At 66.9% G+C, this 110,149-nt stretch carries 114 protein-coding genes and 1 tRNA gene (2 of these 115 running past the window's edge); 49 read left to right on the top strand and 66 right to left on the bottom strand.

All coding sequences use genetic code 11. The features are described from left to right. The 3 genes in view from ACZ5PO_RS17870 to ACZ5PO_RS17860 are tightly spaced (at most 35 nt apart) and all read left to right on the top strand, a layout consistent with a single transcriptional unit that may run on beyond the window. Positions 1-265 carry the 3' end of a vWA domain-containing protein gene (locus tag ACZ5PO_RS17870; RefSeq protein WP_464195865.1) on the top strand. 773 nt of this gene lie to the left of the window's left edge, so 265 of the gene's 1,038 nt are visible here — the last part of the coding sequence; its start codon lies off the left edge, out of view; the stop codon is at positions 263-265. Positions 266-300: 35 nt separating this feature from the next. Next, positions 301-2,211 (top strand): VWA domain-containing protein, encoded by a 1,911-nt coding sequence (locus tag ACZ5PO_RS17865; protein WP_464195863.1) that lies wholly within the window; start codon positions 301-303, stop codon positions 2,209-2,211. 7 nt (positions 2,212-2,218) lie between these two features. After that, positions 2,219-4,099 (top strand): BatD family protein, encoded by a 1,881-nt coding sequence (locus tag ACZ5PO_RS17860; protein WP_464195861.1) that lies wholly within the window; start codon positions 2,219-2,221, stop codon positions 4,097-4,099. A 35-nt stretch (positions 4,100-4,134) separates the two neighbouring features. On the opposite strand, the gene ACZ5PO_RS17855 is transcribed toward ACZ5PO_RS17860, so the two are convergent. The 13 genes from ACZ5PO_RS17855 to ACZ5PO_RS17795 form a co-directional block, all read right to left on the bottom strand. Then, positions 4,135-4,983: an amidohydrolase family protein gene (locus tag ACZ5PO_RS17855; protein WP_464195859.1), complete on the bottom strand. Its 849-nt coding sequence runs from the start codon at positions 4,981-4,983 to the stop codon at positions 4,135-4,137. A 153-nt stretch (positions 4,984-5,136) separates the two neighbouring features. Next, positions 5,137-5,910 (bottom strand): enoyl-CoA hydratase/isomerase family protein, encoded by a 774-nt coding sequence (locus ACZ5PO_RS17850; RefSeq protein ID WP_464195857.1) that lies wholly within the window; start codon positions 5,908-5,910, stop codon positions 5,137-5,139. Positions 5,911-6,101: 191 nt separating this feature from the next. Next, a complete protein-coding gene (locus ACZ5PO_RS17845; protein ID WP_464195855.1) occupies positions 6,102-7,259 on the bottom strand; it encodes an acyl-CoA dehydrogenase family protein in 1,158 nt (385 codons plus the stop codon). A 17-nt stretch (positions 7,260-7,276) separates the two neighbouring features. After that, positions 7,277-8,335 (bottom strand): acyl-CoA dehydrogenase family protein, encoded by a 1,059-nt coding sequence (locus tag ACZ5PO_RS17840; RefSeq protein ID WP_464195853.1) that lies wholly within the window; start codon positions 8,333-8,335, stop codon positions 7,277-7,279. 56 nt (positions 8,336-8,391) lie between these two features. Continuing rightward, entirely contained in the window at positions 8,392-10,554 is a 2,163-nt protein-coding gene (locus tag ACZ5PO_RS17835) for an acetate--CoA ligase family protein (protein WP_464195851.1), read from the bottom strand. A gap of 91 nt (positions 10,555-10,645) precedes the next feature. Next, complete coding sequence (locus ACZ5PO_RS17830; protein ID WP_464195849.1) at positions 10,646-11,860, bottom strand: CaiB/BaiF CoA transferase family protein; 1,215 nt, start codon at positions 11,858-11,860, stop codon at positions 10,646-10,648. 44 nt (positions 11,861-11,904) lie between these two features. Next, positions 11,905-12,618: an ABC transporter ATP-binding protein gene (locus ACZ5PO_RS17825; protein ID WP_464195847.1), complete on the bottom strand. Its 714-nt coding sequence runs from the start codon at positions 12,616-12,618 to the stop codon at positions 11,905-11,907. Then, the gene (locus ACZ5PO_RS17820) at positions 12,611-13,408 is read right to left on the bottom strand and encodes an ABC transporter ATP-binding protein (protein WP_464195845.1); all 798 of its coding nucleotides are present in this window, start codon (positions 13,406-13,408) and stop codon (positions 12,611-12,613) included. The genes ACZ5PO_RS17825 and ACZ5PO_RS17820 overlap by 8 nt, the downstream gene beginning before the upstream one ends. Next, the gene (locus tag ACZ5PO_RS17815; RefSeq protein WP_464195843.1) at positions 13,401-14,438 is read right to left on the bottom strand and encodes a branched-chain amino acid ABC transporter permease; all 1,038 of its coding nucleotides are present in this window, start codon (positions 14,436-14,438) and stop codon (positions 13,401-13,403) included. The genes ACZ5PO_RS17820 and ACZ5PO_RS17815 overlap by 8 nt, the downstream gene beginning before the upstream one ends. 7 nt (positions 14,439-14,445) lie before the next feature. Next, positions 14,446-15,321: a branched-chain amino acid ABC transporter permease gene (locus ACZ5PO_RS17810; RefSeq protein ID WP_464195841.1), complete on the bottom strand. Its 876-nt coding sequence runs from the start codon at positions 15,319-15,321 to the stop codon at positions 14,446-14,448. Between the two features lie 216 nt (positions 15,322-15,537). Beyond that, complete coding sequence (locus ACZ5PO_RS17805; protein ID WP_464195839.1) at positions 15,538-16,674, bottom strand: ABC transporter substrate-binding protein; 1,137 nt, start codon at positions 16,672-16,674, stop codon at positions 15,538-15,540. A gap of 335 nt (positions 16,675-17,009) precedes the next feature. Next, positions 17,010-17,759 (bottom strand): dienelactone hydrolase family protein, encoded by a 750-nt coding sequence (locus ACZ5PO_RS17800; RefSeq protein WP_464195837.1) that lies wholly within the window; start codon positions 17,757-17,759, stop codon positions 17,010-17,012. 129 nt (positions 17,760-17,888) lie between these two features. Next, entirely contained in the window at positions 17,889-18,650 is a 762-nt protein-coding gene (locus ACZ5PO_RS17795; protein ID WP_464195835.1) for an IclR family transcriptional regulator, read from the bottom strand. A gap of 123 nt (positions 18,651-18,773) precedes the next feature. Here ACZ5PO_RS17795 and ACZ5PO_RS17790 point away from each other — a divergent pair, with 123 nt between their 5' ends. The 4 genes from ACZ5PO_RS17790 (at position 18,774) to ACZ5PO_RS17775 (ending at position 23,030) form a co-directional block, all read left to right on the top strand. Further along, positions 18,774-19,571 (top strand): enoyl-CoA hydratase-related protein, encoded by a 798-nt coding sequence (locus ACZ5PO_RS17790; protein ID WP_464196882.1) that lies wholly within the window; start codon positions 18,774-18,776, stop codon positions 19,569-19,571. Positions 19,572-19,587: 16 nt separating this feature from the next. After that, positions 19,588-20,418 carry an SDR family oxidoreductase gene (locus ACZ5PO_RS17785; RefSeq protein WP_464195833.1) on the top strand — a complete coding sequence of 277 codons (831 nt, stop codon included), beginning with the start codon at positions 19,588-19,590 and terminating at the stop codon, positions 20,416-20,418. An 80-nt stretch (positions 20,419-20,498) separates the two neighbouring features. Then, positions 20,499-21,677, top strand: a complete 1,179-nt coding sequence (locus tag ACZ5PO_RS17780) for an ABC transporter substrate-binding protein (RefSeq protein ID WP_464195831.1) — start codon at positions 20,499-20,501, stop codon at positions 21,675-21,677. A 183-nt stretch (positions 21,678-21,860) separates the two neighbouring features. Continuing rightward, positions 21,861-23,030 (top strand): NADH:flavin oxidoreductase/NADH oxidase, encoded by a 1,170-nt coding sequence (locus ACZ5PO_RS17775; protein WP_464195829.1) that lies wholly within the window; start codon positions 21,861-21,863, stop codon positions 23,028-23,030. Positions 23,031-23,118: 88 nt separating this feature from the next. Here ACZ5PO_RS17775 and ACZ5PO_RS17770 read toward each other — a convergent pair whose 3' ends face one another. Next, positions 23,119-23,898, bottom strand: coding sequence for an SDR family oxidoreductase (locus ACZ5PO_RS17770; protein ID WP_464195827.1), 780 nt, complete (start codon positions 23,896-23,898; stop codon positions 23,119-23,121). Positions 23,899-24,307: 409 nt separating this feature from the next. Here ACZ5PO_RS17770 and ACZ5PO_RS17765 point away from each other — a divergent pair, with 409 nt between their 5' ends. Further along, positions 24,308-24,475, top strand: a complete 168-nt coding sequence (locus ACZ5PO_RS17765) for a hypothetical protein (RefSeq protein ID WP_464195825.1) — start codon at positions 24,308-24,310, stop codon at positions 24,473-24,475. 138 nt (positions 24,476-24,613) lie between these two features. Here the strand turns inward: ACZ5PO_RS17765 and ACZ5PO_RS17760 are convergent, their stop codons facing one another. Further along, the gene (locus ACZ5PO_RS17760; RefSeq protein WP_464195823.1) at positions 24,614-25,888 is read right to left on the bottom strand and encodes a hypothetical protein; all 1,275 of its coding nucleotides are present in this window, start codon (positions 25,886-25,888) and stop codon (positions 24,614-24,616) included. 176 nt (positions 25,889-26,064) lie between these two features. Here ACZ5PO_RS17760 and ACZ5PO_RS17755 point away from each other — a divergent pair. Continuing rightward, positions 26,065-26,140: transfer RNA gene (locus ACZ5PO_RS17755), tRNA-Ile, on the top strand. 110 nt (positions 26,141-26,250) lie between these two features. Continuing rightward, positions 26,251-26,508 carry a hypothetical protein gene (locus ACZ5PO_RS17750; RefSeq protein ID WP_464195821.1) on the top strand — a complete coding sequence of 86 codons (258 nt, stop codon included), beginning with the start codon at positions 26,251-26,253 and terminating at the stop codon, positions 26,506-26,508. A 110-nt stretch (positions 26,509-26,618) separates the two neighbouring features. Here ACZ5PO_RS17750 and ACZ5PO_RS17745 read toward each other — a convergent pair whose 3' ends face one another. The 5 genes from ACZ5PO_RS17745 to ACZ5PO_RS17725 form a co-directional block, all read right to left on the bottom strand. Continuing rightward, a complete protein-coding gene (locus tag ACZ5PO_RS17745) occupies positions 26,619-26,942 on the bottom strand; it encodes a hypothetical protein (RefSeq protein ID WP_464195819.1) in 324 nt (107 codons plus the stop codon). Between the two features lie 5 nt (positions 26,943-26,947). After that, complete coding sequence (locus tag ACZ5PO_RS17740) at positions 26,948-27,985, bottom strand: glycosyl hydrolase 108 family protein (protein WP_464195817.1); 1,038 nt, start codon at positions 27,983-27,985, stop codon at positions 26,948-26,950. A gap of 86 nt (positions 27,986-28,071) precedes the next feature. Next, positions 28,072-28,932: a hypothetical protein gene (locus tag ACZ5PO_RS17735; RefSeq protein WP_464195815.1), complete on the bottom strand. Its 861-nt coding sequence runs from the start codon at positions 28,930-28,932 to the stop codon at positions 28,072-28,074. 8 nt (positions 28,933-28,940) lie between these two features. Further along, positions 28,941-31,334 carry a hypothetical protein gene (locus ACZ5PO_RS17730; protein ID WP_464195813.1) on the bottom strand — a complete coding sequence of 798 codons (2,394 nt, stop codon included), beginning with the start codon at positions 31,332-31,334 and terminating at the stop codon, positions 28,941-28,943. Further along, entirely contained in the window at positions 31,334-31,690 is a 357-nt protein-coding gene (locus tag ACZ5PO_RS17725; protein ID WP_464195811.1) for a hypothetical protein, read from the bottom strand. The genes ACZ5PO_RS17730 and ACZ5PO_RS17725 overlap by 1 nt, the downstream gene beginning before the upstream one ends. A 57-nt stretch (positions 31,691-31,747) precedes the next feature. On the opposite strand from ACZ5PO_RS17725, the gene ACZ5PO_RS17720 reads away from it, so the two are divergent. Genes ACZ5PO_RS17720 through ACZ5PO_RS17710 form a run of 3 tightly spaced genes read left to right on the top strand, consistent with a single transcriptional unit; the run spans position 31,748 to position 32,669 of the window. Continuing rightward, entirely contained in the window at positions 31,748-31,927 is a 180-nt protein-coding gene (locus ACZ5PO_RS17720; protein WP_464195809.1) for a hypothetical protein, read from the top strand. A 53-nt stretch (positions 31,928-31,980) separates the two neighbouring features. Next, a complete protein-coding gene (locus ACZ5PO_RS17715; RefSeq protein WP_464195807.1) occupies positions 31,981-32,355 on the top strand; it encodes a type II toxin-antitoxin system RelE/ParE family toxin in 375 nt (124 codons plus the stop codon). Next, positions 32,352-32,669, top strand: coding sequence for a helix-turn-helix domain-containing protein (locus ACZ5PO_RS17710; RefSeq protein WP_464195805.1), 318 nt, complete (start codon positions 32,352-32,354; stop codon positions 32,667-32,669). Before ACZ5PO_RS17715 ends, ACZ5PO_RS17710 begins: the two co-directional genes overlap by 4 nt. 291 nt (positions 32,670-32,960) lie before the next feature. Here ACZ5PO_RS17710 and ACZ5PO_RS17705 read toward each other — a convergent pair whose 3' ends face one another. From ACZ5PO_RS17705 to ACZ5PO_RS17695, 3 genes are all read right to left on the bottom strand, one after another. Next, complete coding sequence (locus tag ACZ5PO_RS17705) at positions 32,961-33,221, bottom strand: hypothetical protein (RefSeq protein ID WP_464195804.1); 261 nt, start codon at positions 33,219-33,221, stop codon at positions 32,961-32,963. A 212-nt stretch (positions 33,222-33,433) separates the two neighbouring features. Continuing rightward, the gene (locus tag ACZ5PO_RS17700) at positions 33,434-34,297 is read right to left on the bottom strand and encodes a KilA-N domain-containing protein (protein WP_464195802.1); all 864 of its coding nucleotides are present in this window, start codon (positions 34,295-34,297) and stop codon (positions 33,434-33,436) included. After that, the gene (locus tag ACZ5PO_RS17695; RefSeq protein ID WP_464196880.1) at positions 34,281-34,502 is read right to left on the bottom strand and encodes an Arc family DNA-binding protein; all 222 of its coding nucleotides are present in this window, start codon (positions 34,500-34,502) and stop codon (positions 34,281-34,283) included. Before ACZ5PO_RS17695 ends, ACZ5PO_RS17700 begins: the two co-directional genes overlap by 17 nt. A gap of 125 nt (positions 34,503-34,627) precedes the next feature. On the opposite strand from ACZ5PO_RS17695, the gene ACZ5PO_RS17690 reads away from it, so the two are divergent. Together ACZ5PO_RS17690 and ACZ5PO_RS17685 are read left to right on the top strand one after the other, a co-directional pair. Then, a complete protein-coding gene (locus ACZ5PO_RS17690; RefSeq protein WP_464195800.1) occupies positions 34,628-34,906 on the top strand; it encodes an Arc family DNA-binding protein in 279 nt (92 codons plus the stop codon). Continuing rightward, entirely contained in the window at positions 34,903-35,136 is a 234-nt protein-coding gene (locus tag ACZ5PO_RS17685) for a hypothetical protein (RefSeq protein ID WP_464195798.1), read from the top strand. The genes ACZ5PO_RS17690 and ACZ5PO_RS17685 overlap by 4 nt, the downstream gene beginning before the upstream one ends. A gap of 256 nt (positions 35,137-35,392) precedes the next feature. Here ACZ5PO_RS17685 and ACZ5PO_RS17680 read toward each other — a convergent pair whose 3' ends face one another. From ACZ5PO_RS17680 to ACZ5PO_RS17625, 12 genes are all read right to left on the bottom strand, one after another. After that, on the bottom strand, positions 35,393-37,471 hold the full coding sequence (locus tag ACZ5PO_RS17680; RefSeq protein WP_464195796.1) for a hypothetical protein: 2,079 nt from the start codon (positions 37,469-37,471) through the stop codon (positions 35,393-35,395). A gap of 1 nt (position 37,472) precedes the next feature. Continuing rightward, positions 37,473-39,572, bottom strand: coding sequence for a hypothetical protein (locus tag ACZ5PO_RS17675; RefSeq protein ID WP_464195794.1), 2,100 nt, complete (start codon positions 39,570-39,572; stop codon positions 37,473-37,475). 6 nt (positions 39,573-39,578) lie between these two features. After that, complete coding sequence (locus ACZ5PO_RS17670; protein WP_464195793.1) at positions 39,579-40,415, bottom strand: hypothetical protein; 837 nt, start codon at positions 40,413-40,415, stop codon at positions 39,579-39,581. Positions 40,416-40,418: 3 nt separating this feature from the next. After that, entirely contained in the window at positions 40,419-41,492 is a 1,074-nt protein-coding gene (locus ACZ5PO_RS17665) for a hypothetical protein (protein ID WP_464195792.1), read from the bottom strand. Next, positions 41,492-42,916: a hypothetical protein gene (locus tag ACZ5PO_RS17660; RefSeq protein WP_464195790.1), complete on the bottom strand. Its 1,425-nt coding sequence runs from the start codon at positions 42,914-42,916 to the stop codon at positions 41,492-41,494. The genes ACZ5PO_RS17665 and ACZ5PO_RS17660 overlap by 1 nt, the downstream gene beginning before the upstream one ends. Further along, positions 42,916-44,148, bottom strand: coding sequence for a hypothetical protein (locus ACZ5PO_RS17655; protein WP_464195788.1), 1,233 nt, complete (start codon positions 44,146-44,148; stop codon positions 42,916-42,918). Before ACZ5PO_RS17655 ends, ACZ5PO_RS17660 begins: the two co-directional genes overlap by 1 nt. Before the next feature lie 12 nt (positions 44,149-44,160). Then, the gene (locus tag ACZ5PO_RS17650; protein WP_464195786.1) at positions 44,161-45,411 is read right to left on the bottom strand and encodes a P22 phage major capsid protein family protein; all 1,251 of its coding nucleotides are present in this window, start codon (positions 45,409-45,411) and stop codon (positions 44,161-44,163) included. Positions 45,412-45,432: 21 nt separating this feature from the next. Then, positions 45,433-46,308 carry a hypothetical protein gene (locus ACZ5PO_RS17645; RefSeq protein WP_464195784.1) on the bottom strand — a complete coding sequence of 292 codons (876 nt, stop codon included), beginning with the start codon at positions 46,306-46,308 and terminating at the stop codon, positions 45,433-45,435. 83 nt (positions 46,309-46,391) lie between these two features. Further along, a complete protein-coding gene (locus ACZ5PO_RS17640) occupies positions 46,392-48,620 on the bottom strand; it encodes a portal protein (protein WP_464195782.1) in 2,229 nt (742 codons plus the stop codon). Then, positions 48,620-49,912: a PBSX family phage terminase large subunit gene (locus ACZ5PO_RS17635; protein WP_464195780.1), complete on the bottom strand. Its 1,293-nt coding sequence runs from the start codon at positions 49,910-49,912 to the stop codon at positions 48,620-48,622. The genes ACZ5PO_RS17640 and ACZ5PO_RS17635 overlap by 1 nt, the downstream gene beginning before the upstream one ends. Next, the gene (locus ACZ5PO_RS17630; protein WP_464195779.1) at positions 49,884-50,180 is read right to left on the bottom strand and encodes a hypothetical protein; all 297 of its coding nucleotides are present in this window, start codon (positions 50,178-50,180) and stop codon (positions 49,884-49,886) included. The genes ACZ5PO_RS17635 and ACZ5PO_RS17630 overlap by 29 nt, the downstream gene beginning before the upstream one ends. 22 nt (positions 50,181-50,202) lie before the next feature. Then, complete coding sequence (locus ACZ5PO_RS17625; protein ID WP_464195777.1) at positions 50,203-50,691, bottom strand: hypothetical protein; 489 nt, start codon at positions 50,689-50,691, stop codon at positions 50,203-50,205. Positions 50,692-51,001: 310 nt separating this feature from the next. Here ACZ5PO_RS17625 and ACZ5PO_RS17620 point away from each other — a divergent pair, with 310 nt between their 5' ends. Together ACZ5PO_RS17620 and ACZ5PO_RS17615 are read left to right on the top strand one after the other, a co-directional pair. After that, positions 51,002-51,322 carry a hypothetical protein gene (locus tag ACZ5PO_RS17620; RefSeq protein ID WP_464195775.1) on the top strand — a complete coding sequence of 107 codons (321 nt, stop codon included), beginning with the start codon at positions 51,002-51,004 and terminating at the stop codon, positions 51,320-51,322. Beyond that, a complete protein-coding gene (locus ACZ5PO_RS17615; RefSeq protein WP_464195773.1) occupies positions 51,322-51,747 on the top strand; it encodes a hypothetical protein in 426 nt (141 codons plus the stop codon). Before ACZ5PO_RS17620 ends, ACZ5PO_RS17615 begins: the two co-directional genes overlap by 1 nt. A gap of 153 nt (positions 51,748-51,900) precedes the next feature. Here the strand turns inward: ACZ5PO_RS17615 and ACZ5PO_RS17610 are convergent, their stop codons facing one another. The 12 genes from ACZ5PO_RS17610 to ACZ5PO_RS17555 form a co-directional block, all read right to left on the bottom strand. Continuing rightward, the gene (locus ACZ5PO_RS17610) at positions 51,901-52,521 is read right to left on the bottom strand and encodes a hypothetical protein (RefSeq protein WP_464195771.1); all 621 of its coding nucleotides are present in this window, start codon (positions 52,519-52,521) and stop codon (positions 51,901-51,903) included. Further along, the gene (locus ACZ5PO_RS17605; RefSeq protein ID WP_464195769.1) at positions 52,514-53,077 is read right to left on the bottom strand and encodes a hypothetical protein; all 564 of its coding nucleotides are present in this window, start codon (positions 53,075-53,077) and stop codon (positions 52,514-52,516) included. Before ACZ5PO_RS17605 ends, ACZ5PO_RS17610 begins: the two co-directional genes overlap by 8 nt. Positions 53,078-53,162: 85 nt before the next feature. Continuing rightward, positions 53,163-53,879, bottom strand: coding sequence for a hypothetical protein (locus tag ACZ5PO_RS17600; RefSeq protein WP_464195767.1), 717 nt, complete (start codon positions 53,877-53,879; stop codon positions 53,163-53,165). After that, positions 53,876-54,013: a hypothetical protein gene (locus ACZ5PO_RS17595; protein WP_464195765.1), complete on the bottom strand. Its 138-nt coding sequence runs from the start codon at positions 54,011-54,013 to the stop codon at positions 53,876-53,878. The genes ACZ5PO_RS17600 and ACZ5PO_RS17595 overlap by 4 nt, the downstream gene beginning before the upstream one ends. A gap of 81 nt (positions 54,014-54,094) precedes the next feature. Further along, a complete protein-coding gene (locus ACZ5PO_RS17590; protein WP_464195763.1) occupies positions 54,095-54,496 on the bottom strand; it encodes a hypothetical protein in 402 nt (133 codons plus the stop codon). Beyond that, on the bottom strand, positions 54,493-55,095 hold the full coding sequence (locus tag ACZ5PO_RS17585; protein WP_464195761.1) for a TRM11 family methyltransferase: 603 nt from the start codon (positions 55,093-55,095) through the stop codon (positions 54,493-54,495). Before ACZ5PO_RS17585 ends, ACZ5PO_RS17590 begins: the two co-directional genes overlap by 4 nt. Continuing rightward, positions 55,095-55,322: a hypothetical protein gene (locus tag ACZ5PO_RS17580; protein WP_464195759.1), complete on the bottom strand. Its 228-nt coding sequence runs from the start codon at positions 55,320-55,322 to the stop codon at positions 55,095-55,097. Before ACZ5PO_RS17580 ends, ACZ5PO_RS17585 begins: the two co-directional genes overlap by 1 nt. Further along, a complete protein-coding gene (locus ACZ5PO_RS17575) occupies positions 55,319-55,513 on the bottom strand; it encodes a hypothetical protein (protein WP_464195757.1) in 195 nt (64 codons plus the stop codon). The genes ACZ5PO_RS17580 and ACZ5PO_RS17575 overlap by 4 nt, the downstream gene beginning before the upstream one ends. Next, positions 55,507-55,929 carry a hypothetical protein gene (locus ACZ5PO_RS17570; RefSeq protein ID WP_464195755.1) on the bottom strand — a complete coding sequence of 141 codons (423 nt, stop codon included), beginning with the start codon at positions 55,927-55,929 and terminating at the stop codon, positions 55,507-55,509. Before ACZ5PO_RS17570 ends, ACZ5PO_RS17575 begins: the two co-directional genes overlap by 7 nt. A gap of 77 nt (positions 55,930-56,006) precedes the next feature. After that, a complete protein-coding gene (locus tag ACZ5PO_RS17565; protein ID WP_464195753.1) occupies positions 56,007-56,264 on the bottom strand; it encodes a DUF2312 domain-containing protein in 258 nt (85 codons plus the stop codon). Continuing rightward, positions 56,261-56,689: a hypothetical protein gene (locus ACZ5PO_RS17560; protein ID WP_464195751.1), complete on the bottom strand. Its 429-nt coding sequence runs from the start codon at positions 56,687-56,689 to the stop codon at positions 56,261-56,263. The genes ACZ5PO_RS17565 and ACZ5PO_RS17560 overlap by 4 nt, the downstream gene beginning before the upstream one ends. A gap of 357 nt (positions 56,690-57,046) precedes the next feature. Next, positions 57,047-57,205, bottom strand: coding sequence for a hypothetical protein (locus ACZ5PO_RS17555; RefSeq protein WP_464195749.1), 159 nt, complete (start codon positions 57,203-57,205; stop codon positions 57,047-57,049). A 102-nt stretch (positions 57,206-57,307) separates the two neighbouring features. Between ACZ5PO_RS17555 and ACZ5PO_RS17550 the strand changes: the two genes are divergently transcribed. Then, entirely contained in the window at positions 57,308-57,604 is a 297-nt protein-coding gene (locus ACZ5PO_RS17550) for a hypothetical protein (protein WP_464195747.1), read from the top strand. Here ACZ5PO_RS17550 and ACZ5PO_RS17545 read toward each other — a convergent pair. Next, positions 57,601-57,819, bottom strand: a complete 219-nt coding sequence (locus ACZ5PO_RS17545) for a YdaS family helix-turn-helix protein (RefSeq protein WP_464195745.1) — start codon at positions 57,817-57,819, stop codon at positions 57,601-57,603. The genes ACZ5PO_RS17550 and ACZ5PO_RS17545 overlap by 4 nt on opposite strands. Before the next feature lie 97 nt (positions 57,820-57,916). Here ACZ5PO_RS17545 and ACZ5PO_RS17540 point away from each other — a divergent pair, with 97 nt between their 5' ends. Beyond that, positions 57,917-58,249: a helix-turn-helix domain-containing protein gene (locus ACZ5PO_RS17540; RefSeq protein WP_464195743.1), complete on the top strand. Its 333-nt coding sequence runs from the start codon at positions 57,917-57,919 to the stop codon at positions 58,247-58,249. Between the two features lie 62 nt (positions 58,250-58,311). Here the strand turns inward: ACZ5PO_RS17540 and ACZ5PO_RS17535 are convergent, their stop codons facing one another. Then, positions 58,312-58,485, bottom strand: a complete 174-nt coding sequence (locus ACZ5PO_RS17535) for a hypothetical protein (protein ID WP_464195741.1) — start codon at positions 58,483-58,485, stop codon at positions 58,312-58,314. Positions 58,486-58,842: 357 nt separating this feature from the next. Between ACZ5PO_RS17535 and ACZ5PO_RS17530 the strand changes: the two genes are divergently transcribed. The 20 genes from ACZ5PO_RS17530 to ACZ5PO_RS17435 all read left to right on the top strand — a co-directional run bounded on the left by ACZ5PO_RS17530 (position 58,843) and on the right by ACZ5PO_RS17435 (position 73,548). Next, positions 58,843-59,958, top strand: coding sequence for a DUF7666 domain-containing protein (locus tag ACZ5PO_RS17530; RefSeq protein ID WP_464195739.1), 1,116 nt, complete (start codon positions 58,843-58,845; stop codon positions 59,956-59,958). After that, positions 59,958-60,305 carry a hypothetical protein gene (locus tag ACZ5PO_RS17525; protein WP_464195737.1) on the top strand — a complete coding sequence of 116 codons (348 nt, stop codon included), beginning with the start codon at positions 59,958-59,960 and terminating at the stop codon, positions 60,303-60,305. Before ACZ5PO_RS17530 ends, ACZ5PO_RS17525 begins: the two co-directional genes overlap by 1 nt. Further along, positions 60,305-60,511, top strand: a complete 207-nt coding sequence (locus ACZ5PO_RS17520) for a hypothetical protein (protein ID WP_464195735.1) — start codon at positions 60,305-60,307, stop codon at positions 60,509-60,511. Before ACZ5PO_RS17525 ends, ACZ5PO_RS17520 begins: the two co-directional genes overlap by 1 nt. Then, the gene (locus tag ACZ5PO_RS17515) at positions 60,504-60,746 is read left to right on the top strand and encodes a hypothetical protein (protein WP_464195733.1); all 243 of its coding nucleotides are present in this window, start codon (positions 60,504-60,506) and stop codon (positions 60,744-60,746) included. The genes ACZ5PO_RS17520 and ACZ5PO_RS17515 overlap by 8 nt, the downstream gene beginning before the upstream one ends. 375 nt (positions 60,747-61,121) lie before the next feature. After that, a complete protein-coding gene (locus ACZ5PO_RS17510; RefSeq protein ID WP_464195731.1) occupies positions 61,122-62,039 on the top strand; it encodes an ERF family protein in 918 nt (305 codons plus the stop codon). A gap of 56 nt (positions 62,040-62,095) precedes the next feature. Further along, a complete protein-coding gene (locus ACZ5PO_RS17505; protein WP_464195729.1) occupies positions 62,096-62,599 on the top strand; it encodes an HNH endonuclease in 504 nt (167 codons plus the stop codon). After that, the gene (locus tag ACZ5PO_RS17500; protein ID WP_464195727.1) at positions 62,590-63,225 is read left to right on the top strand and encodes a lambda exonuclease family protein; all 636 of its coding nucleotides are present in this window, start codon (positions 62,590-62,592) and stop codon (positions 63,223-63,225) included. The genes ACZ5PO_RS17505 and ACZ5PO_RS17500 overlap by 10 nt, the downstream gene beginning before the upstream one ends. Continuing rightward, complete coding sequence (locus ACZ5PO_RS17495; RefSeq protein ID WP_464195725.1) at positions 63,222-63,725, top strand: hypothetical protein; 504 nt, start codon at positions 63,222-63,224, stop codon at positions 63,723-63,725. Before ACZ5PO_RS17500 ends, ACZ5PO_RS17495 begins: the two co-directional genes overlap by 4 nt. 184 nt (positions 63,726-63,909) lie before the next feature. Beyond that, complete coding sequence (locus tag ACZ5PO_RS17490; RefSeq protein ID WP_464195723.1) at positions 63,910-64,248, top strand: HNH endonuclease; 339 nt, start codon at positions 63,910-63,912, stop codon at positions 64,246-64,248. Positions 64,249-64,355: 107 nt separating this feature from the next. Next, entirely contained in the window at positions 64,356-64,661 is a 306-nt protein-coding gene (locus ACZ5PO_RS17485) for a hypothetical protein (protein WP_464195721.1), read from the top strand. Continuing rightward, a complete protein-coding gene (locus ACZ5PO_RS17480) occupies positions 64,654-64,875 on the top strand; it encodes a hypothetical protein (RefSeq protein WP_464195719.1) in 222 nt (73 codons plus the stop codon). The genes ACZ5PO_RS17485 and ACZ5PO_RS17480 overlap by 8 nt, the downstream gene beginning before the upstream one ends. Further along, positions 64,872-66,392, top strand: a complete 1,521-nt coding sequence (locus tag ACZ5PO_RS17475) for a hypothetical protein (RefSeq protein WP_464195717.1) — start codon at positions 64,872-64,874, stop codon at positions 66,390-66,392. The genes ACZ5PO_RS17480 and ACZ5PO_RS17475 overlap by 4 nt, the downstream gene beginning before the upstream one ends. 4 nt (positions 66,393-66,396) lie before the next feature. Further along, positions 66,397-66,666 (top strand): helix-turn-helix domain-containing protein, encoded by a 270-nt coding sequence (locus tag ACZ5PO_RS17470; RefSeq protein WP_464195715.1) that lies wholly within the window; start codon positions 66,397-66,399, stop codon positions 66,664-66,666. Then, the gene (locus tag ACZ5PO_RS17465) at positions 66,666-67,004 is read left to right on the top strand and encodes a hypothetical protein (RefSeq protein ID WP_464195713.1); all 339 of its coding nucleotides are present in this window, start codon (positions 66,666-66,668) and stop codon (positions 67,002-67,004) included. Before ACZ5PO_RS17470 ends, ACZ5PO_RS17465 begins: the two co-directional genes overlap by 1 nt. After that, positions 66,997-67,335, top strand: coding sequence for a hypothetical protein (locus tag ACZ5PO_RS17460; protein WP_464195711.1), 339 nt, complete (start codon positions 66,997-66,999; stop codon positions 67,333-67,335). The genes ACZ5PO_RS17465 and ACZ5PO_RS17460 overlap by 8 nt, the downstream gene beginning before the upstream one ends. Then, positions 67,328-67,558, top strand: coding sequence for a hypothetical protein (locus tag ACZ5PO_RS17455; protein WP_464195709.1), 231 nt, complete (start codon positions 67,328-67,330; stop codon positions 67,556-67,558). Before ACZ5PO_RS17460 ends, ACZ5PO_RS17455 begins: the two co-directional genes overlap by 8 nt. A gap of 570 nt (positions 67,559-68,128) precedes the next feature. Next, positions 68,129-69,304: a tyrosine-type recombinase/integrase gene (locus tag ACZ5PO_RS17450; RefSeq protein ID WP_464195707.1), complete on the top strand. Its 1,176-nt coding sequence runs from the start codon at positions 68,129-68,131 to the stop codon at positions 69,302-69,304. A gap of 437 nt (positions 69,305-69,741) precedes the next feature. Continuing rightward, entirely contained in the window at positions 69,742-70,989 is a 1,248-nt protein-coding gene (locus ACZ5PO_RS17445; RefSeq protein ID WP_464195705.1) for an FAD binding domain-containing protein, read from the top strand. Positions 70,990-71,353: 364 nt separating this feature from the next. Further along, positions 71,354-72,571 carry an MFS transporter gene (locus ACZ5PO_RS17440; protein WP_464195703.1) on the top strand — a complete coding sequence of 406 codons (1,218 nt, stop codon included), beginning with the start codon at positions 71,354-71,356 and terminating at the stop codon, positions 72,569-72,571. Between the two features lie 287 nt (positions 72,572-72,858). Then, positions 72,859-73,548, top strand: coding sequence for a DNA-3-methyladenine glycosylase I (locus tag ACZ5PO_RS17435; protein ID WP_464195701.1), 690 nt, complete (start codon positions 72,859-72,861; stop codon positions 73,546-73,548). Positions 73,549-73,575: 27 nt separating this feature from the next. On the opposite strand, the gene ACZ5PO_RS17430 is transcribed toward ACZ5PO_RS17435, so the two are convergent. From ACZ5PO_RS17430 to ACZ5PO_RS17390, 9 genes are all read right to left on the bottom strand, one after another. Further along, complete coding sequence (locus tag ACZ5PO_RS17430; protein ID WP_464195699.1) at positions 73,576-74,541, bottom strand: aldo/keto reductase; 966 nt, start codon at positions 74,539-74,541, stop codon at positions 73,576-73,578. 601 nt (positions 74,542-75,142) lie between these two features. Continuing rightward, positions 75,143-75,847: an acylneuraminate cytidylyltransferase family protein gene (locus tag ACZ5PO_RS17425; protein WP_464195697.1), complete on the bottom strand. Its 705-nt coding sequence runs from the start codon at positions 75,845-75,847 to the stop codon at positions 75,143-75,145. Beyond that, on the bottom strand, positions 75,844-76,539 hold the full coding sequence (locus ACZ5PO_RS17420; protein ID WP_464195695.1) for an HAD family hydrolase: 696 nt from the start codon (positions 76,537-76,539) through the stop codon (positions 75,844-75,846). Before ACZ5PO_RS17420 ends, ACZ5PO_RS17425 begins: the two co-directional genes overlap by 4 nt. 11 nt (positions 76,540-76,550) lie before the next feature. Beyond that, a complete protein-coding gene (locus ACZ5PO_RS17415) occupies positions 76,551-78,107 on the bottom strand; it encodes an aldolase catalytic domain-containing protein (RefSeq protein WP_464195693.1) in 1,557 nt (518 codons plus the stop codon). 257 nt (positions 78,108-78,364) lie between these two features. Further along, complete coding sequence (locus tag ACZ5PO_RS17410) at positions 78,365-79,096, bottom strand: hypothetical protein (RefSeq protein ID WP_464195691.1); 732 nt, start codon at positions 79,094-79,096, stop codon at positions 78,365-78,367. Between the two features lie 187 nt (positions 79,097-79,283). Further along, positions 79,284-80,186, bottom strand: coding sequence for a WcbI family polysaccharide biosynthesis putative acetyltransferase (locus ACZ5PO_RS17405; RefSeq protein ID WP_464195689.1), 903 nt, complete (start codon positions 80,184-80,186; stop codon positions 79,284-79,286). A 76-nt stretch (positions 80,187-80,262) separates the two neighbouring features. Beyond that, positions 80,263-81,348 (bottom strand): hypothetical protein, encoded by a 1,086-nt coding sequence (locus ACZ5PO_RS17400; RefSeq protein ID WP_464195687.1) that lies wholly within the window; start codon positions 81,346-81,348, stop codon positions 80,263-80,265. A 72-nt stretch (positions 81,349-81,420) separates the two neighbouring features. Next, positions 81,421-83,979, bottom strand: a complete 2,559-nt coding sequence (locus ACZ5PO_RS17395) for a glycosyltransferase (protein ID WP_464195685.1) — start codon at positions 83,977-83,979, stop codon at positions 81,421-81,423. 17 nt (positions 83,980-83,996) lie between these two features. Next, entirely contained in the window at positions 83,997-86,516 is a 2,520-nt protein-coding gene (locus ACZ5PO_RS17390; RefSeq protein ID WP_464195683.1) for a tetratricopeptide repeat protein, read from the bottom strand. Between the two features lie 807 nt (positions 86,517-87,323). On the opposite strand from ACZ5PO_RS17390, the gene ACZ5PO_RS17385 reads away from it, so the two are divergent. Together ACZ5PO_RS17385 and galE are read left to right on the top strand one after the other, a co-directional pair. Further along, positions 87,324-88,199, top strand: coding sequence for a GT-D fold domain-containing protein (locus ACZ5PO_RS17385; protein WP_464195681.1), 876 nt, complete (start codon positions 87,324-87,326; stop codon positions 88,197-88,199). A 217-nt stretch (positions 88,200-88,416) separates the two neighbouring features. Continuing rightward, positions 88,417-89,397 (top strand): UDP-glucose 4-epimerase GalE, encoded by a 981-nt coding sequence (gene galE, locus ACZ5PO_RS17380; RefSeq protein WP_464195679.1) that lies wholly within the window; start codon positions 88,417-88,419, stop codon positions 89,395-89,397. An 18-nt stretch (positions 89,398-89,415) separates the two neighbouring features. On the opposite strand, the gene ACZ5PO_RS17375 is transcribed toward galE, so the two are convergent. The 5 genes from ACZ5PO_RS17375 to ACZ5PO_RS17355 all read right to left on the bottom strand — a co-directional run bounded on the left by ACZ5PO_RS17375 (position 89,416) and on the right by ACZ5PO_RS17355 (position 97,425). Beyond that, complete coding sequence (locus ACZ5PO_RS17375; RefSeq protein ID WP_464195677.1) at positions 89,416-90,276, bottom strand: acyltransferase; 861 nt, start codon at positions 90,274-90,276, stop codon at positions 89,416-89,418. Positions 90,277-90,283: 7 nt separating this feature from the next. After that, positions 90,284-93,640 (bottom strand): glycosyltransferase, encoded by a 3,357-nt coding sequence (locus ACZ5PO_RS17370; RefSeq protein ID WP_464195675.1) that lies wholly within the window; start codon positions 93,638-93,640, stop codon positions 90,284-90,286. A 416-nt stretch (positions 93,641-94,056) separates the two neighbouring features. Continuing rightward, positions 94,057-95,691, bottom strand: a complete 1,635-nt coding sequence (locus tag ACZ5PO_RS17365) for an AMP-binding protein (RefSeq protein ID WP_464195673.1) — start codon at positions 95,689-95,691, stop codon at positions 94,057-94,059. Between the two features lie 167 nt (positions 95,692-95,858). Next, positions 95,859-96,632 (bottom strand): VOC family protein, encoded by a 774-nt coding sequence (locus ACZ5PO_RS17360; RefSeq protein ID WP_464195671.1) that lies wholly within the window; start codon positions 96,630-96,632, stop codon positions 95,859-95,861. 1 nt (position 96,633) lies between these two features. Further along, entirely contained in the window at positions 96,634-97,425 is a 792-nt protein-coding gene (locus tag ACZ5PO_RS17355; RefSeq protein ID WP_464195669.1) for an enoyl-CoA hydratase, read from the bottom strand. Between the two features lie 226 nt (positions 97,426-97,651). On the opposite strand from ACZ5PO_RS17355, the gene ACZ5PO_RS17350 reads away from it, so the two are divergent. From ACZ5PO_RS17350 to ACZ5PO_RS17315, 8 genes are all read left to right on the top strand, one after another. Then, a complete protein-coding gene (locus ACZ5PO_RS17350; protein WP_464195667.1) occupies positions 97,652-98,437 on the top strand; it encodes a class II aldolase/adducin family protein in 786 nt (261 codons plus the stop codon). Between the two features lie 679 nt (positions 98,438-99,116). Then, positions 99,117-99,206: a K(+)-transporting ATPase subunit F gene (locus ACZ5PO_RS17345; RefSeq protein WP_464195665.1), complete on the top strand. Its 90-nt coding sequence runs from the start codon at positions 99,117-99,119 to the stop codon at positions 99,204-99,206. Between the two features lie 109 nt (positions 99,207-99,315). After that, on the top strand, positions 99,316-101,019 hold the full coding sequence (gene kdpA, locus ACZ5PO_RS17340; protein ID WP_464195663.1) for a potassium-transporting ATPase subunit KdpA: 1,704 nt from the start codon (positions 99,316-99,318) through the stop codon (positions 101,017-101,019). A 4-nt stretch (positions 101,020-101,023) separates the two neighbouring features. Further along, a complete protein-coding gene (locus ACZ5PO_RS17335; RefSeq protein ID WP_464195661.1) occupies positions 101,024-101,185 on the top strand; it encodes a hypothetical protein in 162 nt (53 codons plus the stop codon). Positions 101,186-101,237: 52 nt separating this feature from the next. Continuing rightward, positions 101,238-103,376, top strand: coding sequence for a potassium-transporting ATPase subunit KdpB (gene kdpB, locus ACZ5PO_RS17330; RefSeq protein WP_464195659.1), 2,139 nt, complete (start codon positions 101,238-101,240; stop codon positions 103,374-103,376). A 14-nt stretch (positions 103,377-103,390) separates the two neighbouring features. Next, on the top strand, positions 103,391-103,999 hold the full coding sequence (locus tag ACZ5PO_RS17325) for a K(+)-transporting ATPase subunit C (RefSeq protein WP_464195657.1): 609 nt from the start codon (positions 103,391-103,393) through the stop codon (positions 103,997-103,999). 132 nt (positions 104,000-104,131) lie between these two features. Further along, positions 104,132-106,867 (top strand): DUF4118 domain-containing protein, encoded by a 2,736-nt coding sequence (locus ACZ5PO_RS17320; protein WP_464195655.1) that lies wholly within the window; start codon positions 104,132-104,134, stop codon positions 106,865-106,867. Next, a complete protein-coding gene (locus ACZ5PO_RS17315) occupies positions 106,864-107,556 on the top strand; it encodes a response regulator (RefSeq protein WP_464195653.1) in 693 nt (230 codons plus the stop codon). Before ACZ5PO_RS17320 ends, ACZ5PO_RS17315 begins: the two co-directional genes overlap by 4 nt. Positions 107,557-107,579: 23 nt before the next feature. On the opposite strand, the gene ACZ5PO_RS17310 is transcribed toward ACZ5PO_RS17315, so the two are convergent. The 3 genes in view from ACZ5PO_RS17310 to ACZ5PO_RS17300 are tightly spaced (each overlapping or abutting the next) and all read right to left on the bottom strand, a layout consistent with a single transcriptional unit that may run on beyond the window. Further along, entirely contained in the window at positions 107,580-108,599 is a 1,020-nt protein-coding gene (locus ACZ5PO_RS17310) for a DUF6925 family protein (RefSeq protein WP_464195651.1), read from the bottom strand. Continuing rightward, positions 108,596-109,408: an ABC transporter ATP-binding protein gene (locus ACZ5PO_RS17305; RefSeq protein ID WP_464195649.1), complete on the bottom strand. Its 813-nt coding sequence runs from the start codon at positions 109,406-109,408 to the stop codon at positions 108,596-108,598. Before ACZ5PO_RS17305 ends, ACZ5PO_RS17310 begins: the two co-directional genes overlap by 4 nt. Beyond that, a protein-coding gene (locus tag ACZ5PO_RS17300) for a FecCD family ABC transporter permease (protein ID WP_464195647.1) crosses the window boundary here: on the bottom strand, positions 109,408-110,149 show its 3' portion. 299 nt of this gene lie beyond the right edge of the window; 742 of the gene's 1,041 nt are visible here — the last part of the coding sequence; its start codon lies off the right edge, out of view — the gene reads right to left on this strand; its stop codon occupies positions 109,408-109,410. The genes ACZ5PO_RS17305 and ACZ5PO_RS17300 overlap by 1 nt, the downstream gene beginning before the upstream one ends.

The following is a 110,149-nucleotide window of genomic DNA, read 5'->3' as shown; positions in this document are numbered from 1 at the left end:
TGCCGAGATGACCGGCGGCCGCTATTTTCGCGCCCGCGACGAGAGCGGTCTGGCGGCGATCTACCAGGATATCAACCGGATCGAGCCGGCCGCCGGCGAGCCGCTCTTTCTCAGCCCCACCGTCTCGCTGTTCCAGTGGCCGCTCGGCGCGGCCCTGGTGCTGAGCCTGCTCATGGGGGCGATGCGGCTGATGCCGACCGGATTTCGACGACGGGTGACGGCGGCCGACGCGGCCGCCATGCCCGGCCATGGAGCGCCGTTATAATCCCGCAGCAGTTCCACTTTCTGCGGCCGGAATGGTTGCTGGCCATCCTCCCGGCCGTCGGCCTCTGCGCCCTCGTCTGGCGGCGGATCGGCGCGGGCCAGGACGACTGGCGCCCGTTCGTCGACGCGCACCTGCTTCGGCATCTCGCGGTGCAGGGGAGCGCGCGCGGCCGCCGCTGGCCGCTCGTGGCCCTGCTCGCCGGCTGGACGATCGCAGCCGTGGCGATGGCAGGGCCGACCTGGCAGAAGCTGCCGACGCCGGCGCTCGACCGCTTCGATCCGACGGTCATCGTGCTCAGCCTGACCCAGTCCATGAACGCGACCGACCAGAGCCCGAGCCGCCTGGCCGCGGCTCGCTACAAGATCGACGACATCCTCGGCCGCCTGCGCAGCGGCCAGGTCGGGCTGGTGATCTTCAGTGACGCGCCGTTCGTGGCCGCCCCGCTGACCGAGGACGGACGGGTGGTCGCGCAGATGCTGCCCGAGCTCGCGACCAACCTGATGCCGGTGCTCAACGACCGCTTGGACCTCGCCATCGAGAAGGCGGCCGAGCTGCTCAGGAATGCCGGCGCGCCGGCCGGGCGGATCGTCGTTCTCACCGACGGCGCCGGCGAGCAGCCGGACCGGGCGTTCGCCGGGGCCCGCGCGGCGGCGCAGGCCGGCTACATCGTCAACGTCATCGGCGTGGGCTCCACCGCCGGCAGCCCGCTCGTCGACTTCAACGGCAACCCGGTGGCCGGCCGCGACGGCGCGGCGGCCACGACCAGGCTGGACGAAGCGCGGCTGCGCGCGCTCGCCGCTGCCGGCAACGGCCGCTACACGCCGATCACCGCCGACGACCACGATCTCGGCATCGTTCTCGCCCGGGGCGCAAGCCCGTTGGCGAACGGCGCGCTGAAGGACAGCGGGCTGGTGGCCGATCAGTGGCTGGACATGGGCCCTTGGGTCGTCATCGCCGTGGTGCTGCTCGCCTCCCTCGCCTTCCGCCGCGGCTGGCTGGCCGTGCTCGCCCTGGGGGCGACGCTCGCCCACGGCCCCGGCGCGGGCGACGCCAGGGCGGCCGAGCCGGCAGCGGCCGCGCAGACGTGGAAGGACCTGTGGCAGCGGCCCGACCAGCAAGGTGCGAGCGCCTTCCGGGGCGGTGACTACGGCGCCGCCGCCGCCACCTTCGAGGACCCGACGTGGCAGGCGAGCGCCCTCTACAAGGCCGGCAACTACCGGGAGGCCGCCGACGCGTTCTCGCACCTGCCGGGCGCCGACTACAACCGGGGCAATGCGCTGGCCCACGCCGGCGAGCTCGAGGAGGCGATCAAGGCCTACGATGCTGCGTTGCAGGCCGACCCGGCCAACGCCGACGCGCGCCACAACCGCGAGCTCGTGCAAAAGCTCCTCGACCAGCAGAAGCAGGATCAGAAGCCGCCCGAAGGCGGCAAGTCCGACGACCCCTCGCAGGACCAGCAACAGGGCGGCCAAGGCCAGAGCGGCCAGCAGCAGGACAGCAAGGCACAGGCGCCGCAGCAGCAGCCGGAACAGAAGCCGCCCGAGCAAAAGCAGCCGCCCCCGGAGCCCAAGCAAAAGGACAGCGATCCGGCGAAGCAGCAGCCGCAACAGGGATCGTCGAGCGGCGGCCAGCAACCCAAGGACGAGCCGCCGAAGGACGGCAAGCCCGACGCGCCGCCGGACCGCGGCGCCGGCGACAAGACGCCACCGCCGCCTAAGGACGAGCGCCAGGACCAAGGCAAGCAGGCCGAGGCCCCCGCCGCGCCGAAGGACGACGGGCCCGCCGGCCAGGCCCAGGCCGCCGCTGCCGGGACAGACCCGATGAGCGAGCAGGACCAGAATCGCGAGCAGACCTTGCGCCTGGTGCCCAACGATCCGACGAGCCTTTTGCGCGCGCGCATCCGCATGCACTATGGCTCCATGGGGATCCCGACTGCGGGACGATAGCGACGACATGGCTCAACGCAGGCGGATCGCCCGCACGTCGACGACATCAGGGGGTATCGGCGGAGGCTTGCGGGCCCGACCCGCGCTCGTCTGCGCGGCCGTCGCCCTGGCTCTGCTGGCGAGCGGACCGGGCCGGGCCGCCACGCTCACCGGCGTGCCGGATCAAACCGCGGTCGATCTCGGCAAGACCATCCGCTACGTGCTGAGCCTCGCCGGCGCCGCAGGCAACCCCGTCCCCGACCTTGCGCCGCTCGCCAGGGATTTCGACATCGTCGACCAGCGCCAGCAGCGCCGCGCGACGACCGTCAACGGCAAGCGCTCGGAGACGATCGAGTGGACGCTGACGCTGGCTCCGAAGGCAGCCGGCAAGCGCACCATCCCCGCCTTGACCGTGGCGGCGCTGCGCACCGCGCCAGTGGCCATCACCGTGACCGATACGCCCGCCGACCAGGCCCTGGACGGGGCGCTGTCCGTGCGGGTCGAGGTCGCAAAGCGGCCGATCTACGTGCAGAGCGACGTGCCCCTCACGCTGCGTGTCAACGATGCCCTCGGCATCCGCGACGGCTCTTTCGGCGACCTGACCGCCGATGGCGCCACCATCACGCCGCAGGGCCAGCCCCAGCATCGCTTCGAGATCATCAAGGGCCGCAAGTACCACATCATCGAGCAGACGTACCTGATGCGGCCGCAGCGCAGCGGCCAGATCGAGATCAGGCCGGTCACGGTGGAGGTCAACGTGCCGACCGGCAACGGGCTGCTGTCCTCGTCCGATCCGCAGGTGAACCTGAGTAGCGCGCCCCTGCCGCTGAGCCGCATCATCGATCCCGGCCGCGACGTGACCCTGCGCTCGCGGCCGGTCCTGGTCGAGGTCAAGGCACGGCCGGCCGCGATCGACGGCTGGTTCCTGCCGGCGCGCGACGTGACGCTCACGGCCGCCTGGTCGTCGCCGGTGGCCGGCGCCAGGGTGGGCGAGGCGTTGATGCGCACCATCAGGCTCGAGGCGCGCGGGGCAAGCCCCAACCAGTTGCCGGCGATCACCCCGCCCGAGGCTGACGGCGTTCGCCAGTACGAGGAGGCGAGCCGCACGGACGCCGCGACGATCCAGGCCCAGCCGGGCGCCGTCCTCGTCAAGACGGTTTCGGTGGTGCCGACGCGGGCCGGCGAGGTCACCCTGCCGGCGATCGAGGTGGGGTGGTGGAACATCGACGCCAACCGGCTCGAGCACGCGGTGCTGCCGGCGGAGACGTTCACGGTGGCGCCCGCGGCGGGTGCCGAAGCCACGCCCCCCCCGCCGGCCGCCGAGGTCCCCGCGGCCTTGCCGGATGTCGCCGAAGCGAAGCGACCTGGTCCCGGCCGGCTCGTGGCGCTCATCGAGATGCTCCTGGAGCACTTCGGCTTCGCCCGCCTGGGCGCCGGGTTCGCCGCCGCGATCGCCCTGGCGGGAGCGGCCTGGTGGCTGCCGCGCCGCCTGGCGCGGGGCGGCCGCCGCAGCGGGCCGGTGGCCCGGCCGGCCGCGACATCCACGGCGGCGACGGCCCCCGCCGTGCCGGCGATGGCCACCGAGCCATCGGCGGACGCCGCCGAGAAGGCCCTCAGGGCCGCCTGCAAGGTGAACGATGCGGCCGCGGCGTACCGCGCCTTCCTGACCTGGGCCCGTCTCGACGGCGACCCCGCGGCGCGCCCGGCTGCGGCGATGCGGAGCGCCGAGATGCGGCGCGCCGTCGACGAGCTGCAATGCCACCTCTATGGCGGGGCGGCACCCGCCGGCTGGACGGGCAAGGGGTTTCTCGCCGCCTTCCGGGCCGAACAGCAGGCTCGGCGCCGCCGCGAGGCGCGTCCACGCGGCGCGCGCCTGATGCCGCTTTATCCCGAGGCGGGCGCGGGCTGACCCTCATCGCCCCGCGTGGACGCCGCCGCGGAACGTCAGAACCCGTAGAGGCGCACGGGATTGTCGACCAGGATCTTGCGCCGGACAGCGGCGTCTGGCACGCAGCGCTCGAACAGGTCGATCAGCACCGCCTCCGCCGGCAGCGTCTCTGCCGTGTGTCCGACGTGCGGCCAGTCGGAGCCCCACACGAGGCGATCCGGATTGGCCTTGACGAGCGCCTGCATGAAGCCCTCGGTATCCGTATAGGGCGAGCCCTGACGGGTGTTGCGATCGGCGCCGGACAGCTTGCACCAGTAGCGGCCGGTCTTCAGGCGCTCGCAGAACCACTGGAAACCCTTATAGGCGACGCCCTTGTCGGTCATCGTCCGGCCCTGGTGGTCGATGACGAAGTCGAGCGGCAGCTTTTCCAGCTCCGGCGCCAGCTCTTCGAGGTCGCCGGTCTCGATCCAGAGCTGCGCATGCCAGCCGCGCTCGGCGAGCCGCGGCGCCAGCGCCTTGAGATCATCCAGGTTCATGCCGCCCGACGAGACCGGCTTGCCGTCCTGGCGCAGCAGGTTGATGCGCACGCCCTTGAAGCCGGCCTCCGCCAGTTCGTCCAGCCGCGCATCGGTGACGTCGCGCTGAACGATGGCGATGGCGCGCAGCTTGTCCGGAAAACGGCGCAGGGCCGCGAGCGTCACTGCGTTGTCGGGCCCGGCGCCGAGGGCGTGCACGATGACCCCGCGCGAGACGCCGATGGAATCCCACAGGGCGAAGAGCCGTTCCACAGGGAACTCCTCGCCCGGCGTGAAGCGGCCCTCCGACTGCCCCGGGAAGCGGTCGAACGGGCCGTAGATGTGCACATGGCAATCGCAGCTTCCGGCCGGAAACGGGGTGGCGGCCATTGGTTGTTCCTCCAAGAATTTTGGGATTGTTTTGTGTTCCGATGGATGGTCGGGTCAAGCCCGACCATGACGTTGAAAATAAAGTGCCTCAATTCCCAAGTCGTCATGGCCGGGCTCGACCCGGCCATCCATCTCCTGGACAAATGATGTCGCTCAGCGGCCCTTGAAGTTGCCGACGCGGCGCTCCGCGGTGGCCTTGATGCCCTCCTTGAAGTCTTCCGTATTTCGCAGCCGGTTCTGCTCCGCGAGCTCATGGTCGGTCGCGACGCGCACGCGCTCGGCCAGCCCGTCACGCATCGTGGCGCGGGTCGACAGCAGGCCGAGCGGCGAGCATTCGGCGATCTCGCCGGCAAGCTTGAACGCCGCGTCGCGCACCTCGTCCTGGGGCACGAGCACGTCCGCGAGGCCCATCTCGAAGGCCTCCTCGCCGGTCACGCGGCGGCTGGTGTAGAACATCAGCGCCGCCTTGGTCTTACCGACGACCTCCGGCAGGGTGACGGTGAGCCCGAAGCCGGGGTGGAAGCCGAGCTTGGTGAAATTGGCCGAGAAGCGGGCCTCGGGGCAGGTCACGCGAAAATCGGCCGACATGGCGAGGCCGAGGCCGCCGCCGATGGCAGCACCCTGGACCGCGGCGACGATCGGCTTCTTGTTGCGGAAGATGCGCACCGCCTCGATGTAGAGGTGGCCGGTGTCGCGCGGCCGCTCCTCGAAGCCGCCGGCCGGGGGCGCGGTGAAATTGGCGCCGGCGCAGAACGCCTTGCCCTGGGCCGCCAGCACCACCGCCCGGATCGACGGATCGGCGTCGATGGCATCGAGCGCATCGGCGATGTCGCGGATCAGCACGATGTCGAAGTAGTTCAGCGGCGGCCGCCTGATCTCGATGGTGGCGACATGGCCGGTGTGCGAGACGTCGATATCCTTGCTCATCCTGGAACCTCCCTGGCAACTCGTCCCAGACGTCATGGCCGGGCTTGACCCGGCCATCCATCACACTGAGAACAAATGAAAAATGCCAGCCCTATCGGGCTGAAGTGGTTGATCCGATGGATGGCCGGGTCAAGCCCGGCCATGACGCCGGGGCGACTGTGCGGCGCGATGAGCGGAACGCCTAGCCCGCATTACCTGAGCCCCAGGCCGCGAGCGATGATGCCGCGCAGGATCTCGGTCGTGCCGCCCTGGATCGTCAGCTTCGGCGCCGTCTTGAGATAGAACGCCAGCCGCTTCTCGAACGTCTCGTGGTTGGCGCTGTCGGGCTCCAGGAAGGCGGCAAGCTCCCGCGCGCGTTGCGGCAGGGCCTGCTCCCAGAGCGTGCCGACGTCCTTGACGATGGCCGCCTCGACGACCGGCTCCCGGCCGGCCGCCAGCATCCCGGCCACCGACACGGACATGCGCCGCAGCGTGTGCAGCTGCGCCACCAGGCGACCGATGCCGGCGGCGGTGCGGATGTCGGGCTCGGGGCCGACGGCCCTGACCAGCTCATCGAGCGCACCATAGGTCTCCAGGAACCGTTCGGGCCCGCTGCGCTCGTAGGCGAGCTCGCTGGTGGCCTGCTTCCAGGCGCCGTCGATCTCGCCGATGACGTGATCGTCGGGGATGAAGACGTCGGTGAAGACGACCTCGTTGAACTCGCGCTGGCCGGTCATCTGGCCGATCGCGTTGCAGACGATGCCCGGGGTCGTCATGTCGACCAGGAACGAGGTCAGCCCGTGGCGGCGGTTCTCCTTGGTCGGCTGCGAGGTGCGGAACAGGCCGATCATGTAGTCCGACTGGTGGGCGTTGCTCGTCCAGATCTTGGTGCCGTTGATCAGCCAGCCGCCGTCGGCCCGCGTCGCCTTGGTCTTCGCCGCGAACAGGTCCGAGCCCGATCCGGGCTCGCTCATGCCGATGCAGAAGCACACCTCGCCGCGCACCGCGCGGGGCAGGATGCTGCGCTTGATGGCCTCGTTGGCATAGCGGATCAGCGTCGGCCCGCTCTGGCGGTCGACGACGAAGAAGCGCCGCGTCGGCGCGTTAGCGACCCGCATTTCCTCTGTCACCACGTAGCGCTCGAGGAAGCTCTTCTCCTGGCCGCCGTACTCCTTGGGCCAGGTCATGCCGATCCAGCCGCGCTCGCCGACGCGGCGGCTGAAGGCATCGGCGTTGGCCGCGCCGCCTTCGGGATGGTGCGGATCGAAGGTGCCGGCGGCGATCTCCTCGGCCAGAAAGGCACGCACCTCCTGCCTGAGCGCCTGGCAATGGGGCGGCAGGCGGACGGGATCGAAACGAAGCGCAGTCATGGTTCTGTCCTCCCCGGTCAGCGCGATGCCAGCAGCGGCCAGAGCGCGTCGGCCCCTTGCCGGGCGACGAACTCGCCGAGCCGGACGCTCCAGTAGCTCTCGTTGCCGAAGTCGTCGCGCCAGCCGAGCGCCCGCAGGGTGAAGCGGTGCAGCACGTGCTCGTCGGTGAAGCCGATGGCACCGTGCACCTGGTGGGCGATGGCTGCCCCCGCCTCGGCCGCCTCGCCGCCCCGGATTTTTGCTGCTGCGACCTCCAGCAGGGCCGCCTCGCCGTCGAGGCCTCCCTGCCGGATGGTGTCGGCCGCCGAGACGGCGGCGGCCACCGCGGCCGCCACCTCGCCGCCGAGCTTGGCCAGATTGTGCTGAACCGCCTGGAACTTGGAGATCTGCTTCTCGAAGGCGATCCGCTCCGTGGCGTAGCGAACCGAGAGATCGAGCATGGCTTCCAGGGCGCCGGCGATCTGCTGGGCGCGCACGGCGGCCCCCATCAGGAGCAGCGCCTCCGCGTCGAGATCGGCGGCGGCCGATTGAACGGGCGTCACGCCGGTCACATCCACCGTGTCGGACGGCTCTCCCGCCAGGCCCGTGTCGTGCACGATGCGGCAGTCGCCGGTCCGCACCAGGCAGACGGCGAGGCCCTCGGGCCCGGCCGCGATCACGGCCAGGTGGTCGGCATCGCGTCCAAACGGCACCTTTCGGGCGATGCCCGTGAGACGCCCCGCCCGGTCGATGGCCAGACGGTCCTTCGGTCGCGCCGGCGCCACGCTCATGGCATCGGCAGGCGACCCGATCCCGGCCTGCGCCAGCAGCCATCCGGCCAGCATCGTCTCGGCCAGCGGCACCGCCAGCGCCGCCCGGCCGGCGGCGCGCAGCACACCGAAGCCCTCGTCGAGGGCGACGCCAGCGCCGCCCTGCGCCTCCGGCACCCAGGCCAGCGTCAGCCCGACATCCTGCAGGGCGGGCCACAGCTTGGCCTTCCAGTCCCCGGAGCGCGCATGGATGATGGTCTGCGGATCGGCAAGATCGGCAAACACGCGCTCAGCCGTTTCGACGATGAAGCTCTCCGCGTCCGGCATGTGATGTCCTTCGCAAGCGTCGGGCCGCTGGGCCCGGCACACTTAGAGTTCCACACTCAATTGGATGACGGGCCGGCCGCGGGGCGGACCATCAGCGCATCCGCGATGGTCAGCCCTTGTCCGGCCGGGTGGACGAGGACCGGGTTGAGCTCGATCTCGGCCACCTCGTCCTTCAGGGCGGCGGCGATGGCGGAGACCTTCGCCACCAGGGCACAGAGGGCGGCCTTGTCGGCCACGGGCGCGCCGCGGAAGCCATTGAGCAGCGGCGCCGCCTTCAGCTCGGCCAGCATCAGCGCCGCCTCGTCCGGCGTCACCGGCGCCGGACGGTAGGCCAGATCCTTGAACAGCTCGGTGGTGACGCCGCCGAAGCCGACCGTCACCATGGGGCCGAAGGTGCGGTCGATGAGCGTGCCGATGATGATCTCGACACCCTTGGCCGCCATCGGGCTCACCAACACGCCCTGCAGCGCCGCGTCCGGCCGCTTCGCCGCCACGTCGGCGAGGAGAGCCCGGTAGGCCTCGCGGCCGGCCGCAGCATCGGCGATGCCGAGCCGCACACCGCCCACCTCGCTCTTGTGCTGGATCTGCGGCGACTGGACCTTCAGCGCCAGCGGAAAGCCGACGGCCGCCATGGCGTCGTCGAGCTCGGCCGCCGATGCGACCAGCCGCTCCGAGGTCATCGGCAGCCCGCACGCCGCCAGCACCCGCTTGGCGTCCGCCTCCGACAGGGCCGGACCGAGCTCTGCCAGCAGGCTGGCGGCGGCGCGCGGAACGACGGCCGGCGCCGCCGGCCGCGGTGGCGTGTAGGCGCCGCGCTCGGCCAGCCGGCGCGCCGCGATGCCGAGATTGGTCAGGTTGGCGAACACCGGCAGGCCGGCCTCGGCGATGCGGCGGCGGGCGAAATCCGACGGCAGCGTGTAGGAATAGACGAGGATCGGCTTGCGCTGGGATCGGGCCAGCTTGCCCATGGCCTCGGCGTCGAAGGCGACCCGGTGCTCGCTGGAGAGGGCGTTGACGAGCACGACGAGATCCACCTCGTCACTGGCGACGAGGCGGTCGACGCTCGCCTGCAAGCCGCCGGTATGGACCCCCTGGGCGGTCACGTCGATCGGGTTTCCGGCCGCGCCGTAGGATGGGATCAGCGGCCGGATGGCGGCCTGGAACGCTTGCGACAGCTCGGGCACATCGAAGCCGTTGGCCGCCAGCGTATCGGCCGCCCAGGCGCCGCCGCCGCCCGAGACGGTGACGATGCCCGCCCGCCGGCCCTTGGCCAGCGGGGCGGTCGCCAGCGCCGCCGCGACGGCGATGGCTTCGTCCGGATCGGCCGCCTCGATGAAGCCGTAGCGGGCGAACACGGCGCCATACGCCGCATCCCAGCCGCTCATGTTGGCGGTGTGCGAGGCCGTCGCCCGCTCCCCGGCGCCGGAGCGGCCGATCTTGCAGACGATGACGGGCTTGCCGGCCACCGCCGCCTTGGCCGCTGCGGCCACGAACGTGTCGGCGTCGCGCACCCCCTCCAGCAGGAGCAGAATGATGTCGGTGGCCGGATCATCGACCATGTAGTCGAAGAAGTCGCCGGCGCCGAGGTCGGCCTCGTTGCCCGAGCTGACCACGCAGCTGAAATTCAGGCCCCAGGACTTGCCGTGATTGTAGAAGGCGAAGCCCAAGCCGCCGCTCTGGGAGACGATGCCGACGCGGCGCGCCCCCAGATCGATCGGCTGGCGGTCCGGCTTGACGTCGACGGTCGGGCTGAACGTGGCCGCCACGTGGCCGGGCTCGTTGTGGAAGCCTTGGGCGTTCGGTCCGCAAACCCGCAGGCCGGTGCGTCGCGCCAGCGCCGCGATCTCCGCCTGGGCGTCGGCAGCCGCCCCACCCTCCTCGGCGAAACCCGAGGTGATGATCACGGCGTGGCCCACGCCGGCCGTGGCGCAATCCTCGAGCGCCTCGATCACGCCGGAGGCCGGGATCGCGATCAGCGCCAGATCGACCGGCTCGCCGACCGCCGCGACGGAGGCGTAGCAGCGCACGCCGGCGATGTCCTGGTAGCTCGGATTGATCGGAAACAGCCGGCCCGCATAGCCGTTCTTCTGCAGCATGCTCAGCAGCTGGCCGCGGATCTTCGTGGCATCCGGCGAGGCGCCGATGATGGCGATGCTGCGCGGCTTGAAGAAGCGATCGAGGGGATGCCCGGCTTCCGCCACATGATCTGTCAGCAGCACCGCATCATCCTCCCTTCGTCTTTTCCGTAACCTGTCTTACCCTGCGGTGCCGCGCCCTGGCACCGATCCCAGCGCCGGTCTGTCATTCCCGTCACGTGCCCTGCCCGATCACGCCCTCGTCGCGCAGGGCTGCGATCTCGGCCGCTGACAGCTTCAGCCGCGACGCCAGCACCTCGTCCGTATGCTGGCCGAGCCGAGGCGAGGGCGCGGCCGGCAGGCGGTCGGCGCCATGGAAGCGGATCGGGTTGTTGGGCACGACGATGCGGCCGAACTCCGGATGATCGATCCATTCGAGCATGCCGCGCTCGTGCATGTGGCGGTCGTTGGTGACCTCGATCAAGTCGCGGACGGGGGCCGACGGCACCTTGTGGCGGCGCAGGATGGCGCTGGCCTCCTCGCGGGTCAGCGTCGACGTCCAGTCGGAGATGAGCCGATCGGTCTCCTCGAGGTTGCGGACCCGGGACACCTTGTCGGAAAAGCGCGCATCGCCCACCAGATCGGAGCGGCCCATGGCGGCGAGCAGATTGGTCCAGTGGGTCTCGTTGATGCCGATGATGGCGATGTAGCCATCCTTGGCCGGATAGACGTTGTAGGGCGCCGCCGACAGGCCGCCGTGGCGGTTGCCGGTGCGCGGCGGCGTCGTGCCGACGTCGTACATGAACGTCAGATTCGAGGCGAGGGTCGGATAGATCGTCTCCTGCATCGCCACCTCGACGAGGCGGCCGACGCCGGTGAACTGGCGCTCGTACAGCGCCGTGACAATGCCGGCATAGAGGTGGATGCCGCTCAGGAAATCGGCGAGCGCTGGGCCCGCCTTCACCGGCGGCCCGTCGGGAAAGCCGGTGACGCTCATCAGGCCCGAGGCCGCCTGCACGGTGACGTCCATGGCCAGGTTGTCCCTGTCCGGCCCGGAGAGGCCGTAGCCGGACCCCGAGGCGTAGACGAGCCGCGGGTTGAGCGCGTGCAGCACCGACCAGCCGACGCCGAGCTTGTCCATAACCCCGGGCGCATAGTTCTCGAGCAGCACGTCGGCGTCGCGGACCAGCTGCTTCAGGATCTCCGTGCCCTTGCGTGCCTTCAGGTTCAGGGTGATGCAGCGCTTGTGGCCGTTGAGCATGGCGAACGGCACGCCGGAGCCGCGGCTGACGGCGTTGCGCTGGCGCACCGGCTCGCCGCCGAGCGGCTCGACCTTGATGACGTCGGCGCCGGCCTTGGCCATCAGGTAGGTGGCATAGGGCCCCTGGTAGACTTGGCCGAGATCGATGACCGTCACGCCATCGAGGGGCAGGTTTCGGCGGGTCGTCATGAGCAATGCTTCCAATGCAATGTGAGGGTGAAGCGAGCCGAGGGTCAGGCTCCGAGGTAGGCTTCCTGGATGTCGGGGGCGGCGGCGATGTCCCGGGCCGAGCCCTCGCGCACCAGCGATCCGACCCGCAGCACGTAGGCCCGATCGGCGATCTTGAGCGCGGCGCGCATGTTCTGCTCGACCAGCAGCGTCGAGATGCCCCTGCCCCTGAGGTCGGCGATGGCGCTCAGCACGAACTTGGTGAAGAACGGCGACAGGCCGAGCGACGGCTCGTCGAACAGCACGAGCTTGGGGCGGGCCATCAGGCCGCGGCCGATGGCCAGCATCTGCTGCTCGCCGCCGCTCAAGCTGCCCGCGTTCTGGTGGAGTCGCTCGCGCAGGCGCGGGAACATGTCCAGGATGTCGACGACAGCGAACGCCGGGCCGCCGCCGAAGGCGTCGACGATCTTCAGGTTGGCCTCTACCGTCATGGCTGGAAAGATCTCCCGGCCCTCGGGCACGTGACTGATGCCGAGGCGGCTCAGCTGCCAGGGCTTGCGGCCATCGATGCGCGCGCCGCTGAAGCGGATGCGGCCGCCGGTGATGGGCAGGACCCCGGAAATGGCGTTGAGCAGCGTCGTCTTGCCGGCGCCGTTGGCGCCGAGGATCGCCACGATCTCGCCGGGGCGCACCGCGAGCGACACCTCGCGCAGCGCCACGACCTTACCGTACGCCGCCGAGACGCTCTCGACGGCGAGCAGCGGCTCCGTCTCATTCATCGTCGGCTCCGAGATAGGCGGTGATCACTTCGGGGTGCCGGAGCACATGGTGCGGCTCGTCGACGACGACCGGGCGGCCGTCGACCACCACCAGCGCCCGTCCGCACAGCTCGCGGATGACGGCCATGTCATGCTCGACGATGAGGATGGTCCGCCCCGGCGCGACGGCACGGATGAGCGCGATGAAGTCCGCCGTCTCGCGGCCGTTCATGCCCGCCGCCGGCTCGTCGAGGAACAGGATCTTCGGATCGGCCATCAGCGCCACGCCGACGGCGAGCCGGCGCTGCACGCCGTAGGCCAGCACGCCGGCCCGGCGGTCGCGGTCGTTCTCGAGCCCGGTCATGGCCAGGACCTCGCGAGCGCGCTGCTGAAATGCCCGTTGCTCCTCGCGGGAGGATGCGCTGCGGAGGATGTGCCCGAGGACGCCGTGCTGGAAGCTGGCATGGCGGCCGTAGAGCAGGTTGTCGAACACGGTGGCGTCGGCGAACACCGCCGTGCGCTGGAAGGTGCGGGCGACGCCGGTGCGCGCCACCGCGTGCGGCGCCATGCGGCCGACGTCGCGCCCCAAGACTTCGATGGCGCCGCTGGTGGGCTTGGTGATGCCGCAGAGGATGTCGAACAGGGTCGACTTGCCGGCGCCGTTGGGCCCGATGATGCCGAAGACCTCGCCCTCGGCCACGGTGAGGCTGACACCGTTGAGCGCGGTGACGCCGCCGTAGCGCTTGACGATGTCGGTGGCGCGCACCGCCGCGGTGGGCGCCGGCGTGACGGAGGGCTGCGGGCTATGCATGGCCATCCCTCCGCAGCCGGTCGCGCAGCGCCACAGCGAGCTGATGCAGCCCACCCGGTGCGAACATCATGATCAGGATGATGGCGCTGGAGAAGATCAATATCCGCACGTTCGGGTCGAGCTCGAGGAAGTGCGGGATGATGCTGAAGATCACCGCGCCGATGACCGGGCCGACGATCAGCTGCGAGCCGCCGAGCAGCACCATCAGCAGCCCGTCGACGGTGTTGGCGACGGAGAAGACTTCCGGCGTCACGATCTGCGCATAGGGCACGCACAGCGCGCCGCCGAGGGCGGCGAACGGCGCGCTCAGCATGAACGCCTTCAGCCGCACGCGGGTGGCGTCGACGCCGACGGACTGGGCCAGGTGGCGGTTCTGCCGCACGCTCTCCATGGCCGCGCCGAACGGCGAACGCTTGACCGCGACGAGGAACAGCACCGCCACCACCAGCACGGTCGCCGTGACGAAGAAATAGGACTGGGGATCGGTGAGCACGATCGGCCCCACCGAGAGCGCCGAAAAGCCGAACAGCCCGAGCGGCCCGCCGGTGATGCTCTCCAGGTTGGTGGCCGCGACCATGGCGACGCCCGACAGGCCCCACGAGACGATGGAGAAATAGGCGCCGGTGAGCCGCAGCGTGAGCGCGCCCAGCGCGGCCGCCGCGGCAATGGAGACGACGAGGGCGGCGGCGACCGCCAGCTCGAACGGCAGGCCGAGCTTGACCATGCCGATCCCCACGCCGTAGGCGCCGATGCCGAAGAACACGCACTGGCCGAGCGGCACCTCGCCGATGCCGCCGAGCATGATGTTGATACTCAGCGCGAACAGGGCGAAGGCGCAGGTATAGCCGGCCAGCGTCACGATAAACGGGTCGGAGACGGTGAGCCCGAAGGCCGCGATGGCGGCCACGGCGGCGCCGAGCAGCAGCCAGGCGTAGGCGGCCGGCGGCCCTGGCCGCGCGGCCGGCGCCGGCACGATCTCGCCGGGCGGGCTGGCGGCCAGCACAACGGAGGGGGAGGACGAGGGCTGCATGTTCACCTTAGTGCCTGTGCAGTTGCGCGCGGCCGCGCAGGCCCTGGGGCCAGAGCAGCAAGGTGGCGATCACGAGAATCCAGCCGAGCGCCGGCGTCCACGACACCGAGACGTAGGTCTCGAACAGCGCGTTGGCGACGCCCATCAGCAGCGCGCCGAGCAGGGCGCCGGAGATGCTGCCCATGCCGCCCAGGATCACCACCGTGAAGCCGACGATCAGCGCGCCGTGGCCCATCGTGGGGTAAGCCGTGACGATCGGTGACAGCAGCGCCCCGGCCAGTCCTGCGGCCGCCACACCGAGCACGAAGGCGAGCGTGCGGATCATCGGCACGTTGATGCCGGAATAGAGCGCGCCGCGGGCGTTCTGCGCCACCGCGACGATCTGCTGGCCCTTGACGGTGAAGCCGAGCCAGAGGCCGAAGGCGGCCAGGACGACGATGGAGCAGCCCAGGATGAAGGCGCGCTGCGCCGTGACGAGGATGCCGAAGACGCTGAACGTCGTCTGGCCGAGCGGCGACGGCACCGGGTGCGGATCCGGGCCGAACAGCAGCATGAGTGCCGCGATGATCGCCTGGCCGAGCGCGAACATGACGATCAGCGAGCCGTGGTGGGCATCGCCGTAGAGGCTGCGGCGGACGATGCCGAGCTCGGTGATCACGCCTATGGCCGCCACGATCAGGACGGCCACGGGAACGGCGAGGAAATAGTTCAGCCCCTGCCCGGTCAATAGGTAGCAGGCGTAGGCCCCGAGCGCGAAGTAGGCGCCGTGGGCGAAGTTGGCGATGCCGACGATGCCGAAGATCAACGTGAGACCGACAGCGATGACCGCATAGCCGGCGCCGAGCACGACGCCGTTGACGATGGTCTGCAACAGGAGTTCCAAGGCCGTGGTCTCCAGGTTTCAACAGGCCCCGCGGAGGGCAAGGCATCCCCGCTGCGTCATGGCCGGGCTTGACCCGGCCATCCATCGATGCATCGACGTCAGCCCGGCAGGGCTGGCTGAATGGCAGTGTTGCTGGGTAGATGGATGGCCGGGTCAAGCCCGGCCATGACGCTGAAGCGTATCACTCAAACAACGTCACGCCATTTCAGCCATACCTCAGTTGCTCTTCACCCGGTCGACCTGGACGAGCTTGCCGTCCTTGATCTGCTGGATGAAAAAGTAAGGTGCCGAGGCGCGGCCCTTGGCGTCGAAGCGCAGTTCGCCGCGCGGGCTGGGCCAGGTGTTGTCGCGGATCACCTGGGCGATCTTGGCATAGTCGCCGTCGGTGCCGGCCTTGTTCATGGCATCGGCGATGACGTTGACCGCCTCGTAGATGACCAGGTTACCCTTGCCCGGCTCGACGTTGTATTTCTTCTCGAAGCCTTCGACGAAGGCCTTGCCCTGCTCGCCCGGGTCGGATGCCATGAAGATCTCGCCGGTGTAGACGCCGTTCATGGCGCCGTCGCTCGGCTTGATCATGCCCGGCGTGACGACGCCGGGGGACATCGCCTCCTTGGGGAAGCCGCCGAGCTGGCGCACCTGCTTCCACAGCTGCGCCGCCCGCGCCGGATAGGCGTCGGAGACGTAGAGCAGATCCGGGTTGAGCGACTTGATCTTGGTGATGATCGAGGTGAAATCGTTGGTCTCGGCGTCGTAGGTGGAGACGTTGACGAGCTCGATGCCGGCCGCCTTGAGGCTCTCCTTGAGGTTGTCGAGCACCGTCTTGTTGAATTCGGTGTTCTCGCCCATGTAGGCCACCGTCTTCGGCTTCATCACGTTGACGATGTAGGAGTTGAACGCCTTCGAGTTGGCCGAGACCGTATTGTTGATCTGGAACAGCCACGGGCTGCCCTGATCGGTGATGGCATCGGCCTGGGCGGCCGCGTTGACCTGCAGGATGCGGTTCTTGGTGACGGACGATTCAGCCAGCACCACCGAGCTGTTGGTGCCGCCGGTGATCGCCTTGACGCGCCCGACCGAGATGAGCTTCTGCACGGCGGCGACGCCGCCCTGCGGCGTGCCCTTGTCGTCCTCGTAGACGATCTCGACCTTGCGGCCGCCCAGGATGCCGCCGCGCGCGTTGATGTGCTCAGCGGCGAAATCGGCGCCGCGCTGTACGTCCTGCCCATAGGTGGCCGCGGCACCGGTGAGCGGAGCGGCAATGCCGATCCGGACGGCGTCGGCGGCCTGGGCGGCCGACGCGAGGACGCCAATACTGTACAAGGCAATTGCCAGCCGGCTGGCTCGAACCATGTTTCTTCCCCTTTGTCTTGGCATTTGTTTATTTCTTCAGCTCACTCGCCGTCTCAGGCCAAGCTGCCGCCAGCCTGCGCAAATCTTGACCGTTTGCCGGCGAGGGAGCCGCCGCCGCGCACCCTCGCCCCGCTTGCGGGGAGAGGGAGGGGTGAGGGGGCGTTGTCAGTGGCGTGACCGGGTTGGAGCCCTCTTCGGGATCCCCCCTCACCCGGAGCGCGCAAGCTGCGCTCGCGCGCTCCGACCTCTCCCCGCAAGCGGGGCGAGGTACGCAGCGGCACCGTCAGCGGCCCTTTCACTGTGATGGACCAAAGCGTCGAAATCATTGTGCAGATCTACAAGTGCAGATTGCGCTGGAACAGGTCGAACAGCCGCTCCCAGTGCCGCTCGGTGCTCTGCTTGTGGTAGAGGCGGCGCGACGGGAAGGCGAAGCCGTGCTCGGCCTCCGGATAATACTCCATCGACGCGTTGATGCCCGTTCGCTCGATGATCTTCTGCACTTCGTCCAAGATCTCGGCGGGCGCGTAGTGGTCGTGCTCGGCGCAGGCGAAGTAGAGCTCGCCCTTGATCGCGCCGGCCGTCAAGTGCGCCGAATCCGGCAGGTCGGTGATGAGCCTGGCGCCGTAGACGGAGGCGCCGGCGGCGATCCGCTCCGGAAACACGCCCATGGCCCTGAAGACATAGCGGCCGCTCATGCAATAGCCGACCGTGCCGACCTTGCCGGCACGCGCGGCTGGCTCCTTGTCGAGAAACGAAAAGAGATGCTCGGTGTCCTCCATCACCATGGTATTGGTGAGGTGGCGGTTGAGCTTCCACATCAGCTCCAGGCCCGCCTCATAGGCCGGGTCCGTCAGCCGGTTGGCGTCGAGATCGACCGAGCGCACCATGCGATAGTACATGTTCGGCATGATCACGTAATAGCCGACGGTGGCGAGGCGTCGGCACATGTCGGACAACTCTTCACGGACGCCGAGCGAGTCCATGTAGAATATAATGACAGGGAAAGGACCCGGCCGATCCGGATGAAAGATATAGGTGTTCATCACGCCATCCCTGGTCGTGATGTCGACAACTCTCTCCTGCACGAGGTTGCTCCTGGGGTCTTCCTGCCAGCATTTCTTGCGCCGTTCGGCGATGGAGCTTCAGCATGGGGCGAAGCGGAGCCGGAATCCAGCTTTTTCAGCTATACGCTTTCATTTGCATATATCTGAAAATCAATCCGCCGGCTCGTCCACGGGCAGGAACCGGTCGATGCCGGCGCGGAGCGCACGGAGGATGTGGTCGCGGTTGTCGACCAGGCGGACCACCGGCCCGCCGACGCCGACCGCCAGGATGCGCCCGTGCCGCCGCTCGGGCAGCAGCATGCCGATGACGCCGGCACCGATGGTCACCGTGTGCAGCGAGATCACGTAGCCGTTGGCGCGGATCTCGCGGATGCGCTGCATCAACTCCGCCAGATCGACTTTGTGCTTGGGGTCCTCCTCCTCGATATTGATGCGGCGCACCAGCTTCTCGATCATGTCGTCCGAGCGCGCGCTGAGGATCAGCCATCCCAGGCCCGATCGGGCCAGCGGCCGGATGGTGCCCGGCTGAATGGCGAACTGGATGGTGTGAGGCGACGGCAGTGTGTGGATGTACTGCATGTAGAGATCGCTCTGCGTGCCGATGCTTATCGTCTCCTCGGTCTCCTTGCTCAGATACTTCATGAGCGAGACGATGCTGCCCTCGCCGAACAGCGCGCCCTGCACCCAGCCGCCGAGCTGCACGATGCGCATGGTCGGCATGTAGGTGCGCGAGTAGCGGTCGTAGTCGAGGTAGCCGAGCACCACCATGCTCTTGAGCAGGGCCGAGGCGCTCGACACCGGGTAGTCGAAGCGGCCGGCCACATCCTTCAGGCTCAGCGGCCGCTGCACGACATCGAAATACTCCAGGATCTCGAACAGCCGCCGCGCCGTCTTGATGACCTCTTCCGACATGCCTCGATCGCTCCAATTGGTTTTCATACATATGGAATTGATTTCCTTATGCGAGAACGAGTTTCCATCCAACCCGCCGATTGCTATGACGAGGGCAATTCGAAACCGGCAGGAAACGACATGGTGCACGCGGAGGAGATGCGGTTCGAGGTGCGCGAGCGCGTGGCCACCATCACCTTCGACCGGCCGGACAGCATGAACGCCTGGACCCCGGTGATGGAGCGCGAGCTGAAGCGCCTTATCGCCGTCGCCGCGGATGACCGGGAGGTCAGGGCGATCGTGCTGACCGGCGCCGGCCGCGGCTTCTGCGCCGGCGCCGACATGGGCAAGCTCTCCGCCTCAGCGTCGGGCGCCGCGCCAGCGCAGGTCGAGCGGCGCGAGAGCGACGACGATCTCGACCAGCGCTACAGCTATCTCCTGGCGGTGCCCAAGCCGATCATCGCCGCCATCAACGGCGCCGTCGCCGGTGTTGGCCTGTGCCTCACGCTCTACTGCGACCTCCGCTACATGGCCGCCGGCGCCAAGCTCACCACCTCGTTCGCCCGCCGCGGGCTCGTGGCCGAGCACGGCAGCGCCTGGATGCTGACGCACCTGGTCGGCCCCATGAACGCCGCCGACCTGTTGCTCAGCGGCCGTGTTATCGAGGCCGAGGAGGCCGACCGCCTGGGCCTGGTCCGCGCACTGCCGGCCGAAGGCTTTCGCGAGGCGGTGCAGCAGAAGGCGGCGGAGCTCGCCAACCTGTGCTCTCCCCGCTCGATGGGCACCATCAAGCGGCAACTCGCGCTGGTGCCGCGCCAGACCCTGGCGGACGCGACCCAGCTTGCCGACCGCGAAGTGGCGCTCTGCCGCGGCACCGAGGACTTTAGGGAAGGCGTCGCCCACTTCGTCGAGAAGCGCCCCCCGCGCTTCACCGGCCGCTAAGGCTCAGGAGACCGCCATGTTCCAGCCGGACCTGCTCCGCGGCAAGCGCATCCTGATCACCGGTGGCGGCACCGGGCTCGGACGCAGCATCGGCCATCGCTTCGCCGAGCTCGGCGCCTCCCTGGTGCTGTGCGGGCGCCGTGGCGAGGTATTGGAGGCAACGGCGGCGGCGATCCGGAGCGAGACTGGGACCACGGTCGAGACTGCGGTCTGCGACGTCCGCTCGGGCGAGGCGGTCGACGCCATGATCGAGCGGCTCTGGGCGGCGAGTCCGCTCGACATCCTGATCAACAACGCGGCCGGCAACTTCCTCGCCCGCACCCACCTGCTCTCCCATCGTGCCGTCGATGCGGTGTTGAACACCGTCCTGCACGGCACCGCCTATTGCACCATCGCCTGCGGCAAGCGCTGGATCGCGGACGGCCGCCCCGGCACCGTGCTCAGCATCCTGACGCTGTCGGCGTTGCAGGGCGCGCCGTTCACCGTGCCGTCGGCCATGGCCAAGGCCGGCGTGCTGGCCATGACCAAGGGCCTCGCGGTGGAGTGGGGGCGCCACGGCATCCGGCTGGTGGCGGTGGCGCCAGGGCCCTTCCCGACTCCCGGCGCCTGGCAGCAGCTCATGCCGGAGGACCGGCAGAAGGTGCCGCTGGGGCGAACCATCCCGCTCGGCCGCTACGGCGAGCATGCGGAGCTCGCCAATCTCTGCACGTTCCTCGTCTCCGACCAGGCCGGCTACATCACCGGCGAGGCGGTCGTCATCGACGGCGGCAAGCGCTACCTCGGCGGCGCCGGCCCCAGCGACATGCTGGAGTGGAGCGACGAGCAGTGGAGCAAGCTGAGGTCGTGATGGCCGCGGCCGGCATGGCCGCACTCCGTGTGCAGCGGCCGCACGCGGCGGTGCTACGTCGCATACATGGGACAGCAAGGATGCACGGCATGAAAGCGATGAGTATGGCGGCGCTGATGGCCGGGCTCGCCCTGGCGCAGCCCGCGGTCGCCGCCGATCCGATCAAGCTCGGCAACACCGCGCCCTACAGCGGGCCGGCCTCCGCCTACGGCACTATCGCGCGGGCGGAAGACGCCTACTTCAGGATGCTCAACGAGCAGGGCGGGATCGGTGGTCGTCCAGTCGAACTCCTGTCGCTCGACGACGGCTACTCGCCGCCCAAGACCGTGGAGCAGACGCGCCGCCTGGTCGAGCAGGACGAGGTGCTGGCCATGTTCAGCGCCGTCGGCACCGCTCCCAACATCGCCGTCCAGAAGTATCTCAACGCCAAAAAGGTGCCGCAGCTGCTGGTCTCGTCCGGCGCCAGCCGCTGGAACGACACGCAGCACTTCCCCTGGACCAGCGGCTTCAACCCGACCTACGAAACGGAAGGGCGCGTCTACGCCCAATACATCCTGAAGACCAGGCCGGACGCCAGGATCGCCGTCATCACCCCCAACGAGGACGCCGGCCGCGACTACCTGAAGGGCTTCAAGGAGGGCCTCGGCTCCCACGTCGACCAGATCGTCGCCGAGGCCACCTACCTCACCGCCGACCCGACCATCGATTCCCAGATCATCACCTTCCAGCAATCCGGCGCCGACGTGTTCTTCGCCGAAGCGACACCCAAGTTCGCCGCGCAGGCGCTGCGCAAGGCCGCCGACCTCGGCTGGAAGCCGCTGATCATCCTGCCGACCGTCTCCAATTCCGTGTCGGCGGTGCTGGAGCCGGCCGGCCTCGCCAATGCGGTCGGCGTCGTCTCCGGTGCCTATCTCAAGGATCCCGGCGATCCGCGCTGGGCCGACGACGAGGGCATGCGGGCCTGGCGCGCCTGGATGAGCCAGTACCAGCCGGGCGCCAACCCCGGCGATATCCTCAACGTCTCCGGTTACACCGCGGCGCAGCTGATGGCGCTCTATCTCGAGCGCTGCAAGGACGACCTCATGCGCCAGTGCCTCGTCCGGCAGGCGCAATCGCTGCACGGCGAGGTGCTGCCGATGCTGCTGCCGGGCATCCGGCTGACCACCAGCCCCGAGGACGTCGTGCCGATCCGGCAACTGCAGATGATGCGCTTCGACGGCAAGTCATGGGCGCTGACGGGCGACGTCTTCGGCGACTGAAGACGCACCTGGAGCGTTTCGCGATTGGGTAAGCTCACCTAGTCGCGCGAGAAGCGCTCTGGACTCAAAGGTTATGAGCATTTCTCTGCCATTGGATGACCTTATCCAATGCGAATTGCTCGAGCGTCATCTTTCGAAGTGAGGAAATGCCGCGCGATGCATCGGCGGCAAAGGAGGAACCGCATGTCCGACAGCCTGTTGTTCTCGCCGTTTCAATTGCGCGGCGTCACCTTGAGGAACCGCATCGTCGTACCACCCATGCACCAGTATTCCGGCGAGAACGGCTTCCCGACGGACTGGCACATGGTCAACGTGGGGCGCTTCGCCACCGGCGGCGCCGGCCTGGTGATCGTCGAATCCACTAAGGTGGAGCGCCGCGGCTGCGGCACGCTGGGCGACCTCGGGCTGTGGGATGACCGCTTCATCGAGCCGCTCGGCCGCCTCGCCCGCTTCATCAAGGCCCATGGCGCGGCCGCCGGCATCCAGCTCGGCCACACCGGCCGCAAGGCCCGTACGCGCCGGCCGTGGGAGAACGAAGGCCCGCTGGCCCGCGTGCCGGAGGTCGCCGACTGGGACGCCTGGGAGGTGGTGGGCCCCAGCCCCATCCCCTACGGCGACGGCTGGCCAGTGCCGCGCGAGCTCACGACGGCGGAGGTCAAGGAGGTGGTCGCCGCCTGGGGCCGCGCCGCGGCCCGGGCCGATGCGGCCGGCTTCGACGTCGTCGAGCTGCACGGGGCGCACGGCTATCTGATCCACCAGTTCCTGTCGCCGCTCGCCAACCAGCGCACCGACGACTACGGCGGCTCGGAAGAGAACCGCATGCGGTTTGCGCTCGAGGTGGCCGAATCGGTGCGTAGCCATTGGCCTGCCGAGAAGCCGCTGTTCGTGCGCCTGTCGATCGAGGACGACGCCGGCTGGGGGCCGGAGCAGAACGTGCGGCTGGCGCGCCTGCTCAAGACCAAGGGCGTCGACGTCATCGACTGCACCACCGGTGGCATCACCAGCGCCGCCCCCAACTTCTACCGGCTCAACCAGTACGGCTACCAGGTGCCGTTCTCCGAGCGGGTGCGGGCCGAGGCCGACATCATGACCATGGCCGTCGGCCTGATCATCCACGGCGACCAGGCGGAGGCGATCCTGAGGAACGGCCAGGCGGACCTGATCGCCGTCGGCCGCGAGATGCTGCACAATCCCAACTGGCCCATGGACGCGGCCCAGAAGCTCGGGCTCGACCCCAACCTCGAGCAGATCCCGGTGCAGGCGGGCTACTGGCTGTCCAAGCGGGCGAGGCGCGGCTTCGGCTGCAATCCCTCCACCTGGCAGGTCGGCTTGGGGGCAGAGGCTCAGCCCTGAGGCTTGTAGAGGCGCCCTGACCGTCCGCCGAGAGCCCCGCCGGTCGCGCCCCGACCGGCGGGATCGATGAGCTTCGGGCGAGCTCGCATCAGTACGTCGCCCGGCCCCCCGATAGATCGAAGACTGCGCCGGTGCTGAACGAGCACTCCTCGCTGGCCAGCCAGCAGATGAGCGACGTCGCTTCCTCGATCTCGCCGAACCGGCCGATCGGGATCTTCGACAGCATGAAATCGATGTGCGCCTGCGTCATCTGCTCGAAGATCGCCGTCTTGATCGCCGCCGGCGTAATGCAGTTGACGCGGATATTGGTCCTGGCGGTCTCCTTTCCCAACGATTTCGTGAGCGCCATGACGGCGGCCTTCGAGGCGCTGTACGCCGAGGCGTTGGGATTGCCTTCCTTTCCGGCGACGGAGGCCAGATTGACGATCCGTCCGTAGCCCGTGCGCTCCATCTGCCGGACCGCGGCCCGGTTGCAGTAGAAGACGCCGTTGAGGTTGATGTCGATGACCTTGCGCCAGTCATCGCCCGCATAGTCCTTCACGGGAACGTTCGGGCCGGTGATGCCGGCGCTCGCGACGAGGATGTCGAGCCGTCCGCCGAGCGCGGCGACGCTGCGCTGCATGGCGGCATCGACCTGGCCCTCGACCGAGGCGTCGACCGCCTGTGCATCCGGTGCCGCGAGCTCGGCCGCGGCCGCGGCCAGAGCGGACGCGTTCACGTCCCACAGCGAAACCCGTGCGCCCTCGGCCAGCAGCCGTCGGGCCACGTCTCGGCCGATGCCGGAGGCGGCGCCGGTCACGATGGCCGTCCGTCCCGCGAACCGATTCTCGAAGGCGCTTACGCTTGCGCCTGGCGTGCCAATGACCATGTCGCAACATCCCATGTCGGTGCGCCGAGCCTCTCGGCGCTCAACGTTCTGACGTCCCTCGAGTCGCGATAGATCGGGCTGGACTCGTTTCACCGCGGCCAGAGGCATGCTGGGAACGATGATGTCGCCAGACGTCACCGTCATCAACGTGCTTGCGTGCTTGTTCTGCAGCTGCGGCGTGTGAGCTCGGCGCGCCGATGGAACATCGGACGTCGAGGCGGCGATCGAGCCCACGGCCGGCAACCCATTCGCGCGATGGCGACCCCATAGCCGTTCGGCGGCCGTCCCCCGTCCCCCGCGATCGCGCGGGTCCTGTACCTGGTCGGGGATCGGGCGTAGTGAGGTGCCCGCCAGCTTGAGGACTGGCGGTACCGCGCGCTGGCCGCGGACTGCGACGTGGATGGCGACCGTGCTGGAATTTTTCAACTACTACTTCGGCTCGTCGTTCGGCCGGGGTATCATGTTCCTGGTGGTGGGCACCGCGATCGGCGGCGCTGTCCTGGTCGCCGCCGTGTTCCTGCTGACCAGCTATGTCGGCCGGCGCTCTGGCGATGAGGGCGGCGGCGACCCCTGGTGACGCAGGCTTGGCCGAATCGACGCCTGTTAGCGACGGCCTGTAACTCGCGGCGTATTGCGCCACACTAGCGTCGCGGCGGGTGGTTGCGAAAGCATCGCAGACCAGCCTCCGCGCAGCGATCCAGCGTATCGCCCGCCCTCAGAAGCTGCGCTTGACCGTGCCCTGAAAGGTCCACTGGTCACGGCTCGCCAGGTCTTCCTGGAAGGCGCTGCCGCGCGGCACCAGCGCCTGGATGCGGTTGGTCTCGATGCCGATGTCCAGGTCCTTGATCGGGCTCCAGATCAGGTTGACGGCGCTGCGGACCACGCGCAACTGCGGCAGCAGCGGCTGGTCGAGCCTGAGCGCCATGTACGTCACGAAGGCATTGGACCGCCATTGCGGCGACCAATGATGCGTCAGCATCACCGAGGCGCTGGCGCCGTGCGACAGCTCCGCCTGCTGCGCCGTAAAACTCGACGGCATGGTGTAGCCGACCGCATCGTCGGGATTGGACACGCCGAGGTAGCCCGGCGCGTTGCGGGCATAGTCGACCTCGAACACCAGCTCGTCGCCGCCGCCGAGCGCCGGCAGCGGGATGGTGCCGGCCAGCTGCAGCGCCCAGCCGGTCGCCGCCCCACGCCCGACGGCGGCGGCCACCGGGGCGGGCGACGACGCCTCTCCGTCGTCGTCAACGTCCTCATCATCGTTGCCGGGATCGGCCGGCGACGGCAGGCCCGCCACGGTCGGCGCGAAGCGCACACGGCGCCAGGCGGCGCTGGCCTGGATGGTGGCGAACGCCGTCTTGATGCGCAGCCGCGCCACCACGTCCGGCAGCGATTGCGATCCGTAGCCGTCGGCAACGACGAAGCGCGTCAGCGGACTCTCGGCCGAGAGCGACAGCCGCACGTTGGGAAGCAGACGGATCGTGTACGCCGCCACCACCGGATACTTGGACGGCACGATATCCGTGTAGAGGAAGTTCGTCGGCTCCCAATAGTCGAAGAACGACGAGCGCCGGCCGACGGCGAGTGGGCCGGCATTGATGGTGGCGCGGCTGAGCAGGAGCCCGGTGCCCGAGCTCTCGAAGGTCACGTTGGTGGTGAGATCGAAGGCGTCGAAGCGCTGCCGCGTCGAGACGTCCAGGCTGCCCGAGGACGCCACTGTCGTCCCATTGCTGCGGCCGGCCTCGCGGTCGAAGAGGTCGTTGTAGAACAGCGAGCCCGCCGACGCCGACACCGTGGCGCCCAGGCGCAGGCACGGGCCGAACGGCAGCTGGAAGAAGCCGGGCTCCTCCTCGTCGGACACGGTGGAACGGAAGCTCTCGTCGCTCGCCGGCATTGCGGGGCAGCTACGGTAGGCGGCCCCGCCCTCGCCAGCTGTCGCAGGCCCCGCCAACACGCAGGCGAGCGCCAGCCAGCAGATATGTCGGCCCATTCCCCCGCTCGATTCGGTCCGCCTCGACCGACGACTGATAAGCCAGCTGCCGAGGCGCCGACAACCGCAACGGCTACGGTGTTCTGCGCCGGAGTAGCCGCCGGCCCACGATTGGGGTATTGAGGTCGGCCCCTCCGGCAGGGCCGCCCGCACCGGACGGACCGACGCCCGGCCCCGGGCCCGTAGCTCAATGGTTAGAGCCGGCCGCTCATAACGGTCTGGTTGCAGGTTCGAGCCCTGCCGGGCCCACCAGCTAGATCAATAGCTTACGAGATTTCTGAAATCCTTCGGAAGCGCCTGGTTGCGATATTGGTTGCGCTACGCATTTGCGCGCGGCCCCAAATCGTGAACAAACTGAGAACATGAGTGACGAACGGCTGACCCTACCCCTCAAGATCACCGAGCACGAAGAGAGCTACGGCGTCACCGATGCCACGGGGCGCGTGATCGGCTATTTCTATTTCGAGACGGTGGTCAATGAGGGGCCATCGGTGAGCAACCGCGTCAGCAAGCGGCAGGCGCGATGGTTCGCGGAGCGGCTCATTGAGGTCGCCGCCGACCGCATAGAGGCGGCCCGCGAAAAGAGAAAAGCCCCGCCGGCCGGAGCCGACGGGGCGTGATGGGTGACGATGACGGGGCCGCTACGGCGCCGCCGCTCCAGCCAGAGCGAGCAGCGCGGCAACCGAGGCTGCCGACAGCAGCATCAGGACGGCGGCGACCAGGCGGGCCATCAGGGTGGAGCCGCCCGTCGGTCAAGCGCATGGTCGATCCTGTCACCGAGCCGCTCGATGGCGGCCGCCATGCGCACCTCAACCTCCCGCAACGTGTCGCGGTGGACGTAGCCCTGGGCGATGGCCTCGCGGTAGGCAGCAAAGGCGGCGACGTGCAGCGCCAGAGCATCGCGGGCCCGCTGCGCCTCCGCTGCCGCCTCGGACGCCTTGCGCTCGGCGCCGAGCGCCCGGGCGTCGACCGCGAAGACGTAGCGCAGGATGCCGACCACTGCCCCGGCGAGAGCCAGCAGCGCGGCGATGTTCAGGTCCCAGCTGACCGACATCGTTTTTAGCGGGCCGCCGCGTTAGCGCTCGGCCGGCGAACCCAAAAGCCCCAGATGGCCGGGACGGCGGTGATCACGCCGCCGATGACCCACTGCACGGTGGCGTCGTCCGCCCAGCCTCGGGCGGTCACGACGGATCCGACGCCGATGAGGGCGTAGCGGACGAGCTGCATGATGCTGGTGATGTCCATGGTGGTGCTCCGGGTGGGTTGCGCCGCCTCGGGCGCGCTGGGGAGGGAGAAGAGAGACAGGGCCGACGCGTCGGCCGACCGAGCGGCGGCTACGGCGTCGTCGAGCGCGGCCCACGTCGCGGGGCCGACGATGCCGTCCACCACGAGCCCACGCGCCGCCTGGAACGACCGCGTCGCGGCCTCTGTCGACGGGCCGAAGTCGCCGTCGATGCGCAGGACGTACCCGACAGCGCCGAGCTCGGTTTGCAGGTCGCGGACGTAGACGCCCTTGTCGCCGCGGCGCAGGACCGGGCGTGCTGCTACGGCGGGCGGCGGAGGCGACGGCGTGGCGCCAGCCCTGGCCATCGCCGACCCGGTGGCCAGAACGCTGTTCACGCGCTTGGTCCATCCGGTGCCGAATGTCGCCCACGTGCTGAGCCCGCGCAGCATCGCCAGACGGCGCCCGCAGATGTCGCCCACCAGTCGCTCGGGTGCCAGGTGCGCCTGCGCGGCCTTGACCGTTGCCGGGCCGATGACGCCGTCGGCCGCCACGCCAAGCGCGCGCTGGAGCCACTTAGCGCTCTGCGCGACGCCGCTGTTGACGGCGCCGTCGAACACGACGAAGTCGACGCCGCTCGGCAGGTCGTCGCCTCGGATTTTTGCCCAGTACTGGTTCCGGTAGATGTCCGACACCTCGGCGTCGGCGATGTTGTAGACGTCCCGCTTCGCGAGGCCTTTGCTCTTGCGGTAGGCGTCATAGACCCGCTGCGTCACGCCCTTGTTGGTGCGGCCGCCGGGGTCGCGCGGATCGTCGACCTTGCCGCCCTCGTAGACGAGCACGGCTGCCAGGGCCTTGGCCCAATTCTGCTGCATGCGGATGCTCCATGGCAAAGCGCCCGCCGAGTGGGCGGGGCGTGGTGGTGCGGGGATGGGAAGGAGGTGGCGCGGCGGCCCGGCGATTACGCTAGAACCGAGGTCGGATAGCGCGCATTGAACCTGCTGAACACCTTGGCGATCCAGGCGCTGCGCTCCGGCAGCAGCGCCGAACCCTCCACGAAGATGTGCTCGCCCATCCAGATGCTGCGGGCGACGTTCGAGTTGCCCGTGCCGTCGATGCCGGAGCCGCCAGCTCTCAGCTGCGTCGGGGCTGCGTCGAACTGAGCCAAGCCATTCACAGGGCCGGAGACGATCGAACCGCCGACATAGAGCACGGCCTGAGCCGCCTCATAATTCCAGTCGTACATGTACCAGAATCGATTGTTGCGCAGGTCCGTGGCGTAGCGGACATCATAAGCGGGCGAACCGCCAATATTGCGAGATCCCGTCAGGCGGCCGGAACTGTCGATGGTGACGGCCGGGTAGTTGGTCAACGCCGCACCGGCAAGGATGGCGCCAGTCGCGTCCGCCCCGAGCTTGACGGCGCCGATAATCGAAAAGCTGCGCGGCCCGATCAGGGGGCACGACGTATCCGGAGCCCGAGGATTCCCCGCCGGATCACGCTGCCATACCAGGCCGCCATTCGACGTTTGGCCGGTGCCAGTTGTACCGCTGATCCCGAACCCGGCCGCCGGGTAGAGATTGGCGGCGTCAATAAAGCCCTGCGCGGCCGGCGGGTTGGTGAAGCTGTGCGCAATGAGCCCGCGCGCCTGGCAGCGGTACATCATGCCGAGGCCGGATCCTCGGCGCTTGCCGACGCTCGGGTAGAACCATTCCCGGACCCAACTGGCTCCGGCGATCTCCTCCGCCTCGGTGTCGCGCGTCACCGTCATGATGCCGCTGCCCGAGGGGATGATTGCATCGACTTCTGTAAATTCAGGCATGCATGCACCTATGAGGCCGGCGGCCCATGGGGGTTGGTGGTGTAGCGGCTGATGTTCGCGGTGTTGCCAGACCGAAGATCGGCGAGAGAGATCACCGTCAGGTTCAGCTCGGCGTAGGTGATGGCGCCCGGCGTGGTTCGCGTGCAGACGGTCGACATGGCCTGCGCGGCGACGTCCTGCACGATGCTGAGCTGATATGTGCCATCGCCGCCGGGCGTGCCGCTCAACTGGGATGAGATCACGGTGCCGGTTGCGAACTGTCCCGACGTGGCGCCGCCAATCTTCTGGCCGACCGCGATCGGGTGCCCGGTGACGCCCGTCGCGGTCAGAACTCCGGCAACGACCACGCCGCTGGCGATCAGCGCCGCCTTGTTGGTGCCGTCCGCAAAGAATGGACCGTTGCGGCCGTGGTCGTTGGCGATGATGAAGTCGCCCGTGTACTGGCCGTTGGCCTTTCGGCGCCAACCAGTGCACGGATATGTCTGCGTGGGGCCGTCCATCGCCGCCGTCGTCCGAGGATCGACGATGACCGGCGACAGCCAGTTGACGAGGTCGCAGGGGTTCTTGGAGGTCCACGCCCCCATGTTGAATCGGACGGACGAGACATTTCCCGTGAACGTGAAGAACCCGGCGCCGCCCGGCACGCCGGCTGGAATGTGGTTCAGTTCGTATTTGGACGGCGCAGTGGCAGGATGGCTCTCGAAATAGCTGGCCGTCTCAGGCCCCCACGTGGCCCCATCGTTCCAGCTTTCGCGGACCCACTGTCCCGTATCTCCGCGCATGATAGCAAAGATATGGTCAGGCGTATCCCCTGGATGGACGCCGGTTATCTCCGGAAATTCGTTCTCAGCGCTCGCGCTGAACGGCGGAACATCTGATATCTTCTGAAACCAAGCCTGGTTTCCCTTGCTAACGACGCGGCCATATTGCACGCCACCGTTCGGCCGCGTGTAAGGCTGCTCCATGAACAAGCGGATCTCGCCGCCGTGGTACTCGGGGTTCATCGGCCAATTCGGGCCGAAGAACGTCTCCGGCCCGAACGCGAAGGTGCCGTCCGTCACCGTGCCAAGGTCGGGAGCGACGCCCGTCATGGGGTTGACGACCACGCGGGAGTAGCTGGTCAGGTAGCGGCCAGATGGAAACTGGACCGACTGGACGATGACGAGCCGGTTGTCGGGCAGCAGGATCAGCTTGCCGTCGGCGATGTAGCAGCTGGCGTCCGTCCCGCGGTAGGCGGCGAAGATGTGCCAGTTGAGGTCGGTCGTCTCGTTGTCGGTGGCCGGCAGCGTGTCGCCGGCCAGGTCATCGGTGTAGCGCCAGACCCTGATTTGGTGATCGGCTTCTTCAGGGGAGCCGTCGAGCACCGTGCGGCCGTAGTGCCCCTCGAACACCCGGCCGTTCGGCATCACGAGGATTTCGCGGATGCAGGCGTTCGGGATCGGCCGGCTCGGGTCCGGGAACATGGATGCCAACGTCGCGGCGTCCGTGACGAATTCGAACGCTGATGTCTCGGTCCACGGGCTTGTGGGGAGCGCCGGAGGCCCCGCCTGGGATGCCTCCATGGCCAGGATGGACCTGAGGGTGCCCATCTGACCGACGATGGTCGGCGAATAGGTCAGGCCCTTCGTCTCGTTCCTGGGCCGGTAGATGCGCTGATCGAAGTCGTACGTCCACGAGACGCCGGCCTCATCGGTGTAGCCCACCACTGCCCAGCCGCCGGAACCGTCCCGCAGCGGCGCGAGCTGGTAATGCTGGTGCCCGGCGTCGCCATAGTCGATGCAGGCCGGGCCACGGCGCAGGGCGGCATGCGCCCGCACCCGCTTGGCCCTGAACTCGTGGTCCCAGGCGGCATCGGCGCCGAACAGAATCTCGGACTGCCCGGAGCTGTTCGGCAGCGATCCGGCGCCGCCGACGATCGACGGCTGGTCCCAGTCCGGCCACAGGCCGCCGCGGCGCTGCTGGCGCGCGATGTCAGCGTTGACGCCGGAGCGCCAAGCGGCAATGGCCTGGTCGCCGGGGATGGTCTTCTGGTAGACGGCCGACCCGGAGCTGTTCAGCTTCAGATCAAGCGCTCCGACCAATGTGGGCGAGACGATGTAGTAGTACTGACCGCTGGTCGTAGCCGCGAGGCCGGCCGCGTCATTGGCGTAGACGCCCTGGATGTTCTGTGCCGTGCTCGCCGCCAGCTCCGCGCCCGCCTGCGCCGCCTGCGCGCCGCTCTCGCGCAACGCAGCCTGGGCGGCCGCGGTCTGCGCGTCGACCTTGGACACGTCGATCCCGTCGAGCGCCTCCTGCGCCTCCGGCGTGATGTCGCCGGTGTCGCCCTTCAGGCCCGTCGGCCCGCGCAAGCCTACCTGAGCCCGCACCTTGAAGGATGCGGGCGCCCGCTGAGTGAGCGCCATCAGAAGCGGTTCCCTGTGATGGTGATGGTTCCGTCGATCGGCACGACGTATTCGCCTGTCGTCTTGTGGTGCATCCGGTAGGCGTGCGTGTAGGTGCCGGCGCAGGGCTGCTGTTCACCCATCGAAAAGGTGATCCAGTTGTTCTCCGGCGGCGGTGCCGTTGGCGAGATGATGATGCCGCCGTTGTCGAGCGTGCCCGTGTAGATCTTGCAGCCGTTGGCGTCCCATACGGCCCACTCGTGGTCGTAGTCGTCGACGGGCCATGCCGAGCTATCGGCCTGCGCGAAGTCGCCGGTGAACTGCACGGTGGCGCCGACGCTGAAGGCGTAGTCGGCGCCGAAGGGGGCGGCGGTCATGCTATGAAGACCTCGGGGGAGCCGACGCGCTGGCGCCAGCGGTCATTGGGGGATCGGATGAGGATTGAGCTGTACCTGCCGGGCGACTTGGCTGAGGCCTTGGAGCGGTTCCGCTCGAGCGAGCCTATCGAGATGGAGCCGACGGACGCCGTCATGCTCCTGCTGCGCGATCACCTGATCGGGCTAGGGTTCCTGGCAACCTACGAGCCGCCGGAGGACCCGGGCGAGTTGCACTGATTTTTCCCCATTTTGGGGTTGAAATATGTACGGAAACTCCGTACTAGTATGTCATGCATGAGGTCGTCGAAACACCGTCCTATCTCGCCGACGTGAAGGCCGCGGGCCTCTCCAAGGATGAGCAGGACGACATCGTTTCGGTGTTGGCAGCCGATCCTCAGGCCGGCGATCTGATCGTTGGCACCGGCGGCGCGCGCAAGGTGCGGATTGCCGGCCGCGGCAAGGGCAAGTCGGGAGGATATCGGGTCATCACCTATTTCTGCGCCGACGATATTCCCGTGTTCCTTCTCGCGCTCCTGTCGAAGGGGGAGCGGGCCAACATATCCAAAGCCGAACGGAACGCTCTACGAGATGAACTATCTACGCTGGCCACGAACTACCGGGCCGGCGTGGCCGACAAGGTCAGCGAACTCAGGAGGTCGAAATGAGTGCTCTCGGAAAGCGCCTCATCCACGCCGCGAAGCAGGCGAATGCGATCGCCAAGGGCGAAGTCGATCCCGCGACCTATCGCATCCATGTTCCGTCTGACCTCGATGTGAAGGCCATTCGTCGCAAGACCGGGCTTTCTCAAGCCCAATTCTCCAAGCGGTATTCCTTTACCCTAGACCGCCTACAGGACTGGGAGCAGGGCCGGTCGAAGCCGGATAGCGCCCTACGCGCTTACCTCCTCGTGATCGACCGTGAGCATGAAGCCGTCGAGCGAGCCTTGACGCCGCGGCCGAACGCCTACGAGCCAGCCTGAGCCTGGACACAACCCTGGCGGCATGGTTCCATCCCCTGGCCTTGGGAGGGCTGGGGGATGATGGCAGGCCTCATTCGCTCCGGCCGGCCTTGATGCCGATCGCGCCGAGGCGGATTGCCAGCGCAAGCGCCTTGGAGCTGTCGGCCGGCGTGTTGGCTAGCAAAGCCGCCGGCGCCGCCGCCCACCGATGTTGCTAGACGCCCGGAAACAGGCGTTTCGATTCACCAAGAAAAATAGCGTAATATCAACGGCTTGTCGGAGACAATGCCCCGATAAGCCGTTGTGGAATCGCTAGGCTGCAAGCAGGAACTCGTTGATCTGCGCGAGGATGGCGGCGTGCCCATCCTCGAACATGTGGTTCTGCATCTCGCCCAAGACGAAGGCGATGGCGACTTTGACGCCGTCCATGGATGCCGGCATCGGCGGCGTGTCGAAGAGCCGAGTCTGCGCCGGCCCGTAGGTGCTAGCGATCATGGCGTCCATATCGTCGTCGCTGATGTTGCCGACGCAGCGGGCGTTGAATTGGCGCATGCCGGCGAGGTATGCCTCCACGGCATCAACCATCGGGTCGATGACGACGGGCGCGAGAGCGACGGCTCCGGTGGTCGAAACCGCCGCTCCTGCAAGGTGGCCAAGAACTCCGCGACGCGTTGGGCGCGGTGTGGTATCCGTGGCGTCAGCCATGGTCGATGCTCCAGATCGATTGAGGTGAGAGCCGAGCGAGAGGTTGCCGCCTCCGCCCGGCTCGATTTTTAGTTCGGGTGTCAGTGCGCCTGCATGTCTCGGCGCAAGGCGTTCACCGTCTCCGTGGACCAGACGAGCTGCGTCACGGGCACGCCGTTGCTGTGCTTTTTGCCGGTGAGAGCCAGCCGGCCGCCATGGCGCTTTCCCTTCTCGGTCGGCTCGTAGACGAGATGACCCTTGGCATCGCGGAACACGGTCTGATAGCCATGGGCGGTCAGAGCCTCGTTCCCCTTCGGGGCCGTCATCCCCAGCTGGCGGCCGAGTTCGGTGACGTTGATCTGCGCGCCGCCGGTATCGGCAATGAGATGGGTGACGCCCATCGCACCAAGGACGTCGAAGCCCGTCGTCTCCTTCGTCGCTTGGTTCGCGCTGATGGCGGCGTGCTTGTTGTCCAGGCCCATCATCTTGCAGACCCGCAGGAACCCGCCGAACGCGAGACGGATTTCACGGGCCTTCTTGATCCGCGCTGGCCCCGTCTCGACCACGTTGGCACGGCGTCCTTCCATGTACTCGCGCACCACCGTGTTGCACCACATGTGGAACTCGGGGTTGAGGTACTTCGCGTAGGCCATTGCAACCTGCCAATGACCAAAGGTGCCACCGCCTTTGCCGCGGGTCGCCTTCATAACCTGACTGGCAGGCAGGTTATGCGTAAGCGCCACAGCTTCGATGAAGGAGGCGCCTTCCTTACGTGCCCAGTTGAACGGCTCCTTGTTCACCGGCGAGCCGGCGGCGCGCCACATGTCCGTGAGGGACAGCATCTCGTCACGGGCGGTGATGACCTCGCCGTTGTAGACGAGGGGCGCTGGCACATTCGCGGAGCCGCGAGAGCCTGTGGTATAGTGAGCTTCCATCTGCGGTTCCTTTTCAACCGTGGTTGGCATGATCGGCGCTCGCAAAAGCGCCGGTTGAGTGAGCAGCGGCGGGGGCCTTGTCGCCAAACGTGTCCCCCGTCGCTGCCGAGCCCATGAGGGCATTCTCGAAAATCAGAACGGCCTCTGCATTCATGGACCTGCGGTTGGCTCTCGCGACAGCTTTCAGCCTGTCTCGCAGACCATCCGGCAGCCGGAGCGCTATGCCGTCTCGCATGGTTCGGTTTTGGGTCATCCAACCTCTCTATCGCCTATTGCGATAGAACCAACATCGCCTACTGCGATAATTGCGTCAAGCACAAACATCGCCTAGTGCGATGCTTTATCAACAGGAGGCCGCAGGTGGCGCAGGACACCCCCAGCCGGAAGCTCGACCAGTACATCGTGCGCTTCCCAGACGGGATGCGCGATCTGTTGAAGGCCACGGCCCAAGCGAACGGCAGGAGCCTGAACGCCGAGATCATCGAGCGCCTTCAAGATAGCTTCCAGATCGAGGCCAAGCGCGAAGTGGATCGGGAGGCTCTCTACGTCGCGCTGGGTCGGATTGAGGCCATCCTTTCCGAGATGAACGGCCGGTTGCCACCGGCGCCCCGCCAGAAGCGCGAGAAGCCCTCCGAATGAGCCCGAAGGTCGTCATCAACGAGCGTCTGAAGTACCTCGCCACTCTCCTGAACACGCTCTCAGCGGCGACCATCGGAACCAGCGTCATCGTGCCGGCCATCGGCCTCACGTACGGGGTGACCGGCCCGACCGGCGGCCCCTTCGCGGTCGCCTTCGCCGTCATTTGGTTCCTGACCGGAGCTGTCTTACATTATGGGGCGAGGATCGTCCTCGGGAGGTTGAGGGAATGACCTTCGCGCACTGGTACGCCCTGGTGATCGCACCAGCCCTGCTGCTGGCAGGCGCGGCTGCTGCCATTTGGCTCACCCGCCATGACGGCGATCAGCGGATGCACCCCGGCGAATGAAGCCGAGCCGGCTCGTATGGATGGCGCTGCAAGCCGCGTTCGTCGTGCTCTGGATGCGCAAGGCGATGAGCGACCCAGATCCGAACTTCGGCGGAGCGCTCTTCGGCGCTATCATCTGGTGCCTCATCCTCACCGGCATCTCATTTGCCATTTGGGAGCGGTTGTTGGTTCCCGCTTTCCGCGCCCTTTTTCGTAAGAAATGTCAGCCGAGCGGCGAGCATGAGAGCTTTGGCGCTGTCGGGCGGCGAGTTGGCCATCTCCCTGAAGACGCTGGCCGCTCGCGGATTGGTCAGGACATCCGCTAGTTCGTCCAGATTGTTGCCGAGGCTCCAACGCTCCCAGGTTTCCCGAACGCGCGCCGGTAGATTCAGGCCACCGCTGGTCGCCTGCTTGAATAGTTCACCCACGGCGCGACCCGATTTCAATTCGTTCAGCGCCTCGGTGTTGAACGCGGTGAGCGATCCCGGCCGCTGCCGCTGTCCGGTTGCCTCCAGAACCTGAAGGAAGCGGTCGAAACCGTCCCAAACCGTGCCACCGCGGAGGGCCGTGACGGCGGCCTTCAAGTTCTCCGCCTGCTGCGGGTTGCCCCTTAGGACCGCGGCAAACGTGGCGCCACCGAATTGGTTCGGGCCACTCTGGAGTGCCTGCGCTGCCTCGTTGAAGACGCTCTCCGCGTGCGCCCGCACGAGGCTTGTCGCCACCGTCGGCACCCGCCGCGACAGCGCTCCCACGGCCTGCGCGACTTCCGGCGCGCTGCCGGGCAGTGGGTTTGTCGGGAACAGGGTGTCGATCGCCTGCCGCGTCGTGGTGTCCCTCGACGCGAGCTTGCCAATCGGCCCGGCCATGAGCGGCTCCAGGAATTTCGCGCGCAGTTGCTGCTGAATGGCGCGCGCCTGCTCGTAGGCCGGCGCGACCTGGTCGGCGACCTGAAGCGGGATGTCGCGCGCCTCGCCAGCGCTCGCCGACCGCAGATTGCTGGTCGACGCCTGCCCTGGCACCGCGGCATTCTCACCGATCTCTCGCATCCGGCGCTGCACCAGATCCACCACGCCGACGCTGTTGTCCGGAAGCTTGGCGATGCTCTCGTTCAAGAACGGATCGCCCCTCACCTCCTTGAGGGTCTGGGCGTACCGCGGATCTTGCATCAGCGCCTGATGAACGCGTGGATCGAACTCCTGCGGCGACGCCTGATTGTAGAGGGGGCGCGTCTGGCGATTGATGTCGGCCGTGACCCTGCTCACCTCCCCTTCCGCCGCTTGGCCGACCTGGGGGCCGATGTTCGACGGCTGCGTGATTGGGGGCGCCAGATCATCAAACTGCTGCCGGGCCGCATTCTCGACCTGCTGCGCCCGCTGCGCGAAGTACGGACGCATGCGGCCCGAACTCTCTGCGATGCGCTGCACATCGCCGAGGCGCGTCGCCCCGCCCGTGACCTGCTGCAACGCTTCCGCGCGCGTGAGATTGACGCCCATGTTGGCAGCATCTGCCATGAGCCGCTCGGCTGCATCGAACTGTGCTGGTGTCGTCCCTTCGACGGCGCGGCGAACGACACCGGATGTGCTCGGCGATGGCATCGCCATGGTTGTCCCGATGCCAGCCGCAAGAGCCGCGGCGCCGCGCGCGAATGGCTCCCATTCGGTGCCCTTTGTAAGCTGTCCAGCCGTCTCCGAGACGATGGCCGGGATGGCTGTCTGGAGGCCTCGTTTCACCAATCCTCCGCCACCCATGAGCATGTTTGGTGCAAATTCGGCGATGGTGTTGGCGTACTCTCCAGGGACGGTCTGCGGCTTGTAAAGCGGCCCTGCCACGCTCTCGATGAGATCCGTCGCGTTCTTGGAGGTCATGACATCGCCTGCGCCAGCGTTGATCAGCCATGGGATGTGGCTGTTCTCTTCGACGTTCCGGCGCGCATCGGCCGCCACTTCCTGACGAGTGACATTCTTGCCGGATACCAGGCTTTCGATGACTGCGATGGGGAAGTCGCCGCCCCATTCCTTCAAAAATCCAGGAAGCCCGGCCATCCCCGCCGCCCCCCGCGCCAGCCCCGCCGGAATGGCCTTAGCCACGTCCGTCAGCGTGCTCGGCTTCTGCGCAGGCTCATCGAACTGGTCGAAGAAGTTGCCGCCGGCCGGTGCCGGTGCGCTTGGTGCCGCCGCGGCCGGGGGCTGCTGTGGCGATGCGGCGGCAGGCGCGTCGAACTGGTCGAAGAAATTCGCCATGTCACTGCCCTCCGAGGGTGCGGGCCGATGCGCCAGCGCCGTACTTGGCGTCGAACTGGTCACGCAGCGCCGGGTTGGACCGCAGAGCCTGGATCGCTGCCGGTGGCGGCTGAACTGCCAATGCCGGCTGCTGCCTGGCCGGGGCAGCTTGCGGCGTCGCCGGCAGCTTTCCGGCCTTCCCAAGCTCGCCGAGCCGCTTCACGAACTCCGTCTTGGGCGAAGGCAGCGCCCGCATCTGCGCCAGCGCTTCCTTGGGCGTGATGTCGCCGACCAGGGCTTGCTCGGCGATCACGGCCCGTGCCTGCTTGTACTGGCCGAGCGCGTCCATCGTATCGAGGATCAGCGCGTTGCCTTCCGGCGTGTTGATCAGGCGCGGGAGTGCCGCCTTGAACATCCTGGCGTCGAAGTCAGACGTCGCGCCCGTGCCGGGAATGCGCTGCGCTGGCGTCATCTTGTCGATGAGGGCGGAATAGGCCTCAACCGCACCGACATTCGAGCCCAGCTTGACACCGCGCTCGGCCAGCCACGCCTGCGCCGCCGCGGCGCCGCCCGTTCCGACCTGAGGGCCAAGCGCCTTCAGCTGCTCCGTGAGGCCGGCCTGCTCGCGGGCCTGTTGTCCTTCCTCGGCAAGATCCTGGAAGTTCTTCGCGAGGCCCTGGTTTGCCGTCTCGGAGAATTTCTTCTCACCAGATACGTTAACGTTGACGTCGGCCTTCCCAGCCGCGCGCAGCTCCTTCTGAAAATCGAGCAGCGTCCCGGTATATCCCTGCTGCCGGGCCATATTGTACTGGCGGATCGTCTCGCCCTGGCCGAACGACGGGTCGGCCAGCTCGCGGCGAGCTTTCTGCGCCTGAAGCTGCTGGAGCTCCATGCTCAGCCGCTTCGCGTCATAGCCCGTAAAGTACTCGTAGCGTTTCTCCAGCGCCGACCGCAGGCCCGGGTCGAGGTTACGCGCCGTGGCCAGGATCTCCAGCGTCTTGTTCGCCATCTGCATGGCGTTGGAGTTGGTAGCCGCGGGCGAACTGGGGGAAATGGTGCCAGGGGCCGCCGCTGGGATGCCGTGAGCAGGTGCGGCCTGCGCCACCTGCTGGCCGGCCGCGGGAGCTTGCGCCGCCGGATTGTACCAATCGGGGCGCTGATCGCTCGGCGCGGGCATGGCGGGCGCGAAGTTCGGATCGGCCGACGCGACACGAACGCCGTTCCGCATGCCGGCGCCGCTCGTGTCGACCTGCAATTGCTCCGTGCTTCCATCCGGGTTGCGGAACGCCACGGTGCTCGGCTCTGCGGGTGGTGGGAAGCCCTGCGCATCGCCGGCCGGCGCCGGCTGCACCCCCGTGGTCGGGATGTTGGCCGCCACCCGGCGCACATACTCTGTCGTCGGGATGTTTACGTCACGGACGCCCTTGGCGCGGGCATCGGCCAGCGTCAAGCCGGAGTGCCAGCGGCTCAGGGCATCATTGATATTCCCGTCTTGCTTGAGGTATTGTCCGAATTTGTAGCGGAACACCGCATCCTGCGCCTGGGGCGACGCGAGGAACTGATCAGGCGTCAGCCGCTGCCCAAGTGCCTCCTGCGTCCAGGGGCCGACGTTGACCTCCATGACCTGATATTTGCCGAGGGCGCGGCCGTACTTCGCGTGCGTCGGTCCGACAGTCCCGTAGCGCCCACCGCTCTCCATGCCGCCGACGGCCTGCGCGGCGCGCTGGATGGGATCGACCGCCATTGGCGGCGCCAGATCGGAGCGGACTTGTGCTGCGCTCGATGGCGTCCCGGCCGGCTGTGGCGCTGGCGCGAGGTCGCTGATGGTCTGTCCGCCGCCGGTGACGGTTGGCTCTCTGAAGACGCCGCTGTTCTTCACCAGATCACGGGTCGCGGCCTGGTCGTCCCGATCCTGACCGTACTTCAGCAAGCCAATGCCAGCACCCAAATCTCCGGCTCGGATTGCGGCAGCGGCGGCTCCCTTTAGGTCTCCAGAGAGCGCGAGATTGCCAATCGTCTGGTTGTTCCGAAGCTTCCACGCATCCTCGTTGTTCTGGCCAATCTGGCCGATCGCCGAGTTGATGTTGCGGAAGGCCGGTGAGAAGTCGATGAGCTGGACCATGGCGTCCTACTTCATGAACCTGGAGAAAAGGTCGCCGCCGAGCGAGCCACCGCCGCCCGTCTTCAGGCCGAGCAGGCTGAGGCCGGTTCCGACGGCGCCGAGCCCGAAGTTGAGCTTGTTCGCCGCAGCCGTGTCGCCCGCCTGCCCAGCCTGCATGCCGAGATTGCCGATGCTGGAGCCCAAGCCCATCTGATTGTTGCTGAAGGCCGTCGCTGTGCCCGTGGCGATGCCGGCGCGGCGGGCGGCATTGTTGCTGTAGACGCCGCCGACGTCCTGCCCCTCGCCCACGTAGAGGTCGCCGATGCCCTTTTGCAGGTCGGCCTGCTGCTGCGTCGCCTGTAGCCCCTGCCCCGACAGCCCGTTCAGCTGGCTCTGCCAGTTGCTGTAGTCCTGGTTGGCCAATTGTTGGGCGCGGTCGCCGATAGCCTGCTGGGTGTTGCCGGAGCCCAGGATGCCCAGGGCGCTGTTCTTGCGCGCCACGGCGTCGGTGGCCTGGTCCACCTGGTACTGGTAGCCTGGCGAAGCCTGGAAGGCGTTGACGGCCTGCTGCCGCGCGGCATCGCCGCCCAGGCCGAGTGAGCCCTGATATGTTCCTAGCGCGTCGACGCCGGCATCCACCCATGGCTGGTAGCGCGCCGCGGCCTGGCCGTACTGGTCCCGGCCCGCCGCATAGCCGCCCTGGAGCGCCGCGATGGTCTGAGGCTCGGCGGCGTTGATGTAGCCAAGGCTTTCGTCCTTGCCGGACTGCAAGAAGTTGTTGGCGGCAGCGGTGTTCTTCGTCAACAAGTCCGCGAGGAACACCGCTGCATTGCGGCTTCCAGATCCAGAAAACGGGCTGGCCATGGTCTATTTCCACCGTCCGCGGATGTTGATGTTCAGCGACTTTTCAATGCCGGGATCGAGCGGGACCGTGTTGACGATCTGCGCCCGGTACGTGTAGGTGCCCGGCGCGATGCCCGAGATGGCGTAGGTGAGACCGCTGTAGTTGTAGAAGTTGAAGGCCGAACCGCCCGTTCCGCTCTGGGCCTGCGACAGCTTCACCGTCTTGAGCAGTGCGGGGGTCCCGGTGATATCGGTGAGCGTGATGTTGAACTGAGCAACCGAAGTGTAGACGCTGGGGTCGCCGTCGTAGGTCACCTGAATGACGATTTTGGCGTCCGTGGCCCCGGCCGGGACCGTGAAGCTGCAATCGCACGGGCTGTCGGCTACATTCCATTCTTCGTTGGTCGCCGAATTGTCGTCGAGGTTCGTCAGCCCGGCCAGGAACGGTGCACCGAACCGGAACGCGGTTCCGTCGTAGAATATCAGGTTGCCAGGATCGCCGCCGTTGTACGACGGATCCGTGATCAATAGCTGATTGGCGCTTATCGACACCGCGCCCGTCATGGTGGCGGTGTCAGCAAGGAGCGTGAGGCCCACGTCGATGTTGCCGGCGACGACCTGGAAGCCAGCTGCTGACGTCCACCCGGCAGGTGTCGCCTGCGAAACCAGGAAAATGCTGCCGCCCGCCGTGGCTCCGTTGGCCGTCGCTTCGATCGACGTGATGAACGAGCCGTAGGCGCCTGACCCGTCCGTCAGAGCCTGTAGAGCGAGGCTCGCATTGGCATTTCCGCTATCCGCCGCGGTCTTGATGGTGGTGATAAAGGCGCCATACGCTCCCGTGCCATCGGTGAGCGCCTGGATGATCTGGGTGACGTTGGCGGTGTTGCCGTCGGTCTCGGAGATGACCTCGTTCTGCTTCGTCTGGAGGTCGACGATCGACCGCTTGAAGAAGCCGAGCGTGGCCGCCTCGCTGTCCATCGTCCATTGTGTCGGGACGTATACGGTTTGGCCGTTAACAGTGACCGGGATGACGCGAGCGACGTCCTGCCCAAGCTGGGCCTTCAGCTTCGTGAAATCGATATCGAGCGGGGCCGTCATCAGTTCGCTGCCTGCGGCGCGGCACGCGGGCGCACCTCCGGGTCCGGAACTGATGCCCCCATAAAAGAGAAGTCGGCATCAGACGTGCTGTTGAACCTCACGCGCATGCCGTGATGGGTGGACAGGCCTAGGCGATTGACCCGCACCGGCACCTTGTCGATCATCGCCAACGACCGGGTGAGCGGCGTCGAGAAGGTCTTCCCGCCATCCTTCGACCAAGAAATGTCGACCGAGCCGCCGTCGGCCTCTGTGAGGTCGGCGAACAGCGACGGGATTGCCACACGCGACGGATAATCCTTCAGCGATCCGCTCTCCACCATCCACAACATGCCGGTGTCCGGCTCCGTGAAGCTGGTCGACGGGATTAGGATGTTGCCCGACTGCGTGTCGCCGAAGAACCGCGCCCCCGTTGATGTGTAGAGCGACCACTTGGCTCGCCAGCGCGGTTGCGCGCCACTCACCCGCTCGTGCCAGGCCCGCGCCGTCACATCGTATGACCACGTTCCGACGGCGCTGCTGATGACGACCATGGGGCGCGTGCGCTCCAGGTACACCATCATCTCCAGGTCGGCCGACGCCGAGGCCGTGATGAATCGCTCGACGTCAGGCGTCGAAATCACGGCATCCTGATAGCCGTCAAGCGCCCGCACGCTGCCGTCGCTCGCCACGAAGAATAGGCCGTGATCCCAGCCGATGTCGGCGTCACTTCCGGCCACAGCCATGGCTCCTCGCAGGCCAACGGTTTTCCCGCTGGAGGCTGGCTGGAGCGGGAAGGGCGAGAACCCCTCGTTGGTCCAGAACTCTGTTGACGACGTACCCAGCGCATAGAAGCGCTGGTTGTGAACGACACCCCGCAGCAGGCCGTCGGGGTTCGATTCCGCCGTAGCGAAGCTCAGCGCCTCGACGGAGGCCGAGTTCAGCTCCGAGGCGAAGATGCGGCCGTCGGAACACGTGAACACGAAATAGCCACCCAGAGAGGCCACGGAATTGGCGTTGGGCGGCAGGTCCGCATCAAATCCAGAATATGCCGTCACCGTCGTCGGGCTCAGCAGATAGGCGCCGCCGTCGCGTCGCACACAAGCCACATCCGGCGTCGAGACACCGGCCGTCGTGCGATTGTTCCGCGCCAGCGTCACCGGATCGCTGCCCGGGATCGCGCCCGCCAGGTAGGTGACCGTCGGCGTCGCGCCCGCGAACGTGACATAGGCCACCTTGTCGGCATAGACGAAATAGTAGGCTCCGGTCACCTCGATCATGCCCCGGATGCCAGTCCCGGTCGTCGTGATCAGCATCGCAAGCCCGAGGCACCGGCGCACATAGTCGCGGTCGCCTTCGTGCGAGCTGTAGCAGTTGATCAGCCGGCCCTCACCCTCGCCGGAACGGCTGCCAGGCGTCGACGAACGAGGGATGGGCAGCGCGACCATCAGTGCACCCAGCTCGTTCGACGGCGCCGCGTCAGCGTCTTATCCATGCGCAGCGGCGTGATCGTCAGCGGCGCGTACCAGGATAGATCGCGCTCGGCTTTTTCCATGACGACATAGTTCGGTCCACCCGCACTCGCCGGTACTAAGGAGGCCGCCACGTGCCGCGCCACATGCACGAGCGCACCTTCCTCGATCGAGTCCTCATCGGCAGCATAGTAGACCTGCCGCCGGCCTAGATCGGAAATGGTCTGCGCCATCCGCGCCGCTACAGCTGACGCGTCAAACGTCGTCGTGTCGACGCCCAAGGCTCTCATCTGATCGAACACCAGCAACGTGAGCGCGCTCTTGCCGGCCCGGTCCTTGGCGTTGATCTCCGCCAGAACCTGCTCAGCTTGAGCGACCGCATCCGGAGAGACCGCCTTCGGCTGCACTCGCGCCGTCAGCAGCGTCACGAGGCTCGGCATCTGCGCCGGCGTGATCGCGGCCTCGTTGGCGATGCTGATCACGCGCCGCGCGGCGAGGTCGTCGAGCAATGATTGCACCGCACCGCCGACAGCCATCGCGTCGATGGCGGAGGTCGTGGCTCCGGTGGCGTCTAGGCGTTCCAGCACCGCCCGGACAAGCTCAGTCGAGGCGCCACGGTAGAGCCGATCACCGGCGAGCAGGCTTGCGGTGGCGACATCAAGCGCCGCCTGGTCATAGGCCTTCGGCTGGACGCGCGCGGTGGTCAGAGTGATGATATGGGGTAGCGCCCACGCGGGGATATCGGCCTCGGTGGCGAAAATCACAACTCGACGCTGGATCAGATCGCCAAGCACGCTCGGCACAGCCTCGGAGACGGCCGCAGCGTCGATCGCGGACGTGGAGAGGCCGATGCTTTCCAGCCGCTCCAGGACCGCACGCACCAGCACCGTCGGCCCGGTGCGCAGCAGCCGGTAGGCGCTGGCCAGGCGAGCCTCGGCTTCGGCGCGCGCCTGCGGGTTGTCATCGCGGCCGTATTGCGGGCCGAGATGCTGCACCAGGACAGAAACGAGCGGTTCGAAATAGATGTCGTCGATGTTGTCCGGGTCGACCGGCGCCGGCCACACGCGGCGGCCGACAAGCTCGACGACGACCGTGCCGGCGCGGTTGGTCGCGACGGCGACATCCTCCGTAGCCGGCGTGTCAGCCGCGTCCAAAACCAGGAGGTCTTGGAGTGCGGCGGCCGCGGCGTCGTCGAGCCCGAACGGCATGCTGGTCGCCTCTTACGCGCCGGTACCCGACAGCCGCACGGCGAGGCGCGGGTCGATCGCCTTGATGCCGTACAGCACGTCGAGACGCCACATGCTGACGTCGTTGACGCCGTCGTAGACCGGGATCACGCGCACCGACGTGCCCTTGTAGGTCTGACGAGACACCTCGACAGCACCCGGGGGCTTGACCAGCGGCACCGTGACCAGAGCGAACGCGTTCTTGTGGAACACGAGGTTCTGGCGGTACGGCGTCGCCGCAGTGCCCATAAAGGTGATGGCCTGATTGTTCAGGTCAGTCACGCCAACCACGTCGACGTTCTTGAACGCGCCCGTCCAGATCATAGCCGGGTAGATCGTGAGGTCGCCCTCGTTCGCCGCCATCGTCGCGGTGCTGACGACGGTGAACTGCTTCAGGAACGGCAGACGCGCCTTGGTCACCGGATTGACGGCATAGACGCCGGCAATCGTGAACACCTCGCCGGCCGCCACGGTGTCGGTGGCACCCGTGAAGCCGTCCATGTGGACGACCTGGGTCATGGTGTCCTTGACGTTCGCGTAGCTGACGGTAGCCGACGTGATGGACAGGTCCATCAGGATCGTCCCCGTGCGGCTTCCGGTCAGAAGCGTCGGCGCGTTTTGCGTCTCGAACGTGTCGATGCCGGCGATCCGGCCGAGCGAGCCCTCGCGATAGGCCGAGTTCGCGGCGTTCTGGATGTACATGCCGGTCTGGGTGCCGATCAGGCCCCAGTTGTCGGCCGGCGAGAGAACCGCCGATCGGCTGTCGACCGGCACCGCCATCTCGCTCAGGCGCTCTGGCGCCTTGGAGAAGTCCTTGAACGAGTCGACGGTCTCGCCCGGCGTGCCGACCCAGTTGGGCACCGCCGCGTAGAGCGACATGACGCTGATGTCGATCTGATTGGCCAGCTGCACCATCGCCGGCTTGATCACGCGCTCGGACAGCTCGCCGATCTTCAGCGTCAAGTCCTGCGACGTGAAGCTGAAATCGACGCCCTTGCGCTGGTCGACCGTGATGGTGGTCTTGCCCTCGACGACGTCCTGTGCCGTGGCAACGGCACCGTTGCGGACCGTGAAGTCGGTCGGCCGGCGGATGGAGATGGTCTCTCCGACCTCATAGCCGTTGACCTTCTTGTCGAACTCGTTTTCGTAACCCCGGAAGACCTGCTTGGCCATCACGAGGTTGTTGTCGAGGATCATCAGCGCCTCTTTGGCGATGATGTCCGCGGTAAGGGTTGTGTTGGGCATAGTGGCTCAAATCCTTCTGGATCAGCCGTTCTTCTGCCGCCACTTCACGTAGTCGCTCATGGACATCTTGGTCGGATCGGCCATGACGCCAGCGGTCCCGCGGTTGGGCGACAGAGGAGGAGAAGCTGCTGTGGTTCGGTTGGGCTTGGCCAACGACAGGCCGCGCTCGATCCCGCCCATGTAGCGGGCGGCTGCGATCGGCTGCATGCCGTTGAGCTTCTGGAGTTCAGATGGGTTCTTGGCGAGGTGGTACTGGAGCAGCTCGCTCTTGGGGCTGTCCAGCATCAGGAACTTGACGTGATCGGCGACGGCGTGGGTGCGCGGATCGGAGGCCTTGGCCATCACCTCTGCGTAGTCGGGGATAACCTTGGCGGCCTCCCGCTGGCGTTCGAGGTGATCCTCCAACAGATCCTGAAGATGGTTCTGCTGGCGTGCGCCGGCCGTAGACGCCTCCTGCCGCACTTGGCGGGTGACGATGCGCTTGTCGGCGAGGTAGGCGCTCAGCTCCGCTTGGTACGCGAAGAAATCACCGTTGAAATCCGCCTCCTTCGGCGGCTCTCCGATGCGGCTCTGAACTTCTCGGTCGATCGCCGCACTGTCGTCGGCGGAAATGTCCCCGCCTCGACTGCGCAGCGTTTCGACCTCTGCACGCAGAGCCTCATTCTGCCGCTTCAGCCGCTCAACGCCTGATCGGCGTCGCTTCGGCCGGTCCTCCTCGTCGCCGCCATCATCCGCCTCACCTTCTGGCTCTTCGCCCTCCGGCTTGTCGGCGTCGTCTGGCGTCTCGGATGCCACCTCGGTCGGCCTTTCGGCCTCATCCCGGGCGTCCGTCTGCTGTCCTTCGGCTGGCGCAGCGGTATCGCTCGCCTGCCCGTTGGTCAGGTCGTCATCGTCCATCGTAGTGTCCATGAAAAGGCGCCGCTCAGGGCGCCGTGATCATCATCGCGGCTATCGCGTCGTGCGACTGCCTGCGTGAAGCTCTACTCGGTACCTGCGGGGGCCTGCTCCGCCTGGCGCTCGGTAAAATCCTGCTTTCGGCGCGTCATCTCGTCCTCTCGGACGGCCCGCGAGCGCTCTATTTCGTCGTTCCGAACGGCGTCGGTGCGCTGCAACTCGTCTTCGCGCCCGGCCTTGACCCCCAATGCCGCGATCTGGGCATAGGTCAGCTGCGTCTTGGCGTTCGTCAGCTCGACATTGGCCGCGGACTCGCTCTGACGGCTCGCGGCATCCACCTCCATGAGGCGCGCCTTCAGCTGGGCGTCGAGCATGGCCACCTGCCGCTTGACGTCGGCGTCCTGAAGATCGCTCTGCGCCCGCATGGCGTCGATCTGGCGTTGCTGATCCTCGCTGGCCAGCTGGGATTGTGCTTTGGCCGTCTCGGCTTCCGCCTGCTGCTGCGCAGCCATCTGCTCAGGGCTTGGCTGCGGAGGCGGCTCCGGCTGCATCGGCTCACCGTCTTCCTGCGCCTCTGCCTGCCGGATCTGCGGCGGGAGGATCGAGCGTAGGCGCTTGGCGATCTTGTCCTTCATCGGCCAGTCCTGCGCTTGGACGAACAGATCTCCGATGACCTGGAACACATCTGGGACCGCCTGGATCAGCGTACCCATCCCCTCCTTGGCTTCCTCGCGCTTCGTCGTGTAGCTCGGACCTTCCTCGATCATCACATCGTAGGCGCCAACGGACAGATCATTGAGGCGCGCCGCCGGTTCGCCGTCCATCTCGACGCCGACGGCCTGGTTGATGACCATCGGCGTCATCTTCCCATCCTCGCCGACGACACGGAGCGTGCGCTCGTTGTCGTAGATATGCGGGATCAGGTCGATGAGGATGTTCCCAGTGTGGCGGATCGCCCGGTTGAAGTTGTCGAGGTAGACGAAGGTGCCGACGTCGGCCTCGATCTGCCGGCGCTGGATGGCGATGCCGCTCTTCTCATTGCTCGGCTCGCCGAGCGCCGCCTGATGGATGCCCGTCACCTGCCGCAGGTTGTCGGCAGCCAGAGCAATCCCCTCGGCGATGCCCTGCGACGACACTGGCGGCGCAATGCGCGATGGCTGCTGCCCGCCATTCGCCTCGTCCGGCTCATACACCATGAACGGGTGGTTGACGGTGTTCGCCGTCTCCCACAGATCGCGGTACTTCTTGACGTTCTTCTCCGTCAGAAGCCACGGTGCCTTTGGCTGAAGCCCCGTCGTCTCGGCCTGCGCGCTGTTCAGGTAGTTGAACATGCGCTGCGGGTCGCGAGCGAAGCGCACGAGCCCGTGACGGACCAATGTCCGGCCGATCCTGACTTCCTCGCCCAACACCGGAACGATCGGGATGTATCGGCCCGGCCACAGGCGCGGCTTTTCGAGGATGTAGCAGCTCGTGATGAGCGCCCGATAGACCTTGAAGCTCTCGCGATCGCGGATGCGGGCTCCCTCGCTCCGCAGCATCTCGACGTCATCGTCATCGGCGTCGGTCAGGTCGACAATCTTGCCATCGCGGGTGAGCGCCAGCATGATCTTCGACGGTTTCTTGTACCAGTAGGCCGCGACGCGGATCGTGTCGGCGGTCACCCAGTCGTTGAAGTAGTCGGCACCGAGATTGCCGAAGCCGTCCATGGGTGCGCCGGGGAACTTGGTCTTGTAGCCGTCGTGCGTGTAGTCGACAGGCACGAAGCAGAACTGAGCGTCCTTGCGGGTCTTGTCGACCGCGTCAGGATCCCAAACGACGCTGACGCCATCCTCGATCGGCCGAATGCCGATTTCCTGGTCAAAGGTCGTCTCTGACGCGTACTCAGTCACCACTTCCCAATGGCCGATGCCTCCCGTGACCTGGCTATCGGCGGCCGAGAAGTACGCGCTCGAAGCGTCCGACCTGTTCTCGATGTAGCGGATCATGTCGGCGCGCAGCTGCGCTGCCTGCTCGTCCCCGCCGGTGTCGACGGGGATCACCTTGAGTGCCGGCTTGCTGTGTCTGATATCGCCGGTCACCTGCCGAACGAACTGCGGGATGACGTTTACGGTCAGACAGGGCCGGTCCTCATCGTGGCGCTGCTTGCGCGCGCTGTCCGGCCACTGGTCTCCGGCCCGGAAACGGAGATCCTCGTAGGCCTCTTCAATGTTGACCTGCTCACGCGACCAGCCGGCATCGTATCGCCTGCTGGCGAGCTTGAGGAACTCGCCCTCGTCTTCGATGGTGTCGTGCTGGACGTCGCTGTCGTCGGCCATCAACCCATCCACCCACGACCGCGCGGCGCACCGAACACGATCGGCTTGTCATCGCCCGGCTCTTCGTAAACCACGCACATCAGACCGAACGCGTCGGCACCGTGCGAGGCCCAGTCGTGTTCCGGCCCAAGATCGATGCCCCGCGCGTCATCGATGCGAGCGTGATACGAGCCGAGCGCGTCGAGCCCGGCCGATGTCGTCGCCTCGTTGATCCATATGCTCGGGAACAGGCGACGGGCCGCCTCGATCCGCATGTTGGCCGCGCCCTTGCCCTGGTTCGGCACGACCTTGACCTCGAAGCCGGCCTCTTTCAGCGCGCTCTCGTAGCTGACGTCGTAGACCTTGTCGTTGCTCGCGCCGTCGTGCGGAAGGATACAGAGCGCGCGGCCGTATCCGTTGGCCCTAAGCCAATTGACGTGCGTCGCAAGCGGCTGCCCGCGCGCCTCGTAGTAGTTCAGCACCCTGATCTCGCGACCGACGAACTGGCATATCCAGATCGAGCAGGCATCCGCCTTCGCGCCGGTGCCGCCGATGTCCCAGACCGCACGGAAGGTCATCAGCGGGTCGGGGGCGACCCGGCCGATGCGTCCTTCGTTGCGCGCCGCGGCGAGCTGAGCGGCGTAGTAGGCGCCAGCCGTCACCTTGGCATAGCCGCCTTCCCAGATGTGATCGTACTGCTCCGGCGCGGTGCGCAGGCAGTCGAGACGCTCTTGCTCCAGCACGCCGGGGAACCACGGATTGTGCTTCCAATTGGCGTTGACGACCTTCGCGTCCGTCGGCTTGGCGGCGCCGCGCAACATCATGTCGACTGGGTCCGTCTTGCGGCGCGGGTTCCAGCCAAACCAGATCTCCGATCCGTCGGCGCGAATAGTCGGGCGCAGCAGGCTCAGCGAGCGCGGCGAGATGGTCTGCGCCTCTTCCACCCAGGCCCGCTTGAAGCCCTCCAGCGACTTGATGCTCTCGGCCGTGTGGTCCTGGAGCCCCTGGAAGATCACGATGCCGTCGCCCGGCGTCTTGATGACCTCCTGATAGACCTTGAAGCCGTCGGCCTCGCCGAGCCGGAACTCGCCGAGCTTCGCCTCGATCAGGCGCTTGGCGCTCTCCCGCAGCGTCTTCTGGACCTCGCGCAGGCAGACCGACAGCAGCCCGCGCTCATAGAGACTGTCTTCGATCAGCCTGTCCGCGAAGAAGTGGCTCTTGCCCGATCCGCGGCCGCCATAAGCGCCCTTGTAGCGCGATGGCTCTAGCAGCGGCGTGAAGACCTCAGCTGTCGGGATCTGGAGGACGGACAATGACGCGCTCGATCCGGTGGACGATGGGCCCGCCGCCTTCGCCCGTCACCTGCAACGGCAGCACCTTACCCAGCAGCGACATGAACGGGCCTGGGTTCACGACAGCCTGGATCTCCAGGTAGCCCACGAGCCCCTTCTCGCCGCCGGCATTCTGCGCAGCCTTCAGAATGGCATCCTTCAGCAGAGCCGTCGTCTTGTTGCGCGCACCTTTGGGGCGGCCCTTGCCGGCATTACCCCTATTTTCGCTTACTTTAGGCTCTTCGCTCATGTTCTTCGCCGGATCACCGCTCCTACTCGGCGAGCGTCTTGACCATGTCCGGCGTGGCCCGGAACTTTCCGTTCTCGTCCTGCAAGGCGGCGATCGTCCCACGCTGGACGTCCGCTTCGCGCTGATACTCGCGGGCGATCTTGGTCATTTCCTTGTAGGACACGTTGCGCTCGGCAAGCTCCGCTTCGAGGCCGGAGATACGCCTATGGGTCAGCGCAGCCGCATCCGCGCTGGCGCCCTGAATGCCGAAGCAGCCCCTCTTTGCGGTACTCCTCTCTCGCGCCTCATCGTTCCAAGCCGCCATCACGCCCAGCGTCGAGAGCGGGAACGCGTCGCCGACGGGTCCGAGCCCTGTCGTCTTTGCCTTCACCGTCGGGATGACGCCCGAAGGCGCCGGCTCCTGCCCCATGACGAAGTCGTAGAGGGCTTGGGCCTCCCTGACGCGGGCATCGCCGCCGGCATGAGCAGCGGCCAGCTTCAGGCACTCGAGGCGAAGCGCTTGATCGTCCATGGGGTTCTCCACGAGAAGGGCTTCGACGCGGGCCGGGGCGCAACTCCCGGCTTTCAAGCGGGGCCTGGCTGGCTTGCTCAGCAAGGGTCTTCGCTCGGCAGCAACGCCGCCGCGTCGAACTGAATCAAAACGCCCGGCAGCTTGTTCAGCCCCGGGCGCAAAAATCGATCGTGGTGATTCTGCACTGATTTGGGTGCATTCGCAAGGGGCAGCCGCAACACACCGACATTTGTCGCATATTTGCGATATTTACGCTTGACGCACCATCGCATATTTGCGATAAACACTCATCAGCAACGGAGCACCGCAGATGACATTCGCCGAATTGATCGCCGCCGACGAATATGAGCACTACGGAGTTCGTGCCCATCGTGGCGGTCCGGCGGTCGTCGGGGCATATCTCGGCAAGAGCCGGGTATGGGTCGACGGCGAGTGCACCGATGACGAGCTCTCCGGCATCAGCACCATCAAGGTCACCGCCGCCACCGTTGATGCGGCCATTGCCCGCCTGCACCGTGAGTATTGCTGGGACGGGGAAGCCGTCGTGCTTGTCGCCGGCAACCGCGGCGAGCGCGGGGAGGATGATGGCGAGATGATCATCGTCGACAACGTGTGCCTTGGGGTCATGTGATGGGGCCGCTTTCTGCTCTCGCAATCGCTTTTCAAAAGCGCGTCGCTTGGACAAAGGCGCTCCCACACCTCGGAATGCCAGGGGCCGCAGAAGGTGTGCTCGACGAGAGCATATTGCCTTCGCCGGACCTGAAGGAACCAAACCTTCGAACGAAGGAGCCGTTCATTTTCTGCGCCCGCGTCTGGCGAGACGGGAAACCGACTCTAGTTCCTCTGAAAAGTCCGTGCTCACACGCCGAAGCCAGGCTTCTCACTGATGATTTGGTTCGCAAGGGCGCTCACCCCTATGACCTGATCTACGCCACGTGGTACAAGGATCGGGTCCAAGACAGCGACGCGGAATTCACAATCGAAAATGTCGTCGACCGGATGCTCTGGTATATCGACGATCAGCGCAAGCTGGAGAAGGAGCTTGCCGAGAAATGACCGGCGCCGAATTTACCGCCTGGCTTGCCCTCATGAAACAGACCCGCCGTTGGTCTGCGGCGGAGTGCGCAAGGCGGCTCGGATGCGCCCCGAATTCAGTCGTCAAATGGGCTCGCGAGGGGGCGCCTCCGTATGTGGCCCTTGCGTGCTCAGCTATCTGCCATGGCCTGCCAGGCTGGAGGCCGGCGGCGTAGCTCCACGGGAGGCCCACAGGTCAGCCAGATCCTCCAGAGCCTGACGGAACCGGGCGGACACCTCTGACCGAGCAGCCGTCGAGCTATAGCCGAACAGCTCCGTGATCTCAGTCATCGTCTTGCGTTCGCCCAGCGCCATCGTGAGAATGCGCTCGCCCAACATGCCGATGGCGGGCCGCGTCTGCGCCAGCAGCTCGACGGCCTCCCGTGCCGCCTCCAGGCTCCTGACCATGCCGTTGTCGCGCCGCTCAGCCGGGTCCCCGCGGTCACCAGCACTCCACGACGACCCGACGGGGCTACGACCCTGCCGCTCTAGCGCAGCCTGATAGCGCAAGCCCGCCGCATACGCCGCATCGCTGATCCGATGCCGAGCGTATTCGGTCTCCAGCGCATCGGTGCATGCGTTCACCGCGACCCTCTGCCGGTAGCCGCGCCGGCTGGTGTTCGGGTCATCCACCAGCCCGTGCACGATGTGCATGTGCTCGCTGCGCCTGCCCGGCTTGGGCAGTTCTCCGGGGACGGTGCCGCGGTGGATGGCGTTGTAGCGGCCGTCGCTGTCGCGCTTGGTTCGCTCACTCATCGCGGTATCCCTTGATCATCTCGCGCTCGCGCATGGCCGCCAGCAGCCGCGGAGAGGCCTTGATGACGTGGCCCTCCTTGACCTCGGACATGATGCGATCGAGGTTGGCCTCGGCCTGCTGCGGCGTGTGCTTGGTGACCGGCGTCGGGCGGCTGGCGTTGCGTTCGGCGTCGGTGGTGGCGCGCAACTGCTCTGACAGGCGCTCGGCCATGGCGGATACCCGCGCCTTCTCGTCCGGCGGCGCGGCGCGGTGCACCTCGATCTGCAACAGGCGATCGATGCGCTCCATCTCGGCGCGGTATGGCGCCGCGCGCCGCGCCACCTCTGCCGCCACCTCAGGGATGGTCGGAGCGAATGCGAGGCTACGGCCGGTCACCTCGCCCCGAGCCCATGCCTCGCATGTCTGCCGAATGGCCCATATCGGATGGGGCGCCAACGCGTGCAGCGCGAGCTTGACCATCATCTCGTACTCGTCTCGATCCTGACGCAGCGCCGGGTAGGCCCCGAACAACAGCACGACGTAGGAACGCGCAGACTTCGGGTCGGCCGCGACCATGGCCGCCCGCAAGTCGGCCTGACGCTGCACCCATGTCTCGCGCTCGAAGCCGGCCGGCAGCCGATCCGAGTAGATGACGCCCTCGTCAATTCGCCCAAGGATCAGATCCAGCTCGATCGTAGCGCTCCGCGAAAGCGGAACGGGCGCCGGAGCCAGTCGATCCGCTGATGTCGTCTGCGTCGTCGGAAGGTGCTGGGTCATGGCTGGATCCGTTGAGGATGTCGTTCAGCTCGGCGAGGGCGTGGTTGCGTCGTGTCGATGCCGGCGGGCCGCGAGGTGGCGTCGCCACGGCGGCCGGCTGATCGGCCCAGCGCTCCTGGTTCAGCCAGGTCGCCGGGTTGCACCACGGTCTGTCGGGCGGCTTTCCGTCGACGTAGCGCTTCAGGCCGGCGAGCATCTCGGCGATTGGCGCTTTCCGACGGGCCCGCTCGAAGGCTTTCCGAGCGTCAGGCTTGCCGACCTTGTGGGGGTAGGCCGGCCAAAACTCGGCCTCGAATTCGTCGGCCTCTCGCGCACGCGAAGTTTCCCGAAACCCCGAAGGGGTTGAGGGTAGAGGTTGAGTTTTTATAGGGGGTGTGGGGGAGTTTTTTGTCTCAGGAGACCCGTCACTGTGACCGTCACGCTCTTGTCCCGTGACCGTCACGCTCTTGTCCCGTGACTTAGCTTTGCGCTCACGTTGCGCAAGCCTGCGGGCCTCGTCAGCCTCTGATGCTTCGGCGAGGATCGAAAGAACCTCCGCCATGGCCGCTGGCTCTAGATGAAGGGCCGCGAGACGGCGGAGAGTCGAGGCGCTGATGCTCATGTCGGCCTCGCCAGCACGTCGGCCGGGACATGCTCGCGGCACCACCATGTGCCAAGCTGGCCGTGCAGCAGTCGCACGCCGGCGCCGTACATGGCTTCGCGCCCGCAGACGGCGCACAGGTACTCCTGCGGCACGTGGCGGGGCCTCGCCGGTTCCAGTGGCAAGAAGTACGGCAGGAAGTTCACACGCGGTCGCTTGCGTCCGGCGACGGCCATCTACGGCGCCACCCAGGTCTGCAAGAAATCCTCGAACAGGCCGTCACCCGACGGACGCATGCGGCCTGACGATATGGCAGCGCGAGCCATCGCGGTCCCGCAGGACTGCCCGGACGGCTCAAGAAAGTAGTATTCCTCGGGCTCTCCGGTGTCCTTCACGCGGTTGCAGCGGCACAGACGCTCGCCGCCGGCCACGGCCTTGATGATCGCCTTGACGCCCTGGTGATAGGTTCGCTGTGCACGCTCCAGCAGTTCGTGCGCGCGCCGGATCGCGCCGCGCTCGGTGACGCGTCGCTCGGTGATCTGGCCGATGCATCCTGGCGGAGGCGACAGGTGGACGATGAACACGCCGCCGGCCTCGGTTACCTGCGCGATGAAGCCGTCTCGCTCGAAGATGTTCATGACGACACCTCGCGACGCAGCCAGCCGAAGGCCGTGGCCTGGCTCTTGGTTGTCAGATCCCAGACGAGCCAGCACCAATCGGATGACCCGTTGGCCGCCTTGTTGCCGGCAGCGAGATAAGCGCCAGGCGGGCAGGAGACGCGCGGCGTGACGACCCAGACACGCGACGGCGGATACTCGGCGAACAGGCCGGCCGCTCGCTCGCCGCCGGCGAGGAATCGGATGTCGACGAACGCCGCGACCTTGCCGTTGGCCAGCGCCAGGGCACGCCGGATGAACGCCTCGGCGCCCTTCGCACGGAAGAATGGCGGGTTCATCACGACATTGTCGACAAGGCCGTATTCGGCGAGAAAGTCGCGCTCGCCCAGAAACCATGGCGAGCCATCTTCAACGCGCCTGACGATGTCAGTGCCGTAGGCGGCGATGCCGGCCCGGCGCATCGTGTTGACGATGTTTCCCTGCCCGCAGGCGGGATCGATGACGCCGCCGCGGAACTTCTCAACGGTCAGCAGAGCCTCGGTCGCGGCCTCAGGCTCGACATACCAATCGTGCGCGTCACGCTCCCAGACGTGGGATGACCTGGCCTTGGCGATCCCCATCAGGCGGCCCTCGCTGCATGCTGCCGGTCGCGCACGTGCGCGAGGGCGTTTGCCACCTCGTGCTCGGGCCGCTCCAGGGCGGCCGCCATCTGGGCGGTGTCGAGCAGCGGCCACAGCAGCGCCACGCTCGCTTCAAGCGGCGTCCGCAGCTCGCAGGCCGGGCTGATGCAGGACTTGGGCGGCTCGGCCGCGCACCAGCCGCAGCGCTCGCAGGAATAGGCGGTCATGACGACCTCCTCTCGTAGCTGTCGCCGAGCATGGCGATGACGAGACGCTCCTGAGCGGCAATGCGGATCAGCTCGCGGGCAACCATCTCGGGCGAGAGGTCTATCCCCGCGGCTGCGGCCTGCCGCGCCAGAGCGCGAGCGTTGTCCCGGCTGACGCGGACGTGGAACCCGGTGCGGCGGGCGGTCACCACCGAGCCCTCCGCTGGGCCACGTCGGCGCAATCGGCCGCCGAGCTGCCACGCAACGGCAGCGGCACGACATGGATGCGCGTCGGCACCGATGCCGACGACGCCACATTGAGCTCGCCGGCGCCGTACGGGTGGTGGGCGCGCAGGGCGATCAGCGCGAGGCGCGACGCGACCTGAGCCGACCAGGCGTCGCCCGGCGGGGCGGGGATGATGGCGCCGCGCAACAGCCGCTTGACGCTTTGGGGCAGGCCGGCCAAATCACGCGGCAGCACGGTTCTATCAAAATCCTCGATCACAGGGATCTTGTCGGACACGCCATAGAAATTGGCGCGACGCGTCACGGAGTTGATGTGGACGCCAAGTGCAGCCGCAATATCCATGCGGGTCTTGCGGCCGTCGGCCACCATGGCGAGAAACAACTCGTCCATCTCCGGGGTCCATTGCGTCTTGCTCATGCTCACCTCCGGCTCTCACGCGTGCACGTGCACGCGAGGGATCACACGACGCCCAAAATCTCGCGGTAGAGTTCGAGGATCGCGTCACGCTCTTGGCGCTCGGCATGACCGAGCCGGCGCAGGGCGATGACCTGCTTGGTGGCGCGCACGTCGAAGCCGCGGCTTTTCAGCTCGGCGAAGACCTCGCGGATGTCGCCGGCAATAGCCTCTCGCTCGGCATGCAAGCGTTCGACCCGCTCGACGAACTGCTTCAGCTCTTCGGCCGCGACGCCGGAGTTTGTGACGTCAGCGGCTGTCATGGCGCCACCCCGCTCGCGCCTACGTCCGTCGCGTCCTCCGGGCCCACCAAAGCCTCAGCCGCGCGAACAGCAGGATGATCAGGCCCGGCGACTTTTTTGGTGGCATCAACGTCTTCCCTGAGGGCTAGCCTCTGCCGGGCGCGCTCTGCGTCGTATGCGGCCTTCAGAGCGAAATAGATGTCCGTCACGATGCTCTTGGGCGGCCGATACCGCAGCGCCCACAACGTGCCGTAGGTGATCTTTCTGTGCCTGGTCGCCAATCGACGCATAGCCGGGGCGACGTCGCCAGGTCCGCGGGTTTCCATCAGGACCATGTCCTGAGCCCAGACCCTCGCTTCATCAACGTATGTCGCGGTCGACACTTTACGCTCCTGCAAAGACTTTTTGCACATCTGCAAAAACATCCATGGTTTGTTGCTGGCCATGGATGCGGCGGCAGAGGAGATCGACGCGAATACCTGGATTCACATCGGGACGCCTGCTGCTCATATCTTGGCGGACGTGTGCAGCATGCGGGAAAGGAAGAGGCCGAGCGCCGAAGCGCCCGGCCAGTCCAAGGGGGAAACGCTCCTTGGGGAGGAGCCTCTGGACAGCCGCGTTGAGGCGGCGGAATAGGGTTGCGAGAGGATTGCCCGCATTCGTCGGGTGCACTTGATCGCGGAAGCCGCGACGGACCGGGACCGACGTTGACGCCAATGGACGCATGCAGGCCGTGTTGCGATGCCGGCCTCTCGCGCCGGCGCACCGGAGAAGTCCCCGGCCCTCAAGGGTGGAGACGGCGCTCATCCCTGGCGCCGCCGATAGACTTGTACGAGCGATGGGCCGACAAGGAGCGCCGTGTTGCCGGCCAGCCAGCCGATCAGCAGACCGGCGAGCGTGCCGACGATCAGGGCTGTGGCAGCCGTGATGCAGAGGACGATGAGGGCCGCGGCGACGGGCATGGGTCAGGCTCCGTCGTCTTCGGCTTGCCAAGCGTGACCGCGCGAGCCTTGATAGGTCGCGGTCGCGGATTGGGCCGCGTTCAAGCCGTTCTGGAGGTTGCCTTGACAGAGCCTGTTGAGTCCGACGTCGCCATGCCGCCGGCCGTTGTCACGCGGCCCGACACGCCCATTGTTCACTTCGAGGGCACGCCGTTTTTCGGCGAGATCAACGGCGTCTACACCTTGACGCTGGTCGACAGCTTCCCCACCGGGAATGGCGTCGGCGGTGTCAGCCGCCCGCCGCGCACCGTCGTCGCACTCAAAGGCAACCGTCAGGCGCTCGAATCCCTCCGAGCGGCAATCGACGGCTGTTTCCTTCTCGGGGCCGACGCGGAGGGTGATGGAAAGGGAGGGCATTAGGCGGCCTCGCTTTCGACTGCCGGGCCGAAGACGTCGGGCCGCAGCAGATGGCGCGAAATGCCGGTGATGCGCTCGACATCCAGGACGCGCGCCGCAGGGACGCGCGACCGCATCCAATGGGAGACGCGCGACTTGTGGACGCCAATTTCGACGGCCAGCTTCGTCGGCTTGACGGCGCGAGCCCGAAGCTCATCGGCGAGTGAAATCGTGCTCATGGAAATGCATGTTGCGCAACTCACAACTGCTTGTCAATGACAGAGTTGCGCGTTGCGCTAACGACGCAGTTGCGTCCGCGGAATTAGCATCCGCCACATGGCGAACGTCACGACGATTCATCACGGCAAGCAGCCGCGGCGGCCTCACTTCATCCGGGAGTGGGCAGATAAGCGAGGCATGAGCCAAGCAGACCTCGCCCGCGAGCTGGATGCGGACAAGAGCGTTGTTAGCCGGTGGTACAAGGGCACGTCGCCCGGGGAAGAATGGCAGCAGAAGCTCGCTGAGCTTTTTGGAACCGATCCAGGCGGCCTGTTTCGCCACCCCGACGATGACTGGATGGCGCGCTTCCTGCGGGGACGTTCGGACGAAGAGATCGAGCGCATCAAGGCGACGCTCGAGCACGCATTCCCCCGCCGCGCGGCGGGGTGAGAGGCGCAGCAACCGGCCGCGCCTCCCTGTTGTATGCCGCGCCGCGGCGTCCGGGTCAGCGGCTACCGCTTCCCGGTATTGATCTCGCTGATCCTCCCCTGGTTCACGCCGAAGTCGGCGGCGATCACGTGCTGGTAGTCGCCTGCACGCAGGCGCTGCCGGATGATCGTCTTGTCTTCGTCGGTGAGCTGCCGGGAGGGGCGATTGCCGCGCTGCGGCATGGTGCGATCAGCCATGGATGCTCCATGATTGGCTGAAAGACCATCTTGCACGCGATAGCGTTACCCCCTACAACGAGGGGCGTAACGCGCACCGCGTGGCCGACGGCTGGTCTCGGAAGCTCCGTCAGCACCGCACACTCAAACGGCCTAGGGCTGGCACCCTAGGCCGTTCGCGTTTTGTGCACGGCCAAGCCGAATCACCTAGCTTGAGTCTGGCGCCGCCGCAACGCGCTTTGCGCAACTATCAGCTATCTCCACAGCCAGGCCTCTAATAGCACGCGCAGCAAAAAATGTTGCAAGTTGCGCTTTTCGCATTTGACATGAGTTGTGAGTTGCGCAACTATCCTCTCCATCACAGGAGAGCCCCGCCCCATGGCCGCCCCTACCAAGCGCAAAGCAAAGACTGAGACGCCGGCCGAAGCTGCCGTGCAGCCCGATCAGGTCACGTCCATCAAGGGCTTCAGCCCCAGCCTGACCTGCCGCGACTTCAAATTCGAGGTCGGCAAGACCTATAGCGTCGAAGGCGCAATCAAGGCCTGCTCAAACGGCTTCCACGCCTGCCCCGTCGAGCATCATCCCCTATCCGTCTTCGAATTCTACCCGCCAGCCGGCAGCCGATACGCTGTCGTGAAGCAGAGCGGCGAGAGCGACGCCGACAATACAAAGCTCGCGTCGGCAAAGATCACGATCGATGTCGAAATCAGCCTCGGAGAGCTGACGAAGCGCGCCGTGAAGTGGGTGTTCGACCGGGCGAGGTGGGCGGAGGGCCAGGTCGCGACGGCCGACAATGAGGGTGCCACGGCGAGCGGCACCCAGGGCGCGGCCACGGCGAGCGGCTACCAGGGCGCGGCCACGGCGAGCGGCACCCAGGGCGCGGCCACGGCGAGCGGCACCCATGGCGCGGCCACGGCGAGCGGCGACCATGGCGCGGCCACGGCGAGCGGCACCCATGGCGCGGCCACGGCGAGCGGCACCCATGGCGCGGCCACGGCGAGCGGCTACCAGGGCGCGGCCACGGCGAGCGGCGACCATGGCGCGGCCACGGCGAGCGGCACCCATGGCGCGGCCACGGCGAGCGGCACCCAGGGCGCGGCCACGGCGAGCGGCTACCAGGGCGCGGCCACGGCGAGCGGCACCCAGGGCGCGGCCACGGCGAGCGGCTACCAGGGCGCGGCCACGGCGAGCGGCACCCAGGGCGCGGCCACGGCGAGCGGCACCCAGGGCGCGGCCACGGCGAGCGGCTACCAGGGCGCGGCCACGGCGAGCGGCGACCATGGCGCGGCCACGGCGAGTGGCGACCATGGCGCGGCCACGGCGAGCGGCTGGAAGGGTCGAGCCAGAGGGGCCGACGGCTGCGCTCTATTCCTCGTCGAGCGCGACGACAATGACAAGATTATGGCCGTCTGGGCTGGCATCGCCGGACGCGACGGCATCAAGTCCGACACCTTCTACATGCTGGTCGACGGAAAGCCTGTGGAGGTAGAGTGATGTCCGCAATCATCTACGCCATCGAAGGCTACCCGCTCTGCTCGCCGAGCGAGCTTGTCGTCGAAGACGCAGACACCTTCAGCATCAACGATCTGGTTGTCTACCTGGACAACGGCGACTTCGATCACATGCAGATCAACCGTATCTTGCTGATCGACGGCGGCGTGCAATCGGACATAACGGAATACGTCGCGCGCCGCCTGTCTGAGCTGTCGATGACTGCACGGATCGCGCCCCGAGCGCAGGCCGCGGAGATCATCGAGCAGTACGGGTATCCGGCGCATCGGGAGCCCCAGGTCAGCTGTGAGCGCCTGCCGTGGCGGCCCGAGACGGTGAGGGCTGCGTGATGTGCAACTGCATAGACAAGACCAACGTGGAGCTACGCGAGCACAACGCTGCTCTGGTGGCGACAATGATCGGTCAACCGCGCCGTGTCGTAGTCGAGACCTACAAGGTCGACAGCAAGAAGCGTGGCAAGCAGCCGCTGATGCTCGCGTCATTCTGCCCGTTCTGCGGCGAGAAGTACGAAGCGGAGGTCCAGGCCAATGGCTGAGATCGACAACGGCGGCCCGGCGTCGGTTGAGCAAGACCCAATCAGGAACGCGGCCGACAAGCTTATGAAAGCCGGAAACATTTTATCGTTCTGTGCGCAGACGTCGGGAGGCGTTGACGACCGCGACCAGGGACTATTTGAGGCGATCTACGAATGGGAGAAGGCTCGAGAAGCTTATGTGGCGATCAAGCGTATCGTGCGGTTCGAGGGGGGGTGGCGCAGCCCGAGACGATGACGGACTGATCGCCGCTGCGCCAGAACTTCTGGCGGCGCTGCGTAGCCTTGAGAATGCTCTTCGCACGGATAGCCGGCAGAAGTCGGTCACGAGCGATACCGTCGAATATCATTTGGATGGACAGGCTATGTACTCGGCAATCAATGCCGCTCGCGCCGCCATCGCCAAGGCGGAGGGCCACTGAGATGGCGCATACTCCTGGGCCATGGCGCGTCGAAGAAGAAACGACGCTCGTTTGGGGCGCATGCACTGAAGACCCTTCAACGTATGGGATGGGATATCCAGTTGCCCTGGCTTATCAGCAGCTTGGTCACGGCTCTCCATTCTGTAGAGAGACCCTGCTCGACACCGGACCTGAGCAGCCGAACGAACGGGATGCCGCGTGATGCCGCCACTCGCCCCGTACATCGCGGCCATCGCCTGCCTGATCGTATTCGTCGTCGCCGCTCAAGAATACGTCCGCGTCATCCGCATGCGTCAGGCCGCAGAGGGGCGCAAGTGCAAGCTCATCGTGCGGAGGAAGAGGTCATGAGCCAACAACTCGTCATCGACAACGTCGAGCACCTACCGACAATGGCCCCCGCGACGCCCATCACGCCCATGGCCATGATCGGACAGGCCATTCAGCAGGGCATGTCGATCGAAACCATCCGGGAGCTGCGGCAGCTTCAGAAGGAATGGGAAGCGGATCAGGCCCGTAAGGCGTTCGACGCGGCCATGGCGGCGGCGAAGGCCGAGATCCCGGTCATCTTCAAGAACCGCACCGTCGACTTCACATCAGCCAAGGGGCGCACGCACTACCGGCACGAGGATCTGGCCGAGATTGCGCGGACTATCGATCCGATCCTGGCGAAGCATGGCCTATCGTATCGCTTCGTCACGAAATCGGAAGGCGCCGTCACCGTCACCTGCGTCATTTCTCACCGCGACGGCCACTTCGTCGAGAATACACTGAGCGGCCCGAGGGACGAGAGCGGCAACAAGAACCCCATTCAGCAGGTCGGCAGCACGATCACGTTCTTGCAGCGCTATACGCTGAAGGCGGGGCTGGGGCTCGCTGCGTCGACGGACGATGATGGCCGGTCGGCCGGAGGGAACGAGGCGACCATCACTGATGAGCAGATGGAGGAAATCCGCGGGCTCATCGTGGAGAGCGGAGGCCGCATCGACCAGTTCTTGAACCTCTTCGAGATTGAGAACGTCGCCGAGTTGCCGGCCGTCGAGTTCAGGCGGGCGGTCAAGATGCTCTCCGAGAAGGTCGCCCTGCGCAAGCAGAAGGAGGCCCAGCCGTGAGCCGCTGCGCCATCCCAGACTGCGACAAGCCAAGGTACGGGCATGGTTATTGCGCCATGCACTATGCGCGGGCGAAGCGGAACGGAGACCCGCTCAAGGTTAAGAAGCTGGCCAACGGCGTCTGCATCGCCTGGGTGAGTAGTGCCGCGCTTCGGCACAGCGGAGGCGAGTGTCTCTTGTGGCCATACGGCATCGGTAGCCACGGTTATGGGAGCTTGATGGCTGACGGCAAGAAATGGCTCGCCCATCGATACGTCTGCTATATGGCGCACGGCGCCCCGTCGAGCGAACGTCTTGATGCAGCTCATTCCTGCGGTAACAAGTTGTGTGTGAGCCCACAACATTTGCGCTGGGCCACGCGGAAGCAAAACGAGTTAGATAAACTGACGCATGGCCGGCAAGCCCGCGGATCATCTCATGGGGGCACGAAATTAACCGACGCATCCGTACTGGAAATTCGTCTTAGCCAGGGCGGCCAAAGAAGCATCGCAGAGCGGTTCGGCATCACGCAGCAGACGGTAAGCGACATTAAGCGGCGGAGGCGATGGGCATGGCTCTAGAGATCTATACAGAGATCGAGCAGGGGACCGCGGATTGGTATGCCGTCCGCACGGGGATACCAACTGCCAGTATGTTCTCGACGGTCATGGCTAAGGGCCGGGACGGCGGAGCCAGCGTCACGCGCCGTGCCTACATGCTCAAACTCGCCGGGGAGATCATCACCGGCGAGCCGGGCGAGAGCTATTCGAACGCTCACATGGATCGTGGCAAGGCGATGGAGGACGAGGCCAGGCGTGCCTACGCCTTCATGGTTGATGGGGAGCCGCCGGAGCAGGTCGGCTTCATCCGCAACGGACAGAAGGGATGCTCGCCTGATAGCCTCATCGGCGCGGATGGCATGCTGGAGATCAAGACGGCGCTCCCGCATATCGTCATCGAGAAGTTGCTCAAGGGTGACTTCCCGCCGGAGCACCGCGCGCAGTGCCAGGGCGCCCTTTGGGTCGCCGAGCGCGAGTGGATCGACCTGACGGTCTACTGGCCGAAGATGCCGCCGTTCATCCGGCGAGCGCACCGGGATGAGGCCTATATCGCGAACCTATCCGCGGCGGTCGATGCGTTCAACGCTGAGCTTGCCGAGGTTGTCGAGCGCGTTCGTGGTGCTGAAAGCTGGAGGGTCGCGGCATGACGCCGGCACCCATCTCTTTCGAGTGGACGGGCGAGGTCATGGTGCCGCTCCGCCGCTTCCAGCGGATTGCCGACCTGCAATTCGTCATCGGCGAGCGCTATACGCTGGTGCCGCACGAGGAGCGCTCCGGCGTCACCCACCGCCACTTCTTCGCCGTGGTCAATGAGGCCTGGTCGAGCCTGCCGGAGCGATTTGACGGGCAGTTCCCCACGGCCGAACACCTTCGCAAGTTCGCGCTGATCAAGTCTGGCTTTCGCGACGAGCGCACCATCGTCTGCTCCTCAAAGGCCGAAGCGCTCCGGGTCGCCGCGTTCGTCCGAACGGTCGATGAGTTCTCCGTGGTCCAGGTCCACGAGGCCACCGTCATCCACCACACCGCACAGAGCCAGTCGACCAAGGCGATGGGCAAGCAGCGCTTCCAGCAGAGCAAAGAGGCCGTCTTCGCAGTGCTGGCAAACATGCTCGGCGTGGAGCCGACCGAGCTGCGGAAGGCTGCGTGATGGACGAGAAGCCGAAGAGGACCGTCCCGGCCGACACTGAGCGCTATCCGTGCGGGTGCCCCGACCCAGATTGGTGCCGCGGAAACCGGTCCTGCTACTGGGGATGCGCCGACAACAGCGATTGGTTGGAAGAGCGTCGGTGGGCGGAAGAGGATGCTCGGCTAGCCGAGATGAGGCTGACGCGATGAGGCGCGAATTTAACCAGAAAGTCCGCCGCGCCGCACTCGACCGCTCCGGCATGCAGTGTGAACGCTGCGGCGCCCGCGTCACGATCGGGAAGTACGCCTTCGACCACGATATAGCCGACGGCCTGGGCGGACATCCGACCGAAGCCAATTGCAAGCTTTTGTGCCTGCCGTGCCATTCGGAGAAGACCCGCAAGCACGACGTTCCTCTGATCGCCAAGGCCAAGCGCCGCGAGAGCCGCCACAACGGCACGCGCCCGCCAAGCCGAACGCCTTTGCCCTTTGGCAAGCGATCCGCCCTAAAACGCAAGATAGACGGGAGCATTGTCCCCCGATGACATCCCAATCCAAAGAGCTACGCGCTCGCGTAGAGGCCTCTCCCGGCCAGCTGGATGACGAGACGCTGGGCCGCGTGATCTGCGCGGTGCTGGGCGAGGCGCTCTGCATGGTCGACATCGTCACGGGCGATGACGGGAGCGACGAACTCCGGGTCATTGCGGACGACGGGTCGAAATGGGGCAAGGAGATCTGGTGCGACTACCGCTCTCGCGCCCCTGACGTCTCCATCGACGCCGCCGTGGGGCTAGTCTGGCGGATCTATCCAGGAGCATGGTGGCAGGCCAATTCAGCCGGTCGAGCCGCAATCGAGCTACCGCCGGACGGACATCGGCTTTTCAACGGCCGCGCCGCCACGCCCTCCCTGGCCATCCTCGCCGCTGCCTTGCGCGCACGGGAGGCTGAGCATGGGTGAGCAAGCCGACATCACGCTTGGAGCGCCCATTCAACCCTACGAGATCGACAAGCGTCTTCGCGCCGGGCTGACGGAGCTGGCCGGCAAGGTGGCGGCCCGCGCTGTGATCGACGGGCACGGCGCCGATCTGCTGCTCAGGGTCTACCTCGCCGGGCTCTACCACGGTGCTGAGCTGGGCCACCGCCTGCCGCAAAGAGATTGGATCAAGCCATGACGATGCCTGACAAGCGCACCAGCGGCTGGCGGATGGTTCCGGAGGAGCCGGACGCCACGCAGAAGGACAGAGCCGCACGGCGTCATGCCGTCAGCGACTCGCTCGCCGCCAACATCTATCGGGACATGGTCGACACCGCACCCAGCCCCCCGGAGCCGCTGGGCGGGACGTATCGGGAGGGGTTGGAGCGGGCGGCGCAGATCGCCTATGAACGAACAATCCTACCATCCGACTGCGAGATGTGCAGCCCCGTGGCCCCTGAGACCGGGGCTTACGAGTGCTCGCTCGAAGCGCGCGGTCATGATTGCCTGTGCCAGAACGGCGCTGAAATGGCCGAGACGATCAACCAGGACATCCGCGCCGAAGCCTCCCGCACCCCAGAGGCGTTGAATTGGGACGGTCATCTCTCGTTGAAGACCACGCCAGCCATGCGCGAGCAGTTGCGGGCCGCGGTTATTTTCGGGCCATCGCAGAATGAGCGCATCACCAGTAGGTTGATCGACGACTTTGCCGCGCTGCTCGCCTACGTCGCCCCGCTGGAGGACTTTGCTCGACGCCATGCCGTGGATGAGGTGCGTCGCTCGCTTCCCGCCACATCCGCCCCCGGCCACACCGACCTCATGATCTCTCCAGAGGGTATCGATGAGGTGCTGGCGTCTGTCCCGCCTGCTGCCGCTCCGGGTGAGCCGGTGGGCGACGATGCAGAATTCCTGCGCGAGTTGTCGCAGATGCTCCGGGGAAGTGATTTCGACGATATCGCTGGACGGCTTGTCGACCTCGCGGCGCGGCTCGCGGAGGCTCCGCGCCGGAGCAACCAACTAAGCAACCTCCTCGCCGACACGTCCGCCAAGCTAGGCGCGGCAGAGCGGACCATCCGCAGCATGCAGGAGGTCATTGCGAAGACTGGCGGTCAAGTCGTCGCCGCCGAAGCCAAGCTCGCGGAGGTGACGCGCGAGCGGGATGACGTGGCCGGCGACGCCACCACGCTGCGCGGGTTCATCAAGACGTTCGGCTGCACGCCGACGATGGCCGTATCGGCCGCTGAGGCGAAAACACGCGCCGCCTTGCGCACCAACGATGCGCTGCGGGAGCGCGTGCGGGAGCTTCAGGACCTCGTAAGGCGTGCGCTTCACATGGTCCCCGATGGCCAAACGACGTGGCCTCAGGATGCTCGCGCCGCCCTGTCCGCAGCCGCAGAAGAAGCCAGAGGCTTCGCCTCTTTAGACAGCCCCGCCGCCACGAGCGAGGGAGGGAGGGGTGTCGTGACGATTATTCCGAATTGGTCCCCCAGGGCCTATCGCTTGAAGTGCGCGGTCAAGACCAGTGATGCGCCGCCCGGCACCATCGTCTACGACCTCAAAGGTTGGGATTACGGTTGCGCCAGCGACGACAGCCGCATGCTCGGCGGAGAGCACAAGAGCGTCACCCTCGACCCGACGGGAGATTATCCGTTCTTCACGGTTCCTGTCAGCGCGCTTCTGCCACTCGCCACCCCCACCAGCGCAGACGGGAGGTGACGGGATGGATTCCGATCCCCTGACCATCGCCGTTATCAAGGCCCTGCGCGAAGCCTTCTACCTGCGAAAGGCGCAGGACCGGCTTCGCATGAAGGATGTGGCCGAGCGATTGGGCACGTCCGTATCGTATGTGTCCGAGGTGCTGAACGGCAAGAAGTCACCCAGCCTGCGTACGGTGGCACTGTTCGCTGAAGCGATTGGCTACCGACCAGTCCTCACGCTGGAGCCCGCCGGCCGCCGCGCCCTCTCCGACAGCACAGACGGGAGGGGGTGATGGGATTTCACAATTCCAAAATAGTGACCGGCCGCAAAGTGCACCGCTGCGCTCAATGCGGCCTCCCAATCCATGCGGGAGAGCGCCACCACAGCACAAGTTCTCACTTCGACGGGGAATTTTCAGCCTATCGCGAGCATCTCGAATGCAACGAGGCATGGAGAGAGCTGAATTTCAACCTTCGCGCCATGGACATGTTCGAGGGAGCACCTTTCTTGCGCGATGACGACCATGATCCAGAAGATAAGGATTGGATGCTGGAAGTCTATCCGGTGGTCGCGGAGAGATTATGGTGGGTAGGCCGCCGCGCCCTCGACCAGGGAGGCGACCGTGGGTGAGGATCTGAAGCGCCATGCCGCTCGGCTGCGCGAGGTGGCCGCGTCGTTGGCTGCCGAGCGCGTCCAGGGTTGGGCCAACCCGCTCGTCACGGTCCTGACCGACGCCGCCGATGCGATCGAGGGGCGAGTGAGGGTCGAGACAGATGATGCGGTACTGTCCGCCCAGGCCGAAGCCGTGCGGCGTGCGGTGGATGCCGAGCGCGAGGCATGCGCCAAAGTGGCCGAGCTCGACACCGGAGACTGCAACGGCGGAGAGATCTGGATCATGGACAACATCGCCCGCCGGATCCGTGCACGCGCCCGCCAAGAGACAGGAGGCGCCGATGTCTGACGCGTTCGGCCAGTGGGGATCGGCCCTCGCGCACCGCCGCTACATGCAGCCGCTGCGGCAACAGCGCAAATGCTCGTGCGGCTGCGGGCAAAGGCGCACGCACATCGGCATGGCGAACGGCGTCGGGCTGGCCTGGGGATGCGAACTGTCTATTCGCCGGTGGGTGCGCGACGGAAGCACCATCGTGCGTCGGACATTGCCGGAGCACAGCCATGGCCGCTGACTGGCGCAACCACCTTACGCCGGCAGAGCAGGCGATCATCAAAGAGGCCGAGCGCGCAAAAGCCATTTGGGATCGCCTCAAGCATCCCCGCGCCAACATCATATCGGCTACGACTAAGCGCGCTCGCGCCAGCCGCGGGACGGGAGGGGCACATTGACCGGGCGAAACACCTCATTCGGCTGGTCGGCATGCTGGCCGGGCGACCCGCCATTTATTTTCTCCGTCCGACGCACCAGGCGCGAGGTCTGCGAAGAGATCGGCAGGCAGTGGTCAATGGCCGGAGAAACGCCGGTTGATGGATGGCGCCGAGCCTACAAGAAGGGCATGCGGGCAGTGCGCGTCCGCGTGACCGCATGGGGGCACAGTGATGCCTAGGCCCCTCCCCGACAGGGCGGAGATCGGTGAGGACACGCCGGTCAGGCTGGAGACCGCCGCTAGGTTGGCATTCCCCGATGGCTCCATCAGCTTATCGTCACTCCGGCGCGAAGCCGCCAAGGGCCGATTGACCACCTGGCGCATCGCCGGCAAGGATATGACCACGCTCGCCGAGGTAGGGAGGATGGTGGAACGATGCCGCGTCGATCGAAAGGACCGCACCTCGTGCTGCGAGCCGCCAACGAGCGGCAGCGCCGAAGCGCCGTCTGGGTCATCGCCGACGGCCGCCATTATGAAAGCACAGGCTGCGCTCCAGAGCAGATTGCAGATGCCGAGCTCCGCCTTGCCGCCTACATCGAGGCGAAGCACAATCCCGCCGACCAAGGCTGCCGTTCTGCCACTGAAACGCCCGTAGCTGACGTTCTGTCGGTCTGGCTGGATGACGGTGTCGATAGCCAAGCGAGCCCCGGCAAGGCCAGGAGCCGCGTCAGCAGACTGTCTGCGTGGTGGGGCGACAAGATGCTGAGCGATGTGACGCCGACCAACTGTCGCGCCTATACGAAGAGCCGTACCAGTGGCGGCGCTCGGCGTGACCTCGAAGAGCTGCGGTCAGCCATTAACCACCACGGCCGCCGCGGACTGCACACCGGAAACGTGACGGTCACGTTGCCGGTGAAAGGGCAACCTCGGGCCCGCTTCTTGACGCGGGACGAGGCCGCTAGGCTTATTTGGTACTGCTGGCGCTTCCGGCGCCCACAGGTTCCGCCGCGCGGGTATAGAAAAGGAGAGCAGGTTTACGGCGCTAATCGTGAGAAATGGCACTATGACCTTCGCCATATCGCTCGTTTCATTTTGATGGGGCTATATTCAGGCTCGCGCAGCGGCCCGATCCTCAATGCCTCAGTCTACGCGGCTTCCGGCCGCTCCTATGTCGACCTTGAGTCGGGCCTATTCTATCGCCTGGCTGAAGACGAGGCGGAAGCGGCCAACAAGCGTTCGCCGGTCGTTCGCCTGTCGCCGCGCATCATGGCGCACCTGCGCCGCTGGCATTCCAAGGGCATCATCGATCAATACATTGTCGACTGGAACGGCGATCCCGTGGCATCGATCAAGACGGCGTGGTCGAACGCCGTCGCCGGCGCCGGGCTGTCGGGCCGGGTCACGCCCCATACCCTGCGCCATACCTGCGTCACGTGGATGCTTCAGCACGGCGTCCCGGTTTGGGAGGTCGCGGGCTACGTCGGCATGAGCCCCGAGATGGTGCAGCGGGTCTACGGGCATCATCACCCTGACCACCAGCGCGCCGCTGGCGACGCCCTACAGAAGGGCAGCCGGGCTGGTCGCGGATTGGTCGCGCTACGTCGGCCATGATATGCGATGAAGTCGCACGGTCTTTTCTTAAAACGATGATATTTCAAGGTCGTATGGCCAAACCGTCGCGCTCATAACGGTCTGGTTGCAGGTTCGAGTCCTGCCGGGCCCACCAGCTAGATCAATAGCTTAGCGCGCATCTCCTGCCACGTACCCGCGGCTGGTACCCGAACGGTCGCCGCGATGCGAGCCAGATCGGGGCAACGGTGGTCGCCCCGTCCGTTGCTGCACACCAGCTCAGCACCGCCGTGTCGATCGGTGTGGACCATTGATCCACGATTCGGATCAACGTCGGGGGGCGACCTTGTGCGCGCGGCGAGCCCCCGACGTTGCGCTGCGGGTCGGCGTCGCGCATTTGTTTATCAAACGATAAATAGTTGCCCCGCGCACATCTCCGAGGCTATTTATCCTCCGATCAATGCAGCATGGAGAGCGGCATGGCGGGACGGCGGGATGGCGGCAGGCGGGCGATCATCGTCGGCGGCTCGCTCGGCGGATTGCTGGCGGGGCTGTTTCTCCAGCGCGCCGGTTGGCGCGTCGGGGTACACGAACGCAGTGCGGTGGAGCTGGCCGGCCGCGGCGCCGGCATCGTGACGCATCCCGAGCTGTTCGAGTGCCTGGAACGGGCGGGGATCGACGGATCACAGGCGAGAGCAGGCGTCGCCGTGTCGGGCCGCCGCGCCTTCCACAGAGACGGTCGCCTTGCCGAGGAGCTGGAGCTGCCGCAGACGATGACCTCCTGGAGCCGGCTCCACGCCCTGCTGCGCCGGGCCTTGCCGCCCGACAGCTACAGGCTGGACAGCCATTTCGCATCGGCCGAGGAGCGCGGCCGCGACGTGCTGGTCCGCTTCACCGACGGCCGGGTGGCGGAGTGTGACCTCCTCGTGGGCGCCGACGGCCTGTTCTCCAGCGTCCGGGAGCAGGCGCTTCCGGCGGCGCAGCCGACATATGCGGGCTACGTCGCCTGGCGCGGGCTCGCCGAGGAGCACGCCCTCTCGCGGCGGACGCATGCGGAGCTCTTCGCGTACTTCGCCTTCTGCCTGCCGCCCGGCGAGCAGATGCTGGGCTACCCGGTCGCCGGGCCGAACGAGGAGACGTCGCCCGGACAGCGGCGCTACAACTTCGTCTGGTATCGCCCGGCGGCCATGGATGGGGCGCTGGGCGAGTTGCTGACCGACGTCGACGGTATCCGTCACCAGCTCTCGATCCCGCCGCACCGGATCAGGCCCGGGATCGTCGGCGACCTGCGGCGGGCGGCCGAGGAGCTGCTGTCGCCGCAGTTCGCCGAGGTGATCCGCGCCACCGAGCAGCCGTTCCTCCAGGCCATCCTCGATTTCGAGACGCCCCGGATGGTGCTCGGACAGCGCACGGTCCTGATCGGCGACGCCGCGTTCGTCGCCCGCCCCCACCTCGGCATGGGCGTGACCAAGGCCGCATTGGACGCCCAGGCGCTCGCCGAGGCCCTCACGCCGGCCGGCGACATCACCGCGGCGCTCGCCGCCTTCGACGCGCAGCAGCGGAGCTTCGGAGCGGCCTGCGTGCGCCGGGCGCGAGACCTCGGCACCTATATGCAGGCGCAGATCCTGACCGAGGACGAGCGCCGGCTGGCCGAGCGTCACCGCTCGCCCCAGGCGGTGCTGACGGAAACGGCGGTGTCGGACTGGCTCACCGGCGCGAGCGCATAGGCAGCGCGCCGAACCGACGAACAGAGAGGCCCCGCCACCGGCAGCGGTGACGGGGCCTTGAGGACGGCATCGCGCAGGGCGACAGAGAGCGCGGTGCCGCAATGGGGCCGGCAAGGGATAGGCCGCCGACGCCCTGAACGAGATACGGAGCCACCGCGCAGCGGGATGCACACCGCGCCCGCGACGATCGACGGCCGGATCGCCGTTCGCGACGGCGCCACCGCACGTCTCGAGCATCGCCGCTCCTGGACGCAGACGCGCCCTGCCCTGCGAGGCCTGTCCACGAAAATCGCACGCGGCTGTCGCGATCAGCTCGCGGCGAACGTCTTTGACGGAGAAGCGGATGGAAGCCGGAGGCGGAGCCGTGACACGTTCCTATGGTTGGGTGATCGTCGCCGTCGGGGCGCTCATGACCTGCGTCGGCATCGGAGCGATGTTTTCGTTGGCGGTGCATCTGGAGCCCATGGCAGCGGCGACGGGGTGGTCGCGCGCCGGCATCTCGAGCGCCATGACGCTCGACTTCCTGGTCATGGGCGCCGCAGGCTTCGGCTGGGGAGCGGCGAGCGACCGCTTCGGCCCGCGGCCGGTGGTGCTGGCCGGCGCCGTCCTGCTCGGCCTCGGCCTGGCGCTGGCCAGCCGCGCCACCTCGCTCATCCAGTTCCAGCTCACCTACGGGATCGTCGTCGGGCTCGCCGCCGGCGCCTTCTTCGCCCCGATGATCGCGGTGGCGACGATGTGGTTCGCGGCCAATCGCGGCCTCGCCGTATCGCTGGTCTCGGCCGGGATGGGCGTGGCGCCGATGACCATCTCGCCGTTCACGCGCTGGCTGATCAGCACCTACGACTGGCGCGCCGCCATGCTGGTCATCGCTGTCGCCGCCTGGGCGCTGCTGATCCCGGCGGCGCTGCTGGTGCGCCGCCCGGCCGAGGCAGAGCGCGAGGGCGCCGCGGCGGGCAACGCGATGGCCGACGCCGGCGCCGGCCTGACGCCCCCCCAGGCGCTGCGATCGCCGCAGTTCATCGTGCTGGCGCTCACCTTCTTCCTGTGCTGCGCGGCGCACGCGGGGCCGATCTTCCACATGGTGAGCTACGCCATCCTCTGCGGCGTGCCGGCCATGGCCGCCGTCAGCATCTACAGCGTCGAGGGCCTGGCGGGGCTGGGCGGACGCCTGCTGCTCGGCGTGCTGGCGGATCGGCTCGGCGTCAGGCCCGTGCTGGTCGGCGGCCTGCTGGTGCAGGCGCTGGCGATCGGCGGCTATCTCGCCGTCAATCGGCTGGAGGCGTTCTATGCCCTGGCGCTGGTGTTCGGCACCGCCTACGGCGGCGTGATGCCGCTCTATGCCGTGCTGGCGCGCGAATACTTCGGCCAGCGCATCATGGGCACCGTGTTCGGCGCGGCGACGATGGCCTCCAGCATCGGCATGGCCTTCGGCCCGCTCGCCGGCGGCTGGGTGTTCGACACCTTCGGCGGCTATGCCTGGCTCTATATCGGCTCGTTGGGCGTCGCTGTCGCCGCCGCCGCCGTGGCGCTCGCCTTCCCGCCGCTGCCGTCGCGGAGCCAAGCGCGCCTGCAGGCGGCCTGAGATATCCGTCGCCGGGATGGCGGAGCCGGTCGCCCGCCCTCTGGAGCACTTCGCTATTGGCCGGACTTCATCCAATTGCGGAGAGATGCTCCAGCTCCTTGGAGTGCTTCTCTTGCGATCGGGTGTTTCCGCCCGATCGCAAAGCGCTCTGGCGGACACCGGCGGCGCCGGCAAATATGCAGCCTGACTGAGGAGGCCGCGAGGCACGCGCGGGCCGGCACAAGAGCGGTTCCACCGATCGCGGACGGCTCGTGCCGGAGCCCCTCGCGGCGATGGGAGGGCAGGCTATGACGTTGCGCAGGTTTTCGGAGATCGTGGCGCTTGCGGAGCAGCACCATGGCAAGGCCGGCATCAAGGCACGGCTGGCCGAGCACGCCGACGGGAGCGCGGCGGATCTCGACCGCAGCGACGACAGGTTCCTGGCCGGCATGGCCAAGGCGGTCTTTTCGGCGGGCTTTTCCTGGGAGGTCATCGACAAGAAATGGCCGGGCTTCGAGGCGGCGTTTGCGGGCTTCGACCCCAATCGCGTCGCCTTCTTCGGGGACGACGATGTCGCCCGCCTGCTGAAGGACACGCGGATCGTCCGCAACGGCGCCAAGATCCAGGCGACGATCGCCAACGCCCGCTTCGTCGTCGACATCGCCAAAGCCCATGGCTCGTTCGGCGCCTTCCTGCGGAACTGGCCGACGACCGATCAGATCGGCCTGATGGAGCAGTTCAAGAAGCATGCTTCCCATCTCGGCGGCTCGGCCGCGATGTACTTCCTGCGCTTCAACGGCTGGGATGCGTTCATCCTCAGCGCCGACGTCGTCAAGGCGCTGATCCGCGAAGGCGTCGTCGACAAGGCGCCAACGTCGAAGGCGCAGCTGAAGGCCGTGCAGGAGGCCTTCAACACCTGGACGCGAGAGAGCAAGCGATCCCAGCGCGATGTGAGCCGCGTTCTCTCCTTCAGCGTCGGGCCGCCCCAATCCCCGTAGCGCGGCCCGACCCGGCCAGGGCAGGAGCTACCCCATCGGATACAGGATATCCTTCGAGACCTCGTCGATCTTGCGCAGCACCTCGGCGTCGAGCGTCACGTCCGCTGCCGCCAGGATATCGTCGAGCTGGTCCACATGCGTCGCGCCGACGATGGTCGAGGCCACGAAGTCGTGCTGCTTGCTCCAGGCGGTGGCGAGGGTGACGGCCGACAGGCCCGCCTCCGCCGCGATGGCGGTGAAGCGCTCGGTCGACGCCAGCGACTTGTCGTTGACGAAACGCCGGGCCATTGTCGCCTGCCGCCCGCCGAGCTTGAGGTAGTTGGCGAAGCGCGCCCCGTCGGGCATGCGTCCGCCGTTGTACTTGCCCGAGAGCACGCCGCCGCCGAGCGGCGAATAGGGGATGAGGCTCACCCCCTCCTGACGGCATGCCTGCGCCAGCTCGTCCTCGAAGCGGCGGTTGTTCAGGCTGAAGTTGTTCTGGATCGTCTCGTAACGCGCCAGGCCCTCGCGCTCGGACACGGCGATGCTCTTCATCAGGCCCCAGGTGGTCTCGTTGCTGCAGCCGATGATCCGGACCTTCCCGGCGGTCACCAGATCGTCGAGGGCGAGCAAGGCATCCTCGTAACGGCCACCGTGGTCGGGCCAATGCGTCTGATAGAGGTCGACATAGTCCGTCTGCAGCCGCTTCAGGCTGGCTTCGACAGCACGCGTAATGTTGTGCCGGTCGAGCGCCGTCATGCCGGCACGCTGGGCACCCCGGATCCAGCCGTGGCTCGGCCCGCACACCTTGGTCGCCAGAATGATGGCGTCGCGACGCTTGGTCTTCATCCAGCGACCGACGATCTCCTCGGTGCGCCCGGCCCATTTCTCATCGGGGGGTACGGGGTAGTTCTCGGCCGTATCGAAGAAATTGATGCCGGCGTCGAACGCCCTGTCGAGGATGCGCAACGACGCGGCTTCGTCGGCCTGATTGCCGAACGTCATCGTGCCCATGCAAATATCGGAGACGGCAATCGGGCTCCTGCCCAAGCGCTTGGTTTTCATCTGGTCCAGTGCTTTCCGTTAACAGCGGGGCCGGTTCTCGGCAGCTTGCACGCCGCGGCTGCGCCGGCCGACCGGGTGTACCCGATGCGATCGCTCCGCCGGCATGCCTGCACAGGCTCCCCCCTCCCCATTGGCTGAGCGCATGCGCCCGCCCGGACTATACCCAAGCTTGCAACGGCGAAGGTATCGAAACGTGCGCCGCCAAACACCGCGGCCGGGCGCGCGACAGATAGCGTGCGCGTGACGGTAGGGATGTGGGACGGCCGCGATGAGCATCCAGGCGCGGGCGCCATGCACGGGAGACCCTGCAACCCCGAACCGTACAAGGCCCGCCGATGCTGGCGGGCCGCCCAACGCCGTCATGAGCTGAGCTCGACCCAGCCATTCGCCGGGCGGGCAACGTGAGCCGCGGCCGATCGCGCCCGGCAGACGGCGACGGGCAGCCAGACCACGAGAGGGCAAGCTCACGGATAGGGAAATCACGGCCAGCTAAGTTAAGGAATAGACAGCAGGGGATGGTGGCTGCCGTCAGAATCCCGTGATGCCGGCGTCACTCCGCCTTCTGGCCCGTGCGGGACTGCCAGAGCCTTTCTGCGATCTCGAAATCGTCGGGCCAATCGATGTCGACCGTCTTGTCCTTGCTGATCTCATAGAGCACGGGCCGGTCGCCGATGCGGTCCGATCGCTTGCGGTAGGCTTCGATCGGCGCGATGAAGATAGCGCTGTTGACCTCGTACAGCGGCCGCAGCGTCTGCGTTCGTGGCCACTTCTCGACCGTACGGTCGTAGTTGATCGGGCCGTCCTCGTTCCAGAGAAAAGTGCTCAGCCGCGTCACACCCATCAGGCTGTCGTGACTGCCGGCCGCCCGCGCCGCGCCATAGGCCGCGACGGCAGCGTCGTACTCCTCGTGATCAAAGAACGGCGATGTCACGTGCGTCCACAGCACATCGCCCGCGGCGATGATCTGCGGCACGTAGGCGATGACCTCGTCGGTGGAGGTCGCCGAGCTGCAGAGATGATCGGGGCGATGGTCGATGACCAGGCGGCCGCCGGCCACGCTGAGCCGCTTCTCGCCGATGGCGATGACCACCGGGTCGTTGCTCGACAGCACGACCTGGTCGATGGCCCGGGCCTTGAGCAATTGGTCGAGCTTGAGCCCCACCAGCCCTTCCGGATTGTCGGCGAACGGGCGGGTGTTCTTGAGCGGCACTCTCTGGCTGCCGGCGCGACACGGCAGGAAGGCGATCATCGTCATGCTGCGTCGGCCTGGGTGAGTAGGGACGGAAGAGCCCGCAGATCGGCGATCTGCTCGAAACCGTATTCCCTCGCCAATGTGCGCATCCGCGGTTTCGCTGTGGAATACTTATCCATATAGACGAAGCGCGCCTGCGTGTCGGACGCGGCCCGCCAGTCCGCTTCGGCATCCCCGACAAAGACGACCCGCCCGCCGCCACCGGACTTCAGGCCTATGTCGGCTAGGATCGTGCGAATGTTGTCGGATTTGCTCTTCGGCGAGCCGAAGATGTTGCGGAAATGACGAGCCAGCCCGCGCTCGATCATCAGCTGGCGCAGTTCGGCCTGGTCGGAACCGGACACGATGAACAGCGGGGTGGCAGAGGCGGCGAGCGCATCGAGCGTGCCGACCATGCCCGGTGTCGTCGGGCAGCGCACATATTTGCGATAGAGCTGCTCGGCGTAGCTGCTCACCAACGCCTCGACGGAAGTTGCCGGTCTGTGCTCGAGATCCTCACGCGCCAGCAGCGCCTCGAACATCCGGATCCGCGACGTGCCGAAGTTCGCGGCGACATGACGGCTGAAGGCCGCCACGTCGCGCTCGGAGAAGCCGGCCGCCCGAGCCGCATCCGCGAACACCCGCACCTTGAGGCGGTTGGAGACCAGCAGGACACCGTCGCAGTCAAAGATGACTGCGGCCAACCGGGTTGCCATCAGCGCAGGTCTCAGGCAGCCGCAGCAAGACCGTGGATGGAGCGGCAGCGGACGTTGTAGCGCGTCGGCGTGAGGCTCACCAGCGAGGCCGGGCCGTGCTTGGCGGCGTAGAGGTCGAGCGAACTCTGCACCTCGCGCGCCAGATCCTGCTGGGCCAGCGTCGCGTGGTCATAGCCATCGAAGCCGACCAGCCAGCACTGACCGGCCTGCAGCGACTCCACGACGCCCAGGCCGAGCGCCATGGGACCGCTGTCTGACACCGGCCCGCCCGAAGCGCCATCCGGGCTCACCGGTGCGGCCTGGTAGACCGGCAGGGTCAGTCCCACGGGTACGCACCCGGGGACACGCGGCGGCGCCACCACGACAGCTCCCATCATGGTGTTGGCCTGATCGAGATCGGCCCGGAAAGCGTCATGCCCCGGCAGGCACAGCAGCTGCCGGCCGCCGAGCTGCTTGGCGAGCTTCAGATGCCGCGACGACGAGAAGACGACGAGCGGATCGTGCCGGGCGATGAACTGGCGAATGGCCTCGGCGTGCTGCGGCACGGTCGGGCCGCCGCCCACCAGCAGCACGCTCTTGCCCGGGAAGCCGCCCTGAGCGACGTCCGGATAGACGGAGCGGTCGACCTCCTGCCCGCTCTGCTGTTGCAGCGCGCGGATGATCGACACCACGGAGTAACGGCTCTTGGCGAGCCAATCCATGACGTCCTTCTGGGGTAGGTTGTTGGCGCCCGACAGCATGTACGGCAGATTGGTGCCCCACTCGTAGGTCTTGCGCATCTCCTCGAACGGCGCCACGACCGACGCCAGCGCCTGAAAGTCGAGCTCGCGGTTGGTGCCTTCGCGCGCCAGATGGATCAGCATCGCTTCGGTGCGGAGATTGCCGGCGCCGCGACCCATGCCGGTCAGCGTGCCGTCGACGATGTCGGCGCCCGCCTCGATGGCGGCCAGCGAGTTGGCGAAGGCCAGACACATGTTGTCGTGGCCATGGAAGCCGACGGCGTTGTTCGGCAGCTTTTCCCGCAGCTCGGCGATAATCCGGCCGACCTTGGCGGGGGAGCAGCCGCCGTAGCTGTCGACCAGGGCAATCGAGTCATAGCTCTGCGGCTCGTCGATGACCGCCTGCAGCCGACCCAGGTCATCCTGATAGGTCGAGAGGTACATGACGTTGAAACCGACCAGGAAGCCGAACTTCTTCAGTTCCCGCGCCAAGTCCAACGCGTGGCCGAGGGCATTGGGGGCAGCGGTGATGCGCACGCCGTCGACAATACCGACCAACGGCTTGAACAGCGGCTCGATGCGGCCGACGGTGGCGGACTTGCCGTCGATCATGACCATGAGCTTCTGGTCGCCGCGCAGCCTGGCCTTTACCTTGCGAAGCTTATCCGGTTGAAGAAAGAAGTATTCGCCGTAATAGCCATCCATGTCATCGTTGACATAGCCGAATTCGATGTAATCGATCGGCAGTCGAGCCATATTGTCGACATAGTCGTCAACGAGTTCGGAGCTGAAATCCCAATTGGTGTAATAGCCGCCGTCTCGCAGCGTGCAGTCAAGCATTTCAACCATGGTAAGCCCTTCTGCCGTAGTGCGAAACTGAAACGGCCAGACACTACCTTGCCCGGCCTTTGCGGTAAAGGTGCCGGCTCCAGAATTCGCGGCGGTGCAGCATGTGAGGCGCGCGGCGCAACGTCGCCCGACCGATCCTCGCGACGACGACCGGGCAGCGTGGGAGCTACCGCCCTCGCACGACGGCCGGGCTCAGCCCGGCCGCAAATCAGCTTGGACGCACCAAGCGCTTTCCTGGATGAAAAGAGTCGGGCCGCTCAGCCGTTGGCTGCGCCGTCGTAGTCGACGCGCTCGAAATTCTCCTTCAGGAAGGCGACGAGCTTCTGTCCCATGACCAGCTCGTATTCCGGGCGGTAGTGCCCCGAATCGATCATGGCGGTCTCGTAGCCGATCTCGTAGACGTAGGGCGTCGGATCGAACATCTTCGCGTCCGAACGTTCGCAGACCTCGGTGATGGCCGATCGGATCAACGCCCGCTCCGCGATCGGCGCACCGTTGGCGCCGATGACGTTGACGTGCGGGACGAAAACAACGGGCGCATCGAGCTTCTCGACGATCGCCAGCAGATCGGCGACCAAGTCGTCGTGCTTCTGGACCGTGAGCTTTGCCTCCTCGGCCAAAGCCACGGCCGGCGGCGACTTGATCTCGCCCTTCAGCGCGTCGCGGACGCACCACTGCTGTAGGTACCAGCCGCCGGCTTCGTAGACCTTGATCGACGCAACCTCGACGACGAACACGTCGGTGCCGGCATAAAAATCGGCCCTTGCCGCTTCCGGATGGTATTTGTCCAGGCCATGAACGAGAAGCGGCAAGACCTCCTCGGAAGGGTTACGCTCCGCATTCATAATATCGTATTTCTGCAATACATCCTGAGTAGAATGCGTATACCACTCGGCCTTGTCGTGACCGGTCGAAATATGGCCGCGACGCTTCATCAAGTTCAGAGGTGTGAAGACGCGACAACTTCCAATCGCAGAAACCTTCAGCACGGACGCTCATCCTTTCCCCGGGCAGCTAGGTTTCAGACTCGCCGCCGCAATTGCCGGCGGGCCGCTCCCATCATCGGCCTAGGCTATACACGCTCTACTCTACGTTTAACGCGCGAGCGCGGAAAACTCAAGCCAGCCGGGCCGCCCGTCGCCCGTTGACCACGGCGTTCACTCGGAGTTGAACGCGTCAGGCCTTCAGAGCGGCAAAGCGGCGTTCCACGAGAGGCCACTGGGCGGAGGCGCGGATGGCGTCGCGCCCGGCCTCTTCGAGCGCGTTGAACTCGGCCGTCAGGTATTGCTCCAGATCCAGGAACGAATCGGTCTGGTACGCCTTGCCCTTGAAGATGTAGCTGCCGGGAAAAGCGAGCTCGTGGCGCTTGGCGATCTCGGGATAGACCGGAAACACCGACGTGTCCGTGAAGAACGCCGGAAACAGCGCCTCGTCGGGCTGCCAGTCCCTCGAGCTCGCCAGGCCGCGCTCGGCGAGCGCATCGGCGATGACCTTTGCCCAAGCGCTGAACACGACGGGCGTCGGATGGTTCAGGACGTACATGGACAGCCGCTGCCGCAGCAAATCGCCGAACCTCTCGGCGAACTTGATCTCGACGCCATCGTCGCCCTTGAGCAGCCGACCGAGCGACTGCCGCCACTCCGCGAAGTAGCCGAGCTGTTCGTACACGTCTTCCCGGAACAGGGTCATCGTCTCCTGAACGGTCTTGCCGTTCATGAAGCCATGGAGCCCGATGCGGCTGCGATATTGGTCTAGCGGACCGTCGATCCGCTTGTGCGGCAGCCCGAGCACCACGATGTCGGGATGATAGCCGCCGAAGAACAGATTGCTGATGGTCAGAATCGGCAGGCCAGGAAAGGTCGAGGCGATCTGTTCCTTGGCAAGCCCGAAGAATTTATCGCTCAGATTGAACGCCAGAATGAAATCAGCATCGACCCTGATCTCATCAATCCTCTTATTGATATGGGCTTCGGCCTTGGCGGGATGCAGGGAGTGAACCTGCACATGATCGAAATCGACATCGGCAACATAGTAGTTCAGCGCGTAAGCCAGGGATTTGACCTGGCAATTACCGACCACGTAAGCTTTCTTGGCGCGCTTCGACTGCGGCCTCAGGCCCCCTCCATTCGCAGGGGTAAGGGCCGGCGGCGACGTCTCAGGCTGCGGGGAAAGCGACATCTGCTTCTCTCACTCCTAGCTCGAACGCGTTGAGCCGCGCCGTCAACTTGGCGGTGACGCGCTTGTTCCTGACGCGCAGCACGTCCGGCGCGATGAGCTCCATGGTGACTCGCATATCGTTCGGCGTCGACAGTCCGTCGATCGTGCGATTCATGACCATGCCCAGGAACGTCGCCCGGTGCACCATTCTGAAATCGTTGAACAGCGTCGGATTGCTGTTCTGCGAGCTGGCGGCAGCCCGCTGGAACAGGACGAATAGGAAGTTGTTGACCTGGCGCGCGCGCTCGGTGGAGCCCTCCGCCGCCAGCATGACGCTGTAGAGCAGCAGGCCCTTGGAGCCGTTGTAGCCGACCGACCAGGCGTCCTCGATGTCTTCCAGAGCCGAATGGATGTTGGCTAGCGCCCCCATCATATCGGCGCGGCGGTTGGCGTAGAGAGCGAGATGCCACCCGATCGTGTTGAGCGAGATCACCATGTGATCGCGATCGGACCGCACATGCCGGGTTGCACCGAGGGACGACACCAGCGGCAGCGACTCGGCGACAAAGCGCATGGCGAGCTCAACCCGTTCCGCATCATCGGCTTCCAGGCTGCGGTAGCCGAAGATGACGGCGGCCGATGCCAGATTGGCGTTCGAGAGCTGGCAATGCCGCAGGCACTGAAAGAGCGAGAACAGCAGCGTCTCGTCATCCCGAATGCGCTGCCCTATCCATGTGTAGCGGGCGGCGAACTCCTTGTCGTCCTTGGGCGCCAGGAAACCCAGGTGCCAGCCGGCCGGATCCGCCGGCACCTCGGAGGTGGTCCCATCCGACGCCACCAGCTCGATCCCGTAGGTCGGTTTCGGCAGATCCTCGAGCGCAATCTTGAGCGTCCAGCTCGAGAGCTTCGCGCCGGCGGCATCCGTCTGCGTGCGGTCAGCCTTGCGGGGCTTGAAATCCCAGCTCTTGGTCTCGGTGCGGCCGGTCGCCTTGACGCCGACCGTCAGATCCTTGGGCCATTGCGCGCCCTGCAGCTCGATCTCGACCGCACCGCCGCGTATGGCCCCACGCGCTGCCCTCAGCATGTCCATCCTTCCTACACAACAAGGCGGGCTGCGCGCGATAAGGCCCCGGCCCGACGGTGGTCCCGCAATGGTCTAGTTCGTTCCGCCGATGGCGATGCTCTCATAGAGGTCGAGCGCCTTCATGTTCTGCCGCTCGATGTTGAACTCGTTCAACACGTGAGCCCGGCCCTGGCGGCCGAACTTCGAGGCGATAGCCGGATTCTCGTAAAGTGCGATGATAGCCTCCGCAAGCCCCTCGACGTCGTGCTCCTTGACCAGGAAGCCGGTGTAGCCGTGCACGACCGCTTCCGGGATGCCGCTGTGATAGGTGGAGATGACCGGTAGGCCGGTCGCCATCGCCTCCATCGTCACGGTGGGGATGCCCTCCATGTCGCCGTCCGCTCCGGTGACGCTGGTCGCCAGCATGGCGTGGCTCGAGCCCAGGGCCCGCGTGACCTCCGTGTGGGGACGCGAGCCCAGGAGCTGCACCTTGTCGCCGACGCCGAGCTCCGCCACCAGCTCGCGCAGCTTCGGCATGTCGGCGCCGTCGCCGATGAGCGTGTAGATAAGCGCCATGTCCGGCCGGCGCGCGATAGCCGCCGCCACGCCGCGGATGCTGAAGTCGAAGCCCTTCTTGGGCACGCACCGTCCGACGGAGACGAGGCGAAGCGGCTCGTCGGCGCTGCGCCCGCGGTCCGAGAAGACGAACTTGGAGCAATCGACGCCGACGCGATGAACCTGAACGTCCTTGGCGTCGAACCCGAGCCCGATGAGCCGCCGACGGAAGAAGTCGCTGATCGGCAGCGCCTTGTGCAGCCTGGTCTTGACGTCGTCGTAGAGGCCCGGACCCATGCTCTGGATGTGCGCCGACATGTCGATGCCGTGGAAGGAGCAGACGACCGGAACCTTGGCCCCGATCATGTCGAGGTATTTGTAGATCATTTTCGGGCGGTGGCCGAAGTGGCAGTGGATGACGTCGACGTTCTCGATCTGGCTGGCGATGGTCTGGGCGGCGTAGAGATCGAGGAGGCGCCGGTGCATCGTCTCCAGCGTCTCCTTGGCCTGCTCGTAGGTGGCGGCGGCCTTGGGATCGCCGATATCGGCATTGGAGAGCGCCGCGCCCAGGCGCAGGCCGACCGCCCGCGTCTCCGAGCCCAGGGACTGGAGGGGGTTGTTCTCGCGGTCAGTCGGCAGGATCGAGATGGTCCGCTTGTCCAGCTCGTACTTCAGGTAGTCGATGGGCACCTGGTCTGCCGGTCCGCGGCGCGTAAACAGCACGCGAACATCGACGCCGAGGTCGAGCAATCCGGTGACGTGATTGAGAACGAACGTCTCCGAGAGCTTCGGGAACTCCCCCGCCACGATCAGCACCTTGATCGGCCGGCGCTCGCGGTAGGATCGCCTGGAGCGCATGCGATCGACGGCGTTCTGGCGCCGGGCGTCGTCCGTGTAGAACTCGAGCAGCTTGCGCGATTGCACCGAGGCCTTGGCCTGCTTGGCCAGGATCACCTGCTTGTAGGAGTCGAGGTACATGCCGCCGACGATGCTGGGCAGATACCGCTTGGCCGCCTCGAGCGCGTTGGCCCGCATCTCGTCCATGCGCTCGGGCTTGATCGCGGCGAGCTTGGCGAGAATGCCGACCAGGTCGTCCGTGCTGTCGGGATCGAACAGCCACCCCGTCTTGTCGGGCTCGACGATGTCGGGAAGCCCGCCTCGCGTCGTCGCGATCACCGGCACGCCGTGCGCGAACGCCTCGATCGTGATGCGGCCGAACGGCTCGTGCCAGATGCTGGGGGCGAGCAGCACGTCGATGTCGGCGAAAAAGCTGACCGGATCGACGAAGCCGATGTAGCGCGCCTGGTGGGTCTCGCCGAGCTTCTGCACCCGCGCGGAGATCTGCTCGTCCTGCAAATCGCCCGCCATCACCAGCGACGCGGTGCCCGGCGTCAGCTGCGAAAACGCATCGATGACCAGGTTGATGCCCTTGCTGGCATGCATCCGGCCGAGGAAGCCGACCCGCGGCACGTCCCTGCGAACGCCCGGGCTCGTGATCGGCGCCGCTCCGCGGCGCTTGTAGGAATTCGGGATCACCCGCTTCAGCGTCGCTTCGGGGAAGAAGCCACGATTCAGGTGCCGTTCCAGCGTGAACTTGCTGATGCCGACGACGCCGTCGACGTACTTGGACATCTCGACGGCGTAGCGGCTGGAGACGTCGCACGCGGCGCATTGATCGCCGCAGTCGCGCACCCCGTCGAACATGTTGACGCTGCACATCAGCTTGTATTCGCGCAGCGTGTGCAGCAGCGGAATGCCGAGGGGCGCCAGCGCCTGCCACAGCTGAGGGGCGCGATGAAAGACGTTGGTGTGAATGATGTCGGGCTGCTCGCGCAGGATGATGGGCGCCAGCAGGTCCGCATGCGTCGGAATCTGCGACTTCTTCGCCACGAGGATCGTCTTGACTCCGTTGATGTCGCGAACGGAGTGAATGCCGCTTTCCGTCATGTCCCGGGTGTAGGAGGCGCGCGCCATCGAGATGAAGGTCACCTGATGGCCGGCGGCCGCCATGTAGTCGGCAATGCTCTGCACGGAGCGCTCCGCTCCGCCCGGCCCGCCGAACGCCGCATGCTCCTGGTTGATCAGCACGATTTTCATGTGGCCCTCGATCGCGGTTAAAGCGCCGGCTCGGTCCGCCGCCGGGTCGCCGGCGCCGCTCCACTGCCGGACGGCTCCAGCCAGCCGTGGATCGCGGACCGAACCGCGTCGGGAAGCTCGTTCTGGTCGAGAACGGCGGTATGGATGCTCCGCACCGTTGCGGAAAAGCCGGGAAGAACCTCTCCGCCGGGCGCCACCAGCAGGGACGGCGTGCCCGCCATGCCCGCGGTGTGGGCGCAGATCATGTCGGCCGTGACGACGATGGCGGCCTGCTTCAGGGCTTCGGCAAACGGCGCGACAGCTGCGTCGAGTCCCGCGATCGGAAGCTGCACGCGATGGACGCCCAGGCTGAGCTTCGTCGCGCACTCCGAAACGATCTTGTCCAATCCGTCCGGCACCGGGCCGCCATCGACCAGGAGCACCTTGCCGCCCCGAACCGCCGCAGGCGCAGATCGGGCCAGCGCCGGCGCCGGATTATAGATGTTGAGACGCTCCTCGGCCCAGCCGACATAGGCCCGCAAGCGCTCGCCCAGCTGCGGCTTGGGCTGGCCCCCCGTCTCCGAATAAGACAGGACATGGTTGGCGCGCGGCAGAGGCGCAGCAACGGCCGACGTGATGTATTCGGGCACCAGGAACAGGAGCTCCACCGGCTGATCGAGTTCATCGGAGGCCAGGAGCTTCACGCTCTCGGGAAGAAGCCCCTTGATGTGATCGGTGAAGCCCGTCCTGGCGGGAACGACGACGAGCGCCGGCGCTTCAAAGTGCGTGCTCAGGTGCGCGCCCAGCCCACAGCCGACCAGCACCGCATCCGCATCGCTGCCGGTCGCGACCGCAAAGGGCCGCTCGGTCGAGGTCATGATCCCGCGATACCGGCGCGGCAGCTGCACGAAGCCCGGATCGCGCACTGGGCTGGTGATCGCCTTGATCCTGGCGGGCGCCCGCTTGTGCGCGGGATCGGCGGCGAGGATGGCCTGCCAGGCGGCGAGAGCCTCCTGGTGTTCGCCGAGATCCTGGAGCAGCTGCGCCAACGTTTCCCGCAGCTTCATGTCGGCCGGGCGGAGCGCCGCCGCTTCCTTGAGGAGCACGATCGCTTCGACGGGCCGCTCGAGCGCCCCGAGCATCCGCGCCGATTTCTGCAGCCGCTCGAAGTAGGCTGAATCGGTGGGCGGAACGTTCTTCCAGTACTCGAGGGCCAGCAGCCGATCGCCTTCCAGCTCGGCGATCCGCGCCACGACGATGGACGGCTTGACATGGTTGCGCCTGAGCGAGAGCGCATCGAGCGCCAGCTGCTTGGCGAACACGATATCGCCCCGGCTGAGCGTCACCCGCGCAAACCGGAACAGCACGTCGAAGTCCTTCGGAGCGATCTCGTAGGCGCGCCGCAGCGTGATGTCCGCCAGCTCCAGGTCCCCCTTGGCCTCGGCCTGGGTTGCCTGCGCGATCAGCTCCTTGAGGCTCAGCTTCGCCAGCGCCGCGTCAGCCTTGCTGTCCGGCGCCGGGCCTGACGCCGTGTCCGGTGCCTTGGCCGCTGCACTGGTGCCCTTCTTGGCCGGCGCCGCAGCAGCGCTCGATTTGGCGGCCTCGGCAGCCGCCGGCTTGGCCGCCGGCGCCACCGCGGCGCTCGGCGTGCTGGCGGTTGCGACAGCGCCCGGTACGGCGGCCTTCGCCGCGGCGGCGGGCTTGGCCGGCACCGCTGTGGCGCCCGGCTCGGCAGGCACCGCACCGGCCTTCATGGGCGCAGGGGCGGTCCCCGGCTTGACCGGCGCCGGAGCGCCGCCCGGCTTGGCCGCCGACGGCGGGGCAGACGGCTTAACCGACGGCGGCGGCACCGCTGTTGCCGCCGACGGTGCGCCCGCGGCCGCCTTGGCCGCCTGGGGCGCGTTCCGCAAGGCCTCGCCGCCGAACTTCGAGGCCGTGTAATCGTTGGCCTTCACCGTACCCAGGACCTGACCGCCGAACTCGCGGGCCAGCCTGACGATCAGCGTCAGCTCGTCATCGCCATCGAGGATGGCCGGCGACAACTGAAAGCGGAAACCGTGGTTGCCGGTCCCGATCCCGGCGCGCTGCAGATCCGAGCGGAACACGTTGGCGAGCGACGAGCCCACCTCCTCGCCGCGGGCCATGATCTCGACTTCGACCGCCGTGTCCGGACTCGCCCGATCCCAGACCCAGCCGAAGAGAATCCCGGCTCTGACGCCTTCCACCCGGCCGGCGATCGTCCTTGGCGTGCTGGGGAAGGAAAAGACACGCGCATGATTTGCCGGCAATTCATCATCGGTGGGAAACCGAAGCAGAACGCGGTGTGTCTGGCCGTCCCGCAAGCGCGACGGAACGATGGCCTCGAACCCATGCCGACCATCGCCGATGCCGGCCGAGGCGAGATCGCGGCGCGGAATATCGGCGCTGACTGAGCCCACCTCCACGTCGTCGACGACGATGATTGGCTCGATGATCCGGTCGGGGCTGCTCGGGTCCCACACCCAGCCACGCAGCACCCCGTTGTTGCAGTCTTCCAGTTTACCGATCAGTGTCGCCATCGATCCCGCTGCCCTGCACCGAAACGGACTAAGCTCGCGCGGCCACTTGTAGGCAAGCCGCGCGGCACTTCAAGTCAGCGAGTGCTTCTAAATGATCGCATGCCCACCCCCTTCGATGCCGTGCAGCCAAATAGGCAGCCGGCTTGCACGCCCGTATGGACCTCCCTCCCCTACGGAAGGCCACAGACGCTTTAAGCAAACCGCGTGACAGTTCGGCAAAAGCCACGCTGCTCGTGTCGGATCCGAGGCGATGCCTACACCTCCGCGTCCGGCAATCACCGGCCTGGCTCCGGCTTCACAGGCGTCGCCCATATTTTGGGCAGCAATTTGCCCGGCGGAGGCGGTCTGGCGCCGCCCTTGCCACACCACAGCGCGCACCACGGCGTCGTCGCAATCCTGGCACGAGCTTTGACTTAGCCGGCTTAGCCGGTGCTCGCGTTCGATCGACCGGCACGCGCCTGCGGTGACCAGACCAGAAGTGCCCCGCGGGGGATCTCGATTGGCCTGCCTCGTGCATGCCAGGGCAGTCCCATACCACGTCACGGCAAGCGCGAGGCCGCCATGGCAGGGCGCTAACCGCGGGAGGCCGCGCTGCGGCCCGCTCCATGCCCTTCGGAACCGCGGCGTCCGTGCGGTTCGGGACCTGCTCGGCAGGGAGGCCCCACGGTTGGACGCTCGACAGGTGTTGCCCCTTCAACAAGGTGTGACTTGGCTTGCCGCCAGCGGCGCAACATGGGAGTGAATCGATTGTTGCAGCTGCCGCTACATGGTAGGAGCCCCCTTTGAATCGAGAGCGATGCCCCCCTTATGTTTGAGCCTACCGTCGATCTTTTGCCTACAGCTGATATTGAAAAGATCGTATACTCTGCTGTCCAACAGAAGAAAGCATTCAGCCTCGTCCGGTGCGGCGACGGTGAATCTGTTGTACTTGGCTATCCGGAATTCGTGCACGAAACCCGGTTCGCAACGTGGATGACCAACTTTTTCGGAACGCACGCCGACGATCCGAAAAAGTTTACCACCCTCCGGACACAACTCGAGCGCGCCATCGCGGACGCCGATGTCGTCGGCACCTTTCGGGAAAAGGTGAGCGACATCGAGAAAGCGCGGGAGACCGCCCTGGCGCTGGGGGCCATCCAGGACCTGACAAACGATCAAAAACTCGAGCTCAACCAGATCGAGTGGCGCCTCCTTGACCATCTTATCAAGCCGCTCCTACGCGGGCAGGCCCTCCTGACGACGACGAACATCCACATCAAGATGGAAGAGTCGGGCCTGCTGAAGTCCATAGCCGCAGAAGCGGGCCAGCTGAACTTGATCACCGGCAACGATATTCAAGAGAAACTCGAGGCGACCTTTCCGGACACCCGTATTACGCAATATAGGGTACCAACCGAATACAAATTCGAAACGTCCCGCGCCGGCTGGAGCGAATCGGAACCGCATTTTCCCGATGTATTCGACCGGATCATGGAGCGCATCGCGGCGGGGGATTTCGAGGGGGTGACCTTCATCGGCGCCGGCCCTTGTGGGAAAATTTATGCTTCGGCCATCAAGAAAGCCGGCGGCATCGCGATCGACATAGGGAGCATTATGGACGTCTGGGCCGGGCGAAACACCCGCAGCTTCATGCTGACCATGCGGCAGCGCACGCTGATGCCGGCTGCTCCGTCGACCGCGTAGACGATCTCGAATTGTCGGCGCTTGCGGCTGGGCCGGGAAAAACGGATCCGGCACGCCCAGGCCAGAATACGAATCGTCGCACTGCAACATGAAACATGGACACCCGGCCTCTAAGAATGTAGTCCTGCCGGGCCGGTCGGTACGCACGAGCCGGGCCTGTTGGGCCTCAGGCCGGGCGGAGATGCACGGCTAAGGGGTGAAGCTGACGGGGGGCACGATGACGTCGGTTTTGGTGGTGGGCGGGGCAGGCTACGTCGGAAGCCACTGCTGCCAGGAATTGCATGCCAACGGCTACCAACCGGTCGTGGTCGACAATTTCACCACCGGTCACCGGGATTTCGTCCGCTGGGGCCCGTACGAGGAGGGCGATGTCCGCGACCGCGACTTTCTCCTCGAGGTGTTCGATCGTCACCGGCCCACCGCGGTCATGCACTTCGCCGCCAAATCCCTGGTCGGGGAGTCGGTCGAGCGGCCGGAGATCTACTACGACAACAACGTCACCGGGACGCTCAACCTGCTCAACTGCATGGTCGCCCGCGGCGTCACCGACCTCGTCTTCTCGTCGACCTGCGCCATCTATGGCCCCCCCGACGGAGCGACGATCGCGGAGGATTGCGCAAAGGCGCCGCTGAGCCCGTACGGCTTCTCCAAACTCGTCTGCGAACAGATGATGGACGACTTCAGCCAAGCTTACGGCGTGAAGTCCGTGCGGCTGCGCTACTTCAATGCGTCCGGCGCCGATCCGAAGGCGGAGATCGGCGAGCACCACGTTCCCGAGACGCATCTGATCCCGCTCGTCCTCGACGCGGCGCTCGGGCTCAGGGACGCCATCCGCGTCTTCGGATCCGATTATCCGACGCCGGACGGCTCCGCCATCCGCGACTACATCCACGTCTGCGATCTGGCCGATGCTCACGTCAAAGCCGTCGACTATCTGGCCCGCGGCGGCGCCACCACGGCCGTCAACCTGGGCACCGGCACCGGCAGTTCCGTGCTCGAGGTGATCCGGCAGACCGAGGAGGCGCTCGGGCGCGCCATCCGCATCGAGAGCGCGCCGCGGCGGCCGGGCGATGCCACGGCGCTCGTCGCCAATCCCGCCCAGGCCCAGGCGCGCCTGGGCTGGCGGCCGACGCGATCGACGCTTCCCGAGATTGTCACCGACGCGTGGCGGTGGCATCAGAAGCGCTTCGGGAGCTGACGCGCGCTCCCAACGGGATCAGCGGTATTCTTCTGGGATGCCTTCCCAGCTGTAGGTGCGCGACCAAGCGACATCGCTGCGCACTTTGACGGCAGGCGAGCCGGCGTAAACACAGTTCGGATCGAGGGTCTTCGTCGCAAAGGAGGAGCCGCCAAGCACCGAGCCGCGGCCGATGCGCGTTCCCTTGCCGACTTTGCTGCCGTTGCCAAGCCAAACGTGCGGCTCGATCACGACCGAAGCACCGGGATTGACGAGCTCGCGGCTCGCCCGATCGAAGATGCCGTGCCCGTCCTCCGTCCGTACCATCACGTTGTTCGAAATCATGCTGTCGTCGCCGATGATGATGTGCAGCCCGTCTCCCGAGGCGATGCAGCCGCCTGTCTCCCAGGTCGTCCCGGCGCCCAGCGCAACGAAACAGTCGCGCCCCTTGGCCTCGACCACGACGTGGCGGAGCTTGCAGCCGGCGCCGACATAGACGACGCAGTTTCGTCCGCGCACATGAAGCCTGGTGCTATCCAGGCTGACGTCGGGAGCGAGCAGCAGCAGCGCCCCGGCCCCCTGGACGGACACGGCGGGAGGTCGCTTCAGCAGAGGGGCTCCCGCTGTGAAGACCGCGCCGCCGTCCCGGACGTCCCAAGGCTCGATACCCGCGGGGGGCGTCACAATCGGCAAGAAAGCCGCATCGGGGAACGTCACCATCGGCCCGAGATCTTCACAGAGCTGCCGCAACCGGCCGTAGGCGGCAGCAGAAGGTGTCTCCTTCAGCTGGAGAACCTCAACCATGTCAGTGCCTCCGGGGGCGAAAGGACGGATTTTTTGCGCCGCTCTTCGATCTTGGTTGCTACGCTCCGAGCCTTCACAGCCGCTCCCAATGTCCACCGAAGCGTCACCACCCGCCCACATCCCGGTAGAGGCTCTTGTAGGCGCCGGCCATATCCTGAACGGTGTAGTGGGTGCCCTCTCCCGCCTGCCAGGCGTGCACGGCGCGTGTCGCCCGCGTCACCTCTGCCGGGCTCGAGCGCAGGCCCAGCAGGAAGCGATAGACCTCCTCCGGCGTCGAGATCGGCATCAGCCAGCCGGCCTTGTGTTCCGCGATGCGCTCGCCGACCGCCCCCAGATCGAACCCCAGAACCGGGATTCCCGCAGACCAAAGCTCCGTCAGCGTGTGGCAGTAGGTTTCCGGCCAGATCGACAGGATCGCGCCGATGTGGGGGTTGAGGGCGGAGAAGATCTCCGTCGCCCGCTCGCGCTCATAGGCGCCGTGCAACGTGATGTTCGCATCGACCAGCCCCTTGTCGGCATTGCCGACGATGTGGATGTCGAGCACGTTGCCGAGGTCCAGCTCCTTGACCGCCTTCAGCAGCTCGGAGCCCTTCGGCGGCCCGATGTTGCCGGGCACCACGATGCGCAGCGGCTCATGGCGCGTCGGCACGGGCGACGTGCGGACAAAGCGCTGAAAATCACGCCCGTGCGGAATCACGGGAAAGGGATGCCCGGCCAGGTCGGGGAAGGCCTCGAGCAGCACCTGCTTGGCGTAGGGCGAGGTGGTCACGAAGGCCGAGCACATGCCGAGATAGCCGCTGAACATGGCCCGCCAGGCATGCACCCACCGATGCTTCAGGGTGGGCATCACCTTGGGCTTCCACAGGTCGACGCGACAGCGGCCGTCGCCCGCGGTGCAAACCCCGCCACAATAGGTGAGATCGTGGTCGAGCAGCTTTATGGTCGGGCAGACAAAATAGAAATCGTGAAATGACATGACGATCGGCACGCCGAGCATCGCCGCCGCATCGAACAACCCGACACTATGCCAGCAGAAGTGCCGGACGTGGATCATGTCGATGCAATAGGCGACAAGCCATTCCGCAACGTTGCTGTCATACTCCTGAGACCTGTGCGAGACGATTTCGAGCGGCTGGCTGAGCTCAAGCGTTTCCAGCAGCTCGCGGCCTTGCGGCGTGTGCCGTTCGAGCGTGACGCTGATGTTGTCGCTCTTGAGCACGTAAGTGTCGTAGTCATCGGACACGCCATTCATCAGGTCGATGTTGGTCTGCGGTGTGCCGCCGGTCTCCTTCGAGATGATGTAGAGGATCGATCGCTTGATCCGGGTGGCCGGCCATTGCGTATGGAGGAGCGCCGAGCCGACGCGGCTGCGGATCGTCGCGATGTCGACGCCGGAAAAGCATTGCCGCACCATTTCGGTATATTCGGGATAGCGCTCGTCGATGATCTCCCGGCCGCTCCTGTAGAGAGGCCGCTTCGCCTCGCCGAAGCTCGCCGACCGCACGTGGTGGATGAACGTGCGGTCGTCGATGATGTTCTTGAAGCCCTTGCGCAGGGCGCGCATGCAGAAGTCGTTCTCTTCGCCGTAGCCGATCGGAAATGCCGCTGCGTCGAAGGCGCCGATCTCGTCGATGCAATCGCGCCGGATATAGAGGCAGAAGCCGTGCCCGGTCGGCACCTCCGGCCAGAGACGAGCGCTCGCCTGCGAGACGAGGCGGCCGAGCTCGTCGAAGGCGCCGCCGGCCAGGCGCTCCTGCGCGTCCGGCTGCGGCACCGAGAAGGGGCCGGCGTTGTCGGACAGCGGTGTCACTGTCGCCACGTTCCAATCGGAGTACGCCGCCAGCCGCAGGTTCTCGAGCCAGCGCGGCATCACCGTCGTGTCCGAATTCAACAGGATGATGTCGTCGTCGCCGGCGAGCTCGATCCCCTTGTTGACGGTCCGCGTGAAGCCGATGTTCACCTCGTTCTTATGAATTTCGATGCCGTCCTGGGAAAGATACTCCGACAGAACGGCCGATACCTCCACGTCCGGGCTGCTATCGTCGATGACGATCCAACGCACGCCGTCGCGCGGCGTGAATTGCCGCAGCGAAATCAGGCACGCCTTCAGCTCATCGGCGGCATTGTAGACGGGAACGATGATCGAAATCTTCGGGCGCTTGGCCTGAATGGCCGTCAGGGCGGCGTAGACCTTGGATCGCTGCGTCGTTCGGGCGACGGCTCCCATCGCCTGCTTGGCCGTGGCGATGTCCTGGCCATTCAAAGCCCATTGGATCTTCAATTCGCTGAGCTGCCGCACGGGCCAGACGGGATGCACGCCGAAGCGGAAGGCGAAGCCGCCATAGCCGGCCGCGATGCCCAACCGCTCCAGATCTCCGCGGGGCTCGGCCGCCGTGAGCGTGTGAACCGGAAAGCCGTCGACGAGGACGGTCACGTCGATCGGCTCGTTCCAGCCCTGGCCGGCCGCCGCCCAGCCCCTGATCGCGCCGGAGGCGATCGTGTCGATGTGTCCACGGGCGCGATAGGCCGGGCCCGCGTGGCTCGCCGCGGCGATCTCTCCCTGCGTCGCCACGTCGACGAGCGAGAAGCGCAACGGAAACGTCAGCTCCGGATTGGCTTTCAGCGCCGCCCTGTAGAAGGACGGGATGTCCAGCTCGGCCATCCAGTCCTGCCCTGCGACGATCTCCTGCCATGGGGCAAACTCGTCCAGCAGGATGCCGTTCAGGTTCAGCGCCAGCTCGGGAGCCGACTGCGCCGAGCGAATCGTCACTGAAACACGCTGATCGTTTTCCACCCGAAGCGCCGCGACGGTGCCTGCGGCAGGTGCCCCCGGCCGCGCACCGAGCGCACCAGCCACGCCATCGCCGGCCCGCTGCCGGGCACCGCCGGCCAACGCCGGCTCCGGCATAGTCCAGGACAGAATGGGGGACCCGACGGTGACGTCTCGACCGGCCGGAAGGAACCGGATGGCCAGGAAGAGCTCGCCGTCCCCCGCAAATCGCGGACAGCTCAACGGTATGGTGAGCGAGCCGTCCCAGGACAACGAGGCGGCCTGCGGGGGGATCTGCCTCCAGATGACGCAATTGGCGGCATCGGGTCCTTCGACGAAGGCCATCCAGTCGACCGTGGAGTCCAGCACGTCCGACGCCCAGGCCGGCATGTGCAGCTCAACCGCCAGCGTTGCCGCGCTCGGCAGTTGCCGGAGCGCGGCGCGGAGCAGAGGGATCGGCCAGAGGATCAAGAACGGCTCGGCGGCTTCGGCCGCGTTCAGGCCGACGACGTGAAAATCCGCCTGCGAGCCCCGCCTCGGCGTGACGGTCGGCACGATCCGCTGGTGGTCGGCATCCCCCTTCAGATTCAGGAAGAAAAGGTCGGGTGCCTCGATGACGGCCCGTCGCGCATACCCTGCCTGCTCAGGTCGCCCCCGGCCTTCAAGCGCAGCGGTCGACACGGACGTCATTGGCTTGTCCGGCATCGCGTTTCGGCTGTTGCAGCACGGCAATACTGGCTCAGTTGACCGGCCACGGCTACCCTTGATCGCAGCGGCTGCCGCCGCCACGCCGCGGGACAGCACCACGGCGGAACGCTTGCACCAGCCTCGTCCCGATCGGCAGTCCTTAGCCGATCGAGCCCCGTGTTCCAAGCTGCCTCGATCACGCCCGGCCCGGGCGTGTGCCTCCGACCGGCACCGGACCAAGCTCTTGAATCCGAAGCGCCTCTAGAGCATTTCGCCATTGGATGGACCCATCCAATGGCAGAGAAATGCTCATCGTCTTTTGAATCTGGAGCGCTTTGCGGTTGGGTGAGTCCACCCAATCGCAAAGCGCTCATGCCGCCCGGCCGGGCTCGCGCAATCGCCAGGCGCTTCGGCGCGCCCTACGCGGCGGCGCCGATCTTCTCGCGCTTGACGACGATGCCGGCCTTGTCGCGGTCGAAGGTGTCGGCGGTGATGCCGTCACTGCGCAGCACGTGCTTCTGCACCTTCTGGGTCGGCGTCTTGGGCAGCTCGGCGAGCAGGCGCACGTAGCGCGGCACCATGAAGTGCGGCATGCGCGGTATCAGGAAGCGCACGAGCTCCGCCGGGTCGAGGCTGGCGCCGTCGGCCAGCGACACCGCGACGAGCACCTCGTCCTCCGCATGCTCGCTCGGCACCGCGACGGCGGCCGCCTCCTTGACCGCGGGATGAGCGCAGACCTCGGTCTCGACCTCGAAGGAGGAGATGTTCTCGCCGCGCCGGCGGATGGCGTCCTTCATGCGATCGACGAAGAAGTAGTTGCCCCGCTCGTCGACACGGAAGGCGTCGCCGGTGTGGAACCAGCCGTTGCGCCAGGCCCGGGCCGTGGCCTCCGGATTGTTCAGGTAGCCGTGGTTCATGGCCCAGGGCGCATCTGTCCGCAGGATCAGCTCGCCCACCGTGCCGGGCGCAACCTCGCAGTCGTTCTCATCGACCACGCGAACGCTGACGCCGGGCCGCGGGTGCCCGCAGGTGCCGAGCGGCGACGGGTTGCGCTCGGAAACGATGGGGCAGGACGTCTCGGACATGTTGAAGACGGTGTAGATGTCGCAGCCGAAGCGCTCGCAGAACAGCGTCGCGTCCTCGCTGAGCGGCACCATCATCGCCGAGCGAAGCGTATGATCGCGGTCCTCCGGTGACGGCGGCTGTTTGACGACGAAGCTCGCCATCACCCCGAGCAGGGTGACCGTCGTCGACTGCGTGGCGCGCACGGTGGCCCAGAACGAGCCGGTCGCGAAGGAGTCGACGATGGCGCACGAGCCGCCCCGTACCAGCGGCACGTAGACCGCACCGGTGCCGCCCACGTGGAACAACGGCAGGTTGACGAGATAGCGGTCATCGGGCCCCACGTACGAAAAGGCGAGATTGACCGACTCGTAGATCTGCACGTAGGAGTTCAGCACGCCCTTCGACGGCCCTGTCGTGCCCGATGTGTAGATGACGGACTGCGTGTCCCAAGGCACGATCGGCCGGCTGGGCGGGGCCAACTCTCCCGCCTCCGGCGCCAGGATGGCTGCCTCGCGCACGGTCAGCCCGGCCATCGGCTGCGCAGGCCCGCCTACCACCACCACCTCCGCCAGGTTGGCCCGATCGATGTCGGCGAGCCGCGGCATCAGCTCGGCATGGGCGACGAGCATGCGCGCGCGGGTGTTGGCGAGGACGTGCTCGAGGATGCGGCCGCGATAGGCGAGATTGATCGGCACGTAGACGGCGCCGAGATAGTTGATGGCGAACCATACCCTGAGGCAATCGGGGCCGTTTGGCAGCCAGCTCAGCACATAGTCGCCCTGGCGCACGCCCAGCTGCTGGAGGCCCAGCGCCGTCTGGCGCACCCGGGCGCGCGTCTCCTCATAGGTCCAGCTGCTGCCGTCCTGGAACACGGCAAAGACCTTATCCGGCGTCTCGCGCGCCCAGCGGTCGAGCAGCAGCGGTATGATGCAATCGTCCGGACCGGGAATCCGCTTGTCCCACGTCAGCACGGCGCCGCCCTTCGTCATGTCGTCCTCCCACGATCCCGTGTCGCGGGCGGCAAGCCGCCCGGCGCACGCCTTTTCCGGATCTCGTTGCAGCGAAGAATAGCCCAAGGCCGAAGCCGGAGGTAGCGGCGCGCGCCCCGGCGCGTCGCCGTCCGGGCGCGTTCAGGCCGGGACGCCCCCCGCGCCGCTCAGGCCTGCGGCTCGAACCGGACGCCGCAGAACTCGAAGCCGCCGTTGCTCGCCGGATAGCCCCTGGCCGCAGCGCGGCCCAGGACACCCGCCGGATCGGCGGTTTCGACGACGAGCGTCCGGATGACCTCACGGGCACCTGGAGGCGCCTTGGCGAAGCGGATCTGCGTCATGTCGACGTCGATGTGGCCCCCCTCGCCGTCCGCCACGTAGGTCTTCTCGATCAGCTTGGCCCAGTGGCGGCCAAGCCCCTCGGCGTCCGGGCTTTCGACGACGATCGCCTTCAACGACTGGGTCACGTCGGTCTTGATGGCGTGCTGCCAGCCGTCGCCGCCGGCAGGGTAATACGGCCCTTTGAGGTCCTCCTCGCCGGGCGTGTTGTCGAACTCGAGCATGGCGGCGCGGCACTGGCGCGGATGCAACTGCACGCCGGTGAAGCCGTCGTGGTCGAGCCCATGGGCAATGGGCACGCCCATGGCTTCCGCGTGGGCGCCGCGGCGCAGGGGATCGCTGCAGTTGAAGATCGCCATGTAGCCGCCCACCCCGCCGCTGCGCTCCATGAAGCGGCCGGCGGCGGTGTTCGGCTCCACCGGCGACACCACCTCGACGAAGGAGAGACCGAATGGGAACAGCGCGTTCACGAGGCCGTACTTGCGCACGTGGGGATCCTCGTACGCCAGCTTGACGCCGAAGATCGCCTGCATGTCGGCCTTGACGCGCTCCAGATCGTCGGCGCAGAGCGCAATCTGGCGAAGGCGGAAGTAGTCGGCCATGTCAGCGTCCCCGGAACACGGGCTGCCGCTTCTCGACGAAAGCGGCGGCGGCTTCACGATGATCTTCGGTGGTGGCGGCGCGCGTGTGGTTCAGCGCCTCGTTGTCGAAGCAGGCCTCGAGCGGCGCGGACTCCGCCATGTTGAGGTTGTGCTTGATGTAACCCAGCGTGATGCGCGGCCCCTTTGCCAGGGTCATGGCATAGGCGCGCGCCGTCGCCTGGAAGTCGGCATCGTCGACGACGCGGCTGACGAGGCCGATCGCGAGCGCCTCGTCGGCGGTGAGGATCGGCGACGTCAGGTAGAGCTCGCGGGCCTTGGCGCTACCGAGCAGCTTGGTGAGGAAGTAGGTGCCGCCGAAGTCGCCGGAGAGCGCCACCTTGGCGAAGGCGGTGGTGAGCTTGGCGGAGCGGTTGGCGATGCGCAGGTCGCAGGCGAGCGCCAGCGACAGCCCGGCACCGGCCGCTGCCCCCTCGATGGCGGCGATGGTGGGCTTGCGCATCTCATGCAGCAGGCGCGCCGCCTCCATCTTGCGGCGCAGGTCCGCGGCCCGGTCGTCCACCAGCGCCGAGCGCCCCTCGCCCGCCGCCATCGCCTTGACGTCGCCGCCGACGCAGAAGCTGCCGCCGGCCCCGGTGAGCATCACCGCGCTCACCGCCGGATCGGCGGCGGCACGCCGGGTCGCGTCGAGCAGGGCGTCGAGGATGGTGGGGTCGAGCGCATTACGACGCTCGGGCCGGTTCATGGTGAGCGTCAGCAGCCCGTCGTCGAGCGTCTCGAGCAGAACCTCAGCCATGAGGTGCCTCCACCGCGCGGATGCGGCGGGCGGCCGTGGGGCACAATAGCCCGGCCAGCCTTTCTCTTGCCATCAGCGTTCTCTCCCGAAAGCCGTCACTCTTGCCGGTGCGGCGCCGTCGCTTGTCCGATCTTGCCAAAGCTCAGGCAGCTGCGTAGGGAGATCAAGCGAAAAAATATAAAAAATATCTGACGCGCGGTCTGCACCGCGATCAAGGAGGACCCTCATGGTGGCTCAACCGTCCAATGTCGTGGCCATGGACGCTGGCGGCGACCTCTCGGAAGCCGAGCGCAAGCTGCGCATCGACCTGGCGGCCTGCTATCGCCTGGTCGCCCTCTACGGCTGGGACGATATGATCTTCACGCATATCTCGGCCCGCATTCCCGGCCCCGAGCACCACTTCCTGATCAATCCCTACGGCATGATGTTCGAGGAGATCACCGCCTCCAGCCTGGTCAAGGTGGGCCTCGACGGACACGCCATCGGCCACTCGCCGTACCCGGTCAATCCGGCCGGCTTCACCATCCACTCCGCCGTGCACGAGGTGCGCGAGGATGCGGGCTGCGTCATGCATCTGCACACGGCCGACGGCACAGCGGTCGCGTCGAGCGCGCTCGGCCTGCAGCCGCTGAACCAGACCGCCCAGCTGATCACGGCCGAGCTCGCCTACCACGACTATGAAGGCGTTGCGCTCGATCTCGACGAGCGGCCGCGCTTGCAGCGCGACCTCGGCAGCAAGAACGCCATGCTGCTGCGCAATCATGGCACGCTCACCGTGGGCCGCACCGTCGCCCAGGCGTTCATGCGCATGTACTACCTGGAACGGTCGTGCACGATGCAGGTGCGCACCTACGCCATGGGCCAGGCGATCTACCCGACCGATCAGGACGTGATCGAGAAGAACGAGCGCCTGAGCCTGTCGGACAAGGGCCTGTCCAAGGTCGCCGACGTGCTGGCTTGGCCGGCCCTGCTCCGCAAGCTCGACCGGCTTGACCCGAGCTACAAGCAATAGCGCGCAGCCGCTAGTGGGGCGCTTGAAAATGCCCGATGGTGACTGCTTAAATTCTCAAGCAGATGGATAGTCGGGTCAAGCCCGACTATGACGAATGGCGACGGAACGCCTTTATTCTCAACGTCATGGTCGGGCTTGACCCGACCATCCATCTGCTCAAAGATTCAAAACCTCGGTGCAGAATTCCTAACAGATCAGCTGAGGGGGCGACTAATAGCTCGGCCGCACCGGCGCCGCATTGCGTGACCGGTGTTGAGCCTCTCCTGAGAGCCCCCTCACCCCTCCCTCTCCCTCTCCCCACAAGTGGGGCGAGGGTGCGCGGCGGCTCCGTCGACGCAAAAGCCGTCAGACAGAGTTTTCGCCCCTCGCTCAGCCAGATGTGTGAATCCGATAGCCGCAAGCGGGGCGAGGTGGGCGGCTGCGCCGTAGCGGCTAATCTACTGCTCAGCCACCGCTTATTTATAACTTTCTTATAAATTCCAGCGCCTGCGTCTCTCGATCCCTTACGGGCTCCGTATCAGCTTCTCGGCGTCTCCCGCGACATGGCGCTTGCACGCCGGCGGGCCCGTTTTCGAGGATGCTTCGATGCTGGACGTGATTGTTCTTGCGATGGCCTTCGGCCTGTTCGCGATCTCCGTGGCCTATACGGTCGCCTGCGAGCAACTGTGAGGGCCGGCCCATGAGCTTCGACTATCAGCTCGCAGCCTTGGTCACGGCAGGCCTGCTCGTCTACCTCACCTATGCCTTGCTGCGCCCCGAGCGCTTCTAGATCTGGCTGGTTCTGAAGAGGATCAACCGGATCTACCTGCCATTTCAAGCATGACCTTATCGCAAAACCGGCCGCCACTTTTGCGGATCATGCTCAAGCGAGGTCTATCATGACTATCAACGGATGGATTCAGATCGCGCTCTACTGCGCGGTCATCATCGCGCTGGTGAAGCCGCTGGGCTATTACATGACCCGGGTCTTCAACGGCGAGATCACCTGGCTCAGGCCCGTCGAGCGCACGCTCTACGCTGCCGCGGGCATCAACGAGCGCGAGGAACAGCACTGGCTGACCTACGGCCTCGCGCTGCTGCTCTTCAACGGCTTCGGCTTCCTGCTCCTGTACATTCTGCAGCGGGTCCAGGGTGCCTTGCCGCTCAACCCGGCCGACATGACCGCGGTCGCACCGGATCTCGCTTTCAACACCGCCATCTCGTTCGTCACCAACACCAATTGGCAGAACTACGGCGGCGAGACCACGATGAGCTATCTCACGCAGATGGCCGGCCTCACCGTGCAGAACTTCGTGTCGGCCGCCACCGGCATCGCGCTCGCGGTCGCGCTGATCCGCGGCTTCGCACGCGCCTCGACCCGCACCGTCGGCAATTTCTGGATCGATCTGACCCGGGCGACGCTCTACGTGCTGCTGCCGGTCTGCGTCGTCCTCGCCCTCGTCCTGGTGTGGCAGGGCATGCCGCAGACGCTCGGACCGTACGTGGACGCCGTCACGCTGGAGGGCGGCAAGCAGACCATCGCCGTCGGTCCGGTCGCCTCGCAGACGGCGATCAAGATGCTCGGCACCAACGGCGGCGGCTTCTTCAACGCCAATGCCGCGCATCCCTTCGAGAACCCCAACGCGCTGACCAACTTCCTCCAGATGGTCGCGATCTTCGCCGTGGGCGCGGGGCTGACCAACGTCTTCGGCCGCATGGTCGGCGACGAGCGCCAGGGCTGGGCGATCTTCGCCGCGATGGGCGTGCTGTTCCTCGCCGGCGTGGCCGTCTGCTACGGGGTGGAAGCCGCCGGCAACCCGGCCCTGCACGCGCTCGGTCTCGACGGCGCCAGCATGGAAGGCAAGGAAGTCCGCTTCGGCACGCTCGCCTCCACCCTGTTCGCCGTCATCACCACCGCGGCCTCCTGCGGCGCGGTCAACGCCATGCACTCGAGCCTGATGCCGCTCGCCGGCATGATCCCGCTGCTCAACATGCAGCTCGGCGAGCTGATCATCGGCGGCGTCGGCGCCGGCCTCTACGGCATGTTGCTGATGGTCATCATCGCGCTCTTCGTCGCCGGCCTGATGGTCGGGCGCACCCCCGAGTATCTCGGCAAGAAGATCGAGGCCAAGGAGGTGAAGATGACCCTGCTCGGCATCCTCGTGCTGCCGCTGGTGATCCTCGGCTTCACGGCCATCGCCGTGGTGCTGCCGACCGGCACCGCCTCCATGGGCAACCCGGGCCCGCACGGCTATTCCGAAGCGCTCTATGCCTACACGTCGGGTGCCGCCAACAACGGCTCGGCCTTCGCCAGCCTGAGCGGCAACACGCTCTGGTACAATCTGACGATCGGCATCGCGATGATGATCGGCCGCTTCTTCGTCATCATCCCGGCGCTGGCCATCGCCGGCTCCATGGCCGCCAAGAAGACGGTGCCGCCGTCCGCCGGCACCTTCCCCACCCACGGCGGCCTGTTCGTCGGCCTGCTCGTCGGCGTGGTCTTGATCATCGGCGGACTCACCTACTTCCCGTCGCTCGCCCTGGGGCCGATCGTCGAGCACCTGGCAATGCTCGCGGGGCAAACCTTCTCGTCCGGGAGCTGAGCCGATGCGCACCTCCCGCACTCCGCGCGGCCTGAGGCCAGTTCCCGGCCTCTCCCGCCGCGCCCATCCGACGCGTCTGCGCGCGTCGGAGGTGATCCTGGGCGCAACGGCCCTCCTGGTCCTGCTGACCCTCGGCCTTCGCCTCCTCGCCGGATCGGCGGGCTGAGAGCAGGCAATCTCCACTTTTTGATCGGCCTTATGGCCGCGGAGCGACAACGATGGCGAAATCGTCTTCAAGCGTTCTCGACCCCCAGATCCTCGTGCCGGCGATCGGCTCATCCTTTGCCAAGCTCGATCCGCGGGTCCAGATCAAGAACCCTGTCATGTTCGTGCTGGAGGTCGTCGCGATCCTCACGACGATCCTGTTCCTGCGCGATCTCGTCGCCGGCGCCACGCACGTCGGCTTCTCCTTCCAGATCATCCTGTGGCTCTGGATCACCCTGCTCTTCGCCAACTTTGCGGAAGCGGTGGCGGAGGGACGCGGCAAGGCCCAGGCCGACAGCCTGCGGCAGGCGCGCACCGACATCATGGCCAAGCGCCTTCACGATCCGGATCGCCGCGACCTCTTTCAGAGGGTGCCGGCGCTCGAGCTCCAGCCCGACGACGTGGTGCTCGTCGAGGCCGGCGACTTCATCCCATCGGACGGCGAGGTCATCGAGGGCGTCGCCTCCGTGAACGAAGCGGCCATCACCGGCGAATCCGCCCCGGTCATCCGCGAGTCCGGCGGCGACCGCTCGGCGGTCACCGGCGGCACGCAGGTGCTGTCGGACTGGATCAAGGTGCGCATCACCGCAGCCCCCGGCTCGACCTTCCTCGACCGCATGATCAGCCTGATCGAAGGCGCCCAGCGGCAGAAGACGCCCAACGAGATCGCCCTCAATATCCTTCTCGCCGGTCTCACCATCATCTTCGTCTTCGCCGTCGCCTCCATCCCGAGCTTCGCGGCCTACGCCGGTGGCTCGATCAGCGTGATCGTCCTGGTCGCCCTGTTCGTGACCCTGATCCCCACCACCATCGGCGCGCTGCTCTCGGCCATCGGCATCGCCGGCATGGACCGGCTGGTGCGCTTCAACGTGCTCGCCATGTCCGGCCGCGCCGTGGAGGCGGCCGGCGACGTCGACACGCTGCTGCTCGACAAGACCGGCACGATCACCCTCGGCAACCGTCAGGCCACGGAGTTCCTGCCCGTGGCCGGCGTTTCGGAGCGGGACCTGGCCGACGCCGCCCAGCTCTCCTCGCTCGCCGACGAGACGCCGGAAGGCCGCTCCATCGTGGTGCTCGCCAAGGAGAAGTACGCCATCCGCGAGCGCGACATGGCGAGCCTGGGGGCGCACTTCGTGCCGTTCACGGCCCAGACGCGCATGAGCGGCGTCGACCTGGACGGCTCGTCGATCCGCAAGGGCGCCGTCGACGCCATCCTCACGGCGGTCAACGCCCAAGTGTCGGCGGCCGTGTCGGCGGTCGTGTCGGCCGCGGTTCCCGCCCCGGCCGCAGGCGGCGCACAGGCCGCCGTGGCAGTGCGGCCGCCCGCCACCGCCGACAGCGTCCGCGAGATCCAGGCCATCGCCGAGCGCATCGGCAAGGCCGGCGGCACGCCGCTCGCGGTTGCCCGCGACGGGCGGCTGCTCGGCGTCATCCACCTCAAGGACATCGTCAAGGGTGGTATCCGCGAGCGCTTCGCCGAGCTGCGCCGCATGGGCATCCGCACGGTGATGATCACCGGCGACAACCCCATGACCGCGGCCGCCATCGCCGCCGAGGCCGGCGTCGACGACTTTCTCGCCGAGGCGACCCCGGAGAACAAGCTGCAGCTGATCCGCGACGAGCAGGCCAAGGGCAAGCTGGTCGCCATGTGCGGCGATGGCACCAACGATGCGCCGGCGCTGGCGCAGGCCGACGTCGGCGTCGCCATGAACACCGGCACGGTCGCCGCACGCGAGGCCGGCAACATGGTGGATCTCGACAGCGATCCGACCAAGCTCATCGAGATCGTCGAGATCGGCAAGCAGCTGCTGATGACGCGCGGCTCGCTCACCACCTTCTCGATCGCCAACGACGTGGCGAAATACTTCGCCATCATCCCGGCGATGTTCGCCGCGATCTATCCCCAGCTCGGGTTGCTCAACATCATGGGCCTGAAGACGCCGGAAAGCGCCATCCTGTCGGCGATCATCTTCAATGCCCTGATCATCGTGGCGCTGATCCCGCTGGCGCTGAAGGGCGTGCGCTACCGCGCCATCGGCGCCGGCCCCCTGCTGACCCGCAACCTCCTGATCTACGGCCTCGGCGGCATCATCGTGCCGTTCATCGGCATCAAGCTCGTCGACATCGTCATCACCGCCGTCGGCCTCGCGTGATTGGACCTACGACCATGCTGAAACAACTTCGCCCCGCCCTCGTGATGATCGTCGCGCTGACGTTGATCACCGGCATCGCCTACCCCTACGCCATCACCGGCATCGCCCAGGCGGTGTTTCCGCGCCAAGCCAACGGCAGCCTGATCGAGCGCAACGGACAGGTCGTCGGCTCGGCCCTCATCGGCCAGGCCTTCACCTCCGACCGCTACTTCCACGGCCGCCCGTCGGCGACGGTGGCGCCCGATCCGGCCGACGCCTCGAAGACCGTCGCCGCCCCCTACAATGCGGCGAACTCCGGCGCGTCCAACCTCGCCCCGACCAACAAGGCGCTGATCGACCGCGTCCAGGCCGATGTCGAGACCCTGCGCAAGGAGGCGCCCGCCGGAGCCGCGGTGCCGATGGACCTGGTGACCACCTCGGCCTCGGGGCTCGATCCGGACATCACGCCGGAGGCCGCCCTGTTCCAGGTCGCCCGTGTGGCCAAGGCCCGGGGCCTTGCCGAGGCGCAGGTGCGCCAGCTGGTCGAACAGCGCGTGCAGGGCCGCATGCTCGGCGTCCTGGGCGAGCCGCGCGTCAACGTGCTGGCCCTGAACGTCGCCCTCGACGATCTGAGCAAGCCCTGACGAAGGCGCCCGCTGGAGCGTTTCTCGGAGCGCTCCGGATTCGACGGGTTGGAGCATGCTCTCCGATCGGGTGTCCCGATCCGATCGGGAATTGCTCTGGCGCCGAGCCCCCGACCGCATCACAATCTCCCCATGCCCGACGATCGTCGCAGCGCCGACAAGAGACCGTCTCCGGAGGCGCTGCTGGCCGAAGCCCAGCGCCAGGAAACCGGGCGGCTCAAGATCTTCCTCGGCGCAGCGCCCGGCGTCGGCAAGACCTACGAGATGCTGTCGTCCGGCCGCCGCAAGCGGCTCGAAGGCGTCGACGTGGTCATCGGCGTTGTCGAGACGCATGGCCGTGCCGAGACGGAAGCCCTGGTCGACGGCTTCGAGATCATTCCGCGGCGCACGGAGCACTACCGCGGTCAGGACATCGAGGAGATGGATCTCGACGCCCTGCTGGCCCGGCGCCCTGCCCTCGCCCTGGTCGACGAGCTCGCCCACACCAACGCGCCGGGGAGCCGCCATCCCAAGCGCTACCAGGACGTGGAGGAGCTGCTGGCGGCGGGCATCGACATCTACACCACGCTCAACATCCAGCACGTCGAGAGCCTGAACGACGTCGTTGCCCAGATCACCCGCATCCGCGTGCGCGAGACCGTGCCGGATTCGATCATCGACCGGGCTGACGAGATCGAGGTCATCGATCTCACGCCCGAGGACCTGATGCGCCGGCTGAAGGAGGGCAAGGTCTATGTGCCGGCGACGGCCGAGCGGGCCCTTGGCCACTACTTCTCGCCGGGCAATCTGACCGCGCTCAGGGAGCTCGCTCTCCGCCGCACCGCCCAGCGCGTCGACGACCAGCTCCTCAACCATATGCAGGCCAACGCCATCTCCGGGCCGTGGGCGGCCGGTGAGCGGGTGCTGGTCTGCGTCAGCGAGGATGCGAGGTCCGCCGGGCTGGTGCGCTACGCCAAGCGGCTCGCCGATCGCCTGCATGCGCCGTGGACGGCCGTCCACATCGAGAGCCGGCGCAGCAGCCAGCTCAGCGAGGAGGAGCGCGACCGTATCGCCGACACCCTGCGGCTGGCCGAGCGGCTCGGCGGCGAGGCGATGATCCTGCCCGGCGGCGGCCGCCGCATCGCCGACGACCTGGTCGCCCATGCGCAGGCCCACAACGCGACGCAGATCGTCATCGGCAAAGCCACGCGCTCGCGCTGGTTCGAGATTCTGCACGGCTCCGTCGTCCACGATCTCGTGCGCGACGCAGGCAACATCAGCGTGCACGTCATCGCCGGCGACGAGCTCACGGCGAACCCGCTGCCGAAGAAGACGGTCAGCACGCGGCCGGCGGCGGGGCGGCTCGATCCGATGCCGTTCGCCATCGCGCTGCTTGCCATGGCGGTGGCACTCGGCTTTGCCTCGCTCGTCGAGCCGTTGATCGGCTTCGAGACGGTCGATCTGGTGTTTCTCACGGCCGTCGTCGTCGTCGCGATGAAATTCGGTCTTTGGCCCTCGCTGCTGGCCGTCGGCGTTGCCTCGCTTCTTTATAACTTCTTCTTCCTTCCGCCGCGCTTTACGTTCACCATCACCGACCCGACCAACGTCGCGTCGTTTCTGTTCTTTACCATCGTCGCCGTGCTCGTCTCGAACTTGGCCGCCCGCGTGCGCGCCCAGGCGGTGACGGCGCAGGCGCGCTCGCGCACCACCGAGGCGCTCTACAGCTTCAGCCGCAAGCTCGCCGGCGTGACCAACCTCGACGACGTGCTGTGGGCGACGGCCTACCAGATGGCGTCGATGCTCAAGCTGAGGATCGTGTTCCTGCTGCCGGGCGCGCAGGGCATCGAGGTGCGGGCCGGATACCCGCCCGAGGACAGGCTCGACGCGGCCGACCTCGCGGCTGCCAAATGGACCTACGAGAACAACCATCCGGCGGGCCGCGGCGCCGACACCCTGCCGGGCGCCAAGCGGCTGTTCCTGCCCATGCGCACCGGCCGCGGCGTCGTCGGCGTCGTCGGGCTCGACGGTGACCGTCCGGGGCCGCTGCTGACCCACGAGCAGCGCCGGCTGCTCGACGCGCTGGCCGACCAGGCGGCGCTCGCCATCGAACAGTTCAATTTGATGGTGGACATCGAGAGCGCCAAGCGCGCCGCCGAGGCCGACCGGCTGCGACAGGCGCTGCTCACCTCGATCTCACACGATCTGAAGACGCCGCTCGCCGCCATCATGGGGGCCGCCGGCACCCTGCGCGAGTACCCCGGCCTGCTGAGCGAGATCGAGAAGGCCGAGTTGGTCGGCACCATCCAGGACGAATCCGAGCGGCTCAACCGCTTCATCGCCAACATGCTCGACATGACCCGCCTGGAGGCCGGTGCCGTCGCGCCGCGCCGCGACCCGGCGGACCTGGGCGAGATCGTCGGCAGCGCCCTCAACCGGACGAGCCGCATCCTGAGCGCTCATACCATCGACGTGGAGCTGGCCGCCGGCCTGCCCATGGTGGAGGTCGATCCGGTGCTGCTCGAGCAGGTGCTGTTCAACCTGCTCGACAATGCCGCGAAATACGCGCCGCCCGGATCGACGATCCGCATCCAGGGCTGGCTCGATGCGGGCCGGCGGTCGGTCGACCTGCAGGTGCTGGACGAGGGCGACGGCATCCCGCCGGACGATCTGGAGCGGATCTTCGACAAGTTCCACCGCGTCACCAAGGGCGACCGCGTGCGCGCCGGCACCGGGCTCGGCCTCGCCATCGCCCGCGGCTTCATCGAGGCGCTCGGCGGCCACATCAGCGCGGCCAACCGCACCGACCGGTCCGGCGCCGTCTTCACCATCACCCTGCCGGTTCCGGCCGAGGCGTCCCCGCCAGCCGAGACGGCTCAGGAGAGCGCATGAGTGCCAATCCAGTCCGTATCCTCGTCGTCGACGACGAGCCGCCGATCCGCAAGCTGCTCCGGACCGGACTCGGCACGCAGGGCTATGAGGTGATCGAGGCCGGAACCGGCCGGCAGGCGGACGCGGCGATGGCCAGCGAGCGCCCGGATCTCGTCATCCTCGACCTCGGCCTGCCGGACGCGGCGGGCGGCACCCTGCTGCGGCAGTGGCGCGAGCGCGGCATCGCCACGCCGGTGATGATCCTGTCGAGCCGCACGGACGAGGCCGGCATCGTCGAGGCCCTGGAGGTCGGCGCCGACGACTACGTCACCAAGCCGTTCGGCACCAAGGAGCTGGTCGCCCGCATCCGCGTGGCGCTGCGCCACAGCTTGCAGCAGCACGGCGAGAAGCCGGTGTTCAAGGTCGGCGACCTCACTGTCGACCTGGTGCGGCGCCTCGTGCATCGCGGGGCGGAAGAGGTGAAACTCACGCCGCGCGAGTACGACATCCTGCGCGTCTTCGTGCAGCACGCGGGCAAGGTGCTGACCCACCAGCTCCTGATCCGCCAGGTCTGGGGCGGCAGCGCCGACGTCCAGAACCTGCGCGTGCACGTGCGCCAGCTCCGCCAGAAGATCGAAGCCGATCCGGAGCAGCCGCAGCTGATCCTCACCGAGACGGGGGTCGGCTACCGGCTGCGGGCGCCGGACTGATCATCGCCGTCGATGATGGCAGCTCAGCCGTGGGCCGGCTGCTCCTGCTCGTCGTCCTCTGACGCGGCCCGCAACGGATCGAACGCGGCGGCCCAAGGGGCGAGCGCCGCCGGGGCGACGCCCTCGTGCGCCAGCTGGCGCAGGGCGACACGGGCCGCCGCCCGGGCGAACTTGCTGTCCGGGAGGCCGAAGCCGTCGGGATGCGCTCCGGCCCGCACCGCGGCCGCCAGCCGCCGCTTCACCTCCACCAGCTCGGGCACGCCGTACGCTGCGAGAACGTGCTGGAACGCGTCGTGATCGCCGCGGTGGAACGGCCGCGGCCGCCCCATGCCGTCCTTCAGCGGGTTCGGCGGACCGGCATGGGCGAACGGCACCCAGCCGGCGGGGATCGGCGTCGTGGCCGCATGCGTGCGGCCGGCCCGCAGCAATTGCGGCAGCAGATGGGTGTGCGGCCCCTCGGGACTGACGCCGCCCGGCGGCGGGATCGGCTGGAACACCTCCAGCCGTCCGAGCCGGGCGAGGAACACCCGGTGCGGGCTGGCGGCGACGATCGCCCCCATCGCCGGGTTACCGGCCTCGAACACCGGCCGGCCGACGCAACGGCGCAGGATATCGAGCAAGCGAGGATCGGTGGTGCGCACACACATGTCCACCTGCGCGGTGCCGAGCCCGAGGTCGAACAGCACCGCCCCGCGATCCTCGTCCCGCAGCGCCTCCGCGTCGGGACCGAGCTCGACCAGCACGACGTGACGGCGCATGGCACAGGCCCCATCAGGCAGACAGAGGGCCACGGCCTGGCTCCAGCTCGCCCCGTCGCGGTTCGGCGTCTCGTAGGCGACGAGGCGCAGGTCACGGCCCGCCGCGAGGCGCACGCCGCCGCGCGCCGTGACGGCGCCGGCGGCATCCGGGCCGTCATCGCGCACGACCGGCTCGTCCGGGTCACGCATGAATTCGCCGATGGCACCGAAGGTGCCGAGGCTCCACTGCGTTTCCACATCCCCGAGCCAGGCGCGAACCAGCTCGAACGGCACGGCGTCAGTCATCTCTCCTCCCGAACATCGGCGTGGGCGTGGGAGGCGGCGGCGACCGGCTCCCACGGCAACAGATAGGGCTCGCCCGCCCGCTCGCCGCGCGCCAGCGTCACGCCATAGGCCTCGGCCACGTTGGCGTCGGCCAGCACGGTCGGCGCGGCCCCGTCGGCGAGCACGCGCCCGTGGGCGAGCAGCACCAGCCGGTCGCAGAAGCGCGCCGCCAGGGTGAGGTCGTGCAGCACGACCACGACGCCGGCGCCGCGCCGGGCGGTGGCGCGCAGCAGCGCCATCACCTGCAGCTGGTGCAGCGGATCGAGCGCCGCGATGGGCTCGTCGGCGAGCAGGATGTCGCCCTCGACGGCCAGGGCACGGGCCAGCAGCACGCGCATGCGCTCGCCGCCGGACAACGTGCCGACGGCACGATGATGGAACTGGTCCACCTCGGCGGCAGCCATGGCGCGGGTGACGGCGCTGCGATCGGCTGGCGAGAGCCCGGCGAAGAGCCTGCGATGCGGCAGGCGGCCGAGGGCCACGACGGCTTCGACGCTGAGCGGCCACAGCGCCCCGCCGTCCTGCGCCAGGAAGGCGACGCGGCGGGCGAGCTCGCGTTCGCCGATGGCGCGGGCCGGACGGCCGTCGTAGTGCACGGTTCCGGCGCCCGCCGGCTGCACGCCGGCGAGAACCCGCAGCAGCGTGCTCTTGCCCGCCCCGTTGGCGCCGATCAGGCCGAGCATCTCACCCGGGCCCACGGTGAGATCGATGCCGCGCAGCACGTGCGCGTCGCCGAAGCGGACGTGGATGCCGGCTGCCTCGATCCGCATCACGCCACCCGCCGCAGCCGATAGATCAGCCAGAACAGGAACGGCGCGCCGATGATGGCGGTGACGACGCCGAGCTTGAGCTCGGGCCGGATCGGCAGCAGCCGCACCGCGGCGTCCGCGGCAAGCGTCAGCACGGCGCCGCCGAAGCCGCTGACCAGCAGCAGCTTGCCGGGACGGTGGCCGACCAGCGGCCGCAGCAGATGCGGCACCACGAGCCCGACGAAGCCGATGGCGCCGCTGACGGCGACCGCGCTGCCGACGGCGAGCGCCGCGCCCGCGATCAGCTGCAGGCGGAGCCGCTCCAGGTTGAAGCCGAGGCTCCGGGCCGTGTCCTCGCCGAGTGTCAGGCCGTCGAGCGCGGCACCGGACAGGAGTAGCAGGAGCCACCCCAGCGCCATCAGCGGCAAGCTGAGCCAGACATGCGCCAGGCTGCGGTCGGCGAGCGAGCCCATCAGCCAGAAGATGATCTCCGTCGCCGCATAGGGATTGGGCGACAGGTTGAGGGCGAGTGACGTGAGGGCGCCGGCGAAGCTGTTGATGGCGACGCCCGCGAGCACGAGCGTCATGGTGCCGGCGCCGCGGCCGACGAGGCCGTAGAGCACCGCCGTCGCCAGGGCGGCTCCGGCGATGCCGCCGAGCGGCAGCGCCAGCGCGACGGTGCCGGCGAGGCCGGAATAGAAGACGGCGACGGCGCCGAGCGCCGCGGCTCCGGAGATGCCGACGACGCCCGGCTCGGCCAGC

Source organism: Chelatococcus sp. KU-N122 (assembly GCF_055391085.1).
This window is presented reverse-complemented; position numbering and strand designations above follow the sequence as displayed.

What these genes read in the sequence shown, in the direction of transcription:
- ACZ5PO_RS17860 (WP_464195861.1), top strand. Translation starts at nt 2,219, where the DNA reads ATGGCTCAACGCAGGCGGATCGCCCGCACGTCGACGACATCAGGGGGT.
- ACZ5PO_RS17855 (WP_464195859.1), bottom strand. Translation starts at nt 4,983, where the DNA reads ATGGCCGCCACCCCGTTTCCGGCCGGAAGCTGCGATTGCCATGTGCAC.
- ACZ5PO_RS17850 (WP_464195857.1), bottom strand. Translation starts at nt 5,910, where the DNA reads ATGAGCAAGGATATCGACGTCTCGCACACCGGCCATGTCGCCACCATC.
- ACZ5PO_RS17845 (WP_464195855.1), bottom strand. Translation starts at nt 7,259, where the DNA reads ATGACTGCGCTTCGTTTCGATCCCGTCCGCCTGCCGCCCCATTGCCAG.
- ACZ5PO_RS17840 (WP_464195853.1), bottom strand. Translation starts at nt 8,335, where the DNA reads ATGCCGGACGCGGAGAGCTTCATCGTCGAAACGGCTGAGCGCGTGTTT.
- ACZ5PO_RS17830 (WP_464195849.1), bottom strand. Translation starts at nt 11,860, where the DNA reads ATGACGACCCGCCGAAACCTGCCCCTCGATGGCGTGACGGTCATCGAT.
- ACZ5PO_RS17825 (WP_464195847.1), bottom strand. Translation starts at nt 12,618, where the DNA reads ATGAATGAGACGGAGCCGCTGCTCGCCGTCGAGAGCGTCTCGGCGGCG.
- ACZ5PO_RS17820 (WP_464195845.1), bottom strand. Translation starts at nt 13,408, where the DNA reads ATGCATAGCCCGCAGCCCTCCGTCACGCCGGCGCCCACCGCGGCGGTG.
- ACZ5PO_RS17815 (WP_464195843.1), bottom strand. Translation starts at nt 14,438, where the DNA reads ATGCAGCCCTCGTCCTCCCCCTCCGTTGTGCTGGCCGCCAGCCCGCCC.
- ACZ5PO_RS17805 (WP_464195839.1), bottom strand. Translation starts at nt 16,674, where the DNA reads ATGGTTCGAGCCAGCCGGCTGGCAATTGCCTTGTACAGTATTGGCGTC.
- ACZ5PO_RS17795 (WP_464195835.1), bottom strand. Translation starts at nt 18,650, where the DNA reads ATGTCGGAAGAGGTCATCAAGACGGCGCGGCGGCTGTTCGAGATCCTG.
- ACZ5PO_RS17785 (WP_464195833.1), top strand. Translation starts at nt 19,588, where the DNA reads ATGTTCCAGCCGGACCTGCTCCGCGGCAAGCGCATCCTGATCACCGGT.
- ACZ5PO_RS17780 (WP_464195831.1), top strand. Translation starts at nt 20,499, where the DNA reads ATGCACGGCATGAAAGCGATGAGTATGGCGGCGCTGATGGCCGGGCTC.
- ACZ5PO_RS17775 (WP_464195829.1), top strand. Translation starts at nt 21,861, where the DNA reads ATGTCCGACAGCCTGTTGTTCTCGCCGTTTCAATTGCGCGGCGTCACC.
- ACZ5PO_RS17770 (WP_464195827.1), bottom strand. Translation starts at nt 23,898, where the DNA reads ATGGTCATTGGCACGCCAGGCGCAAGCGTAAGCGCCTTCGAGAATCGG.
- ACZ5PO_RS17760 (WP_464195823.1), bottom strand. Translation starts at nt 25,888, where the DNA reads ATGGGCCGACATATCTGCTGGCTGGCGCTCGCCTGCGTGTTGGCGGGG.
- ACZ5PO_RS17750 (WP_464195821.1), top strand. Translation starts at nt 26,251, where the DNA reads ATGAGTGACGAACGGCTGACCCTACCCCTCAAGATCACCGAGCACGAA.
- ACZ5PO_RS17745 (WP_464195819.1), bottom strand. Translation starts at nt 26,942, where the DNA reads ATGTCGGTCAGCTGGGACCTGAACATCGCCGCGCTGCTGGCTCTCGCC.
- ACZ5PO_RS17740 (WP_464195817.1), bottom strand. Translation starts at nt 27,985, where the DNA reads ATGCAGCAGAATTGGGCCAAGGCCCTGGCAGCCGTGCTCGTCTACGAG.
- ACZ5PO_RS17735 (WP_464195815.1), bottom strand. Translation starts at nt 28,932, where the DNA reads ATGCCTGAATTTACAGAAGTCGATGCAATCATCCCCTCGGGCAGCGGC.
- ACZ5PO_RS17730 (WP_464195813.1), bottom strand. Translation starts at nt 31,334, where the DNA reads ATGGCGCTCACTCAGCGGGCGCCCGCATCCTTCAAGGTGCGGGCTCAG.
- ACZ5PO_RS17725 (WP_464195811.1), bottom strand. Translation starts at nt 31,690, where the DNA reads ATGACCGCCGCCCCCTTCGGCGCCGACTACGCCTTCAGCGTCGGCGCC.
- ACZ5PO_RS17720 (WP_464195809.1), top strand. Translation starts at nt 31,748, where the DNA reads ATGAGGATTGAGCTGTACCTGCCGGGCGACTTGGCTGAGGCCTTGGAG.
- ACZ5PO_RS17715 (WP_464195807.1), top strand. Translation starts at nt 31,981, where the DNA reads ATGCATGAGGTCGTCGAAACACCGTCCTATCTCGCCGACGTGAAGGCC.
- ACZ5PO_RS17710 (WP_464195805.1), top strand. Translation starts at nt 32,352, where the DNA reads ATGAGTGCTCTCGGAAAGCGCCTCATCCACGCCGCGAAGCAGGCGAAT.
- ACZ5PO_RS17700 (WP_464195802.1), bottom strand. Translation starts at nt 34,297, where the DNA reads ATGCCAACCACGGTTGAAAAGGAACCGCAGATGGAAGCTCACTATACC.
- ACZ5PO_RS17695 (WP_464196880.1), bottom strand. Translation starts at nt 34,502, where the DNA reads ATGCGAGACGGCATAGCGCTCCGGCTGCCGGATGGTCTGCGAGACAGG.
- ACZ5PO_RS17685 (WP_464195798.1), top strand. Translation starts at nt 34,903, where the DNA reads ATGAGCCCGAAGGTCGTCATCAACGAGCGTCTGAAGTACCTCGCCACT.
- ACZ5PO_RS17680 (WP_464195796.1), bottom strand. Translation starts at nt 37,471, where the DNA reads ATGGCGAATTTCTTCGACCAGTTCGACGCGCCTGCCGCCGCATCGCCA.
- ACZ5PO_RS17675 (WP_464195794.1), bottom strand. Translation starts at nt 39,572, where the DNA reads ATGGTCCAGCTCATCGACTTCTCACCGGCCTTCCGCAACATCAACTCG.
- ACZ5PO_RS17670 (WP_464195793.1), bottom strand. Translation starts at nt 40,415, where the DNA reads ATGGCCAGCCCGTTTTCTGGATCTGGAAGCCGCAATGCAGCGGTGTTC.
- ACZ5PO_RS17665 (WP_464195792.1), bottom strand. Translation starts at nt 41,492, where the DNA reads ATGACGGCCCCGCTCGATATCGATTTCACGAAGCTGAAGGCCCAGCTT.
- ACZ5PO_RS17660 (WP_464195790.1), bottom strand. Translation starts at nt 42,916, where the DNA reads ATGGTCGCGCTGCCCATCCCTCGTTCGTCGACGCCTGGCAGCCGTTCC.
- ACZ5PO_RS17655 (WP_464195788.1), bottom strand. Translation starts at nt 44,148, where the DNA reads ATGCCGTTCGGGCTCGACGACGCCGCGGCCGCCGCACTCCAAGACCTC.
- ACZ5PO_RS17650 (WP_464195786.1), bottom strand. Translation starts at nt 45,411, where the DNA reads ATGCCCAACACAACCCTTACCGCGGACATCATCGCCAAAGAGGCGCTG.
- ACZ5PO_RS17645 (WP_464195784.1), bottom strand. Translation starts at nt 46,308, where the DNA reads ATGGACGATGACGACCTGACCAACGGGCAGGCGAGCGATACCGCTGCG.
- ACZ5PO_RS17640 (WP_464195782.1), bottom strand. Translation starts at nt 48,620, where the DNA reads ATGGCCGACGACAGCGACGTCCAGCACGACACCATCGAAGACGAGGGC.
- ACZ5PO_RS17630 (WP_464195779.1), bottom strand. Translation starts at nt 50,180, where the DNA reads ATGAGCGAAGAGCCTAAAGTAAGCGAAAATAGGGGTAATGCCGGCAAG.
- ACZ5PO_RS17625 (WP_464195777.1), bottom strand. Translation starts at nt 50,691, where the DNA reads ATGGACGATCAAGCGCTTCGCCTCGAGTGCCTGAAGCTGGCCGCTGCT.
- ACZ5PO_RS17620 (WP_464195775.1), top strand. Translation starts at nt 51,002, where the DNA reads ATGACATTCGCCGAATTGATCGCCGCCGACGAATATGAGCACTACGGA.
- ACZ5PO_RS17615 (WP_464195773.1), top strand. Translation starts at nt 51,322, where the DNA reads ATGGGGCCGCTTTCTGCTCTCGCAATCGCTTTTCAAAAGCGCGTCGCT.
- ACZ5PO_RS17610 (WP_464195771.1), bottom strand. Translation starts at nt 52,521, where the DNA reads ATGAGTGAGCGAACCAAGCGCGACAGCGACGGCCGCTACAACGCCATC.
- ACZ5PO_RS17605 (WP_464195769.1), bottom strand. Translation starts at nt 53,077, where the DNA reads ATGGTCGCGGCCGACCCGAAGTCTGCGCGTTCCTACGTCGTGCTGTTG.
- ACZ5PO_RS17600 (WP_464195767.1), bottom strand. Translation starts at nt 53,879, where the DNA reads ATGAGCATCAGCGCCTCGACTCTCCGCCGTCTCGCGGCCCTTCATCTA.
- ACZ5PO_RS17590 (WP_464195763.1), bottom strand. Translation starts at nt 54,496, where the DNA reads ATGAACATCTTCGAGCGAGACGGCTTCATCGCGCAGGTAACCGAGGCC.
- ACZ5PO_RS17585 (WP_464195761.1), bottom strand. Translation starts at nt 55,095, where the DNA reads ATGGGGATCGCCAAGGCCAGGTCATCCCACGTCTGGGAGCGTGACGCG.
- ACZ5PO_RS17580 (WP_464195759.1), bottom strand. Translation starts at nt 55,322, where the DNA reads ATGACCGCCTATTCCTGCGAGCGCTGCGGCTGGTGCGCGGCCGAGCCG.
- ACZ5PO_RS17565 (WP_464195753.1), bottom strand. Translation starts at nt 56,264, where the DNA reads ATGACAGCCGCTGACGTCACAAACTCCGGCGTCGCGGCCGAAGAGCTG.
- ACZ5PO_RS17560 (WP_464195751.1), bottom strand. Translation starts at nt 56,689, where the DNA reads ATGGCCAGCAACAAACCATGGATGTTTTTGCAGATGTGCAAAAAGTCT.
- ACZ5PO_RS17555 (WP_464195749.1), bottom strand. Translation starts at nt 57,205, where the DNA reads ATGCCCGTCGCCGCGGCCCTCATCGTCCTCTGCATCACGGCTGCCACA.
- ACZ5PO_RS17545 (WP_464195745.1), bottom strand. Translation starts at nt 57,819, where the DNA reads ATGAGCACGATTTCACTCGCCGATGAGCTTCGGGCTCGCGCCGTCAAG.
- ACZ5PO_RS17540 (WP_464195743.1), top strand. Translation starts at nt 57,917, where the DNA reads ATGGCGAACGTCACGACGATTCATCACGGCAAGCAGCCGCGGCGGCCT.
- ACZ5PO_RS17535 (WP_464195741.1), bottom strand. Translation starts at nt 58,485, where the DNA reads ATGGCTGATCGCACCATGCCGCAGCGCGGCAATCGCCCCTCCCGGCAG.
- ACZ5PO_RS17530 (WP_464195739.1), top strand. Translation starts at nt 58,843, where the DNA reads ATGGCCGCCCCTACCAAGCGCAAAGCAAAGACTGAGACGCCGGCCGAA.
- ACZ5PO_RS17525 (WP_464195737.1), top strand. Translation starts at nt 59,958, where the DNA reads ATGTCCGCAATCATCTACGCCATCGAAGGCTACCCGCTCTGCTCGCCG.
- ACZ5PO_RS17520 (WP_464195735.1), top strand. Translation starts at nt 60,305, where the DNA reads ATGTGCAACTGCATAGACAAGACCAACGTGGAGCTACGCGAGCACAAC.
- ACZ5PO_RS17515 (WP_464195733.1), top strand. Translation starts at nt 60,504, where the DNA reads ATGGCTGAGATCGACAACGGCGGCCCGGCGTCGGTTGAGCAAGACCCA.
- ACZ5PO_RS17510 (WP_464195731.1), top strand. Translation starts at nt 61,122, where the DNA reads ATGCCGCGTGATGCCGCCACTCGCCCCGTACATCGCGGCCATCGCCTG.
- ACZ5PO_RS17505 (WP_464195729.1), top strand. Translation starts at nt 62,096, where the DNA reads ATGCACTATGCGCGGGCGAAGCGGAACGGAGACCCGCTCAAGGTTAAG.
- ACZ5PO_RS17500 (WP_464195727.1), top strand. Translation starts at nt 62,590, where the DNA reads ATGGCTCTAGAGATCTATACAGAGATCGAGCAGGGGACCGCGGATTGG.
- ACZ5PO_RS17495 (WP_464195725.1), top strand. Translation starts at nt 63,222, where the DNA reads ATGACGCCGGCACCCATCTCTTTCGAGTGGACGGGCGAGGTCATGGTG.
- ACZ5PO_RS17490 (WP_464195723.1), top strand. Translation starts at nt 63,910, where the DNA reads ATGAGGCGCGAATTTAACCAGAAAGTCCGCCGCGCCGCACTCGACCGC.
- ACZ5PO_RS17485 (WP_464195721.1), top strand. Translation starts at nt 64,356, where the DNA reads ATGGTCGACATCGTCACGGGCGATGACGGGAGCGACGAACTCCGGGTC.
- ACZ5PO_RS17480 (WP_464195719.1), top strand. Translation starts at nt 64,654, where the DNA reads ATGGGTGAGCAAGCCGACATCACGCTTGGAGCGCCCATTCAACCCTAC.
- ACZ5PO_RS17475 (WP_464195717.1), top strand. Translation starts at nt 64,872, where the DNA reads ATGACGATGCCTGACAAGCGCACCAGCGGCTGGCGGATGGTTCCGGAG.
- ACZ5PO_RS17470 (WP_464195715.1), top strand. Translation starts at nt 66,397, where the DNA reads ATGGATTCCGATCCCCTGACCATCGCCGTTATCAAGGCCCTGCGCGAA.
- ACZ5PO_RS17465 (WP_464195713.1), top strand. Translation starts at nt 66,666, where the DNA reads ATGGGATTTCACAATTCCAAAATAGTGACCGGCCGCAAAGTGCACCGC.
- ACZ5PO_RS17455 (WP_464195709.1), top strand. Translation starts at nt 67,328, where the DNA reads ATGTCTGACGCGTTCGGCCAGTGGGGATCGGCCCTCGCGCACCGCCGC.
- ACZ5PO_RS17450 (WP_464195707.1), top strand. Translation starts at nt 68,129, where the DNA reads ATGCCGCGTCGATCGAAAGGACCGCACCTCGTGCTGCGAGCCGCCAAC.
- ACZ5PO_RS17445 (WP_464195705.1), top strand. Translation starts at nt 69,742, where the DNA reads ATGGCGGGACGGCGGGATGGCGGCAGGCGGGCGATCATCGTCGGCGGC.
- ACZ5PO_RS17435 (WP_464195701.1), top strand. Translation starts at nt 72,859, where the DNA reads ATGACGTTGCGCAGGTTTTCGGAGATCGTGGCGCTTGCGGAGCAGCAC.
- ACZ5PO_RS17430 (WP_464195699.1), bottom strand. Translation starts at nt 74,541, where the DNA reads ATGGGCACGATGACGTTCGGCAATCAGGCCGACGAAGCCGCGTCGTTG.
- ACZ5PO_RS17425 (WP_464195697.1), bottom strand. Translation starts at nt 75,847, where the DNA reads ATGACGATGATCGCCTTCCTGCCGTGTCGCGCCGGCAGCCAGAGAGTG.
- ACZ5PO_RS17420 (WP_464195695.1), bottom strand. Translation starts at nt 76,539, where the DNA reads ATGGCAACCCGGTTGGCCGCAGTCATCTTTGACTGCGACGGTGTCCTG.
- ACZ5PO_RS17415 (WP_464195693.1), bottom strand. Translation starts at nt 78,107, where the DNA reads ATGGTTGAAATGCTTGACTGCACGCTGCGAGACGGCGGCTATTACACC.
- ACZ5PO_RS17400 (WP_464195687.1), bottom strand. Translation starts at nt 81,348, where the DNA reads ATGCTGAGGGCAGCGCGTGGGGCCATACGCGGCGGTGCGGTCGAGATC.
- ACZ5PO_RS17395 (WP_464195685.1), bottom strand. Translation starts at nt 83,979, where the DNA reads ATGAAAATCGTGCTGATCAACCAGGAGCATGCGGCGTTCGGCGGGCCG.
- ACZ5PO_RS17390 (WP_464195683.1), bottom strand. Translation starts at nt 86,516, where the DNA reads ATGGCGACACTGATCGGTAAACTGGAAGACTGCAACAACGGGGTGCTG.
- ACZ5PO_RS17385 (WP_464195681.1), top strand. Translation starts at nt 87,324, where the DNA reads ATGTTTGAGCCTACCGTCGATCTTTTGCCTACAGCTGATATTGAAAAG.
- galE (WP_464195679.1), top strand. Translation starts at nt 88,417, where the DNA reads ATGACGTCGGTTTTGGTGGTGGGCGGGGCAGGCTACGTCGGAAGCCAC.
- ACZ5PO_RS17370 (WP_464195675.1), bottom strand. Translation starts at nt 93,640, where the DNA reads ATGACGTCCGTGTCGACCGCTGCGCTTGAAGGCCGGGGGCGACCTGAG.
- ACZ5PO_RS17365 (WP_464195673.1), bottom strand. Translation starts at nt 95,691, where the DNA reads ATGACGAAGGGCGGCGCCGTGCTGACGTGGGACAAGCGGATTCCCGGT.
- ACZ5PO_RS17360 (WP_464195671.1), bottom strand. Translation starts at nt 96,632, where the DNA reads ATGGCCGACTACTTCCGCCTTCGCCAGATTGCGCTCTGCGCCGACGAT.
- ACZ5PO_RS17355 (WP_464195669.1), bottom strand. Translation starts at nt 97,425, where the DNA reads ATGGCTGAGGTTCTGCTCGAGACGCTCGACGACGGGCTGCTGACGCTC.
- ACZ5PO_RS17350 (WP_464195667.1), top strand. Translation starts at nt 97,652, where the DNA reads ATGGTGGCTCAACCGTCCAATGTCGTGGCCATGGACGCTGGCGGCGAC.
- ACZ5PO_RS17345 (WP_464195665.1), top strand. Translation starts at nt 99,117, where the DNA reads ATGAGCTTCGACTATCAGCTCGCAGCCTTGGTCACGGCAGGCCTGCTC.
- kdpA (WP_464195663.1), top strand. Translation starts at nt 99,316, where the DNA reads ATGACTATCAACGGATGGATTCAGATCGCGCTCTACTGCGCGGTCATC.
- ACZ5PO_RS17335 (WP_464195661.1), top strand. Translation starts at nt 101,024, where the DNA reads ATGCGCACCTCCCGCACTCCGCGCGGCCTGAGGCCAGTTCCCGGCCTC.
- kdpB (WP_464195659.1), top strand. Translation starts at nt 101,238, where the DNA reads ATGGCGAAATCGTCTTCAAGCGTTCTCGACCCCCAGATCCTCGTGCCG.
- ACZ5PO_RS17325 (WP_464195657.1), top strand. Translation starts at nt 103,391, where the DNA reads ATGCTGAAACAACTTCGCCCCGCCCTCGTGATGATCGTCGCGCTGACG.
- ACZ5PO_RS17320 (WP_464195655.1), top strand. Translation starts at nt 104,132, where the DNA reads ATGCCCGACGATCGTCGCAGCGCCGACAAGAGACCGTCTCCGGAGGCG.
- ACZ5PO_RS17315 (WP_464195653.1), top strand. Translation starts at nt 106,864, where the DNA reads ATGAGTGCCAATCCAGTCCGTATCCTCGTCGTCGACGACGAGCCGCCG.
- ACZ5PO_RS17310 (WP_464195651.1), bottom strand. Translation starts at nt 108,599, where the DNA reads ATGACTGACGCCGTGCCGTTCGAGCTGGTTCGCGCCTGGCTCGGGGAT.
- ACZ5PO_RS17305 (WP_464195649.1), bottom strand. Translation starts at nt 109,408, where the DNA reads ATGCGGATCGAGGCAGCCGGCATCCACGTCCGCTTCGGCGACGCGCAC.